Origin of the sequence: Desulfosarcina alkanivorans, from assembly GCF_009688945.1 — a bacterium.
Classification (GTDB): Bacteria; Desulfobacterota; Desulfobacteria; order Desulfobacterales; family Desulfosarcinaceae; genus Desulfosarcina; species Desulfosarcina alkanivorans.
Map to the genome: position 1 here is coordinate 7,146,029 of NZ_AP021874.1, position 115,343 is coordinate 7,261,371.

The 115,343-nt window shown below is 57.0% G+C and carries 106 protein-coding genes (2 of these 106 running past the window's edge); 62 read left to right on the forward strand and 44 right to left on the reverse strand.

Annotated elements, in window-relative coordinates; translation table 11 throughout:
- The 11 genes from DSCA_RS31075 to DSCA_RS31125 form a co-directional block, all read right to left on the reverse strand.
- Positions 1–519 carry the 5' portion of a PTS sugar transporter subunit IIA gene (locus tag DSCA_RS31075; RefSeq protein WP_167528037.1) on the reverse strand. It extends 156 nt beyond the left edge of the window, so 519 of the gene's 675 nt are visible here — the first part of the coding sequence; the start codon lies at positions 517–519; the stop codon falls past the left edge of the window.
- 93 nt (positions 520–612) lie between these two features.
- Positions 613–1,728 carry a mechanosensitive ion channel family protein gene (locus DSCA_RS31080; RefSeq protein ID WP_155320115.1) on the reverse strand — a complete coding sequence of 372 codons (1,116 nt, stop codon included), beginning with the start codon at positions 1,726–1,728 and terminating at the stop codon, positions 613–615.
- Positions 1,729–1,941: 213 nt separating this feature from the next.
- Complete coding sequence (locus tag DSCA_RS31085) at positions 1,942–2,511, reverse strand: response regulator (protein ID WP_155320116.1); 570 nt, start codon at positions 2,509–2,511, stop codon at positions 1,942–1,944.
- A 65-nt stretch (positions 2,512–2,576) separates the two neighbouring features.
- Positions 2,577–3,404: a CheR family methyltransferase gene (locus tag DSCA_RS31090; protein ID WP_155320117.1), complete on the reverse strand. Its 828-nt coding sequence runs from the start codon at positions 3,402–3,404 to the stop codon at positions 2,577–2,579.
- Between the two features lie 48 nt (positions 3,405–3,452).
- A complete protein-coding gene (locus DSCA_RS31095) occupies positions 3,453–4,559 on the reverse strand; it encodes a protein-glutamate methylesterase/protein-glutamine glutaminase (protein ID WP_155320118.1) in 1,107 nt (368 codons plus the stop codon).
- 72 nt (positions 4,560–4,631) lie between these two features.
- Positions 4,632–5,090, reverse strand: coding sequence for a chemotaxis protein CheW (locus DSCA_RS31100; protein ID WP_155320119.1), 459 nt, complete (start codon positions 5,088–5,090; stop codon positions 4,632–4,634).
- 94 nt (positions 5,091–5,184) lie between these two features.
- Positions 5,185–8,430: a hybrid sensor histidine kinase/response regulator gene (locus DSCA_RS31105; RefSeq protein ID WP_155320120.1), complete on the reverse strand. Its 3,246-nt coding sequence runs from the start codon at positions 8,428–8,430 to the stop codon at positions 5,185–5,187.
- Positions 8,431–8,858: 428 nt separating this feature from the next.
- Complete coding sequence (locus DSCA_RS31110) at positions 8,859–9,623, reverse strand: succinate dehydrogenase/fumarate reductase iron-sulfur subunit (RefSeq protein ID WP_155320121.1); 765 nt, start codon at positions 9,621–9,623, stop codon at positions 8,859–8,861.
- Positions 9,620–11,533 carry a fumarate reductase/succinate dehydrogenase flavoprotein subunit gene (locus DSCA_RS31115; protein ID WP_155320122.1) on the reverse strand — a complete coding sequence of 638 codons (1,914 nt, stop codon included), beginning with the start codon at positions 11,531–11,533 and terminating at the stop codon, positions 9,620–9,622. Before DSCA_RS31115 ends, DSCA_RS31110 begins: the two co-directional genes overlap by 4 nt.
- Positions 11,534–11,622: 89 nt before the next feature.
- A complete protein-coding gene (locus tag DSCA_RS31120; RefSeq protein ID WP_231716326.1) occupies positions 11,623–12,267 on the reverse strand; it encodes a succinate dehydrogenase cytochrome b subunit in 645 nt (214 codons plus the stop codon).
- 49 nt (positions 12,268–12,316) lie between these two features.
- Positions 12,317–12,886 carry an HD domain-containing protein gene (locus tag DSCA_RS31125; RefSeq protein WP_155320123.1) on the reverse strand — a complete coding sequence of 190 codons (570 nt, stop codon included), beginning with the start codon at positions 12,884–12,886 and terminating at the stop codon, positions 12,317–12,319.
- A 291-nt stretch (positions 12,887–13,177) separates the two neighbouring features.
- Between DSCA_RS31125 and tolQ the strand changes: the two genes are divergently transcribed.
- The 12 genes from tolQ (at position 13,178) to DSCA_RS31185 (ending at position 23,272) form a co-directional block, all read left to right on the forward strand.
- Complete coding sequence (tolQ, locus tag DSCA_RS31130) at positions 13,178–13,891, forward strand: protein TolQ (protein WP_155320124.1); 714 nt, start codon at positions 13,178–13,180, stop codon at positions 13,889–13,891.
- Between the two features lie 12 nt (positions 13,892–13,903).
- Positions 13,904–14,344, forward strand: a complete 441-nt coding sequence (tolR, locus tag DSCA_RS31135) for a protein TolR (protein WP_155320125.1) — start codon at positions 13,904–13,906, stop codon at positions 14,342–14,344.
- Positions 14,341–15,249: a TonB C-terminal domain-containing protein gene (locus DSCA_RS31140; protein WP_155320126.1), complete on the forward strand. Its 909-nt coding sequence runs from the start codon at positions 14,341–14,343 to the stop codon at positions 15,247–15,249. Before tolR ends, DSCA_RS31140 begins: the two co-directional genes overlap by 4 nt.
- Before the next feature lie 71 nt (positions 15,250–15,320).
- Complete coding sequence (gene tolB, locus DSCA_RS31145; RefSeq protein ID WP_155320127.1) at positions 15,321–16,643, forward strand: Tol-Pal system beta propeller repeat protein TolB; 1,323 nt, start codon at positions 15,321–15,323, stop codon at positions 16,641–16,643.
- Positions 16,644–16,673: 30 nt separating this feature from the next.
- Positions 16,674–17,273: a peptidoglycan-associated lipoprotein Pal gene (pal, locus tag DSCA_RS31150; RefSeq protein WP_155320128.1), complete on the forward strand. Its 600-nt coding sequence runs from the start codon at positions 16,674–16,676 to the stop codon at positions 17,271–17,273.
- A 246-nt stretch (positions 17,274–17,519) separates the two neighbouring features.
- The gene (gene ybgF, locus DSCA_RS31155) at positions 17,520–18,416 is read left to right on the forward strand and encodes a tol-pal system protein YbgF (RefSeq protein ID WP_231716327.1); all 897 of its coding nucleotides are present in this window, start codon (positions 17,520–17,522) and stop codon (positions 18,414–18,416) included.
- 78 nt (positions 18,417–18,494) lie between these two features.
- Positions 18,495–18,983, forward strand: a complete 489-nt coding sequence (locus DSCA_RS31160; protein ID WP_155320129.1) for a crossover junction endodeoxyribonuclease RuvC — start codon at positions 18,495–18,497, stop codon at positions 18,981–18,983.
- A 121-nt stretch (positions 18,984–19,104) separates the two neighbouring features.
- A complete protein-coding gene (gene ruvA / locus DSCA_RS31165) occupies positions 19,105–19,722 on the forward strand; it encodes a Holliday junction branch migration protein RuvA (protein ID WP_155320130.1) in 618 nt (205 codons plus the stop codon).
- A gap of 60 nt (positions 19,723–19,782) precedes the next feature.
- Positions 19,783–20,823: a Holliday junction branch migration DNA helicase RuvB gene (gene ruvB, locus DSCA_RS31170; protein WP_155320131.1), complete on the forward strand. Its 1,041-nt coding sequence runs from the start codon at positions 19,783–19,785 to the stop codon at positions 20,821–20,823.
- 4 nt (positions 20,824–20,827) lie between these two features.
- On the forward strand, positions 20,828–21,661 hold the full coding sequence (locus DSCA_RS31175; RefSeq protein WP_155320132.1) for an SAM hydrolase/SAM-dependent halogenase family protein: 834 nt from the start codon (positions 20,828–20,830) through the stop codon (positions 21,659–21,661).
- A 28-nt stretch (positions 21,662–21,689) separates the two neighbouring features.
- Complete coding sequence (locus tag DSCA_RS32160) at positions 21,690–22,862, forward strand: hypothetical protein (protein ID WP_174784005.1); 1,173 nt, start codon at positions 21,690–21,692, stop codon at positions 22,860–22,862.
- A 68-nt stretch (positions 22,863–22,930) separates the two neighbouring features.
- Positions 22,931–23,272: a bactofilin family protein gene (locus tag DSCA_RS31185; RefSeq protein ID WP_155320133.1), complete on the forward strand. Its 342-nt coding sequence runs from the start codon at positions 22,931–22,933 to the stop codon at positions 23,270–23,272.
- An 11-nt stretch (positions 23,273–23,283) separates the two neighbouring features.
- On the opposite strand, the gene DSCA_RS31190 is transcribed toward DSCA_RS31185, so the two are convergent.
- Positions 23,284–23,907 (reverse strand): class IV adenylate cyclase, encoded by a 624-nt coding sequence (locus DSCA_RS31190; protein WP_167528038.1) that lies wholly within the window; start codon positions 23,905–23,907, stop codon positions 23,284–23,286.
- A gap of 299 nt (positions 23,908–24,206) precedes the next feature.
- Between DSCA_RS31190 and rplM the strand changes: the two genes are divergently transcribed.
- Positions 24,207–24,641, forward strand: coding sequence for a 50S ribosomal protein L13 (rplM, locus tag DSCA_RS31195; RefSeq protein ID WP_155320135.1), 435 nt, complete (start codon positions 24,207–24,209; stop codon positions 24,639–24,641).
- A 46-nt stretch (positions 24,642–24,687) separates the two neighbouring features.
- Positions 24,688–25,083, forward strand: coding sequence for a 30S ribosomal protein S9 (rpsI, locus tag DSCA_RS31200; protein ID WP_155320136.1), 396 nt, complete (start codon positions 24,688–24,690; stop codon positions 25,081–25,083).
- 89 nt (positions 25,084–25,172) lie between these two features.
- Here rpsI and DSCA_RS31205 read toward each other — a convergent pair whose 3' ends face one another.
- Complete coding sequence (locus tag DSCA_RS31205; protein WP_155320137.1) at positions 25,173–26,372, reverse strand: M24 family metallopeptidase; 1,200 nt, start codon at positions 26,370–26,372, stop codon at positions 25,173–25,175.
- A 331-nt stretch (positions 26,373–26,703) separates the two neighbouring features.
- Here DSCA_RS31205 and DSCA_RS31210 point away from each other — a divergent pair, with 331 nt between their 5' ends.
- Genes DSCA_RS31210 through DSCA_RS31230 form a run of 5 tightly spaced genes read left to right on the forward strand, consistent with a single transcriptional unit; the run spans position 26,704 to position 32,813 of the window.
- Positions 26,704–27,729 carry an ABC transporter permease subunit gene (locus tag DSCA_RS31210; RefSeq protein ID WP_155320138.1) on the forward strand — a complete coding sequence of 342 codons (1,026 nt, stop codon included), beginning with the start codon at positions 26,704–26,706 and terminating at the stop codon, positions 27,727–27,729.
- A gap of 10 nt (positions 27,730–27,739) precedes the next feature.
- Positions 27,740–28,783, forward strand: a complete 1,044-nt coding sequence (locus DSCA_RS31215; RefSeq protein ID WP_155320139.1) for an ABC transporter permease — start codon at positions 27,740–27,742, stop codon at positions 28,781–28,783.
- Positions 28,783–30,732, forward strand: a complete 1,950-nt coding sequence (locus DSCA_RS31220) for an extracellular solute-binding protein (protein ID WP_231716328.1) — start codon at positions 28,783–28,785, stop codon at positions 30,730–30,732. Before DSCA_RS31215 ends, DSCA_RS31220 begins: the two co-directional genes overlap by 1 nt.
- A gap of 15 nt (positions 30,733–30,747) precedes the next feature.
- Entirely contained in the window at positions 30,748–31,764 is a 1,017-nt protein-coding gene (locus DSCA_RS31225) for an ABC transporter ATP-binding protein (RefSeq protein ID WP_155320140.1), read from the forward strand.
- Positions 31,765–31,793: 29 nt separating this feature from the next.
- The gene (locus DSCA_RS31230) at positions 31,794–32,813 is read left to right on the forward strand and encodes an ABC transporter ATP-binding protein (RefSeq protein WP_155320141.1); all 1,020 of its coding nucleotides are present in this window, start codon (positions 31,794–31,796) and stop codon (positions 32,811–32,813) included.
- Here the strand turns inward: DSCA_RS31230 and DSCA_RS31235 are convergent.
- A complete protein-coding gene (locus DSCA_RS31235; protein ID WP_155320142.1) occupies positions 32,745–34,577 on the reverse strand; it encodes a L,D-transpeptidase family protein in 1,833 nt (610 codons plus the stop codon). The two genes, DSCA_RS31230 and DSCA_RS31235, sit on opposite strands and share 69 nt — an antisense overlap.
- 517 nt (positions 34,578–35,094) lie before the next feature.
- On the opposite strand from DSCA_RS31235, the gene DSCA_RS31240 reads away from it, so the two are divergent.
- From DSCA_RS31240 to DSCA_RS31265, 6 genes are all read left to right on the forward strand, one after another.
- A complete protein-coding gene (locus DSCA_RS31240) occupies positions 35,095–35,295 on the forward strand; it encodes a DUF2080 family transposase-associated protein (RefSeq protein ID WP_155320143.1) in 201 nt (66 codons plus the stop codon).
- A gap of 91 nt (positions 35,296–35,386) precedes the next feature.
- Entirely contained in the window at positions 35,387–37,396 is a 2,010-nt protein-coding gene (locus DSCA_RS31245; protein ID WP_155320144.1) for an aldehyde ferredoxin oxidoreductase N-terminal domain-containing protein, read from the forward strand.
- Positions 37,393–37,935, forward strand: a complete 543-nt coding sequence (locus DSCA_RS31250) for a 4Fe-4S dicluster domain-containing protein (RefSeq protein WP_155320145.1) — start codon at positions 37,393–37,395, stop codon at positions 37,933–37,935. The genes DSCA_RS31245 and DSCA_RS31250 overlap by 4 nt, the downstream gene beginning before the upstream one ends.
- A gap of 48 nt (positions 37,936–37,983) precedes the next feature.
- Positions 37,984–39,141 carry a (Fe-S)-binding protein gene (locus DSCA_RS31255; protein WP_155320146.1) on the forward strand — a complete coding sequence of 386 codons (1,158 nt, stop codon included), beginning with the start codon at positions 37,984–37,986 and terminating at the stop codon, positions 39,139–39,141.
- Between the two features lie 113 nt (positions 39,142–39,254).
- Positions 39,255–42,287, forward strand: a complete 3,033-nt coding sequence (locus DSCA_RS33050; protein ID WP_155320613.1) for an FAD-dependent oxidoreductase — start codon at positions 39,255–39,257, stop codon at positions 42,285–42,287.
- A 36-nt stretch (positions 42,288–42,323) separates the two neighbouring features.
- Positions 42,324–43,172 (forward strand): hydrogenase iron-sulfur subunit, encoded by an 849-nt coding sequence (locus DSCA_RS31265; RefSeq protein ID WP_155320147.1) that lies wholly within the window; start codon positions 42,324–42,326, stop codon positions 43,170–43,172.
- A 23-nt stretch (positions 43,173–43,195) separates the two neighbouring features.
- On the opposite strand, the gene DSCA_RS31270 is transcribed toward DSCA_RS31265, so the two are convergent.
- A complete protein-coding gene (locus DSCA_RS31270; RefSeq protein ID WP_155320148.1) occupies positions 43,196–43,630 on the reverse strand; it encodes a GNAT family N-acetyltransferase in 435 nt (144 codons plus the stop codon).
- A 33-nt stretch (positions 43,631–43,663) separates the two neighbouring features.
- Positions 43,664–43,834 carry a DUF2080 family transposase-associated protein gene (locus DSCA_RS31275; protein ID WP_155320149.1) on the reverse strand — a complete coding sequence of 57 codons (171 nt, stop codon included), beginning with the start codon at positions 43,832–43,834 and terminating at the stop codon, positions 43,664–43,666.
- A 406-nt stretch (positions 43,835–44,240) separates the two neighbouring features.
- Here DSCA_RS31275 and DSCA_RS31280 point away from each other — a divergent pair, with 406 nt between their 5' ends.
- The gene (locus DSCA_RS31280) at positions 44,241–47,051 is read left to right on the forward strand and encodes a bacteriohemerythrin (protein WP_155320150.1); all 2,811 of its coding nucleotides are present in this window, start codon (positions 44,241–44,243) and stop codon (positions 47,049–47,051) included.
- Positions 47,052–47,227: 176 nt separating this feature from the next.
- On the opposite strand, the gene DSCA_RS31285 is transcribed toward DSCA_RS31280, so the two are convergent.
- The 4 genes from DSCA_RS31285 to DSCA_RS31300 all read right to left on the reverse strand — a co-directional run bounded on the left by DSCA_RS31285 (position 47,228) and on the right by DSCA_RS31300 (position 50,707).
- Positions 47,228–48,007: a nitroreductase family protein gene (locus DSCA_RS31285; RefSeq protein WP_269434699.1), complete on the reverse strand. Its 780-nt coding sequence runs from the start codon at positions 48,005–48,007 to the stop codon at positions 47,228–47,230.
- Positions 48,008–48,139: 132 nt separating this feature from the next.
- Complete coding sequence (locus tag DSCA_RS31290; RefSeq protein WP_155320152.1) at positions 48,140–49,519, reverse strand: dihydrolipoyl dehydrogenase family protein; 1,380 nt, start codon at positions 49,517–49,519, stop codon at positions 48,140–48,142.
- 87 nt (positions 49,520–49,606) lie between these two features.
- Positions 49,607–50,467 (reverse strand): HesA/MoeB/ThiF family protein, encoded by an 861-nt coding sequence (locus DSCA_RS31295; protein WP_155320153.1) that lies wholly within the window; start codon positions 50,465–50,467, stop codon positions 49,607–49,609.
- Between the two features lie 3 nt (positions 50,468–50,470).
- Positions 50,471–50,707 (reverse strand): MoaD/ThiS family protein, encoded by a 237-nt coding sequence (locus tag DSCA_RS31300; RefSeq protein WP_155320154.1) that lies wholly within the window; start codon positions 50,705–50,707, stop codon positions 50,471–50,473.
- A gap of 518 nt (positions 50,708–51,225) precedes the next feature.
- Between DSCA_RS31300 and DSCA_RS31305 the strand changes: the two genes are divergently transcribed.
- On the forward strand, positions 51,226–52,230 hold the full coding sequence (locus tag DSCA_RS31305; protein WP_155320155.1) for an Ldh family oxidoreductase: 1,005 nt from the start codon (positions 51,226–51,228) through the stop codon (positions 52,228–52,230).
- 57 nt (positions 52,231–52,287) lie between these two features.
- On the opposite strand, the gene DSCA_RS31310 is transcribed toward DSCA_RS31305, so the two are convergent.
- Entirely contained in the window at positions 52,288–53,826 is a 1,539-nt protein-coding gene (locus DSCA_RS31310) for a sigma-54-dependent Fis family transcriptional regulator (RefSeq protein ID WP_155320156.1), read from the reverse strand.
- 264 nt (positions 53,827–54,090) lie between these two features.
- On the opposite strand from DSCA_RS31310, the gene DSCA_RS31315 reads away from it, so the two are divergent.
- The 13 genes from DSCA_RS31315 to DSCA_RS31375 all read left to right on the forward strand — a co-directional run bounded on the left by DSCA_RS31315 (position 54,091) and on the right by DSCA_RS31375 (position 67,267).
- The gene (locus DSCA_RS31315; RefSeq protein WP_155320157.1) at positions 54,091–55,356 is read left to right on the forward strand and encodes a lactate racemase domain-containing protein; all 1,266 of its coding nucleotides are present in this window, start codon (positions 54,091–54,093) and stop codon (positions 55,354–55,356) included.
- An 83-nt stretch (positions 55,357–55,439) separates the two neighbouring features.
- Positions 55,440–55,718 (forward strand): UxaA family hydrolase, encoded by a 279-nt coding sequence (locus DSCA_RS31320; protein ID WP_155320158.1) that lies wholly within the window; start codon positions 55,440–55,442, stop codon positions 55,716–55,718.
- Between the two features lie 2 nt (positions 55,719–55,720).
- Positions 55,721–56,884: a UxaA family hydrolase gene (locus DSCA_RS31325; RefSeq protein WP_155320159.1), complete on the forward strand. Its 1,164-nt coding sequence runs from the start codon at positions 55,721–55,723 to the stop codon at positions 56,882–56,884.
- Positions 56,885–57,077: 193 nt separating this feature from the next.
- Positions 57,078–57,332, forward strand: coding sequence for a hypothetical protein (locus tag DSCA_RS31330; RefSeq protein ID WP_197904700.1), 255 nt, complete (start codon positions 57,078–57,080; stop codon positions 57,330–57,332).
- 9 nt (positions 57,333–57,341) lie between these two features.
- Entirely contained in the window at positions 57,342–58,496 is a 1,155-nt protein-coding gene (locus tag DSCA_RS31335) for a TRAP transporter substrate-binding protein (RefSeq protein ID WP_155320160.1), read from the forward strand.
- Positions 58,497–58,567: 71 nt separating this feature from the next.
- Positions 58,568–59,089 carry a TRAP transporter small permease gene (locus DSCA_RS31340; RefSeq protein WP_155320161.1) on the forward strand — a complete coding sequence of 174 codons (522 nt, stop codon included), beginning with the start codon at positions 58,568–58,570 and terminating at the stop codon, positions 59,087–59,089.
- Positions 59,090–59,103: 14 nt separating this feature from the next.
- Complete coding sequence (locus tag DSCA_RS31345) at positions 59,104–60,411, forward strand: TRAP transporter large permease (protein WP_155320162.1); 1,308 nt, start codon at positions 59,104–59,106, stop codon at positions 60,409–60,411.
- Between the two features lie 152 nt (positions 60,412–60,563).
- Positions 60,564–62,453, forward strand: coding sequence for an aldehyde ferredoxin oxidoreductase family protein (locus DSCA_RS31350; RefSeq protein WP_155320163.1), 1,890 nt, complete (start codon positions 60,564–60,566; stop codon positions 62,451–62,453).
- The gene (locus DSCA_RS31355) at positions 62,437–62,664 is read left to right on the forward strand and encodes a MoaD/ThiS family protein (RefSeq protein WP_155320164.1); all 228 of its coding nucleotides are present in this window, start codon (positions 62,437–62,439) and stop codon (positions 62,662–62,664) included. Before DSCA_RS31350 ends, DSCA_RS31355 begins: the two co-directional genes overlap by 17 nt.
- A gap of 112 nt (positions 62,665–62,776) precedes the next feature.
- The gene (locus DSCA_RS31360; protein ID WP_155320165.1) at positions 62,777–63,637 is read left to right on the forward strand and encodes an NAD(P)-dependent oxidoreductase; all 861 of its coding nucleotides are present in this window, start codon (positions 62,777–62,779) and stop codon (positions 63,635–63,637) included.
- 218 nt (positions 63,638–63,855) lie between these two features.
- Positions 63,856–64,626, forward strand: coding sequence for an SDR family NAD(P)-dependent oxidoreductase (locus tag DSCA_RS31365; protein WP_155320166.1), 771 nt, complete (start codon positions 63,856–63,858; stop codon positions 64,624–64,626).
- 49 nt (positions 64,627–64,675) lie between these two features.
- A complete protein-coding gene (locus tag DSCA_RS31370; RefSeq protein WP_155320167.1) occupies positions 64,676–65,668 on the forward strand; it encodes an alcohol dehydrogenase catalytic domain-containing protein in 993 nt (330 codons plus the stop codon).
- 648 nt (positions 65,669–66,316) lie between these two features.
- Positions 66,317–67,267 (forward strand): SDR family oxidoreductase, encoded by a 951-nt coding sequence (locus tag DSCA_RS31375; RefSeq protein ID WP_197904701.1) that lies wholly within the window; start codon positions 66,317–66,319, stop codon positions 67,265–67,267.
- A gap of 125 nt (positions 67,268–67,392) precedes the next feature.
- Here DSCA_RS31375 and DSCA_RS31380 read toward each other — a convergent pair whose 3' ends face one another.
- From DSCA_RS31380 to DSCA_RS31395, 4 genes are all read right to left on the reverse strand, one after another.
- The gene (locus DSCA_RS31380) at positions 67,393–67,986 is read right to left on the reverse strand and encodes a hypothetical protein (RefSeq protein ID WP_155320168.1); all 594 of its coding nucleotides are present in this window, start codon (positions 67,984–67,986) and stop codon (positions 67,393–67,395) included.
- Positions 67,987–68,288: 302 nt separating this feature from the next.
- Positions 68,289–69,578 carry a diaminopimelate decarboxylase gene (locus DSCA_RS31385; protein ID WP_155320169.1) on the reverse strand — a complete coding sequence of 430 codons (1,290 nt, stop codon included), beginning with the start codon at positions 69,576–69,578 and terminating at the stop codon, positions 68,289–68,291.
- Positions 69,579–69,652: 74 nt separating this feature from the next.
- Positions 69,653–70,876, reverse strand: a complete 1,224-nt coding sequence (locus DSCA_RS31390) for an LL-diaminopimelate aminotransferase (RefSeq protein ID WP_155320170.1) — start codon at positions 70,874–70,876, stop codon at positions 69,653–69,655.
- Positions 70,877–70,917: 41 nt separating this feature from the next.
- Entirely contained in the window at positions 70,918–71,385 is a 468-nt protein-coding gene (locus DSCA_RS31395; RefSeq protein WP_174784006.1) for an Lrp/AsnC family transcriptional regulator, read from the reverse strand.
- A 223-nt stretch (positions 71,386–71,608) separates the two neighbouring features.
- On the opposite strand from DSCA_RS31395, the gene crcB reads away from it, so the two are divergent.
- Positions 71,609–71,986: a fluoride efflux transporter CrcB gene (gene crcB, locus DSCA_RS31400; protein WP_155320171.1), complete on the forward strand. Its 378-nt coding sequence runs from the start codon at positions 71,609–71,611 to the stop codon at positions 71,984–71,986.
- A 56-nt stretch (positions 71,987–72,042) separates the two neighbouring features.
- Positions 72,043–72,393 (forward strand): DUF190 domain-containing protein, encoded by a 351-nt coding sequence (locus tag DSCA_RS31405; RefSeq protein ID WP_155320172.1) that lies wholly within the window; start codon positions 72,043–72,045, stop codon positions 72,391–72,393.
- Between the two features lie 14 nt (positions 72,394–72,407).
- Here the strand turns inward: DSCA_RS31405 and DSCA_RS31410 are convergent, their stop codons facing one another.
- The 3 genes from DSCA_RS31410 to DSCA_RS32095 form a co-directional block, all read right to left on the reverse strand.
- The gene (locus DSCA_RS31410; protein WP_231716329.1) at positions 72,408–72,701 is read right to left on the reverse strand and encodes a hypothetical protein; all 294 of its coding nucleotides are present in this window, start codon (positions 72,699–72,701) and stop codon (positions 72,408–72,410) included.
- A 7-nt stretch (positions 72,702–72,708) separates the two neighbouring features.
- A complete protein-coding gene (locus DSCA_RS31415) occupies positions 72,709–73,470 on the reverse strand; it encodes a dimethylarginine dimethylaminohydrolase family protein (protein ID WP_155320173.1) in 762 nt (253 codons plus the stop codon).
- A gap of 907 nt (positions 73,471–74,377) precedes the next feature.
- Positions 74,378–74,605: a hypothetical protein gene (locus DSCA_RS32095; RefSeq protein ID WP_167528039.1), complete on the reverse strand. Its 228-nt coding sequence runs from the start codon at positions 74,603–74,605 to the stop codon at positions 74,378–74,380.
- On the opposite strand from DSCA_RS32095, the gene DSCA_RS31420 reads away from it, so the two are divergent.
- From DSCA_RS31420 to DSCA_RS31475, 12 genes are all read left to right on the forward strand, one after another.
- The gene (locus tag DSCA_RS31420) at positions 74,604–77,069 is read left to right on the forward strand and encodes a methyl-accepting chemotaxis protein (RefSeq protein ID WP_167528040.1); all 2,466 of its coding nucleotides are present in this window, start codon (positions 74,604–74,606) and stop codon (positions 77,067–77,069) included. The genes DSCA_RS32095 and DSCA_RS31420 overlap by 2 nt on opposite strands.
- A gap of 173 nt (positions 77,070–77,242) precedes the next feature.
- Entirely contained in the window at positions 77,243–78,481 is a 1,239-nt protein-coding gene (locus DSCA_RS31425) for a chemotaxis protein CheB (protein ID WP_155320175.1), read from the forward strand.
- Positions 78,482–78,496: 15 nt separating this feature from the next.
- Positions 78,497–79,024 (forward strand): chemotaxis protein CheW, encoded by a 528-nt coding sequence (locus tag DSCA_RS31430; protein WP_155320176.1) that lies wholly within the window; start codon positions 78,497–78,499, stop codon positions 79,022–79,024.
- Positions 79,025–79,039: 15 nt separating this feature from the next.
- Complete coding sequence (locus DSCA_RS31435; protein WP_155320177.1) at positions 79,040–79,393, forward strand: response regulator; 354 nt, start codon at positions 79,040–79,042, stop codon at positions 79,391–79,393.
- A gap of 63 nt (positions 79,394–79,456) precedes the next feature.
- Positions 79,457–83,053 (forward strand): chemotaxis protein CheA, encoded by a 3,597-nt coding sequence (locus DSCA_RS31440; protein WP_155320178.1) that lies wholly within the window; start codon positions 79,457–79,459, stop codon positions 83,051–83,053.
- A gap of 129 nt (positions 83,054–83,182) precedes the next feature.
- Complete coding sequence (locus DSCA_RS31445) at positions 83,183–84,676, forward strand: response regulator (RefSeq protein WP_155320179.1); 1,494 nt, start codon at positions 83,183–83,185, stop codon at positions 84,674–84,676.
- Between the two features lie 3 nt (positions 84,677–84,679).
- On the forward strand, positions 84,680–85,633 hold the full coding sequence (locus DSCA_RS31450) for an AAA family ATPase (protein WP_155320618.1): 954 nt from the start codon (positions 84,680–84,682) through the stop codon (positions 85,631–85,633).
- Positions 85,630–86,253, forward strand: coding sequence for a HAMP domain-containing protein (locus DSCA_RS31455; protein WP_155320180.1), 624 nt, complete (start codon positions 85,630–85,632; stop codon positions 86,251–86,253). Before DSCA_RS31450 ends, DSCA_RS31455 begins: the two co-directional genes overlap by 4 nt.
- Positions 86,250–87,011 (forward strand): sulfite exporter TauE/SafE family protein, encoded by a 762-nt coding sequence (locus DSCA_RS31460; protein WP_155320181.1) that lies wholly within the window; start codon positions 86,250–86,252, stop codon positions 87,009–87,011. The genes DSCA_RS31455 and DSCA_RS31460 overlap by 4 nt, the downstream gene beginning before the upstream one ends.
- Before the next feature lie 9 nt (positions 87,012–87,020).
- Complete coding sequence (locus DSCA_RS31465) at positions 87,021–87,803, forward strand: ABC transporter permease (protein WP_155320182.1); 783 nt, start codon at positions 87,021–87,023, stop codon at positions 87,801–87,803.
- A gap of 11 nt (positions 87,804–87,814) precedes the next feature.
- Positions 87,815–88,612 carry an ABC transporter ATP-binding protein gene (locus tag DSCA_RS31470; protein WP_155320183.1) on the forward strand — a complete coding sequence of 266 codons (798 nt, stop codon included), beginning with the start codon at positions 87,815–87,817 and terminating at the stop codon, positions 88,610–88,612.
- Positions 88,602–89,645 carry an ABC transporter substrate-binding protein gene (locus DSCA_RS31475; protein WP_155320184.1) on the forward strand — a complete coding sequence of 348 codons (1,044 nt, stop codon included), beginning with the start codon at positions 88,602–88,604 and terminating at the stop codon, positions 89,643–89,645. Before DSCA_RS31470 ends, DSCA_RS31475 begins: the two co-directional genes overlap by 11 nt.
- 142 nt (positions 89,646–89,787) lie before the next feature.
- Here DSCA_RS31475 and DSCA_RS31480 read toward each other — a convergent pair whose 3' ends face one another.
- From DSCA_RS31480 to DSCA_RS31490, 3 genes are all read right to left on the reverse strand, one after another.
- Entirely contained in the window at positions 89,788–90,411 is a 624-nt protein-coding gene (locus DSCA_RS31480; protein WP_155320185.1) for a hypothetical protein, read from the reverse strand.
- An 11-nt stretch (positions 90,412–90,422) separates the two neighbouring features.
- Entirely contained in the window at positions 90,423–91,028 is a 606-nt protein-coding gene (locus tag DSCA_RS31485; protein WP_155320186.1) for a GTP-binding protein, read from the reverse strand.
- A 65-nt stretch (positions 91,029–91,093) separates the two neighbouring features.
- Positions 91,094–91,498 (reverse strand): roadblock/LC7 domain-containing protein, encoded by a 405-nt coding sequence (locus tag DSCA_RS31490; protein WP_231716330.1) that lies wholly within the window; start codon positions 91,496–91,498, stop codon positions 91,094–91,096.
- A 630-nt stretch (positions 91,499–92,128) separates the two neighbouring features.
- Between DSCA_RS31490 and DSCA_RS31495 the strand changes: the two genes are divergently transcribed.
- Complete coding sequence (locus DSCA_RS31495) at positions 92,129–92,746, forward strand: PilZ domain-containing protein (RefSeq protein WP_155320187.1); 618 nt, start codon at positions 92,129–92,131, stop codon at positions 92,744–92,746.
- A 157-nt stretch (positions 92,747–92,903) separates the two neighbouring features.
- A complete protein-coding gene (locus DSCA_RS31500) occupies positions 92,904–93,260 on the forward strand; it encodes a PilZ domain-containing protein (protein WP_155320188.1) in 357 nt (118 codons plus the stop codon).
- On the opposite strand, the gene DSCA_RS31505 is transcribed toward DSCA_RS31500, so the two are convergent.
- The 8 genes from DSCA_RS31505 to DSCA_RS31540 form a co-directional block, all read right to left on the reverse strand.
- Entirely contained in the window at positions 93,235–94,254 is a 1,020-nt protein-coding gene (locus DSCA_RS31505; RefSeq protein WP_167528041.1) for a P-loop NTPase, read from the reverse strand. The two genes, DSCA_RS31500 and DSCA_RS31505, sit on opposite strands and share 26 nt — an antisense overlap.
- Positions 94,255–94,274: 20 nt before the next feature.
- Complete coding sequence (locus DSCA_RS31510; protein WP_231716574.1) at positions 94,275–95,441, reverse strand: cyclic nucleotide-binding domain-containing protein; 1,167 nt, start codon at positions 95,439–95,441, stop codon at positions 94,275–94,277.
- An 11-nt stretch (positions 95,442–95,452) separates the two neighbouring features.
- Positions 95,453–95,755 (reverse strand): hypothetical protein, encoded by a 303-nt coding sequence (locus DSCA_RS31515; protein ID WP_155320191.1) that lies wholly within the window; start codon positions 95,753–95,755, stop codon positions 95,453–95,455.
- A gap of 20 nt (positions 95,756–95,775) precedes the next feature.
- The gene (locus DSCA_RS31520; protein WP_155320192.1) at positions 95,776–96,588 is read right to left on the reverse strand and encodes a hypothetical protein; all 813 of its coding nucleotides are present in this window, start codon (positions 96,586–96,588) and stop codon (positions 95,776–95,778) included.
- A gap of 205 nt (positions 96,589–96,793) precedes the next feature.
- Positions 96,794–97,915 (reverse strand): heme b synthase, encoded by a 1,122-nt coding sequence (ahbD, locus tag DSCA_RS31525; protein WP_155320193.1) that lies wholly within the window; start codon positions 97,913–97,915, stop codon positions 96,794–96,796.
- A gap of 75 nt (positions 97,916–97,990) precedes the next feature.
- A complete protein-coding gene (hemB, locus tag DSCA_RS31530; RefSeq protein WP_155320194.1) occupies positions 97,991–98,965 on the reverse strand; it encodes a porphobilinogen synthase in 975 nt (324 codons plus the stop codon).
- Positions 98,966–99,000: 35 nt separating this feature from the next.
- The gene (gene ahbC, locus DSCA_RS31535) at positions 99,001–100,188 is read right to left on the reverse strand and encodes a 12,18-didecarboxysiroheme deacetylase (protein WP_155320195.1); all 1,188 of its coding nucleotides are present in this window, start codon (positions 100,186–100,188) and stop codon (positions 99,001–99,003) included.
- A 6-nt stretch (positions 100,189–100,194) separates the two neighbouring features.
- The gene (locus tag DSCA_RS31540; RefSeq protein ID WP_155320196.1) at positions 100,195–101,979 is read right to left on the reverse strand and encodes an AAA family ATPase; all 1,785 of its coding nucleotides are present in this window, start codon (positions 101,977–101,979) and stop codon (positions 100,195–100,197) included.
- A gap of 439 nt (positions 101,980–102,418) precedes the next feature.
- On the opposite strand from DSCA_RS31540, the gene DSCA_RS31545 reads away from it, so the two are divergent.
- Both DSCA_RS31545 and DSCA_RS31550 read left to right on the forward strand, forming a co-directional pair.
- Complete coding sequence (locus DSCA_RS31545) at positions 102,419–103,393, forward strand: PHP domain-containing protein (RefSeq protein ID WP_155320197.1); 975 nt, start codon at positions 102,419–102,421, stop codon at positions 103,391–103,393.
- A 585-nt stretch (positions 103,394–103,978) separates the two neighbouring features.
- Positions 103,979–104,296: a hypothetical protein gene (locus DSCA_RS31550; protein ID WP_155320198.1), complete on the forward strand. Its 318-nt coding sequence runs from the start codon at positions 103,979–103,981 to the stop codon at positions 104,294–104,296.
- Between the two features lie 57 nt (positions 104,297–104,353).
- On the opposite strand, the gene DSCA_RS33055 is transcribed toward DSCA_RS31550, so the two are convergent.
- The 3 genes from DSCA_RS33055 to DSCA_RS31565 form a co-directional block, all read right to left on the reverse strand.
- Positions 104,354–104,767 carry a rhodanese-related (seleno)protein gene (locus DSCA_RS33055; protein ID WP_407924231.1) on the reverse strand — a complete coding sequence of 138 codons (414 nt, stop codon included), beginning with the start codon at positions 104,765–104,767 and terminating at the stop codon, positions 104,354–104,356.
- A gap of 169 nt (positions 104,768–104,936) precedes the next feature.
- Complete coding sequence (locus DSCA_RS31560; protein ID WP_155320200.1) at positions 104,937–106,217, reverse strand: APC family permease; 1,281 nt, start codon at positions 106,215–106,217, stop codon at positions 104,937–104,939.
- 147 nt (positions 106,218–106,364) lie between these two features.
- Positions 106,365–108,374, reverse strand: coding sequence for an AsmA family protein (locus DSCA_RS31565; RefSeq protein ID WP_167528043.1), 2,010 nt, complete (start codon positions 108,372–108,374; stop codon positions 106,365–106,367).
- Positions 108,375–108,585: 211 nt separating this feature from the next.
- Between DSCA_RS31565 and DSCA_RS31570 the strand changes: the two genes are divergently transcribed.
- Complete coding sequence (locus DSCA_RS31570) at positions 108,586–108,933, forward strand: hypothetical protein (protein WP_155320202.1); 348 nt, start codon at positions 108,586–108,588, stop codon at positions 108,931–108,933.
- Between the two features lie 40 nt (positions 108,934–108,973).
- On the opposite strand, the gene DSCA_RS31575 is transcribed toward DSCA_RS31570, so the two are convergent.
- Positions 108,974–110,542 carry an NTP transferase domain-containing protein gene (locus DSCA_RS31575; protein WP_155320203.1) on the reverse strand — a complete coding sequence of 523 codons (1,569 nt, stop codon included), beginning with the start codon at positions 110,540–110,542 and terminating at the stop codon, positions 108,974–108,976.
- Positions 110,543–110,871: 329 nt separating this feature from the next.
- On the opposite strand from DSCA_RS31575, the gene DSCA_RS31580 reads away from it, so the two are divergent.
- The 3 genes from DSCA_RS31580 (at position 110,872) to DSCA_RS31590 (ending at position 114,569) form a co-directional block, all read left to right on the forward strand.
- Positions 110,872–111,804, forward strand: a complete 933-nt coding sequence (locus DSCA_RS31580; protein ID WP_155320204.1) for an amidohydrolase family protein — start codon at positions 110,872–110,874, stop codon at positions 111,802–111,804.
- A complete protein-coding gene (locus DSCA_RS31585; RefSeq protein ID WP_155320205.1) occupies positions 111,773–113,020 on the forward strand; it encodes a hypothetical protein in 1,248 nt (415 codons plus the stop codon). Before DSCA_RS31580 ends, DSCA_RS31585 begins: the two co-directional genes overlap by 32 nt.
- A 214-nt stretch (positions 113,021–113,234) precedes the next feature.
- Positions 113,235–114,569, forward strand: coding sequence for a pentapeptide repeat-containing protein (locus tag DSCA_RS31590; RefSeq protein ID WP_155320206.1), 1,335 nt, complete (start codon positions 113,235–113,237; stop codon positions 114,567–114,569).
- A gap of 215 nt (positions 114,570–114,784) precedes the next feature.
- Here DSCA_RS31590 and DSCA_RS31595 read toward each other — a convergent pair whose 3' ends face one another.
- Positions 114,785–115,343 carry the 3' portion of a class I SAM-dependent methyltransferase gene (locus DSCA_RS31595; RefSeq protein ID WP_155320207.1) on the reverse strand. 257 nt of this gene lie beyond the right edge of the window, so only the last 559 of its 816 coding nucleotides appear in the window; the start codon falls outside the window, past its right edge; it ends in the stop codon at positions 114,785–114,787.

Here is a 115,343-nt window from a genome sequence, read left to right on the forward strand (position 1 = left end):
CAGCAGAAAGAAAACGAACACCGGCCGGTCGTCAATGGCGTTGAACGTAATCGGTTTTTCCAGGAAACAGGTGGTGATGGCCGGTGCTTCGGGCGGTTCGGAGAGCGGATCCCGGGGGTGTGGGATGGCGATGCCGTTGCCAATGCCGGTGGATGCCAGACGTTCACGTTCGATCAGTTTTTCGTAAAGTTCTTCCTGAATGTCAGTGGTGAGATAGTCGATGGAATCGACGGCCGATCTCAATGCCGCGGCCGCCTCCATTCCGGCGACGCCATGAAACACCTTTCCCCGCTTCATTGCCGAGGCCAGTGAATCAAGCGTTTCCGGGGCGGTAACGCGGGGGACAGCCGCTCTATTGCCCAGGGAGAACGAAAGCTTGTGCGTGGTGGCCCATTTCTGTAGCGCTGTCTCTGAAAAGTAGACATGGGTACCGCTGCGCTGAATGGGAATCCGTCCCTGCCGGATCCATCGTTTCACCGTAGACACCGGCAGCGCAAGTGCGTCGGCCACTGTTTGCATGGGTAGTTTCATTCCGTTTCGACCAAACCATTGCCTTAATTTTATAAAACGCTAAAAATACGCTGATATGATGCAATAATCAAGAGGAGGGTGCTATTTTTTCCCCTGGGGAAGGGAATCGCCGGCGCCACGGTCCACGATGGTGACGTCCCGCCTGGGAAAGGGAATCTCTATGCCGTGTTCGTCAAACAGGTTTTTTACCGTGTCGGTGATAAAATCTATCGTATCCATGCGCCTGCGGGCATTTTTGATCCATACCCTGGCTTGCAGGTCAACCGACGATTCTCCAAAATTGCGCACCACCACTTTTGGCGGCGGTTCGGAAAGAATCCAGTCGGCCGAAGCCGCCGCCTGGAGGATCAGGGACTTGGCCATGGCTAAGTCGGAATCGTAGGCGATGCCGATATTGATGCGTACCCGGATGGATGAATAGATGGCGGTGTAGTTGACGATGTCCCGGGTCATGATTTCGTTGTTGGGGATGATGACCACGATATTGTCCGTGGTCTTGATGCGGGTGGCCCGCAGTCCGATATCGATGACATCTCCCCATGAGGCGCTGCCGGCCGGTGCGCTCCACACCTCGATGCGATCGCCGATTTCAAAAGGCCGGTCGATGATGAGCAGAATGCCGGCGATGAGATTGGAGAGGGTGTCTTTGGCGGCAAACCCCACGGCGACCCCCATGACACCGGCGCCGGCGATAAAGGGCATTACATTGACGCCCAGCACGTCCAGGGCGATGACCGCTGCCGTGGCGTACACGATGGCCCCGGAGAACTTGTTTAGCAGATCGATAACGATGTTGTCTATTGCGGTTTCCGTGCGTGCGGCCAGATTGCGTTCCAAAAGTTCCAGGAAAATGAGAAGATAGGCCTTGACCGGCGTGGCCGCGATGATGATGAAAACAGCGTGGAACATCCGTTCGATCACAACCAGATGAAACAGCCGGATCCAGATGACCCCAACCAGCCAAAGCAGCAGCAGACCGACCGTTTTTCGCAGAACCGCAAACAATTCCCTGCGAAATTGAATCAGCTTGAAATGGACCGCTTTTTTTTCAAGGGTGGTCAGGATGCGTTTGACGATAAGCCAGAGGAAAAAGGCGGCAAGCAGGACCGCCAGGGCTTTTGCCAGACTGTTCGCCAGGGACGCCTCGGCAGTGAAAAAAGAGATGGATCGATCGAGATAGTTGGCGATGGTGTCCATGGATAACCTCTGGAAGATGGCGTCCCGTCATTGCGTGATGGGTTCTCGTACCATTTTTCACACCGGTTGTTAATGGAAAAGGCACCTGACGATCCAATTGGATTGGATGCCGCTGTCTGCACGGACCCTTGGACAGGTTCTTCCTGAGTCCGTTTGCGGATATCGTGAAAAGACCGGGTCAATCGGGCTTGCGGGAATAGGAGAACGGGGGGGCTACGGTTCGACCAGATGGTCCAGCGCCAGGCGGATGCGGGCCTCCGCATCCCGGCTTTGATCGCGCAGGATATCCCTGGCTGCCGTCAGTTGCCCGTTCAACTCGGCCACCATGATTTCAAGATCCTGTATGGTCTCGGCGGATGTCTTTTCGGTAACATCCATGGCTTCACGCAGGTCGCTGGCATTTTTAATTATCATTTTCAGGTTGCGGATTTTATCCAGCCGCAGGAACAGTTCGTCGAAATTGATGGGTTTCTGCAGATAATCGACGGCCCCTTTTTTCATGGCTTCGATGGCGTTGTCCACCGAGGCGTGGGCGGTGATCAGGACCACTTCCGTCTTGATGTTGATTCGTTTGGCTTCTTCGAGAACGCCGATGCCGTCCACACCCCCCGGCATCATCAGGTCGGTGAGCACCACATCATAATATTGCCGGCTCAATTTTTCCATGGCAACCAGACCGTCTTCGGCAATGTCCACGGCGTAATCCTCGTTGATCAACCGCTTGTTTAAAAGGGTCCGGGTGACCGGATCGTCATCGACTACAAGAATTTTGAGGCTCGTCATTTCTCATTCTCCCTGGTGAGGCCGGATGGGCCCATCACCTGAAACACGCATCCTGGGGCCTTCGATCATTTCAACTGATAGTAGACTGACCGCAAGTGACGTTTGGGAACAAAGCGTGGACAGATTCCGGTCAGTGATTCGGTGGACCCGATGAGCAGATACCCGTCAGGTTCCAATACGTCCGCAATTTTGTCGAATAATTTTTTCCGATCCTGAAGGGTGAAGTAAATCGCCACATTCCTGCAGAAAATGATATCAAACTTACCCAGTCCCACGAACGGTTGCATCAGGTTCATACGGCGGAAAGTGACCATGGCACGTATTTCGTCTTTGATTTTCCAGTTGCCCCCCGCCGGGGTAAAATAGCGCTGCAGTTTTTCTCTGGGAAGGCCCCGTTCAATTTCAAATTTGTTATACGTACCGGCGCTGGCCTGGGCAACGGCCGCATCGGACAGATCCGTGCCCATGAGCGTAATTTTATGGGGGCAATGGTTGCCCAGGAGTTCTTTAATGACAATGGCGATACTGTACAACTCCTGGCCCGTGGAGCAGGCACTGCTCCAGATTCTCAGGTTGGCGGGGCCCTTGCCGGAACGGGTATCGATAAGATCCGGCATGATTTTATGCTTTAACAGATCAAATGGACTGTTATCCCGGAAAAAAAGGGTCTCGTTGGTGGTAATGGCATCGATGATCCTTTTTTCCAGGATCTTGCGCGAGTCTGACTTGGCTTTGTGATAAAAATCGCCGAAAGAACTGCAGCCCTCCTGCTCCAGCAGTTTTCCAAACCGGGTCTCCAACAGATAGGCTTTGGACGCATCAATGCTGATGCCGGTTACACTATAGATGTAATTGGAGAAAATTTTAATTTCTTCCGGTCTGATTTTTACCATGTTCTTTCCTGACGCAATGGCAGGGCCATCGGACTCGACGTTGGAACCTTATCCCAAACGGACGGTTCTGGCTATCATGTCGGCAATCTGGTCGAGGGGGAGAACCGCATCGGCCAATCCGCTTTCTGCCGCCACTTTGGGCATGCCGAAGACGACACATGTGGCTTCGTCCTGGGCGATGATCGTTGCGCCGTTCTGTTTCATCAGTTTCAGTCCCTGGGTGCCGTCCGATCCCATGCCGGTCATGATCACGCCGGTGGCCCTTCCAACATAGTGGTGGGCCACCGACCGGAAAAGATAGTCCACACTGGGCTTGCAGCTGTTTTCAGGCGGGTCGTCGGTGATCTTGATGACGCGGTTCCTCCCGTCTGCACCGGCTATGATTTTCATCTGCTTCCCGCCGGGGGCGATCAGTGCCGTATTGGGCACCAACGGTTCTCCCTGCCTGGCCTCCCTCACTGCAATGCTGCATTTGGCCGCCAGACTGCTGGCCAGCGATCGGGTAAACATCGGTGGCATGTGCTGGACGATCAGAATGGGGATGCCGATATCCTTGGGGATCATGGGCAGCATTTTTGCCAATGCATTGGGCCCGCCGGTGGAGATGCCGATGACGGCGATTTCCGCTTTCGACCGTTTCAGGGTGGCGGGAAAAGGGCGCGGCGCAGTGGCTGTTCGTTTGAGATGCGATGCGGTTTTGCCCGCACGTGCTGCGGGATTCAATTTTTTGTGGATCCGGGCCCTTCTCTGGAAGGCTCGAATCATGGGGGTAATGGCGGATTCGATTTTTTTCCGGTTCTCCGCCATGGTGCCGGATTGGGGCTTCGGAATGAAGTCGAAGGCACCCAGTTCCAACGCTTTCATGGTCATGGCCCCGCCCTCGTGGGTCAGGGTGCTGAGCATGATGGCGCCGATATGCGGGGCGTGCTGTTGAAGATGATCCAGCACTTCGATGCCGTTCATTTCCGGCATCTCGATATCGAGCGTAAGCAGATCAGGCTTCAGGGAGGCCAGCTTGGTGACCGCCGCCTTTCCGTTGTGGGCGCTGCCCACCACCTCCACATCCGGAAGCGTGGAAATCGCATCGCTGACGATTTTACGGTACAGCACGGTGTCATCCACCACCATGACCCGAAGTGGTTGGTGGTGCTTCATTTTCGTGACATCCTACAGCTAAAAATGAAGTTGGGTAATGGGGTGATGTCCGGCGCGATGCCGAAGGACGCTCTAAATGTCATTGTCCAGCACTTTCTCCACATCCAGAATGCCGATAAGGCGCTCTTTGGTTTTGAACACGCCCTTGAAAAATTTTCCCTGGACCCCGCCGATGTTGGCCGGCGGCGGCTCAACCTTGTCCAATTCCGCTTCCACCACATCGCTGATGCGGGTAACGAGCAGGCCGATATACTCGTCTTTGGCATTGACGATGATGTTTCGGCTCATGTCGCTTAATTCGGTCTCTCCCAGATTGAGCTTTTTGCCGAGATCGATGATGGTAACGATCTGACCCCGTAAATTCAGGATGCCCATTACATAGTCCGGCGCCTGGGGAACGGTGGTCATGTCCATCAGCTTGTTGATTTCCTGTACATTGAGGATGTCCATGCCGCAAAGGGCTTCTCCCACATAAAACGTGGCCATCTCAACGAATTGACTTGTCATTTTTTTCCCTTCCGGTTTTTCCATCACACATCTCCTTGTCCCATCATCGGTCGCGATGGCTGCGGGCGAGTCTCAGACACCGGCAACCCCCGGGCAGGGTCGGTTCTGTTCCGACTGCCTACATGTTCGTTAAAAACCCATAGATACTGCGGACCAGCTTCTCCCGGTCAAGCTTGATCTGGTAGTCGCTGATTCCCACCAGGCGTCCTTTCTCGATGTCTTCTTCACCGGCAAGGGTGGTCAGAGCGATGACGGGAAGGTGGGAGAAGACGTTGCTGGATTTGATGCGCCGGGTCAATTCGAATCCGTTCATGTTCGGCATCTCGATATCGGTCACCACCAGCGAGATGTCATCGGCGTGCTGCTGCAGCAGATCCCAGGCAATGGCCCCGTCTTCCGCTTCGATGACCTCGTACCCTTCGTCTTCCATATAGCTTTTTACCTGGTTGCGGAAAAAATTCGAATCTTCGGCAAACAGGATCTTGGCTGCCTCGCCGTTGCCATTGGTCGCCGCCTCCACGGTTTCAAACCATTCCGGGTTAAGGGTCTGGACGATTTCGTATACATCCACCATCAAGGTCGTGTGGTCATTGATGATGGCCGATCCCATGATGCCGGCCTGTTTCAACGTCTGGCCGTCCACGTCCAGCGACACTTCAACGGCATCCACCGGACCGATGGCCAGCAGCCCGGTCTCCTTGCCGGAGATGATAAAAACGATAACCAGCAGGTCCTCGACGTCGGCCAGGGGCTGCACCATGGCCACTTCGTCAACCGAGAACAATGGCAGGCTGCCGCCGCGGTAGCGAATGACGCGTTTGCCACCCACGGATTCGATGTCGGTGGCTTTGATTTTTTCTATACGTTCAACCATGTTCAGCGGTGCGGCGAACTGTTCATTTTCGGCGCTCCGAAAAACCAGCAGGGATTGACGGTCTTTCTGTTCACGGATGGTTTGCAGATTCTCCCTGGCCACTTCGGCCGACCGCGAAGAGCCTTCGATGGATGTCAGACCGGCCATCTGGGCCAGGTTGGCCACATCCAGAATGAGTGCGACCCGACCGTCGCCCATGATGGTGGCGCCGGCGTACCCCTTGCACCTTTTAAGGTCCCGGCCCAGCGGTTTAACGACAATTTCTTCAGAATCGTGCAGTTCATCCACCACCAGACCGTATTTCATCGCGCCGGTGGACACGACCACGATATTCAGTGCGCTGGCCGCATGGTAGCGTCGGTCTTCCGACTTTCGTTCATCGGTGTCCCGGTGGCCGTCTTCGCCGCGGGTACCCGCATCGCTGTCCGGCCCTCCGTCGGCAAGCAAGGGGCTCTCCTTGGATCGCCTGTCTGCCAGTGACTTCCGCCGGTCCAGTTGTTTTTTGCCGCTTTTCTGGTCGATATAAACGGAATCCGTGTCGATCACCTCAGCCAGTTTGATCAGCGGCAGCAGGTTGCCTCGCAGGCGGACCACTTCCGCATCGCCAACCCGTTCGATCCGGTCCTTCACCTGGTTTGCGGGGATGCGCAGCAGCTCTTCCAGGTTGACCTGGGGAATGGCATACCGTTCGTTGCCGGTCATGACAATCTGACAGGGGATGATGGCGAGGGTGAGGGGCAGTTTGATTCGGATGGTCGACCCTTTTCCCAGTTCAGAGTCGATATCGATGATCCCGCCGAGTCTGTCCAGGTTGGTTTTGACCACATCCATGCCCACCCCGCGACCGGACACGTCGGTGATTTTTTCGGCGGTGGAAAAGCCGGGCAGAAAGATGAGATTGGTCCTTTCCTTGTCGGACATGACTTTGGCCTGGTCCTCGCTGATCAGCCCTTTTTCCATGGCCTTCCGGGCCAGCACCTGGCCGTCCAGCCCTTTGCCGTCATCGGAAATCTCGATATTCACCTGGCCGGCTTCGTGGTAGGCCTTAAGGATGATCTGTCCCACCGGGTTCTTCCCGGCGCCCTTGCGTGCTTCAGGCAGTTCGATGCCGTGATCGACCGCATTGCGCACCAAGTGGGTCAGCGGGTCGCCGATGGCCTCGATGATGGTCTTGTCCAGCTCGACGTCCTTGCCCTCCAGGTGCAGTTCCACTTGCTTGCCCAGGGTCTGGGAGAGGTCGCGGACCACCCTCGGGAATTTATTGAACACATTGCCGATGGACTGCATCCGGGTCAGCATGATCGCTTCCTGCAACTCGGATGTGATCAGGTCAATGCGCTGGCCGGCGATCTCTGATCCGCGGTGATCTTCCGAACTCATGGATTGAAGCAGTTGGTTGCGGCTGAGCACCAACTCTCCCGCCAATGTCATCAACTGGTCCAGCAGGCTCACGTGAACGCGCAGACTGGTTTCCGTTTCTGTTTTTTTGCCGGTCGTTTTCTGCTGCGTGCGCGGGGGGGTTTCCCCAGAGGGCTTCGGGGGGGCAGGGTCGATCGGTTCCGTTTCGAGGACGGGTGCCGGACCCGGCTGGCCGGCGACCGCCTCTTCAGGAGACCCTGCCGACGGGACCGGTTCCGTTGGTTTCGCCCCGAGACAGTTAACCGTCATATCGGCCAATACCTGATGGATCTGTTGATCCGGGATTTCAAACAGGACGTTGATATCCTCGGGTTTTAAGATGGTGGCAAACAATACGATGAACGGATCCGGGGCCTGCCCCTTTTTCAGTTTCATGGACCGGACCTTGTCGGGGTCCATGCTGCAGGAGATCAGGGTTCCCGTCTGTTCCATCTCCTCGATGGTGGTGTTGATCTTTTTCCCTTTTTCGACCACATCGGCCGACAGGTCGATCTGCACCAGGTATATAAATTTGCCCTCACCGATCAAGCCTTCCACCACGGCATGGTCCGCTTCGATGGCCATGCTGCCATCGGCGGCGGCGATGGCGATCATGGTGCCGGCGCTGTCCGGTTTATCTTCGAAAATCGGCGTTGCCTGCTCATTTTCCTGGGGCTGCGGGGGCGCCGGCGCGTCCGGTAATGGCCTGCCCTCGGCGATCGCCTGAAGATCGCTGATATGCTTGGAAATGTCCACATCGTTGCTCGTAAACACGTCATTCATCAATGCTTTGAGGGTGTCGGAGGCCATAAGCAGCACATTGACGATTTCAGGCGTTGGAACCATTTCCCGGCTTCTGATTTTTCCGAGGATGTTTTCCATTTCGTGGGTGAGATCCTTGATGGTGCTCAACCCCATGAATCCGGCGCCTCCCTTGATCGAGTGGGCGGCCCGGTAAACTTTGTTGACGAGATCTTCATCGATGTCCGCTCCGGCTTCCTCGATGGCCAGCAGATCGGCTTCAATATCCGCCAGGTGCTCGATAGATTCTTCCAGATACATCTGTAAAGTTTCGTCGTCCTGAATCGTCATGGTGTGCTCCTTTTACTGAAAAATGATCGCGACCTATCCGATCGGTCAGCCTGTTGTTCCAGCGAACGATTTATTGACAGATAACCGGTGCCCGGCTGATGGGGCCACGGGCTTGAAAGCGATGTTGAGACGGGGGCCCCAGCGATGAATAAGCTTTCAAATTCCGGTGCTTTTCGTTCCGGTGAAACCACCGGGCAGATTCTATGAACCTATATCCGTCGGGCTGTGAAAAACTTTAGTTGTTTTTGAGATATTCGAAATAATGGAGAAAAAGCGATGCCGGGGCATTGCCATGGAGGGTTTGAGCCGGCCGGACAAGGCGGTGCTGACTGTGTCGGGGAAAGGAAACGTCTGTGGGGAACGGCGGCTGCCGGAAGCCGTCCCCCACAGATGTATTGGCGGGGGTAATGATCCCTATCCCAGCAAGGCTACATGGATGAGGAGAAGATCCCTGCTTTCAGATATTCACGGTTGAGCCGGGCAATGTTGGTGATCGAGATCTCTTTGGGGCATTCAGCCTCGCATTCCCTTTCATTGGTGCAGTTTCCGAAGCCCAGTTCATCCATGGCCCGCACCATGCTCAGGGCCCGTTTGGCCGCTTCCGGCCTGCCCTGGGGCAGCAGCGCCAGTTGAGAAATCTTGGCGCTGGTGAACAGCATGGCCGAGGCGTTGGGGCACGACGCCACGCATGCGCCGCAGCCGATGCACTGGGCGGCATCCATGGCCAGGTCCGCCACGTTCTGGGAAACCAGAATGGCGTTGGCATCCTGGGCGCCGCCGGTGTTCACCGACACATATCCGCCGGCCTGGATGATTTTGTCCAGGGCGCTGCGATCGACGGCCAGATCCTTGATCACCTTGAAGGCCATGGCCCGGAAAGGCTCGATGGCGATGGTGTCGCCGTTGTTAAAATGGCGCATGTGAAGCTGGCAGAGGGTGGTTCCCTTTTCGGCACCGTGGGCACGGCCGTTGACCACGCATCCGCACATGCCGCAGATCCCTTCCCGGCAGTCATGATCAAAGGCGATGGGTTCCTTGTCGTCGATTGTCAACTGGTCGTTTACCACATCCAGCATCTCCAGAAAGGACATGTCGGTGGATATGTTTTCGGCATGATAGGTATCGAACCGTCCCTTATCTCTGGGGCCGTTCTGGCGCCACACTTTCAGTGTCAAATTAATCGTCTTTGTCACTTGTAGCTCCTTTGCGTAAGTTTGACGTTTTCAAATACCAGGGGCTCTTTGTGCAACTCGGGATCCCGGCCGTCCCCCGTATGTTCCCATGCCGCCGCATGACAGAAATTATCATCATCCCTGAGGGCTTCGTGCTCCTCGGTTTCAAATTTTTCGTTGAAGTGGCCGCCGCAAGACTCCTGGCGGGCCAGTGCGTCAACCACCATCAGTTCCCCGAATTCTAGGAAATCGGCCACACGTCCGGCACGCTCCAGGCTCTGGTTGAAGTCGGCCGCCGTTCCGGGCACGCGCACATTTTCCCAGAATTCGGCGCGCAATTCCTGGATCATCCCGCGGGCCATTTCAAGGCCTTCGTTGTTTCTGGCCATGCCGCAATATTCCCACATGATGCGGCCCAGGGTCTTGTGGAAGTCGTCTACCGTACGTTTGCCGTTGATGGACAGCAGGCGATCGATGCGCCCGGTAACCTGTTTTTCCGATTCGTCGAAGGCCTTGTGACCGGCGGTGACCTCCGCCTTGGCGGTGCCGGCCAGGTAGCCGCCGATGGTGTAAGGCAGGACGAAGTAGCCGTCGGCCAGGCCCTGCATGAGTGCGCTGGCGCCGAGGCGGTTGGCCCCGTGGTCGGAAAAGTTGGCCTCCCCGAGGACGAAGAGCCCGGGGACGGTGCTCATCAGGTTGTAGTCCACCCACAGGCCGCCCATGGTGTAGTGGATGGCCGGATAGATCATCATGGGGGTCTGGTAAGGGTCTTCCGCCGTTATTTTTTCGTACATCTGAAAAAGATTGCCGTATTTTTTTTCGATGACGTCCTTGCCGTCGCGATTGATGGCGTCGGCGAAATCGAGATAGACGGCCTGCCCGGTTTCGCCCACGCCCTTGCCCATGTCGCATTGTTCCTTGGCATTGCGTGAGGCGACATCCCGGGGCACCAGGTTGCCGAAACTGGGGTATTTGTTTTCCAGGTAGTAATCGCGCTCCGACTCGGGAATCTGGTCAGGTCGACGGGTGTCACCCGGTTTTTTCGGTACCCACACCCGACCGTCGTTGCGCAGGCTTTCACTCATCAGGGTCAGCTTGCTCTGGAACGTGCCGTGCACCGGAATGCAGGTGGGGTGGATCTGGGTGAAGCAGGGATTGGCGAAAAAGGCACCTTTCTTATAGGCCCGGTATGCCGCGGTCACATTGGAGGCCATGGCGTTGGTGGAAAGGAAAAACACATTGCCATACCCGCCGGTGCACAAGACGACGGCGTCGGCGGCATGGCGCTCCACCTGTCCGTTGATCATGTTGCGAACGACGATGCCCTTGGCGTGGCCGTCAACCAGGACCACATCCAGCATTTCGCGCCGGGGAAACATTTCCACCTTTCCGGCACTCACCTGGCGCATCAGGGCGCTGTAAGCACCCAGCAGGAGCTGCTGGCCGGTCTGGCCCCTGGCATAGAAGGTCCGGGAGACCTGGGCCCCGCCAAAGGAGCGGTTGTCCAGAAGGCCGCCGTAATCCCGGGCAAAGGGGATGCCCTGCGCCACGCACTGGTCGATGATGTCGTTGCTGACCTGCGCCAGTCGATAGACGTTGGCTTCCCTGGCCCGGAAGTCACCGCCTTTGACCGTGTCGTAGAACAGCCGCCAGATACTGTCGCCGTCATTGGGATAGTTCTTGGCCGCGTTGATGCCGCCCTGGGCCGCGATGCTGTGGGCTCTTCGCGGACTGTCCTGGATGCAGAAGGTCTTGACGTTGTAGCCCAGCTCGGCCAGGGTGGCCGAGGCCGAACCGCCGGCCAGGCCCGTGCCGACGACGATGACATTGAATTTCCGTTTGTTGGCCGGATTGACCAGTTTGAGTTCAAAACGGTGGCGATCCCATTTTTCGGAGATCGGTCCTCCGGGTATCTTCGCATCAAGTGCCATGGTATTTCCTTTCTGGACAGGTGGGGTTGGTCAACCCCGTTGTGTTTTTTAAATGAAGCCGAAGCCAGGGCGTTGAATGAGTCGGCCCATCAGGCCAGCAGGAAAATATATATGGGCAGAAACCCGAATCCGACACCCACCACCACCGCAAAGGCGGTACCGGCCGTATGGATCAGGGGCATGTACTTGGGATGATTGGCACCAAGGGTTTGAAAGGCGCTCCAGAACCCGTGGCTGACATGGATGGCGGCGACGACCATGGCCAGGATGTAAACCACCACATAACCGGTATTGGAAAAGGCGTCGGAGACGATGTTGAAAATCGTTGTGTTGGTTTTGTCCACAAAATGGAAATTAATCAGGTGGAAAATGATGAAGGCCAGCAAAAGTGCCCCTGTGTAAGGCATGGTGGCGGATCCCAGCGTTCGGCCGCCGGCGGTTTTATTTACCGCATAGCGCACCGGGCGGGCTTTCAGGTTGGCCAGGAAAAGGATCAGGCCGGTAATCACGTGAACCAGGAAGAAGGTCAGCAGCACCAGTTCGGCCACCGTCAGCAGGGGGCCCAGGGCATGAAGGTGCTCGGCATAGCCGTTGAACGCATCCTTGCCCGCGTAAATGGTCAGGTTGCCTGCCAGGTGGGCTGCCAGGAACCCGCAAAAGCTAAACCCCGTGATGGCCATCATCAATTTTTTACCGATAGATGACCCCAGCATGCCGGAAATCCAGTTCATCATCGCCTCCCGTTTGTAGTGGTTGCCAAAATTTTAGATTAAGGGATTCAAACTATTGTAGGCCTCCACTGCTGTCAATAAATATTTTCAACCACCATGAATCCCATTCAGTCTCTTCTATGCTTTGCGCAAGTGAAATGCCGGCGTCGGTTTTAAGGCGGGCCTTGACATGTCCGGCCCATTTTTCGGGGGCGGCATAGCCCATGTCCGAGAGGGATTTGAGATCCAGCAGAAAGGCCAGTTGATCGGCATCGTTGGCCAGTCGTGCTTCGAGGGTTTCACGGGCATTGAACTCGTCGATCAGTTCCTGAATGTCCGATCCAAATGGCAGCCCGCGGGCCATGTGTTCCACCGCCAATTTTTCATTGGCCGCGACATATTGTTTCTGGACCGCGTTCAGGTCGCCCATTCGTGCTTCAGGCAGGTCGTGGAAGAGGCACATGGCCAGCAGTCGGCCTTTCTTGGCGTGCGGAGACAGTTCCGCCAGGGTCCAGGCGATGCACAAGACGCCAAAAGTGTGTTCGGCGACGGACTCTTTTCCCGGCCCGAGAAACTGATACCCGGTGCGGTGGATCCGCTTTAACAGCATGGCTTCAAATAAGAATTCGGCGATTCGATCCATCTTCTCTCCCCTGTGTCGGTTAAACCTGTTTTTCAGGCGAATGCCCGTTCAATCACGTGGGCCCACTGGCACCGCACCGCCGGAAACGGTCGGGCCATTTGCGCGCAAAGCCTTGAACCGCGGACCTTCAAACGTCAAACTGCTTGACACCATCAGGTGGCTTGTATAGGTATACAAAACCTTTTTCAAGGGGTTGCGGCCCGCTGGTCATCTTGAACCGCTTTGGCGTTGATGGACCGGCAGCGCAAAACCGACGACACGGTTCAATCCTTATTATATGGAGAGACGGACATGGTGCCTACCGAAATGGATTATATCAACATTATCAGCAACGCCAGCATGATGGTGAAATTCGTCCTGCTCCTGCTGTTGTTTTTTTCAGTGATGTCCTGGGCGATCATCATCATCAAGATCCGTTATATCCGCAAGGCGTTCAGGGAGTCGGATATCTTTATCGACTATTTCTGGAAAAGCCGGGACCTTGCGGGAGCCTTCACCAAGGCCAAACAGTTGGGCGGCAGTCCGGTCGCCCGCATCTTCAGGATCGGATACGCAGAACTGCGCAAACTCAACCCCAGCGGCAAACCGGGTGAAGAACCGGCTGCCGAAAAGGGCGCCCCGTCCCTGCGGCAGGGGTTTTCGGGCAGCGACAATGTGAAACGCGCCCTTCGTCGCGCCATCAATACGGAAATGACCCGTATTACGCAGATGGTCCCCTTTCTGGCCACCACCGGCAACACCACGCCGTTTATCGGTCTGTTCGGCACGGTTTGGGGCATCATGAACTCTTTTCATGGCATCGGACAGCGGGGGTCTGCCAGTCTTGCCGTGGTGGCGCCGGGCATCTCGGAAGCCCTGGTGGCCACTGCTGCCGGCCTGGCCGTGGCCATTCCCGCCGTGATCGCATTTAACCATTTCATGCAGAAGATTCGTGTCATCGAGACGGAATTGCATAGTTTTTCGGCCGATTTTCTCAATATCCTCGATCGGGATATTCTGCGATAAAAAGGAGGCGTCATGGCAATCGGCGGCGGTAGTGACCGGCTCATGTCGGACATCAATGTGACCCCCTTTGTGGACGTCATGCTGGTACTGCTTATTATATTCATGGTAACGGCACCCATGATGGTACAGGGTGTCGATGTGGCCCTGCCCGAGGTGACGGCCAAACCCATGGTGACTGAAAAGGAAAACCTCACCGTGACCATTGATCGGGAGGCTAACGTATATATCAACGATTTCCAGGTGCGGATGGATTTTCTCAAAGAGAAACTGGAGAAAATCCTTGCGGGGAAAACGGACCGGGAGGTTTTTTTTCGGGCGGATAAGGACGTGGCATACGGCGTTGTCGTCAGCGTAATGGCGGAAATCAAGGCCGCCGGTGTCGACCGGCTGGGCATGGTGACCGACCCCTTCGACGACCCCACATCCGGAAAACGCTCCGGAAAAAAAGGATGATGAAAAAGAATATCCGCGTTCCGGTGTCTTTCAGCCAGGACCAGCGGGGCAATGGGCAGCCGTCGCTGTATTTTGCGATGGGTATCTCCCTTTTGTGCCACATGGCCTTTCTGGTGATCTTTGTGGTTACGCCCGGCCTGCATCTGGAAAAACCCCCGGCGCGTTCGGTGATCAATGTCAGTATGGTCTCATTGAAGAACCCCGCCGCGCGGGATACCAAATCGCCTGCCGTGGGAAACAGGCCCTCCCCGGACAAAAAGACCGAGGTGGTGAAACAGCCGAAACCGGCGACGCCTGTCAAGAAAACGGCTGCGGTTGTGCCCAAGTCTCTGCCGAAACGCAAAACCTCATTGAAAAAGAAGACCTTTAAATCCACGCAGGTGGTCAAACAAGCCATCCAGCAACTGGAGGAGAAGGTAGCGGTCAAAGCGGACCAGCAAGAAACGGCGGATCAGCCGGAACCGCTGAAATCCGCATTGGACCGATTGAAGCAAGAGGTGAGCAAAGCGGAGGCCAGCCGGTCGACGGCAGCCGGAAAAAGCACCGGCCCTTCAGCCGGAAAGCCGGGCGGAAAGCCCGGAACCTTCAATGAGGACGGGAAGAAGACCGCCGACCTCATCGATCTGTACCGCCTTGAGATTGCCTTCCAGGTCCAGAAAAACTGGGCGTTCAACGAGCAGCTGGCCGGCGGCGATCATTCGCTGATGGCCGCCATCGTGTTCAAGGTGATGCCCGACGGCGAGATCCGGGATATTTTCTTTACGGATCGGTCTGGCAATACCTATCTTGACGATTCCGGGTATAAGGCCATCGTGAAATCCAATCCGGTGGATCCGCACCCAAAAGGGGTGGTGCGGCCCTACGTCGACATGGGTATCCGTTTTACGCCCCAGGGACTCCGATAACCGCTGCCGGACGGCCCGCCTTTTCCTGGCGGGGAAAAAAAGACCTTAACCCAAAAGGACACCTTTATCGCATGATTCGACGCCCCCTGACCCTTGTCTTGCCCATGCTGATCGCCATGCTTTTACCATGGCCGACCTTTGCGGCGCAGTATAATTATATCGATATATCCAATCCTTTTCTCAGGAAAACCCCCATTGCCGTGCCGACGTTTAAAGCCGCCGCCCAGGACCCGGCGGCCATGTCCGTGGCCAGGGCCACATCGGAGCGTCTGGCCTATTATCTCACCTTTACCGGTTATTTTACCATCAGCGACCCGGACGCCTTCCTTGAAGACCCGCAGACGATGAACATCACCGGGTCCGGCATCCGTTTCCGGAACTGGACGGCCATTGGTGCCGAACTGCTGGTCACCGGCGGCGTGGTGGCTCGTGACGGGGGGGTTGAATTCGAACTTCGCCTGTTCGACACGGTCAAGCAGAAGATGGTGGTGGGAAAACGGTATCGGGGAAGCGCCGATGATCATCGCCAGGTTGCCCGGCGGTTTGGCAGCGAGGTGGTGTTCGCCATCACCGGCAGCCGAGGTTTCTTCGACTCGAAGATTGCCTTTGTCTCAAACGGTTCCGGACACAAGGAGATATACCAGTGCGCGTTTGACGGCAGCGATGTCCGACGGTTTACCCGCCACAACAGCATCTCGCTGTTTCCGGACTGGTCGTCGGACGGCCGCTGGATCGCCTACACGACCTATGCGGGCAAGGGGCCTGAGATCCGCATTCAACATGTGACGGAAAAACGAACGGCAAGAATCAACAAACCGGGGCTCCAGGCGGTACCGGCATGGGTTCCCGGCAAGTTTGAACTGGCGGCGAGCCTCTCCTTTTCAGGTGACCAGGAAATTTATCTGTTGACCGGAAATGGGAAAGTGATTAAAAGATTGACAAGTAGCGTGGGGATCGACGTTGAACCGACGTGGTCTCCGGATGGCAAACGTATGGCATTTGTGTCCAAACGATCAGGTAATCCCCAGATTTATATTTTCGATACCGTTTCTGGCAGGGCTCAGCGGCTGACTTTTGAAGGGCGCTACAACACTCAGCCCAGCTGGTCCCCCAAAGGTGACCGAATCGCTTACTCCGCCATGCACAATGGCGTCATCGATATCTTTACCATCAACCCCGAAGGCGGCGAGCCGACTCAGCTCACGGAAAACCAGGGAAATAACGAGGCACCGTCATGGGCTCCCGACGGCAGCCTTATTGCGTTCAGTTCGACGAGGGAGGGAAAAAGCAGGATTTATGCGATGACCGCTTACGGAACCGACCAGAGGCGCCTGCTCACTTTGCCCGGTGAGCAAAGCAACCCCAAGTGGTCCCCGAATATCTTAAACCCATGATTTTATCTGGACACGAAAAAGGAGGAGAAGATGATGAAAAGAAAGTGGATCATTCTGGCCATGCTGTTTGTTATTCCAGCCATGTTGTTTAGTGTTTCCTGTGCCAAGAAAACCGTTGTCGCAGAGCCGTCAACGACGGATACGTCGGCTGCCGACGAGGCCGCCCGTCAGGCAGAGCTGGAAAAACAGAAAGAATTGGAACGCCAGAAGCAGCTGGAAGAGGAACGGCTGGCCGCCGAACGTGCCGAACAGCTCAAGGCAGATGCAATGGCACGGGATATGATGATGGCCAAGAACCGTTTCCTCAACGAAAATGTCTATTTTGACTTTGACAACGCCAGTCTGGATTATCAGGCTCAGGAACTGCTGAAACAAAAAGCCATGTGGCTGCGGGATAACCCCGATGCCAACGTCGTCATCGAAGGGCATTGCGATGAGCGGGGCACCAACGCCTACAACCTGGCCCTGGGCGAACGCCGTGCAGAAAGTGCGAAAACATTTCTCGTTAACCTGGGAATCTCCGGTACGCGCCTGACCACCATCAGTTATGGTGAGGAAAAGCCTGTTGATATGGGCCAGAACGAAGAGGCGTGGGCCAAAAACCGCCGCGCCAGTTTCGTTCTGGAGTAGCTTTTTCATCGTTTTTTTTGTTGACCCGCGGTGTCCGGCTGATCCGTTCGTCGTAAGGGTCAGCCGGTGCAACGCCGTCCCGAGGATGGTTTCCGGGGCGGTGCAGCGCAGCCGTTCTTGTTTGACACCCACCGAATATGCAGCAACCGGCCTGACCCTGAGCCGTTGCTGCATATTCTATTGGGGCGGTGCCGTGCGGATCCCCTGCGGACCGTTCAGGCCCGACAGCTTGACGGGAAGGTGATCATGCCAGACAAAACGTTATGGATAGGTTTCGTGGCGGCCGTTTTGCTTTGCGGTTGTGCGCTTCAGGATGATGTTTATACACTTGACCACCGCCTTTCCACTCTGGAGCGGAGAAATATGGAGTTGGAAAAGCAGAATCGCGAACTGCTGAAAGTCAATCAGGATATGCTCCGTGCCAAAGAGAACATCTCCAGCCGGGTCGATGGGCTGGATCAGACCCGCCGGGACGACGAGCTTGCATTGAGAGGACAATATGCCGGGCTGGCTGCCCAGATGCAGCGCCAGCAGGAAGCCTCCCAGATGCTTTCCGGCCGCCTCGAAGAGGTGGAATACCTGCTCAAACAAAAGCTTGGACGCTTTGAAGAAAACCAGGTCAAGAACCGCCAGCGGATGGACCGGATGGCCACGGATACGGCGGCCGTTCAAAAACGCCTGGATTCGATCGATCAGTACCTCAACCTGGAAGGCGCCAAGGCTCAGAAGCCCAAAACGCCGGTTTCTTCCTCCGCGGCTGCCCCCAGACCGGCATCGGACCAGGCCCTTTACCTGGAGGCAAAAAAATCATTTGACGCCGGAAACCTCGAGGCCGCCAGGAACGGTTTTGAAAAACTGATCACCGGTTATCCAACGTCGCCGCAGGCGGACAACGCCCAGTTCTGGATCGGAGAAACCTATTATCGGGAAAAATGGTATGAAAAAGCCATTCTTGAATACCAGAAAGTGATCGAGAAATATCCTTACGGCAACAAGATCCCCGCCGCGCTGCTCAAACAGGGGCTCGCTTTCCTGAATATCGGAGAAACCAACAATGCCCGCCTGGTGCTCAAAGAACTGGTTGCCAAACACCCCAGTACCAATGAATCCAAAATCGCCAAGCAAAAGCTGGAATCCCTGTAACCCTTGCGATGCCCGAACCCGGGCACCCCTCCCTCGACCGTGCAGGCCGAACGGTGTTGCAGGATGCGATAACCGGCGATGATCAAGGTGATCGGCATTGATCCCGGCCTGGCGGACACCGGCATCGGGATCGTCCGCGGCAGCGGGCTGAAGGTTCACGGTTATGCCTACGGCAACATTTCAACGTCGAAAGTGGACCCTGTCGCCTGCCGGCTGGAGCAGATCTATACGAAGATCTCCCGTGTTCTGGCCGACGAGAAGCCCGATCTCATGGTTCTCGAGGATGTCTTTTCCCTTGAAAAATATCCCAAGTCAGGTATCGTTTTAGGCAAGGTGTGCGGGGTACTGCTGCTGGCGGGTACCCAGTCGGGCGTCTCCTTGACGGAAGTCCCGGTGCGTCAGGCCAAGCAGATTCTTACCGGGAATGGCAACGCCACCAAAGAGCAGCTGGAACGGGCCGTGCGGAGCACCCTGTGCGCCCCGACACCCATCCGGCCCTTCCATGCATCGGATGCATTGGGATTGGCCCTGATCGGTCTGTTCCGGCATAACCCCAGGATGCCATGAACGCATTCTGATGCAGGACTTCATCCTCATCCCGGCGGCATACCGTGCCGGGGGCGTTGACGAAAAATAAAAATCTCCGTCGCCTTCGGCGGGGATATATTATCGGGCAGGCTGAAAAAAGATGATCGGATACCTTGAGGGGCGATTGATGAAAAAGGAGCAGGACCGGATTCTGCTCCTGGTCAATCAGGTGGGATATGAAGTCCTTGTCCCGGTGGTGGTCATGGAGACCCTTGCGCCGAAAGCCATCGGCGATGAGGTGTCCCTGTACATCTATTACTATCAGACGGAGCGGCAGCCCAAACCGGTGCTGATCGGTTTCAACCTGGAGGCCGAAAAGGAATTTTTCCAGTATTTCATCTCCGTGGAGGCCATCGGGCCGATAAAGGCTGTAAAGGCATTGAATATTTCGGTGGGAGATATTGCCCATGCCATCGAGAGCGGTGACGTCAAGACCTTAAAGCAATTGAGCGGCATCGGTGCTCGTACGGCCCATAAAATTGTGGCCTCGCTGCAGGGTAAAATGAACCGGTTCGCCCTCATCAGGCATGAGACAGACGGTCGTCCCGCCCCGGTTGATGAGGATTTTGTACAGATGGTAATGGATGTTCTGGTGTCACAGCTGGGATACAAAACCACCGACGCCCGGCAGATGATCGCTGACGCCGTGAAACGTGACAGCGCCATTTCGACGGCTGAACAATTGTTCGATGAAATATACCGGGGGCAGCGGCAGTAAGATCTTCATTGCCTGAACTGACGGTGCAGAGACGGTTGACCTCAACTTGTGGACCCACAGATGCCTGATCGAATTCTCACTCACAGCTCGGATGACATGACCATCGTCGACGGTGCCCTGCAGTCCGACGACCGGGACCCGGATATCCTGTCCCTGCGTCCCGAACGGCTGGATGACTACGTGGGGCAGGCCGAGGTGGTGGAAACCCTGAAAATAGCCATCGAAGCCGCCAAGTTGAGAGGCGAACCCCTGGAGCACGTCCTTTTTCATGGCCCGCCGGGATTGGGGAAAACCACCCTGGCCCACATCATTGCCAATGAGATGGGCGGGACGCTGACCGTGACATCGGGGCCGGCACTGGAAAAAGGCGGGGACCTGATCGGGATACTCACGCACCTGAGTGAAGGGGACGTCCTCTTCGTGGATGAAATCCACCGGACACCCAAAACGGTGGAGGAATTTCTCTACCCGGCCATGGAAGATTTTGCCGTGGATTTTGTTTTCGACAAGGGGATCCATGCCCGCAGCCATCGCTACCGGCTGAAGTGCTTTACCCTGGTCGGGGCCACCACGCGGGTCGGGTTGCTCTCCGCACCGCTGCGGGACCGGTTCGGCATTTTTCGAAGTCTCGATTTTTACGGCCTCGATGACCTGGTCCACATCACCACCCGGTCATCCGCCCTGCTGGATGTGGCCATCGACCCGCCCGGTGCCCTGGAACTGGCCAAACGCTCCCGGGGGACGCCCCGGATCGTCAACCGGCTCTTGAAGCGGGTCCGGGATTTTGCCCAGGTGCGCGGCGACGGTACCATTTCGAAGTCGACCGTAGAGGCTGCCCTGGCGCTGGAGGGGGTGGACCACCAGGGCCTGACCCGGCTGGATCACCGCTACCTGAAAACCATCATCGACTATTACGGCGGCGGGCCGGTGGGCATTGAGGCCATCTCCGCCACCCTCCAGGAGGAGACCGACACCCTGGTGGATGTGGTGGAGCCTTACCTGCTCAAGATCGGCATGGTGATCCGCACCTCATCGGGGCGACGGACGTCTGAGGCGGCCTATCGCCATTTGGGTGTGCCCATGCAGCAGAAGCTCTTTTAGTGCGATGCGCCTGATTACCCTGCTCACCGACTTCGGCGTCCAGGACGAGTACGCAGGCGTCATGAAGGGCGTGATTGCCGGCATCAATCCGGATGTCCGGATCGTGGATATCAGTCATCATATCGACCCCCAGGATGTGGTCCACGGGGCGTTTGTCCTGGCTGCCGCAGCCCCCTATTTCCCTGACGGAACCGTTCACGTGGCGGTGGTGGACCCGGGTGTGGGCGGCAGCCGCCGTATCCTGGCTGTGGAATGCGGCGGGCATCTTTTTGTGGTGCCGGACAATGGCCTGTTAGAGCGCGTAATGGCCCTTCAACCGGTCGGCAGGGTTGTCCGGGTGGCTGATCCGCGCTACTGTCTGGACGCGGTGAGCCATACGTTTCATGGCCGGGATATTTTCGCCCCCGTGGCCGCCCATCTGACCGCCGGATTGCCGTTGAACGAACTGGGGCCGATCGTTGACCGGCCAAGCATGGTTTCCGGAGTGGTTCCCCGGTGTCGTTTCGCTTCGGCGGATACTGTCGTCGGCGCGGTGGTGGCATCGGATCGATTCGGCAATTTGATGACCACCATCGATGCCGCCGCCATCGACCGGTTGCATCGGCAGGCGGGTGGCAAACCGATCGTGGTGGAACTGGCCGGCAAACCGATAGGCGGCCTTGTGGCGTTTTATGACCAGGCGGCCGAGGGGGCACCGCTGGCCCTGGTCGGCAGTCGGGGGCTGTTGGAAATTTCGGTGCGCTGCGGCAACGCACGGCAGGTACTGAACGCTCAGAAAAATGATGTGGTGCGGGTTGGCCCGGCCTCAACCGGTCACCCGCCGGGGGGACAAGGATGACCGACGGATACCTGAGGAAAGCCTGATCATGGCAAAACCCGAAAAGCGGTGGCAGCTTTTGCTGGTGGCGGACGACGGACGAATCATCCCCTTCAAGCGCGTCAAAGGGATGCTGCTGGCGCTGTTGATTCTGCTGATTGTCCTGGCACTGTTCTGTGCCGGTCTGGCGTGGCAGCTGACTGCCGAAAAAGTCCGGCATCACCGGACCTCGCTGCAACTGGCCGATGCCAGCCGCCAGATGGTCGACTACAAAAGCAAGCATGAATTGATCGCTGCTGAACTGGTTCTGGCCGAAGCCCGAATGGAAAAAGCGGGATTGCCGGTCCCCCGGCGAACGGCGCGTATCCCCCGGCAGGCCCCCGGGAAAACTGCCGATGGCACCAACGGGGACGGTGGGAAAAAGCCCGCCTCTGAAATCGCTGCCGGCCCGATGGTCACTGATTCGGCTGTCGAGAAAGCTGCCGCGACAACCGTCCCCGATCCCGTTCAAGCGATCGCGCCGGAGAAAAAAAAGGCTCCGGCGCCGCCCGAACCGGAGAAGCCGGCCGTGGAAATCGGTGATCTTGAGGTGACCCACGACGCCGCAAAGAAGATCCTGCTGGCGCGATTCCGGGTAAAGAACACCGGCCCCCGGTCGTCGCCGGTCGCCGGCCGGTGTGTGGTGGTGCTGAAAAATGACCTTGCCGATGCCGCCACCTGGCTGGGCATGCCAGGTGTCACTCTGGTGGACGGCAAGCCCGACGGAAAACGGGGGCAGGCATTCAAGATCTCCAGATTCAGAGACATGGAGATCAAGGCTGCCGGGCAGGCGGACCCCTCCGCCTTCAAACATGCGGCCGTTTATGTGTTCGATACTTCCGGCAGGTTGATTTCAACCAAAGATTTTACGATCAATCTTCCTGCACCGAAGCCGGAGCCCGAACCTGCACCCGAGCCGGAGCCTAAACCGGCGGCCGAACCGGCGCCGCCGGCATCACCGCCTGAAGCCGTTCAGCCGCCGGCACCCCCTGAGCCCGCTGCGTCCCCGGCACCCGGCGGGGACTCGGGACCGGCACCGGGTAAAGGGCCGGCCGCCGCCATCCCGGATGCCGCTGCCGGCGCTGCATTGCCGTCGGGTCCGGCGGCCGTGCCGGTCGATGACCCATCGCTGACCGACCCGGTTGAACCGGTAAAAGAAGAAGACACCCGGTCCCGATTCTAACCCTGCGGGGGAAAATCATCCGGCCGGATTGAACCCCAGTATGGGACACCGTTATCAGGAGAGCGGATGTGAAGGACAAGGGCAATACATTTTCCATCATCGACAAGGGGATGACCGTCGACGGGTCCCTGGAGGGCAAGGGCAACCTGGTGGTCAAGGGCATGGTCAAAGGCACCCTTGTGGGCGAAAGCGTGGTTATCAGTGAAGAGGGACAAGTCGCGGCAGACACCAGAGTCGAAACCATGACGGTGGGCGGCAGCTTTGACGGCCGGGTGGAAACCTCGGGGCAACTGGTGATTCTTGCCACGGGAAGATGCACCGGCGAAATTTTATGCGGGGACCTGGTCGTTGAGGCCGGAGGCCGCCTGGATGCCCGGGTGACCTGCACCCGTCCGGCCAACCCCAAATAGCGCGGCCAATTTCACCGGCCGTCCGTGCCGCCCGTTTCGAACCGGTGGCAGTGACGTTCGAAGGGGATGCTGACGGCCTTAAAATTGTCGAAGGTCACGTCACGGAACGGGAGCTCTTCCTTTTCGCGCAGGACTTCGAATATTCCCAGGTAGCTGTAAAGGATCCGACGATCCCATTGCAGTCCCAGGTCGCGGACCATCAGCATGATGGCATCCGGTTCGCCTTCGATCTCAAGAAACCGGCCAAAGGGCATGGTGTCCAGGCACAAGGTGACGCCCTCCGCCTGCCAGGTTTCGCGCCATTTCTCGTAGGTCTGGCGGCGGCGATAACCCAGGGCATTCAAGATGGCCTCCATGGTGTCGAAATCGCTGACGCCGACTTCCAGTTCCCGGAAACGTTTGAAACGGGTGCCGGCTGTCGGTGGCGGGGACTTGAAGGTGAGGGTCGCACCCACGTCTTTTCTTAATCGCAGCAGACAGTGGCGCTCCAGCAGTCGGTTGTCCCCGGTGTCGTAGCGTGCATTGATCTCGAGGGTTTGCCGGCGGATGCACAGGGCGCCGAGATCCAGGAAACGACCCCGCAGGTCGTCAAAATCGGAGATGTGGAATTTCAGCTCGATTTCAATGTGATCCATTGTTTCGGATTCATTGCAGAATTGATCGCCGATGTCAAACCCGGAAGGTCCCGGACAACAAGGCGGCCATTTTCCAATTGATGGCAGATGGGCGCAAGGTCCCCGGGGTGGAAGAAATGAGGTCGTTTTCTGGTGATGACAACGACAACAACATGGATAAGGGGTCGGCATGCAATCCGCCATTTGAAAGCACTGCCTGACAGCACGGGACCCCCCGCTGGCCCAACTTTTTTCCTTGACACCCATGGGAATATCTATTAATAGTCCCTGATTCTAAGAAACGAACAGGAGCTGAAACGGTGAAAAAATATACTTACAGCGCAAAAAATTCTGACAATCTGGACAAATGGTGGGTCGTCGACGCCGAAGGTGCCATTCTTGGCCGGCTGGCCTCCCAGGTCGCCGCCACACTGCGTGGCAAGCATAACCCGCTTTATACACCCCATGCAGATCTGGGGGATTCGGTGGTCGTGATCAATGCCGAGAAAATCGTACTGACCGGCAGAAAAATGGAGCAGAAAAATTACTACCGTCACAGCGGCTACATTGGCGGATTGAAAACCATTACCGCCAAAAAGCTGATCGAAAAACGTCCTGAGGATGTGATCCGTTTCGCCGTGAAGGGAATGCTTCCCAAAAACAGCCTGGGACGCAAGCTGTTCAAAAAGCTTAAGGTCTATGCCGGGGATCAGCATCCTCATGAGGCCCAGCAACCGGAAACGATGAGCATCTGATCAGTTTAGGGCAACCATAGAATAACGTTGATTACTGGGGAATTTCATGGCAACAGAAAAATTAAATTACGCTACCGGAAAACGAAAGAGTGCCATCGCAAGAACGTGGATCAAACCCGGCACGGGCGTCATCACTGTTAACGGTCAACCTGCGGATGAGTACTTTACCGTGAGCACGGCGAGGACCATCCTGCGTCAACCGCTGGCCCTGACCAATAATCTGGACGCCTTTGATATCAAGGTCAAAGTTCACGGCGGCGGTATTTCCGGCCAGGCCGGCGCCGTTCGTCATGGCATCACCAAGGCATTGATCCTGTTTGACCCGGACTTGAGGCCTTCCTTGAAACGGGCCGGTTTCGTAAAGCGCGACCCGAGAGAAAAAGAGAGAAAGAAATACGGACAGAAGGGCGCCCGGGCCCGCTTCCAATTCTCCAAGCGTTAATATTCTCCATCCGTTCGTTTACAAAGGGAGCAGATCGGTTCTGCTCCCTTTTTGTGTTTGATGAAACCCGCCGGCGCCGAATCCCGATCCTACACCGATACAATGCCCTGCTCGGCATGGGTCAACTGATCGAGACCGTCCTTCGAGACCACGTGGGTGTTCTCGATTCCGACAACCCCTTTTCCGGGAAAGATCAGCTTCGGTTCGAGTGCGACCACCATTCCTTCCTCCAATCGGGTTTCCTGTCCCCTGGCAATAAATGGGAATTCATCCAGTTCCAGCCCCACGCCGTGGCCGATGAATTGTATCCGGTCTGAACCGGCACCCATGAAATGCTCACTCAGGCCTTTTTCGGCGGCGATTTCCATCGCCGCCGAATAGAGCCGGCCGGCCGAGGTGCCCGGCGTCGCCATGGCTTTGATTCGCTCCTGGAGGTCCAGCATATGATGATGGGCCGCCACCAGCTTCTGCGGGGGGCGGCCGACCGTGTATATTCGCGTGTGGTCGCTGATGTACCCCTTCCAGGCAAACACATAGTCCAGTAAAATGGGTTCGTTGCGACGAATTTTTCTGAAACTCGGCCCCTGTGCCACGGCGGCGTTGACCGCTGCACCACCTGTTGGAGACGCCAGGTAACTGGGAACCGCGGCGGCGGGACCGGCCATGAGATGACCATAAAACATCTCGGCGCCCCACAGCCGCATGCGAACGATGCCCTGGTGGCCCAGCCGGCGGGCCTGCGCTTCAACCAAACCGGCCAGTTCGATTTCCGTCATGCCCGCCTTCAAAAGGGTGGGCATCGCTTCGGCCACCTGGTCGGAGAAAGCGGCCGCTTCCCGTATCAGGGCTAATTCATAATCGGATTTGACGGCCCGGACCATGCGGATGGGAAGGGATACATCCCGGACGTCCAGGTCGGGAAACAGCTTCCGGTAATAAAAATAATTGTTGGCCGGCAGGACATCCAGTTCCATGCCCATTACCGCCGGTGGCTTCAGGCCGCTGTCCTGTATCAGCGTCATCAGGGCTTTGGGGCTGTTCAGCGGGACGATCCGTGACAGAGGGGATTCCGACCGGGCGCGTGCCAGGCTTTTGCGGACCATGAGCAGCGGCTTGCCCTGCGCCGGTATGTAAAGGTGCGACTGTTGGATGGTTCCCGAGAAATAAAAAAGATCCGTGTTCTGCAGGATCAGGGCGCCGTCAATCTCTGCCGCCATCAGCCGCCGCTGGAGTTTTTTAATGCGTTCGTCGATTTCCGCCTTCGGTGTGGAATGGTCTTGCTCGATCATTGGGTGAGGTCCTTTTTTGAGTTTTACGGGCCGTTTAGGAAAACACAGGTGCAGTGGTACCGTTTAAATAGGACGCAAGACCGCCCCAAGTCAAGTGCCGGCGATTGGCGTCGTGCCCTTAATCCAGGGGACCTTGCGTTGACGCCGGTTCTCCTGCCGGCGCACGACATTGTCGATGAGCCTCAAAAAAAAACGCATTGCCGGCGGTTTCTTGAAAAGGAAGAGTCATTGATGTATGATCGTTTATCAATAAAAAAAGATTTTCGTCCTCATTTATCGGGTACACCCAATGGGGAACGGTTGCCTGCCGCCATAACGAAACCATATTGCCATGACCGCTTATTTTATCCGTCGATTTTTGCTGATCGTGCCCACATTTCTCGGTATCACCATACTGATTTTTGTGATTACCCGGTTCGTTCCCGGCGGGCCCATCGAACGGATCATCGCACAGGCCCAGCAGCAGGCACTGGAAGGGGGCGGCGCGGCCGTTTCCGAAACGGTTCAGCGCCAGCCGCTGTCCGACGATCAGATCGACCTGCTGAAAAAGTACTACGGGTTCGATAAACCGGTGTTCGTCAGCTACCTCTCCTGGCTGGGAAAACTGGTGCGTGGCGATCTGGGCATTTCCACCCGCTATTACGACCCGGTATGGGAGATGATCCGCGAACGGATTCCCATTTCCCTTTATTTTGGCCTCTTGACCCTGATTGCCACCTACGGGGTCTGTATCCCGTTGGGCATCGCCAAGGCCATCCGCCACAAAAGCGCCTTTGACGACGCATCTTCGGTTCTCGTTTTCGTGGGCTATGCCATCCCCGGGTGGGTGGCGGGGATCCTGATGATCCTGGTGTTTGCCTCCCATTGGGAGATCTTTCCGCTGGGAGAACTGGTCAGTGAGAACTTTGACACCATGTCTTTTTGGGAAAAAACCATCGACCTGGCATGGCACTCGCTGCTGCCGCTGACCGCCTACCTGATCGGCGCCTTCAGTTTCATGACATTTCTGATGAAAAACACCCTCATGGACAACCTGGCGGCAGATTATGTGAGAACGGCCATGGCCAAGGGGCTCACTTTCCGGCGGGCCGTCTTCGGCCATGCCCTGAGAAACAGCCTGATACCCGTTGCCACCACCTTCGGCAACAATATCAGCGTCATCCTGTCCGGATCCTTTCTGGTGGAAAAGGTGTTCAACATCGACGGCATGGGCCTGCTGGGCTACGAATCGGTGGTCGAGCGCGACTACCCCGTTGTCATGGGGGTGCTGGCCATCTCCAGCGTGTTGTTCCTTGTGGGAAACATTCTGTCCGACATGTGCGTGGCAGCCGTGGATCCGCGGGTAAAATTCGAATAGCGAAACGACGATGTCCATCAGCCCCCTGACAAAAAGAAAGCTCAAGCGGTTTGTCGCCATCAAGCGCGGCTATTATGCCTTTATCCTGCTCGTGACCATGATTCTGGCCTCATTGGGGGCTGAACTGCTGGTCAGCAACCGGGCCCTGATTGTGTGCTATCAGGACAATTGGTATTTCCCCACATACGGGGACATCATTCCGGGAAAGGCCTTCGGGCTGGATTACGACTACGAGACCGACTACCGGGACCTGGCCGACCGATTCCGGTCGCAGTCGACCGGAAACTGGGTGCTGCTTCCGCCGGTCCCCTACAGCCCCTTTGAAAACGACCTGCGCCCCGACATCCTGCCGCCTGAGCCGCCGTCGATCCAGCGCCGCCATTACCTGGGCACTGACACGTCCGGCCGGGATGTGCTGGCCCGCCTGGTTTACGGCTTCCGTATCGCCATCCTTTTTGCACTGGTCCTGCTGGTGTCGACCTATGTGGTGGGGATCAGTATCGGTTGCGCCATGGGCTATTTCGGCGGCTGGTTTGATATTCTCCTGCAGCGCATTATCGAGATCTGGTCGACGGTTCCGTTTCTATACGTGGTGATCATTATTTCGTCCATCGTGGTCCCCAACTTCTGGTGGCTGATCGCCATCATGGTCATTTTCGGGTGGATGGGCATGACCTGGACCATTCGAACGGTGACCTACAAGGAGAAGGCCCGTGATTATGTGCTGGCCGCCAGGGCACTGGGTGCATCGGACCTGCGGATCATCTTCCGTCACATCCTGCCCAATACCGTGTCGATTATCGTCACCTATATTCCGTTTTCCATTTCCGGCGGTATCGTCGCCCTGACGTCCCTGGATTATCTGGGGTTCGGGCTGCCGCCCCCCACGCCCAGCTGGGGGGAACTGCTCCAGCAGGCCTGGGCCAACTTCAGTGCCTGGTGGCTTGGCTTCTCGGTGATTTCAGCTATGGTGGTGACCCTGGTCGCGGTGACGTTTGTGGGGGAAGCGGTCCGGGAGGCCTTTGACCCGAAAATGCACACGGTTTACGAGTGATGACGAAGACCCTTACCCGGCTGCCAGAGGTGGCCCGTTGCTGCCCCCGTTCCGGCGCCGTTGCCGCCGACCGTCGCTGGCGTGCGGTTTCCCGGCTTTGCCTGATGGTGCTGCTTCTTATCCTGATTCCCGGTTGTTCCCCGGAAACGACATCGACGGGAGGGGAGAGGGGGGCGGATACGGAAAACGGAACGCCGCCCAAACCGGCACCCGCGGCACCGCGTGAGCCCCTGCCGGAGGGCATCGAATGGCTCACCAACGACAGCGCCCCGGTGTTTGCCGATCCGGGAGCGCAGCGGGGCGGCACCCTGCACCAGGCCCTGGCATCGTTCCCGCTGACCTTTCGGGTGGTGGGGCCCGATTCCAACACCAGTTTTCGGAGCGCCATCCTGGGCAACCAGCTGAGCCTGACCGGCATCCACCCCAACACGCTGAACATCATTCCGGAACTGGCCACCCACTGGGCTTTCGGGCACGACAAGAAGACCATGTATTTCAAGATCAACCCCAAGGCCCGATGGTCGGACGGGGTGCCGGTCACGGCCGATGATTTTGCCTACACCCTGGATTTCATGCGTTCACCTTATATCGTGGCGCCCTGGTACAACGACTACTACGCCAGCGAGATCGACCGCGTCGTGGTTTTTGACGACCACACCCTGGCGGTGGTGGGTGCCAAGGCCCAGCCGGATCTGCACCTGAAAATCAGCATCAGCCCCACACCCCGGCATTTTTTCGATCCCCTGGGAGAAGATTTCATCCGTCGAACCAACTGGGCCGTGGTGCCGAACACCGGACCCTACCAGATCGACCGCTTCAAGAAAGGGCGGTATGTTCGTTTTGCCCGCAAGGAAGGCTGGTGGGGGGATGGCCTGCGCTACTTCAAGCACCGGTTCAACGTGGAGACGGTGCTGTTCAAGGTGATCCGAGACCCCAACCTTCAGTGGGAGTATTTTAAAAAGGGCAAGCTGGATGTCTACCCGGCGACGATTCCGCAGTACTGGCACATCAAGACCCGCACCCCGGTGGTGGAAAAGGGGTACGTGCATAAAATGTGGTTTTTCAACGACACCCCCCAATCGGCCATGGGGCTGTGGATGAACATGGACCGGGATATTTTCAAGGACGTCAACCTGCGCTATGCCTTTGCCCACGCCATGAACGTGGAGAAGGTGATCACCCAGGTCCTGCGCAACGATTACTTCCGTCTGGAGAGTGCTTACGTGGGGTACGGCCCCTACACCAATTCGGCCGTCAGGGCCCGGCGCTACGATATCGGCAAGGTGGCGGCCTACATGACCCGGTCCGGGTGGGCGCGCGGCCCCGACGGTATCTGGGAAAAAAACGGGCGGCGGTTCAGTGTGGAGGTGGTCTATTACCGCGACGACCACACCGGACGGTTGGTGGTGCTCAAGGAAGAGGCCAAAAAAGCGGGCATCGAGCTGCAGTTGCTTAAACTGGATCCCTCGACGGCGTTCAAAAAGATCCTGGAAAAGCGACATGACGTGGCCTGGCTGGGGTGGAGCACGGGGCTCAGGCCTCATTTCTGGGAGTTCTGGCACTCGGCCAATGCCCACAAGGGCCAGACCAATAACGTTACCAATACCGACGACCCGGAAATGGATGGCCTGATCGATGCCTACCGCAACTCGCTGGACGAGACCGAACGCATCGACCTGGCCCATCGGATTCAGGTCCGGGTCCACGAGATCGGGGCTTACGTGCCCACCTTCATGGTTCCCTATTTCAGGGAGGTCTACTGGCGGTGGTGGCGCCTGCCCGACCCACCGGCCACCCGCACCTCAGGCAGCCTGTTCGACCCGTTCGGCAGCGGGAGCGGCGGCCTGTTCTGGTTCGACCCGTCGCGTTACGAACAGACCCGGCGGGCCATGGCCGACAAAATTGCCTTTGACCCGGTCACCGCGGTGGACCGGACCTATAAACCCTGATCGGATCGGTGGATCATGACCAAGACCCCTTCAGACCCCCTGCTGACCGTTGACCGACTGGTGGCCGCATTTGATACCGAGGCCGGACGGGTGCGGGCGGTCGATCAGGTCAGCTTCTCGCTGGACGCCGGAACCATTTTGGGATTGGTGGGTGAATCCGGCTGCGGAAAAAGCGTAACCGCCCTGTCCATCATGCGGCTTTTGCCCCGGCCGGCCGGCGTGATCGAAAGCGGCGCCATCCGACTGGACGGCACGGATCTGGTGACACTGGCTCCCGATGCGATGCAACGCGTCCGGGGACGGCGCATCGGGATGATCTTCCAGGAACCCATGACCGCATTGAACCCGGTCCACCGAATCGGACGGCAACTGCTGGAGGTGTTCGCCCTGCACCGCCAGGACATAGACGCCGCCGGGCGGGTCGAAGCGGCCGTGGCCCTGCTGTCGCGGGTGGGCATCCCCGAGGCCCGGGTCCGCATGGATGATTATCCCCATCAGATATCCGGCGGCATGCGTCAGCGGGTGATGATCGCCATGGCCCTGGCCGGGAAACCGGATATGCTCATCGCCGACGAACCGACCACGGCGCTGGATGTGACCATCCAGGCCCAGATTCTTGAGCTGATTGCCGACCTGCAGGCCGAAACCGGCATGGCCGTGCTTTTCATCACCCACGCACTGGGGGTTATCGCTCAGATCTGCGAATACGTGGCCGTCATGTATGCCGGGCAGATTGTGGAACATGCTCCGGTGGGCGCGCTGTTCAAGCGCCCGCGGCATCCCTATACCCAGGGGCTGCTGGCTTCAATGCCCAGGCTGTCATCGGAAAACAAAAGTGTGCTGCCGGTGATCCGGGGAACCGTGCCCAGCCTGGCGCAACTGCCCGCCGGGTGCCGGTTCCAGAACCGATGCCCCCATGTGATGGACCGCTGTAAAAAAGAGGCGCCCGGGCCGGTGGTCCTGGACGGGGACCACTGGGCACGATGCTTTTTGCTCGAAAGGCAGGAGCCCATTTCAAAAGGCTCATCCTAACGATATCAGGCCTGTATTGAGAGGTTATCTTGACCGTAGACGATGGTGAAGCGCTGCTGCGCGTGCAAAACCTGAAGATGCACTTTCCCATCCGCGGCGGCGTGCTGCGGAAACGGGTGGGGCAGGTGCATGCCGTGGACGGCGTTTCATTGACGGTGAAACGTGGCGAAACCATGGGGCTGGTCGGTGAATCCGGCTGCGGCAAGACCACCGTGGGCCGTTGTATTCTCAGGCTCTACCAACCCACCCGGGGGCGGGTGATCTTTGAGGGGCAGGATCTGCTGAAGGTGGGTTCGCCCTCACTGCGTGCGGCCCGCCGCCAGCTGCAGATGATCTTTCAGGACCCTTTCGAATCCCTCAATTCCCGACACACGGTGGGGGATATTCTCGCCGAACCGTTTATCATTCACCGCATCGGAACGCCTGCCCAACGATCCCGCTCGGTCGCCGGCCTGCTCGAACGGGTCGGCCTGGCCCCCGATGCGGCCAGCCGTTTTCCCCACGAATTTTCCGGCGGACAGCGACAGCGCATCGGCATCGCCCGCGCTATCGCCCTCAATCCCAAGCTGGTGGTCTGCGACGAGCCGGTATCGGCCCTGGATGTTTCCATCCAGTCCCAGATCCTCAACCTGCTGCTGGCGCTTCAAAAAGAGCTGGGCCTCAGCTACCTGTTCATTGCCCATGACCTGGCCGTGGTCAAACATGTATCGGACGCAATTGCGGTCATGTACCTGGGCCGCATCGTCGAACGGGCAGCGGCGGGGGTGCTTTATGAATCGCCCCTTCACCCCTACACCCAGGCGCTGATTGCGGCCATTCCCGATCCGGATCCATTGAAGAAAAACGTGTCGCCGCCGATGCTTTCCGGTGACGTCCCGTCCCCCATCAACCCGCCGCCGGGGTGCCATTTCCATCCGCGGTGCCCCTATGCCAGGGGGCGCTGCCGAACTGAAACGCCGGCCCTGGAAGCATTCGGCCGGTCAGATACCGGTCATTGGGTGGCCTGCCACTTCGCCGGCCGGCTTGGTAGAGAGGGCGGCGCCTCCTGATGCATCAGCCGGTGTGCCGGGGCCCGTTTTCAACGGGCGGCATACCGCCGACAGCAGGCTTTGTGCCCGGTGGCCGCTGCACACCACCAGACGGGAACCCTCCGGTTCGATGGCCTGTAACAGTTTCCGGTCCCGCCCATAGATGTCTTTCCTGAAATGGGCCCTTCCATCCGCATCGGCCCAGGCCGTAAAATAAACCAGATGTACCGGAATCGGCCGCTCGAGCAGCACGGTTTTCCGTTGCCCCATCTCGGTGGCGGCTTCCAGACGGTCCCGATCCCATCCCTGGTCGCTCAGCAGATGGTGTGCCAGCACCATGGGCCTTTCCACCCGCACGCATCCGGATGAGAAACTGCGGCCCTGGCGGTTAAAAAGGGCTTTGCCGGGTGTGTCGTGGATGTAGATGCTGTGACGGTTGGGGAACATGAATTTGACCCGTCCCAGCGCATTCATGCCGGAGGGGTCCTGCCGGAGGCGGTAGGGAAAATAGCGGGCTGACAGGTGTTCCCATTGAATGCCCGACGGGTCCAGCTCGCGTGCCTGGCGATCCCAGCTGTCAAATACCCGGATGCCCTGCCGGATCAGATACGCCGGATCGGCGATCACCCTGGGCAGAATATCCCTGCGGGCGATTTTTTGGGGGATGTTCCAATAGGGATTGAATTCCAGGTAGGCGATCCGGCCGGACATGACGGGTGTCTGTCGTTTTTTTCGACCCACAATGGCACGCAGGCGTTTGACGGTCGTATCGGCTTCCACCACCCTCAGTTCGAAAGCGGGGATGTTCACCAACAGATGGCGGTCGCCAAGATCGTCCGGGAACCACCGCCAGCGCTCCATGTTGAGTTTGATCCGGGTGATGCGTTCTCCCACGGGAACGTTGAGCGCCGCCCGGGTGCGTTCGCCCACCAGGCCGTCGATACGCAGACCGTGGCGTCGCTGGAAGGATTTTACGGCGGCTTCCACGGTACCGTCATACCCGGCAGGCACCATGAGCATATCACCGGGACCGTCTCCCGTTTTGCATAGCCTGCGCTTCAGCGCCTCGACACGCGGCCCCTTGTCCCCCATGCGAAGTGCGGGGCCCGGCGGGACGGTTGGCCATCCCCCTTCCGCCCGGATCCGTTCATACCCTGCCAGCGCCTTTCTGAGACCCTGATATGCCGGGTTGACGGGGTGAAGAGACCCGACATAGGCCGCCAGCCGATCTTCGGCCAATGCCCGTGCCAGTTCGACGGGTATATCTCTGGTCTGCGGCCGCCGCCAGGCGAGCCATTGACTTGAGACGGTTTCAGGCATGACCCGGCCCCGGTTCAGGTCCTGCGCATAGCGAAGCAGCCCGGCCGAGAGCATCACATCGAATTGGATATGAGGCGCCAGCCGGGGGAGGGGGGACGCATCGGCGAATGAAATTTCCTGGGTGGGCATGCGGTTCAGGGGGACCGGTGGCGCGTCATCAATAAAGAGACCGTTTCTGGCGGCAAGGGCCATCAGATGCAGCAGGATTTCACCTTGCGGCAGCAGACCGGCGGGGCCGTTCCACACCGGTTGAAAGCCGACCTGGCGGTAGAATCGCGCCAACGGGTGCAACGGGTTACGTCCCATCCCGGCCAGCCTGTTTTCCTCCATCTGTGCGATCGGTGCCAGCCAGGCATGCAATTCGTGGTCAACGGTCGGAATCCGTTCGCGCAGCGCAGCCGCCGGGCAGGGCTGGAAAAGCGTGATCAGCACCACAAGGATCGTTATGATGGTCGAATTCGTCATCGGCCCTTTGGGGGGTGACGGGTTGACCGGCCAGTGTCGGGCCCTTCGCCCTGCAGGCCGAATGCTGCGGCCAGGGAAAAGCCGTGGCTTGCCGCAGAGGTGGCCGCTGGAGCCGGCAATCTGACACCCTATCTATCAAGAAACGGACCAATCTGATGGTATTGTTCCAAATAGAGAAAATCATGCAATTTCAATTAGATAAAAAATGGTGCCGGATGGTGGGCCGTTGATACCGGGCAAATTAAGAAAAAAAATTCATAATTTTTAAGAAATAAAAATCATCAGTGGGCGGCCGCCTGGCCAGGGTTTGGTAACTTTTTTTCTTGACAATTTTCGGGCAACTTCATAACTACTTTATAGCTACTATGTGATTAAGTTATAGCCTTTATGCAGAACCGGCTCCCGGATCAGAGCGGGTCGTCGGCAGAATCAGAAAGAACGTGGACTGGTATTCATCTGAGCCGCCGGTAGATATGGATCTGAAAAAAACAACAGGTTCCCCCGAATGGGAAGGGTTATGGCCCCCCGGAAAAAAAAATTGGATCCCGCCGCGACCGTCAATGCGCAGGAACCGCCCGGCACGCGTCCCAGGGCCGAGTTCAGGGTTTACGGGGAAGAGATGATTGAAAAGGAGGTCAGGCCGAGTGGAAAAACCGGTCGTATCTATCTGCCCCCCGACTGGGTGGGCAAGCATGTCAAAATCATTCGAATCGATTGATCGCGGCGGAAAAAGGACGGATGACATCCGTCGTCTGCAGCCGGGTTCAACCCGCAGGCCGTGGAATCCGGGAACATAGAAGGGAAACATCATGAGGTACGCAGAGACAGGGTTTAACTTGGAAATCGACCTGACCCGCGGGAATATCGAGCGGGTGGCAACGGACCCGAGAGAAACCGAACTTTATCTGGGGGGATTGGGGACCAATGCCAAGATCCTGTGGGATCGCGTGCCCCCCGACGTCGATCCTTTTTCTCCTGACAATCTGCTGATATTCGCCGCCGGCCTGTTATGCGGTACCCCGGCCACGGGATGCAACCGGACCATCGTTTCCACGATTTCGCCCCAGACGCTGTTGATGGCTTTTTCGATGATGGGCGGGTTCTGGGCGCCCGAGCTCAAATATGCCGGTTACGATAAAGTGGTTATTCGCGGCAAATCCCCGGATCTGGTTTACCTGTGGATCAAGGACGACAAGGTGGAAATCCGGGACGCCACCCATCTGCAGGGGAAAGGCGCCGTTGAAACCGCGACCCTGATCTGCCGGGAGTTGAAGGAGCCCAAAGCCCAGGTGGCGGCGATTGGCCTGGCCGGCGAAAACCGGGTCTATTATGCCTCCATCGAGCAGGGCCGCTCCAGCGCCAGCCGGGGCGGCATCGGGGCCGTGATGGGAGACAAAGGACTGAAGGCGATTGCCGTTCGTGGCACCCGGGACGTTCATCTCGCCCGGCCGGAAGCATTCATGGCCCTGTGCAACGAAGTGCTGGACTATATAAAACTGCGCAATGAAAATCCGATTCCGGGGGTCATGCCCATTCTGGCGGGACTGGGCTCACCGCAGGAGATGAAAGTCCATGATGAAAAGTGGCATACCGAGAATTTCATGTGGGGCAATTCGCGCGTCCGCAGAAAAGGGTTCTGGAGCGACGACGTCGCCCGGGAGTGGACGGAGACGATGGACCGCATGCGCACGCGGCTGATCAGCTGCTACAACTGCCCGATGACCTGCGGGGCGACCATATCCCCGCCGGGCCTGCCGACCTACATGATGAAATGCTTTTCGAAGCTGACCTATACCATGGCGGCATTTTCGGATCTGGAATTCGGGCTGGGCATCGCCCAGAGCGCCACGGAATACGGGGTGGACGGGTTCTCCACCCCGCAGGTGATGGCCTTTGCCCTCGAGCTATACGAAAACGGCATCCTGACCGACGACGATTTCCCCGGGATGCCGGCGGACAATGAGGGGCGCTTTCACTGGCTTCTCGACCGAATCGTCCGGCGGGAAGGCATCGGCGACGTTCTGGCCAATGGGACCTATTGGGCCGCCCGGCAGATCGGCAACGGCGCCGAGGCGTACGCCCACAACAACATCAAGAAACACGAACAGCTGCCGCTCAAGCTGTCCATGCTCAATCCGATTTATTTTCTCATGTATGCCACCGGCGAGAAGATGAATATTACCCAGATCGAAGGGCAGTTCCCTCAGGCGCCCTTTCCCAAAATGGAGCAACGGGAAGCTTTTGTAAAAGACTGGTTCCAGGTCCCGGATGAAAAGTTCAAACAGTATTTTCTGGACTGGGAACCCCGGGGAGAAAAATCCATACCCTATTACCCGACGCCGGAAATGTGCTGCGACATCGTCGACTGGCAAGAGCGCATGCACTACATCGATGACGCCCTGGGCATGTGCGCCGGTCTGTCGTCATTTCCTCTCAAGCCGCCGTATCACATTCATAATTATCCCAAGTTTATCGCCGCGGGTGCCGGGATCGAGATGGATGAAGACCGCCTGACGCAGGCTGCCAAGCGCTACCGGACGCTGGTCAGGGCCATCAACACCAGAAGGGGCATGCGCAGAAAAGACGATAAGCCCCCGAAGAACCACTGGAAGAAGCGGTTTCCCGAGCTTGAAAAGGAGCTTCTGGACACCTACTACCAGTTCAAGGGATGGAACCCTCAAGGCATTCCCACCAAAGAATCGCTGCATGAATTGGGCCTGGATTACGTGTTCGAGGATTTCGAAAAAAGAGGGGTCTATTCAGACCATGGAGAACCACCTTCACCGGAATCTCCGGCGGAGAAGGAGGTGTCGTCGTGACTGGTGAGAAGAAAAAGAAAATCATCAAAACGATAAAAATTGATGCCGACAAGTGCAATGGCTGCCGGGCCTGTGAAATGATATGTTCCGCCTTCCACGCCATGCCGAAATACAGCAGCAACAATCCGGCGCGGTCCCGTATCCGGGTGGTCCGCCAGCCCCTGGAAGATATTTACATCCCGGTCTACGGGGGCGAGACGGCGGGTGCCGAATGCGCCGGCAGGGACAAGTACGTGATCGACGGCAAGGAATACGATGAGTGTACATTCTGCCGGGCACCGTGCCCGTCCAGGGCCGATTTCAAAGAACCCGATTCCGGCCTGCCCCTGAAATGCGATATGTGCGAGGGCGAGGACGAACCCCTGTGCGTCAAATGGTGTATCACGGATGCGCTGACCCTCGAAGAAAGGGAAGAGGAGGGTGAGGAAGAGGTGGCGCAGGAAGAACTGGAGATCGGACTGGCCTCGCTGGCCGAAAAGCATGGCATGCAGAAAATTCTCGATGCCGTTGCCAGGATGTCCATCGCCAGAAAGGGGTGACCCCCCTTCTCATCATCACCGAGTCCCGAAAAGAGGAAAAACAAACCAGTGGAGACGGTAGCCGACTATAAAGAGATCGTCGATGAAATCAAGGCCAATGGGGGCGAGGCGTTCAACCGGTGCTATCAATGCGGTCTGTGTGATGCGGTCTGCCCGTGGAACCGGTTGATACCGTTCAGTATGCGCAAGGTCGTGCGCCAGGCGACCTTCGGCATGACGGATATCGAAAGTGAGGACATCTGGCGTTGTACCACCTGCGGCAGTTGCCCCCAGCAGTGCCCCCGGGATGTGGGGCAGATCGAATCCGGGATTTCCCTTCGCCGGCTGGCCACGGAATACGGCATTTTTCCCAATGCCGTCAAGCCGCTGCGGTCGGTGAGCGCCAGCCTGACCGGTGCCGGCAACCCCATGGGAGAAGATCGCCAGGCGCGGGCCGACTGGGCCGAAGGCCTGGACGTGAAACCGTTCACCGAGGGGATGGATGTTTTATATTTTCCCGGCTGTTACCTCAGCTATGACCCGCGGTTGAAAAAAGTGGCCCGGGCCACGGCCGCGATTCTCAACCATGCCGGCGTCGATTACGGGATACTGGGCTCCCGGGAGAACTGCTGCGGGGAAAGCATCCGCAAGACAGGCAACGAGGACCTGTTTAAACGCCTGGCCAGGGAAAACATCAAGACGTTTATCGACAGCGGCGTCAAGAAAATACTGGTTTCCTCCCCCCACTGCTACCACACCTTCAAAAACGAATACCCTGAATTTATGGTCTCCTTTGATGTGGTTCATATTTCCCAGTTTCTTTTCGAACTGCTCGAGGCGGGGCGGCTGGGACCGCTCAGGGAATGCCGTCGGCGGGTCACCTATCACGACCCCTGTTACCTGGGGCGTCACAATGGCGTTTACGACGAACCCCGCAAGGCCCTGGGGGCGATACCGGGCATGGAACTGGTCGATATGCCCGACTCCCGGGCAAACAGCCTCTGCTGCGGCGGCGGCGGCGGCAGGATCTGGATGGAGACGCTGAAGGGAGAACGGTTTTCAGACATCCGGGTGGCCCAGGCCGTCGGGGTCGGCGCCGACGTGCTGGCTACGTCCTGCCCCTATTGCATCGCCAATTTCGAAGACAGCCGGCTGGCATTGAAGGATGATGCCGACATAGAGATCATGGATCTTTCAGAGATTGTCCTCGAAGCGATGCAGCCCTGAACCGGGCGTTTCTAATTCTTAAGGATCCAATAACCTGAAAGGGAACGAAGATCGTGGAAAAAGAACAGACTGAGCAGCTTCCGGGGTCAGCAGACGGTCATTTCGGAGACGTCATGGTCGTCGGCGGCGGGATCAGCGGCATTCAGGCCTCGCTTGACCTGGCCACTGCCGGCTTCAAGGTCTACCTGGTCGAAAAATCCCCCGCCATCGGCGGGCACATGGCCCAGTTGGACAAGACCTACCCGACCAATGACTGCTCCATGTGAATTCTTTCACCTAAACTGGTCGAGGTCGGCCGGCATCCGAACATAGAGGTGTTAACCTTCACCGAAGTCGACGCGGTAGACGGCGCGGCAGGGGATTTTACGGTTACCCTGACCAAAAAGCCCCGCTACATCATCGAGGACAAATGCACGGGGTGTACGACCTGCGTGGAGTATTGTCCGGTCGAATACCCGGACCGGTTCAACCAGGACATATCCAGCAACAAGGCCGTGCACATCTACTTTGCCCAGGCCATTCCGCTGATCGCCTATATCGATGAAAGCTGTCTTTACCTGAAAGAGAAAAAGTGCCGGATCTGCGAAGGCGTCTGTAAGAATGACGCCATCGACCTTCATCAGACCCCGGAAAAAATCAATGTCAATGTCGCGGCGGTTATTCTGTCTCCGGGCTATGATGTCTACGACCCCGGGGTAAAGGGGGAGTATGGCTACGGAACGATTCCCAATGTGGTCACCAGCATGGACTACGAGCGGCTGATGTGCGCCACCGGGCCATACGAGGGCGAGATCCTGCGTGCGACCGACAAAAAGCACCCGCGCAACATCGCCTGGATTCAATGCATCGGTTCCCGGCGGGTCACCGAGGGCGACAACAGCTATTGCTCGGCCACCTGCTGCACCTATACCCAGAAACAGGTGATTCTGACCAAGGATCATGACGCCGATGTGGCCTGCACGATCTTCCACAACGATATCCGCTCCTACGGCAAAGGGTTTGAACCTTTCTACCAGCGCGCCGAAAAACTTCCCGGCGTCCGGTTTATCAGAAGCTATGCCGCAATCGCAGGAGAGGATCCGCAAAACGGCAATGTCATCGTCAAATACGCAACGGCCGACGACGGCGTCAAGGCGGAAGCCTTCGATATGGTGGTCCTGTCCGTGGGGCTGAACCCGCCCGCCGATTACCGGGCCCTGGCCGACACCTTCGGCATCGCGCTGAACGCCCACGGCTTCTGCAAGACCGATTCTTCCAATCCCATGGCGACCTCGCGGCCGGGTATTTTTGTCAGCGGCGCCTTCCAGGGCCCCATGGACATCCCCGAGTCGGTGTTTACCGCCAGCGCCGCCGGATCCCAATGCGGCCAGCGTCTTGACTACCGGCGCGGCCGGCTGACCACGGCCAAGATTTATCCGCCGGAAAAGGATGTCTCGGCAGAGGAACCCCGTATCGGCGTCTTTGTGTGCCATTGCGGGACCAATATCGGCAGGGTGGTGGACGTTCCCGCCACGGTCGACTATGCCCTGACCCTGCCCCATGTGGTGCACGCCCAGGAGCAGCTTTTTTCCTGTGCGACCAATTCCATCAAAGAGATCACCGACACCATCGTGGAGAAAGGGCTCAACCGGGTGGTCGTGGCGGCCTGCAGCCCACGGACCCTTGAACCGCTGTTCCGGGACACCCTTCGCGAGGCGGGCATCAATCAGTATTTTTACGACATGGCCAATATCCGCGAGCATTGCTCCTGGTGCCATTCCAAGGAAAAAGAGGCCGCCACCGAAAAGGCCAGGGACATCACCCGCATGTCGGTGGCCCGGTCGGCCGCCCTGGAACCCCTGCAGGAATTTGACCTGCCCGTCAACAAGGCGGCGCTGGTGGTCGGCGGAGGGGTGGCCGGCATGACCTGTGCGCTTTCCATCGCCGAACAGGGGCATGAGGTCTACCTGCTGGAAAAGGAGGCCGAACTGGGGGGCACGGCACGCAGGATCCACACCACCCTGGACGGGCAGGATGTCCAGGCCTTCCTGCGTGACCTGATGCACCGGGTCTACCGGAACCCGCTGATCCATGTTTATACGGACGCCGTCATCACCGAGGCCACCGGTTATGTTGGTAATTTCGTAACCCGGATCACGTCGGAAAGAGGGCCCGCAGCGATCGAACATGGCGCTGCCGTCATCGCCGTGGGTGCCGCGGAATACCGTCCCGGCGAATACCTGTACGGGCAGGATGACCGGGTCATGACCCACCTCGATCTGGGCGAGCGGATCGCCGGCAGAGACGACCGGGTCGTTGACGCCAAAAGTGTGGTGATGATTCAGTGCGTGGGCTGCCGCAATGAAGACCGGAATTACTGCAGCCGGGTCTGTTGCAGCCATTCCATCAAAAACGCCCTGAAGCTCAAGGCGATCAATCCCGAGATGGACGTCACCATCCTCTTCCGGGATATGCGCACCTATGGGTTCAACGAAGACTATTACCGCGAGGCGTCAAACCGGGACGTGCGTTTCATCCGCTGGACGCCCGATGACCCGCCCCGGGTGGAGGCGGTCAAGGCCGCCGGCCGGTCCGTGTTGCGGGTGGCGGTGACCGATCCCATTTTGGGCCAAGAGCTCGGCATTGACGCCGACCTGCTGGCCCTGGCCGCTGCGGTCGTCCCCGCGTCAGGCGCCGGGGCAATCTCCCGATTCTTCAAGGTGCCGCTGGGCCCGGATGGTTTTTTCCAGGAAGCCCATGTCAAATTGAAACCGGTCGAGTTCGCTGCCGACGGGGTCTATCTTTGCGGTATGGCGCACTATCCCAAGCATATCCCCGAAGCGATCAACCAGGCCTATGGCGCGGCCGGCCGGGTTTTGACCCTGCTGTCCCATGACATCGTCACGGTCTCGGGGGCGGTTTGCGAGGTCACCGAGAAAAAGTGCATCGGCTGCGGCGCGTGCCTGTCGGTATGCACCTACGGGGCCATCGAGTTCCGTGAAACGCGGCAGGCCAGAAAGGCGATCGTCAATCCGGTGATCTGCAAAGGCGACGGCCTGTGCAACGCCGTGTGCCCCACCGGGGCCATTGTGTTAAAGCACTTTACCGACCGGGAAATCCTGAGCCAGATCGATGCGGTGGTTCCGGAAACTGAAAACGTCCCCTGACCCCTGCGGCAGGACTACTACAGGAGATGACGACAAATGAGTGCAGGACCTCTGTTCACCCCCAAAATCATCGGTTTTGTATGCCATTGGTGAGCGTACGGGGCTGCTGACCTGGCTGGAGTTTCCAGACTACAATATGCAACCGATATCAGGCTGGTCCGCGTCATGTGTTCCGGCAGGGTCGACCTGGAGTTCGTCCTGAGGGCTTTTTCCCGGGGCGTGGACGGGGTGTTTGTCGGCGGATGCCGCCTGAATGAGTGCAATTACATTACCCACGGCAATTACCATGCCCTCAACCTGGTGCTGCTGTGTAAACGGATCATGGCGCACATCGGGCTCGACCCGGACCGGTTGCGGGTCGGATTTATGTCTGCGGGTGAAGGGATGCTTTTCAGCGAGGCGGTCGACGATTTTGTAAAAACGGTCAAGACCCTGGGGCCGCTGGGCAAAAAAGAAGGCCTGGACGACGCCGAACTGGCGACAAGGCTCGACGACGTCACCCGGCTGGTGCCTTACATCAAAATGGTGAAACACGAGAAGCTGGCTGCCCGTCTTGACGATAAAGCCGACCATGAAGGCCATTTTACCGCCGAAGAGGTCGAACGGCTATTCAGCGAGGTGGTCTCCTACCATATCGATCCGGATAAGTGCCAGGCCTGCATGATCTGCCTTCGAAAATGCCCGGTTGACGCGATTGCAGGTGCCAAGCGCAAGGTCCATGTGATCGACCAGGAGCAATGCATCAAATGCGGCACCTGTTTCGACGTCTGTCCATCCCGTTTTGATGCGGTGAGAAAAATTGTCGGCGGGCCGGTTCCCCCGCCGATACCCGAGGAAGCAAGAACGCTGGCACGTAAACCTAAAAAAGCGGTGCCCGCCCCTTGACGCGACTGTCCGGACAGGTCGTTCTACAGCTCTTTTTTCAGGTTGATGAACTTGCTGCGGTCAAACCCCTGGGTCTTAAAAAAGGAGAGCAGATCGGTGGAATCCCAGCGCACCGAGGTATAGACGCGGCTGATTCCCATGCGCTTATAGAGCTTGAAAATCTCACCGGCCAGCTGATCGCCGAGACCCTGGCCCATATATTCCGGATCGACGCCAAGGGTCGCAATCCATGCACTTTTTTCAATGCCGAAGCCAAAGGTGAGAATATAGCTGATCATGAAACCGATGACCCGGCCGTCCAGTTCGGCCACGAAGCAGATGTCATTTTCACTTCGGGCGTGCTTTTCGATCAGGGCTTTAAAGTCCACATCCACGGGTTGGCGGACAATGGATGAGTAGATGCCGACGATGTCGTCTGCATCTGCTGCCTGGAGTTCTCTGATCCGGATATTTTCCACGTCAACGGGTCCTTTGTAATCTGCGTGATTGATTTAATCCACTCGGATGATTTTCACATGACGCCCCACCCAGTCCGGCGGCAAATAGACGCGACCGCTGTTCCCGCTGGACTTGACCAGTTTTTCGATCATCTCTTCCCCGTATATCTCGAATTTCACTTTGGTAGGAGTAAGGCCCGGGGGTGATTCGCCCGCCTGGTTCATTTTGTCTTCCGCCACAATGACTACCCGTCCCTTTCGAGTGATTGGATGGTGGATTCTTTCGAAGTTGCCCAGATGATTTCTTTTAACATCAGTGCCCGGATCGGTCAAGGCGGTTTAGCTGGATTGTCGCTGTTTTCCAGCTGTTTTGTAAATCCTCATCAAGGGCCGGATTCCGGTCGACCTGATCGGTACTCCGTCCGGGCGTCCTCCCGGCACTGGCCGTCAGGCCGGTTCGCCGATTTTCCGGAGCCTTTCCTCAACCCCTGTCATTCAACACTTTATTCAGATGTCGGTCTAAAGAAATTCTATTTAGGGGCGATTTAAAAAGGCAAAGCGGCCTTATTCGGCCATCGGCGCTTGAAAAGATGCCCGGTTATGGGCCGAGGACCAATACAAGGAGATCATTTTGCTTAGGACACTCAGCCTGTTGAACAAGTTTATCATTGGATTCGCCTTGATCCTGATTCTCCTGGTGGCGCTGGCGGTGGTCGGCTACCGCGGGCTCTCGGACGTTGTGAAACATACGCGGATGTCGGATTCCATCAGCGCCATCGGCGCCCACCTGACGCGCGCGCGCCTTCACGAACAGGGATTCATCGTCAATCGCCAGGCCGACGGCGTCACCAACGTTCGTCAGGCGCTGGATGAAATGGAGGCTGAAATCACCGCGGCCGGAAATACTTCTGCGGACGATGGCCTGCAGCGGCAGCTGGCGGGGATCCGATCGCGGATGTCCGACTATAAACAGGCCTTCAACGTTTTTGTCGCCCTGGCGGACGCTCAGTCTGAAAAGGCGGGGCAGATGAGCGAAAAGGCCCGCCTGGCCCTTGAACTGACCTCCCGGATTCGCGATCGGGAGCAAACCCTTCTGGAAGAAATCCGCGAGAACAGCACGGCCGTCCTGGCTGAGAAGACCGCGTGGGTCGATGCCGCGGCGCAGGTTTACAACACGGCTCTGGAAGCCAGAGTCCACCGGGTCTCGCTTATGGTCAACAACGAACTGAGCACCATGGCCCAGTGGAAGGGGGCCAACCAAAAACTGGAAGATGAGGTGCGTCGATTAAGGTCACAGCTGCAATCTGCGGACGATAAAAAACTGGCAGACCGCATTCTGGCGCTTCAGCAGACCTACATCAACGATGTGCTGGTATACCTGCGGACACTGGAATATGAAGATCTCAACCGGATGATCAAGTCGGTCAGGGACTACACCCGGGCCATCACCTCCCTTCATTTTGAACTGCGGCAGGAGCTGGATTTTTTCCAGGAGGATACCCAGGTTCAGATCGATGAAAAACTGGCCGTGAACCGGGCCGTCACCACCATGGCCAACCTCCTGATGAATGCACGGCTGCGTGAAAAAGAGATCATCGCCGACCGCGATACATCCCTTGCCGGCGACGTGGCAAAAAAGATGGAAGGCATCCATGCCGCCGAAAAGGCGCTCAACGAACAGGTCGACAACCCGGCGATTCTTCAACAGGTCGCACCGATCGTCACCGCCGCGACGGAATACGAGGCGGTATTCAACGAGACGGTGGACCTGATGGACCGTCAACGCCAGGCCCAGGCGCGGATGATGGCAGCCGCGCGGGACGTGGGGCAGGTGTGTACGACCGCCCGGGCGAACCAGCAGGCGAAGGTGGCGCGCCAGATCTCCTGGTCCCACATGATTCTGCTGATCGGCACGCTGGCGGCCATCGCAGTGGGAATTCTATGTGCCATTGGCAGCGCCCTCATTGTCGTAAGGCCGGTGCGGCGGACCAATGACATGATCAAAGACATCGCCCAGGGTGAAGGCGACCTGACCCAGCGACTGGCCGTGGAAAGCAGCGATGAGATCGGACAGATGGCCGGCTGGTTCAACACCTTCGTCGCCAAGCTGCATGATATCGTCAGGAATATTTCGGAGTATTTTGAAACGGTGAGCGCATCGGCCAACCAGTTGCTCATCATTTCCAGGCAGATGGATGATGGCGTGCGCGACATGGGCGACAAATCGGCCACCGTTGCCCGGGCCGCCGGTGAAATGAGCCAGAACATGAATTCGGTGGCGGCGGCCAGTGAGCAGGCATCGACCAATGTGGGGCTGGTGGCATCGGTCATGAACCGTATGAAACAGACGGTCGCCGATATCGGCCACAGCTCCGAAAAGGCGCGCATCGTTACCGATCGTGCCGTTGCAGAAGCCCGGCAGGCATCGTCCAAAGTTGACCGTCTGGGCAATGCCGCCGCCGAGATCAGTAAGGTGACCCAGGTGATCACCGACATTTCCGATCAGACCAACCTGCTGGCGCTCAACGCCACTATCGAAGCGGCCCGGGCCGGTGCCGCCGGCAAAGGGTTTGCCGTCGTCGCCAATGAAATCAAGGAACTGGCACGCCAGACCGCCGAGGCCACCCGGAGCATCAAACTGGAAATCGAGGGGATCCAGTCCTCCACTGCTGAAACCGTGTCGGACATTGGCATGATCGCCGAAGTGATCGGTGAGGTGGACGACATCGTTTCCGCCATTGGCGCTGCCGTTGAAGAGCAGACCACCGTAACCGCGGAGATTGCCGAAAACATCACGCAGGCATCGACCGGCATCGGGGACGTCAACCGGAATGTGGCCCAGAGCAGCGCCTTTTCGGCAGAAATCGCGTCTGACATCGCCGAGGTCAATCGGATTGCGGGATCCCTTGCCGACAACAGCGCCCGGGTAAGCGCCAGTTCAGGTGATCTCAACGGTCTGGCCGAAGATCTGAAGACCATGATCGGCGAGTTCAAAGTGGAACGGTCCACCCGGGGCGAAATCGCCATGCCCGCCGCCGAACCGGACCTGATCGTCTGGGACGACAGCATCCGGTTCGATATCGAGGCCATTGACGGTCAGCACCGCCGCCTGGTCGGGCTGATCAACCGGCTTCACCACGCCATGGTTCAGCGGGCCGGGAAAACGGTGCTGGCCTCCACCCTGGATGAATTGGCCCGATATACCGTCCAGCATTTCAAGACCGAAGAGCAGCTGATGGACGCGGCCGGCTACGACGACCTGGAGGCGCACCGGCAATTGCACGAAAAGCTGGTGGCACAGGTGCTGGAATTCAAACAGCGCTTCGAGGCGGGCGATGCAACGGTCACCATGGACCTGATGACCTTTCTCAGGGACTGGCTGCTGGACCACATCAACCGGGTCGATCGCAACTATGTGCCGCTGCTTAAAGGGGCGGACTGATTCTCCCCACCGTGATGTTTTTGTCCGGCCCACGATCCAACCATTATCGCCGCATCCCCAAAGCCCTTCAGCGATAAACCGCTTCGAGACGGTGACGTTCGTCTGCATGGCCGGCCGAAAGTGACGCCCCGGGGGGGCGTTCCCAGGGGGGGAATGGTTACGACGGTTCTGGGCGATCACTTCCAGTGAATCACCGGCGCTTTTCTTTCCGGCAGGCGGTGGTATTTAAACCTGGGATACCCGATCATCATCGGATAGAACCAGGTGTGTCCCTCGGGCAGTCCCATGGATGCCACCAGACCGGGGGTGGCCGGCATGGCTCCCCGGAGCAGCCCGGCCCAGCAGGTGCCCACGCCCAGGGGCAGGGCGGCCAGTTCCAGATACGCCAGGGCAATGCCCAGGTCCACCAGGCCGTTGGCGCTTTCTTGGGGCGCCGGGGGAACAACGAGGGTCCGGGCCGTGCGCAGGATGCCGTCGTAGCCGGTGGCCCAGCGATCCACAATCGGCCTGAAGCAGGCGGCCGCCGGAGCGTCGGGGTGGGCGTCGATGACCCGGTTCATCCAGTTGACGGTTTCCAGGGACAGCGGTTCCAACCTGTCACGGCCTTCGATTACCGTCCATTGAAGGTTCTGGGCGTTGCTGGCCGTGGGGGCGTAGCGGGCCGTTTCGATCAGCTGCTTCAGGATTCCCCGGTCCATGGCCTTGTCCTTGAAACAGCGGACGGATCGTCGGGAGCGCAGGAACTGCCCGGCCTGATCCCGGGAAAGGACCAGGTCTTTTTTTATCTCCGGGCAGTCTTCGATGGCCACCCCGGTCACCCTCAGGGCACCGTGGGGGCAGACGGCCACGCAGTGGCCACAGGCGATGCATTGGGCCTCATCAGCCACTGCAATCCGGGGGAGCCCCTCGTTCTCTTTCTGGAAGATAATCCCTTTGGGGCACTCGGCCGCACAGATGCCGTCCCGTTAGCACCTGGCTTCATCTATCGTCAGGAAGGCCATGCCTGTCTCCTTGTGTCATTACTGCAATTTGCTGTCACCCCTGCAAAAGCCAATCGGATGCGAGACGCTGGATTGGTTTGGCCGCAATCATTTTTCTTGCGACAGCGGTTTCAGCATGTAAAGCATGTCGCTTTCCCGTGACGGGTACGGCGACATCATGCTCTGACGGTACAGGGTCTCGGCCGGGATCCGGTTCAGCATGGCCAGACGTATGGTGTTGATGATGCCCGCCGCATTATCCGAGAGGATGTGGGCGCCGAGAAAGGCGCCGTCGGTTCCAGCGAGGATTTTGTATGCCGCGTCCGACATGCCGATCCGGCGGTAGGTCGGCCAGCTGAGGTTTTTCCCAAAACTTTTCGTGTAGGGAATGCCTTCATGTTTCAAGGCGTCCTCGGTGTATCCCACCATGCCGTACTGGGGGTAGGTGAACAATATTGCCGGGACGGCTGAATAATCCATCTCCGGCCAGCCGCCACCTCCTTTTTCCCCCAGAATCGCGTTCACGGCGACCATGGCTTCATAATCGGCGACGCGTGCCAGTTGAACGGTAGATGCGCAGTCACCAACGGCGTAGATATTCGGCTGCGTCGTCTGCATCCGGGCGTTAACCGAAATGCCCCTGCGCGAGAAATCGATGCCGGCACGATCAAGGTCCAGGTCGTTGACGTCCGGCAGGCGACCGGCACTGTTGACGACCACATCGGCGGCATAAGAAACGCCGTCGCCGGTCACCACCCTGAATGCGTTGCCATCTTTTTCGACGGAAGAGATCCGGACGCCGGTATGCACATCGATGCCCTCTGTCTTCGAGGCGGCCACCAGCAATGATACCATCTCGGCGTCAAAAGGTCCCAGTGCCCGTGGCGCAGCCTCCAGGATCGTCGTCTGCCGGGAGGGGCCGTCCCCCAGCCGGGCCACGAAATGGGCGAATTCAAAAGAGATGAAGCCGCCGCCGATAAAAACAAAACGACCGGGAAGAGACGGCAGTTCAAGGAACCCATCGCTGGTAATCGCGTTTTCGATGCCTTCTATGGGCAGGGGCATGGGATGAGCGCCGCTGGCAACCACGAAAAACCGAGCAGACACCTTGCGGCCGCCGATGTCCAGCGTTTTCTCATCCAAAAAACGGGCGACGCCGGATATAACGTCGATGCCGGCTTTTTTGAAGCCGGTCAGGGTGTTGCCCGGTACAGTGGTCGTAAATTTGTTTTTTCCCCTTAAAACGTCAGCCCAGGAGACCTGCGGGGGGGACACGATGCCTCTGCCCTTTAAATGATTCGATTTCGCCGCGGTCTCCGCTGCTTCGTAAAACCATTTCTTTGCCTGGCATCCTGCCAGCGCACAGGTCCCTCCGGGGGTGTTGCTTTTTTCAGCGACAGCCACGGTGAGCCCCCTGGATTTCAATTCGTAGGCGGCGGTTTGCCCGGCGGTGCCAGAACCGATGACGACCACATCATATGCGCTCATGAGCGTTCCTTTAATTACGGGTGACGTTTTTCCAACATCTTCCCGGTGCAGGACTTCGGGGGAAAATGACCATCGGCGCGGCCTTTTTCAGGAGAACTGAAGGGTCTCGATGGTGTAATCGGAAAGATCGACGACCAGCAGTCTGTTTTTCAACGTGTTGTCCCTGCCCAGCAGCACTTTGAGCACCTCGACACACTCCAGCGATGCGATCAGGTTGACGCCCGGTGCCAGGCAGCCCAGGTGGGTTTCCGCACCCTTGACGACGGTCAACCGGTCTTCGGGGCCGTAGATGTTTTCAAGACCCCGGTCGTCGGGGAAGATGGTGGTCACGTGGCCGGAAATACCGGCTACGGCGGCCGAGACCATGGGGATGCCGGCGTGTTTGGTTGCCGCCTCGAGAATGAACCGGGACCGGATGTCGTCCAGACAGTCGACCGCGATGTGGCAGGATTCCACCAGTTCCAGGGCATTTTCCCGAGTCAGATAAACGCTTCTGGCGCTGACTTCGATGCCCGGATTGATCGTTTGCACCCGCTCGGCGGCCGCAACGGCTTTGGCCGTGCCGATGCCGTCGGTGCTGCTGAGCAGCTGGCGATTCAGATTGTGGGATTCAAACGTATCCCCGTCGATCAGGGTCATCCGTCCGACCCCCATGCGGGCCAGGGTCTCCGTGACCAGTCCGCCCAGCCCCCCCAGGCCGACGATGCACACGGCAGCCCCCAACAGGCTGATCTGATCGGTTTCACTCAATAATTTACGATTGCGCAGGTATCGATCGGGAAGAATTTTCTGCCTCAGCGCCGCCATCTCCACCCGTCGGCCGGAAAGGCCCGTTTCTTCTGCCAGGCGCTTCACAACGGCTGCGCCGATTACCCGGCAGGGCGTCCCATTGCTCAGTGTCCCCGCCCGGGCCAGTGCTTCGATGTGTTCGTTGAGGCTGTCCGGCATGAATCACCCCCCGGCCACGGGCGGAAAGACGCCCACGCGTTCTCCACCGTTCAACCGTGTGTCCAGGGTGCGTTTGACCCCATCGACAAAAATCAGGTGCGCCTTGGCCAGGGGGACGTCCAGGTCCCTGAGCAGCTCCTGGACGGAGGTGCCCGGCGCAACGGGCAGCCGGTCGGCATTTTCCGGTGAGAAGTGGGTCAGGGAGGCGAACAGTTTGAGTTGAACGTGTGCGGAGGTCATGGGATCCCTCATGTGTTGAATTTAAGCCTTGCCTGTCGGTAATCTGCCGATTTGCCCGATATTCGCGCCCTGCGAACCCATTTATCACCGGAACATCCCAATGATGCCCGTGGACAGAATTCGCATGGCTGGATTATAGGCAAATTTACCTGTTTCCGGATGGACACGAAGCCGGCCAGGATTGTCAACCCGAAACTTAAGACGAACACCAATGCGCGTCAAGTATGGTAATATCGATGGTGTGGCCCTGAGGGGTGCACCGGTAATGTGTTTCAACGGTCCGGCAGCCCGGATGGCCAGGCTGAGGGATATACGGACATCGAGCGGCAGCCGTCGGGTCGTGATGATGGAAATCGGCTTTCCGCTTCCCGCCCGAATGGCCATCGGGGCAAGGTGTCAATGCGTTGCCAATGCGATCAGGTGTGTGCGATAGCAAGCGCGCAAGGGGGGAGCGAATCCGATGATCGCGTCACTGGGGTGGCGGCTGATAATAAAAGACAAACCATGGGAGGAAGGGCATGACGGATACCTTGATGCCGGCAGCATCACTGACAGATTTGGTTACAGACATTCTGGTGAATCATGACACCAGCCGGAAAAACGCCGGTCAGGTGGCACAGGCGCTGGTCGCCGCAGAAATTGACGGGCAAAAGGGGCATGGCCTTTCCCGTGTGGCTGCCTATTGTGCCCAGGCCGGAAGCGGAAAAGTCGACGGGCAGGTAACCCCGGAGATAAGGAAGGTCGCCGAGGCGGTTCTGCGCGTCGACGCCAGACACGGATTTGCATTCCCCGCGTTCAATCTCGCCATCGACCAGCTTTCCCGGTTGGCCCGACAGACAGGTATTGCAGCGGCGGCGGTCGCCAATTCACACCATTGCGGCACCCTGGGCTACCATGCCGAACGGCTGGCCGGTAAAGGTCTGCTTGCCCTGGTTTTTTCCAACAGCCCCAAGGCCATCGCCCCCTGGGGAGGAAAGAAGGCAATTTTCGGAACCAATCCGATCGCCTTCGCCGCACCACGGGAAAATGACGACCCCCTGGTGATCGACCTGTCGCTTTCAAAAGTGGCCAGGGGAAAAATTAAAGTGGCCCATGACGCCAACCGGCCGATTCCCGGCGATTGGGCGCTGGATGCCGACGGGAACCCCACCACGGATGCCGGCGCGGCCATGTCGGGAACCATGCTGCCCATGGGCGGGGCCAAAGGCGCGGCACTGGTGTTGATGGTTGAAATCCTGTCGGCCGCACTGAGCGCATCCCGGTTCGGCTTCGAAGCCGGTTCGTTTTTCACCGCCGATGGGCTTTCTCCTGATATCGGACAACTGATCATCGCCATTCACCCGGGGGGCGCGTCCCGGCATCACTTTTTCGATCGCATCGAAACGCTTCTCGCCGCGATTCTCGGGCAGCCGGGAACGCGTCTTCCCGGTTCCGGAAAGGCAGCCCTCAGGGAAAATGCCGCTAGAACGGGGATCAGGGTGACTGCCGACAGGATGGATCAACTGCTTGCGCTCAAGGGGTAGAGGAACCGGTTCCGTTCTTCGCTCCCGGTTCCCGCACCCGCCAACCCGGACCCACCATCAGGCATAGGCAGACGGGACCAGTCCATATTTTTTCAGGCGATACTGCAGGGTGGAACGCGGAATGCCCAGAAGCTTGGCGGCGCCGGTCGGCCCCCCGACGGCCCCTTTGCAGGACGCCAGTGCCCGTTCGATGTGGCATCGTTCGGCCTCTGCCAGATTCTGGAATTCGCATGACGGTGTTTCCGCGGCTGCCTGAACCGGCAGTTCCTTCCGAATGATGCCGGCGCTGATGGCTTCGCCCGGCCTCATGATGATCATGCGTTTGACGAAGTTTTTCAGTTCCCGGATGTTGCCCGGCCATTGGTAGGCGCTCAGCACCTCGATGGCCCCTCCGGTAAACCTGGGGGCAGAGCGGTTGACCCGCTGGGCTTCATCGATTGTCAGTTTGTTGAGCAGGATCGGAATGTCTTCAATCCGCTCCCTCAGGGGCGGGACGCGGATGCTGATGGTATTGAGCCGATAATAGAGGTCCTTACGGAACCGGCCCTCATCGATTTTTTCTGCCAGATCACAGTTGGTGGCCGAAATAATCCGAAAGTCGATGTCGCGTGGGCGGCTGTCACCGACGCGTTCGAATCGGCGATCTTCAAGGACATGCAGCAGCTTGGCCTGCAGGCTGACCGGCAGTTCGCCGATTTCGTCCAGAAAAACGGTTCCGGCCTGGGCCAGTTCAAATCGCCCGGCCCGGTCGCTGAGTGCTCCGGTAAATGCCCCTTTGGCGTGTCCGAACAATTCACTTTCGAAAAGTGACGGGGTCAGGGCGTGGCAGTTGGTTTTAACGAACAGGTTTTCCTTTCGCGGACTCAGGTTGTGAATGAAGCGGGCCAGATAATCCTTTCCGGTGCCGGTCTCGCCGGTGAGCAGCACAGTGGCATCCGTGTCGGCAACACGCTCGACAATACCTATGATTTCCACCATGCAGGCGGACTCGTATATGAAGCTGTCCTGCTGGTAGGGCTGGTTGGAATGGGATAACAGGTATCTTTTTTCGCGTATCAGATCGGCATTGATCCGTTTGAGTTGCGTGTACTGGCGCATGTTGTCCACGGCGATGGCAATCTGGTTGGAAACCTCAGCGAGGACCGCGGTTAACTCGGAGATGTGCCGGGGTTTCTTTTTAAAGGAAAAATGAATGGTTCCGAGGATTTTCCCCCTGAGGGTCAGCGGAAAGGCCATGGTCGATGTCAGTTTGGCCTCGACCATGGCGCCGATGGATGAATGATCGGTATACCGGGTCAGGTCATCGATGATCACGGGTTGACCGGACTGAACGACCATCTGCACGATGGCCCCTTTGGCGATGGGGCGGCGCTCCTGACCGGGGCCCCCATTCAGCAGAATGCCGTCCGCGGCGGCAAAATAACGGATGGACTGGGTTTTGGCATTGTAAAGGTTGATGCTGAGACGATCATAATCGAAATGTTTGCTCAATTCGGTGGCGACCGCCTTGAACAGGGTTTCCCTTGTCGTGTGTTCGATTGCCGCGTTGTTGATCTTCAGCAACAGTTTATAACGGGTTTCCGGATTCCAGTGCATCTGCCTGCCTTTTCAAAAAGATGTGGCCTGCCTCGTAAATGACCTGCCAGCGTAGACTAAGGAAAAGATAACAGGGTTTTTAACCCTGGACAAGCCCAATATTGGTCAATGGGATGAATATTGGGCTCAGTCTTGAAGGCCGCAAAAACCGGATAATGTTAGAAAATCATTAAATACAGCGAGTTGAATTGAAAATTAATTCCTGGCACCTGCTTTGCTAAGTCAGGAGTTGTCAGCATTGATCAGTTTCAACCGGGGAAATGAATGTACTCACTTCAGTCCGGCAACAGACAGCACATCATCGACTTCCCGGAACATGCGGAAGTTGAAATCCTCAAGGCGGAGGGGTTGCCGGCATTGGCAGATCTGAAGGCCGCACTGGCGGCTGCATTCAACAACCCGGTTTTCGACAGCGGGTTCCGGGGAACCTTCCCGTCCAGAGCCGTAAGTGGCCGTGTGGCGTTTGTGGTCACGGAAACGGTTACGCCTGAAGTACTGGAGGTGGCGCTGCCGATCATCCTTGAGCGTTTGTTTCAGGCGAATGCGGACCTGAAACCCAGTGCCGTGACGATCATCGTCGGGGACTGGCTCAAGCGTTCCAACCGGGCCGATCGGTTCAAAAAGCTTTTCCAGACGGTAAATGCCTCTGGCTGCCGGGTCATCGTTCATGATCCGATCCTGCAAACGATGGTAGAAATGGGTGTCACCAACCGCGGTACGCCCGTCCGGGTCAACTCCGAACTGGCCAACGCCGATCTGAAGATTGTGCTCGACCGGATCAAGCCCTGCCCGCTGTTCGGCTTTGTGGAAAGCCCGCTTCGGCTGGCGCGCTGCTGCATGTCCATCGACAGCATTGAAAGCCTGGAAGCGATGGTCCTGCCGTCGGCGGGCGAAAACTGCCGACTGGACCGCCACCCGGTGTTTGATGAAATCCGCGAAATTATCCACATGGTCGGCATCGATGGCGGGGTGGCCGGCATCAGCAGTCCCACCGGTGAAACGATTCGGATCGTGGCCGGCGAGCCGTCCATGATCATCCGCCAGGCGGCATCGCTGTATCGTCGGCATTATCGCATTTCGGTCTCAACCCCTTTCGACATCGCCGTGGTCGGCTTCGGCCCGCAACGGACCGATCCGTTTCTGGAGTTGGTGCAGAGCGGCCTGCTGGCTGCGGCCCAGGTACTCGTGGACGGGGGGCACGTACTGATCGTCGGTGACGACACCCGGGGGGTCGGGACCGATATCTTTTTTGACTATATCTGTCATTCCCTGTCCCCGGCCGCCCTGATCGATGGATTTATCAAGCTCCGAAACCAGGCGGGTGCCGGCGGGCTAAAACAGTCGAACCAGCAGGCCGCCGCAGCGGACCGGAGTCTGGAAAAAATATTCGGCATGGAGGTCATTCGCCGTTGCCAGTTCAGGGCGGCGGATCCGTCGGCCGTCCTTGCCGAATGGGCGGACGAATACGAAGATCGGATTAGAATTGCGGTTATTCCGGAGGGACATGGAAGCTTCTTTTATCCGGATTAGCCGTCGGTTGTCTCAATAACCTGCCGATGAACCACGGGGTTCGTCGGCAAATTGTCACATTATTAAAAATTTGGAGGAAAGACATGATTCAGTTTTTGGTTCACGAAAAGGCGGATAACGTCGGTGTCGCCACCGTCGATATCAAATCCGGTGAAACTGCCCAGGGGCTATACATGGACAGCCAGGAGCCGGTTGAAATGAAGGCACTGCACGATATCCCGCTGGGGCACAAGATTGCCATGGGAGACATCAGTACAGACGCTTCGGTCATCAAATACGGGGCCGACATTGGACGGGTTGTCGCTGATATCAAGACCGGTGAGCATGTTCACACGCACAATTTAAAAACAAGGAGATGGTAACCATGAGCAACCCCAAAGTAATGGCATATCGCCGGGAAAATGGCCGTGTCGGCATTCGTAACCACGTCGTCATCCTGCCGCTTGACGACCTGAGCAACTCCGCTTGTGAAAAAGTGGCGCACAACACCAAAGGCTGCAAGGCGCTGCCCCACGCCTACGGACGGCTTCAGTTCGGCGAGGATCTGGAACTGTTTTTCCGCACCCTGATCGGCATCGGCGCCAATCCCAACGTGGCCGCCGTCGTGGTCATCGGCATCGAGCCGGAATGGACCAATCGGATCGTCGACGGCATCGCCAAGACCGGCAAGCCGGTGACCGGTTTCGCCATTGAGCGTCACGGCGAAATCAAGACGGTGGAACGGGCCAGCTGGAAAGCCAAAGAGTACATGCACTGGGCCAGTGAATTGAAACGCGAAGAATGCGACCTGAGCGAGATCTGGGTCAGCGTCAAATGCGGCGAGTCGGACACGACCAGCGGTCTGGCCTCCAACCCCACCGTGGGCAACGCCCTTGAAAAGCTGGTGGGAATGGGCGGTACCTGCAGTTTTGGCGAGACCAGTGAGATTACCGGCGCCGAGATGGTCTGCAAGGAGCGGGCGGCAACACCCGAGGTGGCCGAGCAGTTCATGGCGACCTTCAACAAATACCAGGAGATGATCGACCGCAACAAGACCGACGACCTGTCGGGCTCCCAGCCGACCAAGGGAAATATTGCCGGCGGCCTGACCACCATCGAGGAAAAGGCGTTCGGCAACCTGCAGAAGATCGGCAAGACCATCAACTACGTGGGCGTTCTGGACAAAGCCGAAGCCCCCACCGGCAAGGGGCTGTGGTACATGGATACCTCCAGCGCCGCGGCTGAGGCGGTGACGCTGTGGGCAGCGGCCGGGTTTGTGGCCCATTTCTTCCCCACGGGCCAGGGCAACATCATCGGCAACCCCATCGAACCGGTAATCAAGCTGTCGGCCAATCCGCGTACGGTTTCCGACATGGTCGAGCACATCGACTACGACTGTTCCGCCATTCTCAAGGGTGAAATGACCCTGGACGAGTCCGGCGACAACCTCCTCAATATGCTGATTCGCACCTGCGAAGGCCGCCTGACGGCCCAGGAAGTGCTTGGCCACGAGGAATTCGTGCTGACCAAATTGTACGAAAGCGCGTAAAGGGCGCCAAATACCCGGTGTCTGGCGGAGGTGCCGTTGATCGCCGGATGAACGGCAAATGCTACGGTGAATATTGAAACCTGCCGGTCCGGGCCATACCGGACGGTCGTTGTCCGGGCCGGTTCACCGATCAAACCATAACCGGGGGATGCGCCAGTCCCCCCATGCCATTCAACGAGGGGTGAGCAAACCGATGACGAACCAGCAAGATACCACCGCTTTCAGCAGGGGTGATCGAATCGCAGTGACGCTATTCGCCGTTTTTTTCGGATTATACCTCATTAACGTATTGCTCGGAAAAGCGACAATCGTTTTCGGGTGGAAGACCTACCACATCGGAAACGTCGGCGAATTCCTGATCCTGTTTGCCGCCTCTGTAGCGTTTATCGTCGCCGCATTGCATCGTGAGGCGGTAAGGAAGTTAACCCGAAAACCAGACCAAGAATAGGAGAGAACCATGACGGAAAAAAAGGAACTCAAAGGCCTGAAGTCCGAAGAACGTCGTCGTTTCATGGCGGCCAGCGCCAAATTCGGCTTTACCGCCGCCGCCGTTGCGCTGACAACGGGAGCGATTGGATCCAAAGAGGCCATGGCTATGACGGCCAATGAGGAAAAGGACCGCCAGAAGAGAGCCAAGTACACCATGAACGTCGCCACGGCATACATCCTTGGTGCGTCGCGGACCTATCCGATCATGCAGCTGGATTTCAAGGAAAACATCCAGAATGCCACCCACGGGAAGGTATATGTCAAACTTGCGCCGGGCGGACAGCTTGGCGCCGGCAGTGCCCTGGTGCAGAAGGTTCAGGCCGGAACGATCCAGGCGGCCCAGCATTCGATTTCCAACTTCGCCCCCTTTGCCCCGGCGGCCGACGTGATCAACGTTCCCTACTGGTGCGGTGAAAACCAGAAGTTCATCAACCTGGTCACCTCCGACGCCTGGAAGAACGAGATCAACCCGAAGATCGAGGCCAAGGGGTTCAAGGCCCTCTGGTATGTGTGCATCGATCCCCGGACGGTTGCCATCCGCAAGGGCGTCGAAGGGCCGATTAAAACTCCGGAACAGTTGAGAGGGATCAAGTTTCGCGTTCCCGGCTCCAAGATTCTGCAGAAGTTCTATCAGCTGGTCGGCGCCAACCCCACCCCCGTGGCCTGGGGCGAAACCTCCTCGGCCATCAAACAGGGCGTGGCCGACGCGCTCGATCCCAGTGTGGAGGCCCTCCTGGTGTTCGGCTTCAAGGAGATTCTCTCCAGCGTGACCTTCAATGCCGCCGTACCCGATTCCCAGGTCTATTCCTGCAACCTGAAGTGGTTCAAGAGCCTGCCCAAAGATGTCCAGGACGGGATCGAGTTTGCCAGTGAATTGACCAGCCGCCAGAACCTGGCCAAGGTTCCGGCAGCCCGTGCGTATGCCATGGCGGAATTGGGCCGGGCAGGGGTCAAGTTCTACGTGCCGACCGCCGCGGAAAAGGAAATGTGGGTGGCCAAGGCCGGCGCGCAGCTTCCCGCATGGGATGACATCAAGAAGGAACTGGTCGGCTCCCAGGCCAATTTTGCCAAGCTGGAAGAAGCGGCCAATACCTTCAATAATTTTTATGTGCACGATATATAGCCGCCCGTAACCTGTCGGCGGGACGTCTCCGGTGACGTCCCGCCGACGATGACGTGACCCGAGGATGGTATATGCAATTCAATAAAGTGGTAAAACAAATAGACGAAAATGGCGAACGCTACCTGTTGCTGCCGCTCTACGCCATGATTGTGATCACCGTTTTCCTGGAAGTTCTGCGGCGCAGCCTGCTTTCCTATTCATCGATCTGGGCGGAAGAAGTTGCCCGGTACGCGTTTATCTATGTGGCCTGGATCGGTGCCTCGTCCGCCATCAAAGAACGCGCGCATATTCGCATCGATGTCATCCTTCCACTTTTTTCCCAGCGGATGCGCGGCGTTCTTTTCCTTTTCGGCGATATCATCACGCTGATCCTCGCGGTGCTGTCCATCTACTGGTCCATGGAATCGGTGCTGACATCCATCCATTTCGGTTCGGTCACCCATGGGCTGAGAATCAGCCAGGCCTGGTTTCTCGCAGCTGTCCCCCTCGGTTTTTCCATGATGGTCATCCGTCTGCTGCAGTCAATGCGGCGCGACTGGAAGGATCTGAGGGCGGGGCGACCGGTGTTTGAGGGCAACAAACTTTTTGATTAGGAGCTGACAAAACAATGTACCAATACATGATGCAGCAACAGACGCTGAGCCTCGGCTGGGATTTCTACCTGCCGTTGATCGGCATGGTGATCATGATTCTGCTGGCCGTCCGCATCTGGGTGGTCGTCGGACTCGGTTCACTTATAATGCTACTGACAACCGGGGTCCTTCCACCGACGCTGATGGGAGAAGCGTTGTTCGACGGCGTGGATTCCTTTGCCCTCATCGCCGTGCCGCTTTTTATTCTCACCGGTGATGTGCTGGTACGAACGGGACTGTCCAACAAACTTCTCGATGTGGCCGAAGCCACCATGGGGTGGCAGCGCGCGGGCCTGGGGACATCCACCGTGCTCGGCTGCGGATTTTTTGCCTGCATCTCCGGTTCCGATGCTGCGGATGCCGCAGCCATCAGCCGTATTACCATCCACCGCCTTGTCGAGAGGGGGTATCCCAAAGGATACGCCTGCGCACTGGTGGCTGCCGGCGCCTGCACCGGTGTGCTTATCCCTCCGTCGATTTCATATATCATCATCGGTCTCATCCTCGGGATTTCGGCCTCGACCCTCTTCCTGGCCGCTGCAGTACCGGGCGTCATGATCCTGTCCTCGGTGATGATTACCAATACCCTGGTGAACCGGGTCAAGGGGTACGAAGCCTCGGACATCGGTTTCAATTTCCAGTATTGGCTCAAGACCGTTTATTCGGCGCGTTTCGCCCTGTTGATTCCGTTTATCATCCTGGGTGGAATCTATTCCGGATTGTTTACCCCGACCGAATCGGCCGCGGTGGCTGTGGTCACCACCATTATCATCGGGTTTTTTCAGGGCACGCTGAAACTGGCCGATTTTCCGGAGATGCTGGAATCGTCCGCCAGGGTCAACGGCGTCATTGTTCCGATAATCGCCATGTCCCTGCCGCTGGCCCAGACCCTGGCATCGTTGCAGGTGCCGCAGTTCTTCGTTTACTCCATGACGGCCCTGACCACCAACAAAGTCCTGATCGTTCTGATCATGGTGGTTATTCTGATGATTGCCGGCTGCGTGATGGAAACCACGCCGAACATCGTGATCCTTTCACCGCTGCTGCTGCCCCTGGCCCAGGAGATCGGGATGAATGAAGTCCATTTCTGCATCTTCATGATCACGGCGCTGGGTATCGGATTTATTACGCCGCCACTCGGCCTCAACCTGTTTGTGGTATCCGGGGTCACCGGGACATCCGTTCTGGCGATATCCCGGCACGCCATTGTCTTTGTGGTGACGATGCTGGTTGTCCTGATGCTGCTGGCCTTTATCCCGTCGCTGTCGCTGTGGTTGCTATGATGCCAGGTGCCGGTTGGCAGACGCGAGAACATATATGTGCGGGGGGGCGGTCGTTCCAGACGCCGCACGCCCGGGCAAGACCGTGCCGGCTGCCGTCTTTCGATGTGTTGGCCGCCACCAGAACTAACGAGATTCAATGATGAGGTGATACCATGCCTTTTGGATATAACGGGAAAATACTGCACGTCAATCTGACGGAGAGCACCTGGGAGATAGAAGAACCGGGCGAAAGCTGGTACCGGACCTATGTCGGGGGGTCGGCGCTGGCCGCCTACTACCTGCTGAAAAAACTGAAACCGGGGGTCGACCCGCTCTCCGCGGAAAATGTCCTGGTCTTTGCCTGCTCGGTGGTAACCGGTGCCCCCCTGTCCGGCTACAGCCGATACTCGGTGGCCGCCAAATCGCCGCTGACCGGGGCCTTCGGGCGTACCGAAGCCGGCGGGTACTTCGGACCCGAACTGAAGTTTGCGGGGTTCGACGCCATCGTGGTGCAGGGGCGCGCCCCCAAACCGGTTTATCTCTACGTGCATGACGGTGAGGTGGAGATCCGGGATGCCGCCACCATCTGGGGTCAGGACAACTGGAAGACCCTGGAGGGCATTCGCGAAGAGACCGGGGAGAAAATGGTCCGGGTGGCCTCCATCGGGCCGGCCGGTGAGCGTATGGTCCCCTATGCCTGTGTCCAGAACGACATGGAGCACTACAACGGCCGCTGCGGAATGGGAGCGGTGATGGGATCGAAGAACCTCAAGGCCGTTGCGGCCCGCGGACGGAAGAAGACCGAAATGGCCGATCCGGAAAGGGTCAAGGCGGTGCGCAAGTGGCACAATGACCGGATCAAGGTGCACCCGCCCAACGTCGGCCTGTCCAAGGTTGGCACCACGGTGCTGGTCAAGGCCCTTAACGATACCGGTATTCTGACCACCCACAATTTTCGGGAAGGGGTTTTCGAGGGCGCCGACAAGATCGGTCACGAAGTCTACCACGACACCATCTTCGATTCGGCCAGTACCTGTTACTCCTGTGCGGTCCGATGCAAGCGGCGGGTCGCCCTGGACGACGACAAATACCCCCTGGATAAACGCTTTGGCGGCGCGGAATACGAGACCCTGGCGGCGCTGGGTTCCCTGTGCGACATCGACAACCTGCCGGCCGTGGCCCGGGGCAACCAGCTGTGCAACCTGTACGGGCTGGATACCATCTCCACCGGCTGCGTCATCGCCTTTGCCTTCGAGTGTTTCGAACACGGGATCATCACCGGGGCTGACACGGGCGGGCGGCCGCTGAACTGGGGGGATGCCGACGCCATGATCTGGCTGATCGGGGAGATCGCCCATCGCCGAGGGATCGGGGACGTCCTTTCCAAGGGGGTGAAAAAAGCTGCCGAGATCATCGGCAAGGGGGCCGAGAAGTACGCCTTCCACATCAAGGGCCAGGAATTGCCCCTGCACGACGGCCGCGGAAAGACCGGCATGGGCATGGGGTTTGCGCTGTGCCCCACCGGGGCCGACCACATCGAAACGCCCCACGACGTCGCCTTTCAGGGCGAGGGGGTGAGTAAACTGCATCCCCTCGGGGTTTTCGATCCGGTCAAACCCCTGGAGACCAACGCGGAAAAGGTGCGCTTTTTCGTCAACGGCCAGAAGGCCTGGCAGATCAACAACTGTTATGGGATCTGTAATTTCTGCTCGGTCCCCATCCACGCCATGACCTTCGAGAAACTGGTGGATTCGGTCCGGGCGATCACCGGTTGGGACACCAGCCTGCACGATATGATCAAGGTGTCGGAACGGGGGACGGTTATGGCCCGGGTGTTCAATAACCGGGAAGGACTTTCGCCAGAGGACGACCGGGTGATCCGCAGGTGGCACCAGCCGATGCCCAGCGGCCCCCTCAAGGGGCAGTTTATCGACCCGGTGGCGTTTCGGGAGGCCATCGACCTCTATTACGGGATATCCGGCTGGGACAAGCAGGGGCGACCGACCCGGGGCAAACTGGTCGAACTGAACCTGGAATGGCTGGCCGATGAGAGTCACGGTTAAACGTTTTGCGGTTCGGGAAAAGGAACCGGGCACCCCGTCCAAGACGGTCGACCTCCGGGACGGGGCCACGGTTCGGGACCTGCTCGGGCATCTGGCACTTGACGACATCGATGTCGGCATCCTGACAGTCAACGGACGCAGTGCCACTTTCGACCGGATATTGGCCGAAGGAGACGCGGTCACCCTGATACCGCCCATCGGCGGTGGATAGGTGCGATGCGCCGGGCAGGGAATTCAGGTACGGGGAAAACGAATGCGCGTCGTTGCCGGCGCGGCAGCGACGTTTCAATTTCATAACGGACAACAACCAAGGAGTGAAAATTATGCTTTTCGGATTTATCGGATTGGGAAACATGGGTGGGGGACTGGCACGAAATCTGATTCGGGCCGGTAAAGATGTTCTGGTTTACGATCTGAGCCAGGAAGCCATAGAGAAAACACTGGCGGCCGGGACCTCCGGCAAGGCCGCCGCCGCCGTGGGGGACCTGGCCGATGCGGATGTCGTTTTCACTTCCTTGCCGCTGCCTTCCCACATCGAACAGGTGATGCTCGGGCCCGATGGCCTGCTGGCAGCCATGAAGACCGGCGCTGCCTATATCGATGTCAGCACCATCGATCCGCAGTCTGCGCGCAAGGTGTCCGATGCCTGCGAGGCGCTCGGCATCCGTTTTCTGGCCTGCCCGCTGGGGAAAAACCCCGCCGCCGCCGAAAAGGCCGAGGAACCGATATTCGCGGGCGGCAAAAAGGAGACCTACGACGAACTCAAGGAGATCCTCCAGGTGGTGGGCGACCCGGTCTACTACATGGGAGAAGTTGAAGCGTCCCAGGCCTTCAAGTTGATTTCCAACATGATGGGCATGACGAACGTGGCGGTGATTGCCGAGGGCATCCGGCTGGGGGAAAAAGCGGGAATCGCGCCGTCCCTGATGGCCGAACTGATCGAGGAGACCGGGGGCAAGAGCTTTCAGTCGGCGTTGCGCGCCCCATGGATTGCCGACGGTGACTTTGCCCCGCGCTTTGGCCTGGACCTGGCACTGAAGGATGTCCGGCTGGGTTGCGAGATGGCCGAGCAGTGGGACAAGGATCCCCGACTGATGAAAGTGGCGCTTGACTACTTCAAGGCAGCCAGCGCCGCGGGGTTTGGCGGCGATGACTGCAATGCCGTTTACAAGGTCATCGAGTAGACTGTCAGGCTGAACAACCGCGGCGCCGGACAAAAGATGATCGGGGCGCTGCGGTTGGGCCGGTCCTGCAGCCGATGAAGAACGGCTCCCCGCGCTTTCGCCGGAGCGCGGCCGGTCCGATGGGCAGATGACCGACCCCATTGGGATTTGACCGGGACTCCGGCGACCCGGCCGGGTAAGGCGCGCAAAACAGTCTACAGACAGAACGGGAAAAGAAGATGATCGAAAAGCTATTTCGTCTTGACGGTAAAGTGGCGTTGGTGACCGGTGCCAGTTCCGGGATCGGAAAGGGCATGGCCCGGGCACTCGCGGCTGCCGGCGCCGCCGTCGTTCACGTGGCCCGCAGCGAAGACGCCCTGCTGCAGGCGGTGGCCGCTGTCCGTGAAACCGGCGGACGGGCTGACCATGTGGCTTATGATGTCGGTCGTATCGACGAACTGGATGGCCTGGCAAGAAAGGCCGAGGCCTGTTTCGGACCGGTCGACATCCTGATCAACGCCGCCGGTGTCAATCCCCGGAGGCCCTGGCAGGAGATTACCGAAAAAATCTGGAACGATACCATGGCCCTCAACCTGGGTGCGCCTTTTTTCCTGGCCAAACAGGTGGTGCCCGGCATGCTGGCCAGCGGATGGGGCAAAATTGTCAACATCGCCTCATTGCAGTCCGTACGAGCCTTTAAAAACGGACTGACTTACGGGGCGTCCAAAGGGGGTGTCATGCAGTTGACCCGGGCCATGGCCGAGTCCTGGTCGGCCGACCGGAGCGGCATCACCTGCAATGCCATTGCCCCCGGTTTCTTTAAAACCGGCCTCACCGCACCGCTTTACGAAGATGAAAACGTGATCCGGGCCCTTGCCAGACAGACGATCACGGGGCGAACGGGGGTGGTGGAGGATATTGACGGGCTGACTATTTTCCTGGCTTCCCCGGCCTCGGACTATATTACCGGCCAGACCATATTTATCGACGGTGGCTGGACGGCCAAATAACGCTGTGCGGCATCCGCACCCTATCAAATTCGAATGGGAGTGATATTTCATGAAAGCATTGGTGTACACTGATACCAACCGGATTGTTTACCGCGACGAGCCGGACCCGGTTCCCGGGCCGGATGATGTCCTGGTCAAGGTCGAGGCGACGGGAATCTGCGGGTCCGACATGCACGCCTTTCACGGTAGGGATCCGCGTCGCGTGCCGCCGCTGATTCTCGGTCACGAAGTCGCCGGCAGCGTGGTTTCCGGAACGGATGCCGGCAGGCGCATCGTGATCAATCCGCTGATCACCTGCGGCCGATGTGCCTACTGTGATACCGGTCGCTCCCACCTGTGCGCCGACCGTGAACTGATCGGCATGCGACTGGCCGGGGCGTATGCCGAGTACGTCACTATTCCGTCCACCAATATCATCGGCATACCCGATTCCATGAATGCCGTGCATGCATCCCTCACCGAACCGACAGCGACGGCCCTGCACGCATTGAACCTGGCCCGCGAGGCGTCCCATCGCCCCCTGGCGGAACTCAACACGTTGGTGATCGGCGGCGGTGCCGTGGGATTTCTGGCCGCACTGCTGCTGCGGGCCTATGGGTGCAAGCGGCTCGTTGTGTCTGAAACCAACCCCCTGCGCCGGGAAAGCCTGGTGGCACATACGGGATGCCGGGTGCACGACCCGATCAACGATCCGGCCCTGGAAAACGACTCCTTCGACCTGGTGGTCGACGCCGTGGGCGGTGGCGTGACCCGTGCGCCGGCCATGGCGGCCGTAACCCCCGGCGGTATTTTCGTGCACATCGGTTTGATGGATGCCAAAGGCGATCTCGATATCCGCAAGCTCACCCTGTTTGAAGTCAAGCTGCTCGGTGTCTACTGCTATACACCGGCGGATGTAAGGGCGGCTGCGGAAGCCCTCGGCAGCGGCCTGCTTGGCGATTTGAGCTGGGTCGAAACCCGTCCGCTGGCCGACGGCGCCGCCGCATTCGACGATCTTGACAAGGGGCGCACGGCTGCCCCCAAGATCGTTCTGGTCCCCTGACCGTCAAGTCCTGCCGACACCTTCCGAATCCGGGCCTTGACGGCGTATCGGGGGGCACGCTCCGATGGGTGGATCATCACTATCGCGTGCCCCCCGGTAAGGTCCTGCGTTTTCATGAACTCCTGCCTTACGGGTAACCATACGATTCTTCGAACGCCGGCGTGTCTGCCCGGCAGGGGGTGTCTTCTCTTGTTCCCCGACCTGTTTTCGGTTGATTTCCGGCCTTTTTTCTCTTAGCCTGCTTCCGTTATCGTTTCCTTTTTTTCGGCTATTGAACTTTCCCTTCAGGCATTTATGATCGGCAGATCGCTTTTCATCCGGCCTGACAGGGTATGTTCATCTTCATGGCGGGTTGCCGTCCGCTTCATCCTTGGGGGTGTAGCGCAGGCATTCATGCCCTGTGTTTTTTCGGACGACGAGGCTGGGGGGACGGCGGCTTTTGAAGCCCATGGCCTTACAGCCGTGGGGCTGACGGGAGTCCCAGGTAATGTAGTAAAACCTGCATTTTCGGCAGACGACGCGCTCGTTTGACATCTTGACAGGTGGTTCCGGGATGATGGTTGATGGAATACTCACTTATACCATGGGCAGCCATGGGGGCAAGACCCTTTTCCGTCAGAACGGTCATTAATGAAAGGATGTTTCAGAATGAAAAAAATCAGTCACGCGCTGGTAACCGGTGGTGCCGGGTTCATTGGCTCTCACCTGGTGGAGGCACTGGCAACCGACGGATGCCGGGTTACCGTATTGGACAATCTGTCGACTGGTCACCGCCACAATCTCGATGGTGCGGGCGATCGGATTGATTTCGTCGAAGGTGATATCCGGGATGCGCAGCTGCTGGACCGGGTGATCAAGGGATGTGAGGTGGTGTTTCACCAGGCGGCGGTGGTATCGGTCACCCAGACCGTAAAGGATCCCTCCCATTCCTGCGAAGTCAACGATCTGGGAACGGTGCGGGTGCTGGATGCCGCCCGGCGAAACGACGTGCGGCGGGTGGTCCTGGCCAGCTCCAGCGCGGTATACGGCGATGATCCACGGCTGCCCAAAACCGAGGATATGGCGCCCAGACCATTGAGCCCCTATGCGGTGCAAAAGCTCGCCGGCGAATTTTACGCCTCAACCTTCATGGACCTCTACGGGCTGGAAACGGTCTGTCTGAGATATTTCAACGTGTTCGGTCCCCGGCAGGATCCGTCGTCACCCTATTCCGGAGTGATCTCCATTTTCATGACCCAGGCCACTGCCGGCCAGGCGCCGACCATCTATGGCGACGGCGGCCAGACACGGGATTTTGTCAATGTCAAGGATGTGGTGGGGGCCAACTTGATGGCCGCCGGCAACCCGTCGGCAGCCGGTGGGATATTTAACGTGGGGACCGGCGCATGTATCCGTATTCGAGACCTGTGGTCCCTGATCGGTGACCTCTCGGGTGTCGCGATCGATCCGGTTTTCGGTCCGGCGCGGGCCGGCGATATCCGGGAATCCGTTTCCGATATCAGCAAGATTGGCGATGCCCTCGGATTCAGCCCTCGGGTGGCGCTTCGCCAGGGGCTGGTCGATACGCTGGCCTGGTACCGGGAAACTGGCACTTCATGAGGTTTTCAGGCAACCGGTCTTGCTGCCGAAAGGGGGTGCCACCCATCAAGATTTTGCTTAAATGAATGCAGCCGGTTAGAAAGAGATCGTGGTGAGTTTGGGCCGGGGGGCGAATGCCAGTGGGCTCAGGTATTGGCCTCCCAGAACTTTTTTATCGCCTGTCCGCGCCATTTCCCTTTACCTGACACGGTGGGAATGTTCTGGGCGTCCATGTGGCGGGCGATTTTCTCCCAGCTGCTGCCCTCTTCCCTCATGGACGCAATGATACCCAGTATATCGGGTCTTGTGCCATCACCGGGTGTTTCATTGCCTGCGTTGATCTGCGGTCGATCCTTCCCGTTGTCGTCCAAAGCGATGCGGTCCGTGGGAGGCATTTCCGCTATCCGGTCCGTCGGCCGACCTGGAGGGGGCGGAACCGCTGCCGGGCCCGGATTGGCCTTCATCATGTCGGCGATGGCCTCCAAGGCGTCGGCAATACGGGTGTTTGTTTTTTCTCCGGCCACGAGCGCATCGGCAATACGCTTTTGGTTTTCTGCCAGAAGGTCCAGGCTGTCCTTGACAAGCGCAAAATTCTCACCGGTCACTTTGGCGTAGTAATCCGGTTTTCGCCGTTCGTTTCCCGCCCGGCGCTGAGGGCCCTTGTAGTCTGAATAATCCCGCCTTCCCCGGTCCGGTTGTTTCAGCTTTCCACTTCTTAAATTGTGCAGAAAATCATCCATAGGTTCTCCTTTGTAATCTTTCAGATATAAACCAGCACTGCTGCAATTAGTCAACGATGTTTTGCCGGAACGGCTAAAAACCCGATCAATGGCCTCATGGTGGCCATCGAATACGGGTCCCGGTAATTATGCGATTTTGCCCGCGGAGGCTTGAATCGAGGCGTTTGTGCGCTTATCGGTCATTTGGGGCCGCGACTTAAGCCGGATCGTGAAAATAGTTCCGGCATGCGGGGATCGATCAGAAACAGCGGGAAACGGGCATCCTGCCTGCGGACAGTTGCCCGTTTTCTTGAGGTCGCCGGCTAATTGGCCAGTTGCGTGAATGCTTCCGTGGCGCTGGCGGGAAGCCTGTCGGGTGTGAAGGACAGGGTTGCAAAATAATCTTCCAGCCGTTCTTCCCGTCGGATCAGATCAACAGTTCCGTCTGTCTTGAGCAGCAGTTCCTTGGGACGGAGTTTGCCGTTGTAGTTGAATCCCATGGAATGGCCATGGGCGCCGGTGTCATGAATCACTACGCGGTCGCCGCCGGTGATGGCAGGCAACTGCCGCTGGATGGCGAATTTATCGTTGTTTTCACAAAGCGAGCCCACCACATCGACAACCTGCAGCGCATCTGCTGCGCTGCCCGGAACGGTAATATGGTGGTAGGCGTTGTACATGCCCGGACGCATGAGGGCCGACATGCAGGCGTCCACCCCCACGTAGGTGCGGTAGATTTCTTTGCGGTTGATGGCAGTTGTCACCAACACGCCGTGGGGGCCGGTCATGAAACGGCCGCTTTCCATGAAAAGTCTGGGCCGGTAGCCGTTACGCCCGTCGAAGGCGTCGAACCGGGCGGTAATCGCCTGGCCCATGGCCTCCAGGTTCAACGGTTCATCGGCCGGGCGGTAGGGGATGCCCAGGCCGCCGCCGATATTGATGAACTCGAAGCGGACGTTCAACGCTTGGGACACGCGCTCCACCTGTTCCAAAAGCATGGATGCCGTCTGCACCATGTAGGTGTAATCCCGTTCGTTGGATGCCAGCATGGTGTGCAGCCCGAATCGCCTGATTCCGAGATCCTTCGCTTTTTGGTAAGCGTGGACCAGTTGATCGTGGCTGACGCCGTATTTGGCTTCCACCGGCCGGCCGATGATGGCATTGCCCGTGCGCCGGTCACCGGGGTTGTAACGAAAGCAGATCAGGTCCGGGGGAGCGGGAAGTTTGTCGATGAGAGAAATGTCGTCCAGATTGACAATGCTGCCGCCATCGGCCATGGCGGTGGCAAAGTCACCCCGGGTCGTGTTGTTGGCGGTGAACATCAGGTCGTCGCCGCATCCCCCGACCCGGCGGCCCAGGATCAGTTCGGCCACCGAACTGCAGTCGAACCCGAATCCCATGTCGGCCATGACGGCCAGGATCGCGGGGTTCGGCAGGGCTTTTACCGCAAAGAACTCCCTGAAGCCGGGGATTGCACTAAAGGCTTTTTTCAGCCGATCGCCGGTTTCCCGTATGCCGGTTTCATCATAAATATGGAACGGGGTGCCGAAGTGAGCGACAATATCATCCAGTCGGGGTAGCAACCGATTTTCGAATGCGTTGGACATGGGCATGGCGGAACTCCTTGGCGTCTTACAGGTTCGATCTGACTGTCTTTTGCTGTGCTGTGCGCGTTCACCGGCTCCGGCTACGAGAGGGCCTGGCGAATACGGGACATGGCCGTGGAGACATTTTCATGGCTGTTGAAAGCACTGATCCGGATATGGCCTTCACCACAGGTGCCGAACCCGGCTCCCGGCGTACAGACCACACCGGTTTTTTCCAGCAGCATATCGAAAAAGGCCCAGGATTTCCCACCCGTCGATACCCAGATATAGGGTGAATTTTTGCCGCCGATGCACGGGTAGCCGAGAGATTGCATGGCCTGGCGGATCAGGTCGGCGTTGGTCATGTAGTAATCGATCAGTTCGGCCACCTGGCGTTTGCCCACATCGCTGTAGACCGCTTCCGCGGCCCGCTGGACCGGATACGAGACGCCGTTGAATTTGGTGCTGTGCCGACGATTCCACAGGCTGTGTACCGGGTGGGGGTCGCCGGATGCGGTATAGGCCATCAGGGATCTGGGCACCACCGTATAGGCGCATCGGGTGCCGGTAAAGCCCGCGGTTTTGGAAAAACTCCTGAATTCGATGGCCACCTGCCGGGCCCCGTCGATTTCGTAGATGGAACGGGGCAGGGTGTCATCCCGGATAAAGGCTTCGTAAGCGGCATCGTAGAGGATGATGGCCTTGCTGGCCACGGCATAGTCCACCCAGGCCTTGAGCTGGCTTTTGGTGATGGTCGCGCCGGTCGGGTTGTTGGGAAAGCACAGGTAGATCAGGTCCACGGGTTCTTCTGGCAGATCGGGGACAAATCCATTGTCCGCGCTGCCGTCCAGGTAGACAATGCCCTCGTAGCGTCCATTGCGGTAATCCCCTGTTCGACCGGCCATGACATTGGTATCCAGGTAGACCGGGTAGACCGGGTCGGGTATCGCGATCCGGGACCTGCCGTCGAAGATTTCCTGAATGTTGCCGGTGTCACATTTAGCGCCGTCGCTGACGAAGATTTCATCTGCGTTGATATCCGCCCCCCGGGCCTGAAAATCATTTTCTGCAATGGCTTCACGCAGGAATTCATAGCCCTGTTCCGGGCCGTAACCGCGGAAACTGGCATCGGCGCCCATCTCGTCAACGGCACTGTGAAAGGCGGAAACACAGGCATCGGGCAGGGCGCGGGTCACATCGCCGATTCCCAGCCTGATGACAGCCGGTTCAGGCCGACGCTGCTGGTGGGCAGCCACCCGTTTGGCGATATCTGAAAATAGATAGGACGCTTTGAGCTTGAGGTAGTTGTCATTGATGTGGATCATGGGATGCCTCGTTTTATGATTGGGAATAGGTTGATGGGATATCACGCCAGGTCCTTTTCATCGATGGGAATCCTGGCCGTTTCCTTAAAGGTGTTCATGACAATGGTGGTGTTGGTGGAGATCACCCCTTTGAGCGGGGCGATCCGTTGCCGTACCAGGTGCCCGAGCGAACTGGTGTCGGTTGCCCGGACCTTGAGGAAATAGCTGTCCCCACCGTCCACGAAATGGATTTCCTGGACCTGTGGAATGGCCGCCAGGGTGTCTACCAGGCCGGGATCCACGTCTTTGCCATCGGTGTGAACATGAATGAAGGCGACCTGGCTTTTGCCGAAACGTTCGGGGTTGAGACGGACTTCATAACCATCAATATACCCCATTTTTTCCAGCTTCCGAATCCGTTCCAGGACAGCCGAGGGCGCCATGCCCACCTGACGGGCCACCTCAACATTGGGGATGCGGGCTTTCTCCTGCAGAATTTTCAGTATATTTAAACTAATTTCGTCAATCATTCGAAAAATATCCTTTTTTAAGAATAATATTCTTGCAAAAAGCACTTGTCAAGAATATTTATTGATTGTCATACCTATTTTGGTGCAGCGGTTCGATTCATTGCGGGAGAAAAAGATTGATGTCTGACTGGGTTTTGCCTATTCAGGTGGATCATCTCGGTCCGCATGCTCAAACGGATCCCTGAATTGATGCGTTGATATCCTATCTCCCACAGGAGTTGTGATGCTGAAAATAGGTGTTATCGGTCTAGGCGGTTGCATCGGTGCCATCCTGCGGTACCTTGTTGCCGGCGGGATGCATACGCTGGCCAAAAGTTCATCTTTCCCGGTGGGGACCATGACCGTCAACCTTACAGGCTGCCTGCTGATCGGTATCGGTGGCGGGCTTATGGAGAGCCGTCAGTTTTTTTCCCCGGAATGGCGGGCATTCATTTTTGTCGGCATGCTCGGAAGTTTCACCACCTTTTCCACATTTGGCCTGGAAACCTTTAACCTGGCCAAGCAGGGGCAATGGCTGGCGTCTTTCGGCAATGTTGGCGTCAGCCTGGTTGCCGGACTGGTAGCGGTTTTTGCCGGGCACATGCTTTCCCGGTTGATTTAGCCTCAGGGAGGCGCTCAAATGGGCGAGGCGTTGAACATGATGAAAAAGGGGGTAACATGACCGTATTCAAGGAAGCCGGGCAATTGCTGCGCATATTTATTGGCGAGACCAACAAATATGGCCGCAAACCCCTTTACGAATGGATTGTCGAGCAGGCACGGTCCCAGGGAATGGCCGGTGCAACGGTTTTCCGGGGTATCCGGGGCTTCGGCGCCAACAGTCTGATTCATACCACCAAGATCCTGCGGCTTTCCGAAGACCTGCCCGTGGTGGTCGAGATCGTCGATACCAAAGAGAATATTGAATCCTTTATCAATACGATTGATCACGCCATCACCGAAGGCCTCGTCACGGTGGAAAAGGCTCGTGTGCGCATGTACCGGGCCGGTGGCAAAGCCGGCGATTGATGACATATCGCGGGTCAGGGGTCTGCATCCTCTTCGCCCACGCGATGGCCGGTCGCTGTGGCCCGCCGCATGCGCAGCACAAAGCCCAGCACCATCACCAAGCTTATCAGAATCATCAGGCTGGCGCCAAAAAAGGTCATGATGAACGAGAACGGGTCACCCAGGCCGTAGGATGCTGCCAGCACTGAGATCCCGAAACAGACAAAAAAACAGGCGATGCCGGTGAGCAGCAATTGCCTCAACCACCACCACAGACTCGGTCTGGCTGCCGTGCGGTCCCTGTTCATTTTTCTGTCGGCATCTTCCATTGGGCTGTCAGAACCGCAGGGACAGGCAGGTCAGGCCGCCGTCCATTTTTCTGAATTCGCTGACATCCAACTCGATGATCGGTTTGGCCAGCGCCTGCAGTTTTTTCCGGGTGTGGGGGAATCCGGCCGGCATGATCAGGTGACCATTGACCAGCAGGGTATTCCCCGCGTAATCCTCGCCGGGTGAGATCACGATCCGGTGAAAGCCTTCAAGGGCCGGATGGTCGGCAAAGGTCGGGGTCGTCAGCAGGGTGTCATGGCCGACCGCATTGACGCTGGATTTGAAATGCAGGCCGGCGGCAACGGGTACCGGTGTCCATGTGTAACCGAATTCGGCGACGGCGTCGCCCAATTGACGGGCCCCCTTTTCGTTGGTCCGGTCGGACAGGCCGATGAAAAAATGGCGCCCGACCATCAGCACATCGCCGCCGTCGATGGTACCCGGCGGCTGGACACGGACGGTTTTTCGAAATGGCTGCAGGGCCTCTGCGATCGACAAGACCTCCCCCCTGCGTGGCGCGGCGCCCGGATTGGTGATCACCGCGATATCCGGTGTCACCACCGCCGCGTCCTCCACAAAGTGGGCATCGGGATGCCCCGTCAGCGGATCAAGCACCGTGACCGTGATCCCACAATCGTTGAGCGCTGCGACATAGGCATCGAACTGGTCCAGGGCCCTGTGGTAATCGGGGGTGCCCAGCGTTGATGTCGTGATGCCGGCAGCCATGTCTTCTCCCGGCCGCCTGGCAATTGCATGGGTAAAATTCATTAGCATTCCGTTCCTGATGTTTTTTGTAAAAGACCGACAGCACGGTTTTCATGCCATGGACATGGCATCACCCATAGCAGTGTTGGCCTGTAAAATAAACCGCTTTTCATAGCCCGGACGGCACAGATGAGGCTGGATGGATTCATGAAATATAAAGGGTGTCAGGCTGATGACCCTGCCAGGAGGGGTGAGGCCACTGCATCCCGTTCCGCTGTGCCGCCCCCGTTCTTAATGCCGGATGCATCCGCCGTTCAGGATTAAGGCAGGGGGTAGCGGTCATCCTCACAGGATGCTGAATCCGGTTTTTGGGACGCAAGAACACAGACGTGAAAAAGGAGGGTCCCATTTTTTTTAATATTTAATATAAAATTAAAGAAAACAAAATTTTTAAAATATATGGGGTCTGCCTTTATCGCGTCGTCACATCCTCTGATGCCGTCTCTGCCCGCCTGTAAATCCAGCATGGCCCTATACGCAATCGTATTGGGACCCGCTCGGCCTGCAGCGCATTCGATGTTCTCCCCGGCGGGAAATCGGACATGATTATAATGGTACCTTTCACCTGCCGGTCTTTTACTTAAGCCCGCTCGTTCCGTTTAAAAAAACGCTTCAGCAGGCTAAAGTTTATCGGCATTCGGCCGATGTATTACATGGAGTTTCGCTCGGATAATAAAATTCTCATAAATACAGATAGTAAGGGGAATGCTTAGTTGAGAGTTGATTATGATGATGGATGCCAGGCCGCCGATACGGCATCATCGGTTTCCCGGGCAAAAATAGTATCTCGAGGTTAATTCCCCAAAGGCTGGCCGCAGATATGAAGTCCCCCTGGAAAAAATACCATGGGGTTATCCCGGCCATTAAAACCGTTTTCTCAACATGCGAAAAGATAATCGGGACAAGCGGATCACGCGGGGATAATATTAGTCATTGAATATTGGATAGATGGCATGCCGCTTGCTTTTCCGACATATTGAGTCAATCCGGAAACGGGCGGGCGTGACGATCCTTTCCAAGGAAAGGCGGATTTTTTACCAAGGGGTCGTGGCGGTAAAAAAGAACGGTTTTCATCAGATTGAATGCTGCCGGTATCGGCATTTTTATATTGTAAATCCTTCGAGGAGGCAAATTCCATGTTTCAAAAATTCCGTAACCTTAAGCTGAGAACAAAACTGTTGATTTCCATTTGTTCAGTTGCTTGGTTGGCCTTTGCGGTGACCGTCACCTACATCGGCTACAATGCGAGGAACCTTGCAGAAAAAGAGGCGCTGGACAAAGCCCGTGAGTCTGCCTACCGATATGCCAACCTGGTTCAGGCCGAGCTGGGACGGTCCATGGACGTTGCTCGAACGGTGGCCCTTTCGTTTCAGGGTATGAAACAACAGGGTGTTCCACCCAGGGATATGATGGACGGTGTCCTGAAGCAGGTTCTGGAAGAAAACCCCGGCTTTCTTGGTGTCTGGACCTGCTGGGAGCCCAACGCACTCGACGGAAAGGACTCAGATTTTGCCGATGCCTTTGGCCATGATGAAACGGGTCGTTATGTTCCCTACTGGAACCGCCTTTCCGGAGAAATTGACGTTGAGCCGCTGACCGGCTATGCCGACCCTGAGAAAGGGGCCTACTATTTCGAAACCCTGAAGTCCGGGCAGGAGGTGGTTTTTGACCCGATGCCCTATACCGTTGGCGAACAAACCCAGCTCAAGACCGTCCTGTCGGTTCCCGTCCTGTTTGACGGCAAGACGGTCGCGGTGGTGGGGGTTGACATCCCGGTGTCAACGTTCACACCACTGGTTCAGCAGATCAAGCTTTTTGAAACCGGTTACGGATTCCTGATTGCCAATGACGGCGTCTTTGTGGCCCATCCCACCAAGCAGGCCAACGTGGGCAAGCATATGGATTTTTTCGCGTTCGATAAAAGGGTTATCAAAGACGTGAAGGGCGGACGCGAGACCAGCCAATACAAGGTCTCCAAGACCACCGGCAAGAAAACCTACTATATCCTGGCGCCCATTCCCATTGGAACCGCGAAGAAAAAGTGGAGCCTGGCCATGAACATACCCATTGACAAGGTGCTGGAGCAGCCGCGCAAGGTGTTCTATGCCACCCTGATCATTGGTAACCTCGCCTTGCTGGTGCTGGTGGGGGTTGTCTACATGATTTCCGGTGGAATCTCCAGGCCAGTTGTCGAGATTGCCGGCGTCGTCAACAAGGTGGCCGCCGACCGTGACCTGACCCTTCAGGCACCGGTCAAAACCGGCGATGAGGTCGGCTTGATGGCCAAAGAGTTCAACAACATGATCAACGAATTGCGTGAATCGCTGAAGGTGGCCGATATCGCTGCCACCGAGGTGGATTCCTTCTCCGGCGAGGTTTCCAAACGGGCAACGGCCAACAAGGAACGTGCCACCGAAGAAGAACGTCAGATGGGCGTCATTCAGGAGACGGTGAACCAGATGGGCGCCACCGCCGGTGAAGTGGCCCAGTTCTCCCACTCCCAGCGTGATGCTGCCAACACCTCATACCGGCAGGTTGAGACCCTCATCGAGAGCATGCGCCAGATGGGCCAGGCTTCCATCGAACAGATCAAGGAGGCCAATATCGCAAGTGAGCGTGTAACGGTAATGGGTGAAACCGGTGGAATGGTTGTGGCCACTGCCGGTAAACAGGGTGAGCAGGTGGGCCGGGCCACCGATGCGGTCAAGCAGATCGATGGCATTGTGGCCGAGATGACCGTTGCCGCAGGCCGGGCCACCGAACACGGCCAGGGTGTGTTGGCGGCTGCCCGGGAAGGCGCCCGGTCCGTTAAGGAAACCGTTTCCGGTATGCAGGCCATTGCCGAGTCTTCCGAAAAAATATCCGATATTATCTCGGTGATCACCGACATCGCCGAACAGACCAACCTTCTGGCGCTGAATGCGGCCATTGAAGCTGCCCGAGCCGGTGTTCACGGCAAGGGCTTTGCCGTGGTTGCTGACGAAGTGGGCAAGCTGGCCCAACGATCATCCGAAGCGGCCAAAGAAATTGGTCAGCTCATCAAAGAGTCCTCCAACCGCGTACAGGAGGGTACCCGGCTGACCCAACGATCAGAGCAGGCACTGGAGAAAATCGCCCAGGGAGGCGAGATCAACCGTGAGGCCATCGACACTATTTCCGAGATGACCCAGACCCTGAACCAGCAGGCGCGGGAGGTTACCGGCCTGATGGAAGGTCTCAACGCCCTTGCCAAGGAAATCGGTGGTATGGCCGGTCGGCAGGGTAGCCGTCGTGAGGCGGCACAGGCTGCCCTGGAATCTCTGATTGCCAAATCAAAAGCGATCTCCGAACTGGTCAAGAAAGCTGAAAAGGGTGCTGAAGACGTGGGCGTGGAAATGCGTGGTGTGGTTGAGCGAAGTGAGGAGATGAGAAAACTGACCGACATCCAGGCAACGCGCTCCAAGAGTCTGGTGGAGATCGCCACCGTATCGGCAAGCCGTGCTACCCAGACGGTGGCCGGTGCCACCGAGGTCGTGGGGATTACCGATGAACTGAGACAGCTGTCGTCAAGTCTGACCCGGCAGATTGCACTGTTCCGAATCGATGAGGAACGCTCGAGTTAAGCCGCTGATTACGGGCCGGTTAGGTTTCGAAAGGGATGCAATGCGCTTATCCCCGGTAATCATGCGGCGGATTACCACCCACGTACCCTTAGACTGTGGTCAGGCGGCGCGGGTGCCCGCCGGCGAGCGATCCGCCACAGGGTTGCTGGCCGGCATTGGAGAATGACAAGGACATGATCATATTCTGTGAAGAATGCGGTGCCAGGAACGACCTGAGTTCGGACAGCCTTGACGCGAACCTGCATACGTTTGAATGCTGTAAATGCGGTGAAGTGCTCATGGTTTCCAAGCCGACGGTCGGAAACGGTGGCTTCAATGCCTTTGCCAGGATGACGCCTGAAAACAAAGGAAAGAATGCCAGGGCACCCATTACCGTTCTGGTCGTTGATGATTCTACCGTGCTCCGGAAGATTATCAGGGAAATGTTTGCTTCCGACGACCAACTGCAGGTCGTGGGAGAGGCGGAACACGGCCTGAAAGCATTGGAATTGATACCCCGGTTGAAACCGGATGTGGTGACGCTGGATGTGAACATGCCGGTAATGGATGGCCTGACCACGATCAAGCACATCATGATCAAATGCCCCACACCGGTGGTCATGTTCAGTACGCTGACGGGGCAGGGCTCCCGGGAAACCTTTGACACGCTGCGATACGGCGCCGTCGATTTTCTTCAAAAGCCCTCCAGCCTTCTGAAGGAGGACCTGAAAAGCCAGCATGAATTGATTATCAGTCGGGTAAAAAATGCGGCCCGTGCCGGAATCGACACGGTCCGTTACCTTCGTCCGGCCAGGGCGGCCAAGGAGGCAAAACCTAAAAATGGAACCGACTGCAGTCAGGTTTTTGCCATCGGCAGTTCTTATGGCGGATATGGTTCCCTGTTGGGCTTGATCCCCGAACTCAGCCCTGATCTGCCGGCGGCCTTTTTATCGGTGTTATACGCCGCGCCCCCTCATGTGGACGCTTTCGCCCGATATCTGGACGAGCATAGTCCGCTGGCGGTGTGTCGTGCCCAGGACGGCCAGACCCTTGCCCCTGGCTCCTGCTACCTGGCGTCTGTTTTTGAATGGGTAACGGTGGCCAACACATTGGACCGGCTGACGCTTCAGGTCGCCCCCCAGCGGTCGACACCGCCTAAAGGTGCTTCAGATGAACTGATGACCTCGCTTTCAACAACCCTGAAAGAGAGGGCCTCGGGGATTCTGCTTTCCGGGATCGGCGATGACGGCATCGCCGGCATCGAACAACTTCTTAACGGGGGGGGCAAGGTCATTGTACAGGATCCGAAAACCTGCCTTTGCAGTGACACGACAGCGATGGCCGCACAAAAATATGGCCTGCCGACGGTGCTTCCGGGGGTCGTGATGGCAGAAACCATCCGCACCCACTGCCTGAACGCCAGCCACAGATAAAAGGAGTCAGCGACAATGAATGATCGCTTTGCGCAGACTGATGGAGAATCCACCGAATTGACCACCACCAAACAGCTGGTCGGTTTCGTTATCGGTGAAGAACTGTTCGGGGTGGATATCCTTACCGTCCAGGAAATCATACGGGATGCGACGATGACCGCCATTCCGGATGCGCCCGATTTCCTTGAAGGTGTGATCAACCTCAGGGGCAGTATTATTCCCGTGATTGATCTTCGGAAACGGCTGAAACTTGTTCAGCCGGCCCATCTCAATCCGGACACCTGGATCATTATCCTTACTGTTGAAGGTCGTGTTACCGGGTTTGTCGTGGATCGGGTCACCAAGGTGCTGAATGTTCCGGCCGGCAGCATCAAGCCGCCACCGGATATCGTTGTTGCCGGATTGAGAAGCCAATACATCCAGGGGGTGTGCAAGATGGATCAGCGGCTTTTGATTCTTCTCGATTTCAGTCGCATTCTCATGGTTGATGAGATCAAGAAACTAAAGTCAATGAAGCGACCCAAAGCGCCGGTGCGCATCTGAAAAGGAAATTTCCGGATGGGAAAGACGATTCTGGTGGTGGATGATTCTTCCATCATGCGTAAAATGATCAAACAGACCTTGATGGGTGCAGGGCATACCGTCGTAGGGGAAGCCAAGAGCGGCGATGACGCGGTTGCCCTATACCGGCGGTTGAAACCGGAACTGGTGACCATGGATATCACCATGCGCGGCATGGATGGTATCGCTGCGGCCAAGGCGATCCTGGCGCACGATCCCGGTGCCCGTGTGATTATTCTGTCCAATCTCGATGAGGACAGATTCAGCAAGGAAGCGGCTCAAATTGGAGCGAAAGGATACATCAACAAGCACAAAACTGCCGAGATTCTTGATCTGATCAATCGGCTGTGAGCCTTTCTGTACCGGCCATGGGTAATCGCACCATAGGTCACCGGTGGAAAGAAGGAGTATTTCATGACAGACAATTCCCTGATTGAGGATTTTGCAGATGAGGCCCGAGAGCATTTGGAGGAGTTGGAGAGCAGTCTGCTCAGCCTGGAGTCTGATCCGGCCAACCAGGAGTTGTTGAATACGATATTTCGCTCGATGCATACGGTCAAGGGAGCATCCGAGTATTTGGGATTTGAACGGATTGCCCGCTTGTCCCATCGGCTGGAGACCCTACTAACGCTTTTTCGAGACGGCAGCCTGTGCGTGGATAAAGTTGCCGTGGATCTGTTGATCGACGCCCGGGATCGGATCGGCGAACTGGTTTCGCAGGTCGAGTCGTCAGGCCGGGAGACCGAAGAGGTTGACGACCTGCTGGATCGGGTGGCGGCCATCGTCACCGGATCGACGGCGACGGACAAGGCGGTGGACGATCCAACCGTCTATGACGGCGAGGCGGACACGGAACTGTTCGATATTTTTCTGGAACAACTGGCTGCAGGTCTCGATCAGCTGATTGAAACGGCCGGCAGGCTTGCCAGGGGAGAGAATGCGGGCCAGGCGGCCGACGAAATGGCCGACCAGGTGGACCGGCTGGCGTCAACGGCCAATTATATGGGATACGATGCATTGGCGGCGGTCTATGACGATGCGGCGGCAGGCATAGAGGCGTTTGCGTCCCGGTCGGCGGTGGCCGGCGCGGACGATATCGACACGTTTTTGCAGTCGAACCTCGTCCCATGCATCAAGCGCATCCAGGGACTGTTTCCCACGGCAAAGGCGCTGGTTTCGCTGGACACTCGGTTTCCGATAGCGGCGCCGAATGATGGATTGGCAGCGGAAGACGTTTCCGGGCGGAAGGACGATGCCGAGCTTTCCTCGGTCGGGACCATGCTGGATGACATTGATCCGGCGCTTTCCTTGTTACCGGATGATGGTCATACGGTAATTCCGGAGGATGCATCCACGATAACCCCGGCCCAGGCGGAAACGGACAATTCCCTGATCGAGGATTTTGCAGATGAGGCCCGAGAGCATTTGGAGGAGTTGGAGAGCAGTCTGCTCAGCCTGGAGTCTGATCCGGCCAACCAGGAGTTGTTGAATACGATATTTCGCTCGATGCATACGGTCAAGGGAGCATCCGAGTATTTGGGATTTGAACGGATTGCCCGCTTGTCCCATCGGCTGGAGACCCTACTAACGCTTTTTCGAGACGGCAGCCTGTGCGTGGATAAAGTTGCCGTGGATCTGTTGATCGACGCCCGGGATCGGATCGGCGAACTGGTTTCGCAGGTCGAGTCGTCAGGCCGGGAGACCGAAGAGGTTGACGACCTGCTGGATCGGGTGGCGGCCATCGTCACCGGATCGACGGCGACGGACAAGGCGGTGGACGATCCAACCGTCTATGACGGCGAGGCGGACACGGAACTGTTCGATATTTTTCTGGAACAACTGGCTGCAGGTCTCGATCAGCTGATTGAAACGGCCGGCAGGCTTGCCAGGGGAGAGAATGCGGGCCAGGCGGCCGACGAAATGGCCGACCAGGTGGACCGGCTGGCGTCAACGGCCAATTATATGGGATACGATGCATTGGCGGCGGTCTATGACGATGCGGCGGCAGGCATAGAGGCGTTTGCGTCCCGGTCGGCGGTGGCCGGCGCGGACGATATCGACACGTTTTTGCAGTCGCGCCTCGTCCCATGCATCGAGCGCATCCAGGGACTGTTTCCCAATGAAAAAAAACTGGCACTCATCGACACGACCGTTTTTTCTACGACGGTTACAGGTGATGCGTTGCCGGAGCCGGTCAAAGAGACCATGCAGCCGCCTTCTGACGGCATTGCCCAACTGCTGTCAGGCTTGCCGGCCATGGACGACAGCCAGCGCCAGTCCCTGCTTTCAAAAACACTGGACGAAACCTTCTCATCCATGCGGGCAGGGGAAGGTGATGCAGACGACATCGCAGGCCCGCCAATCGATGAGGATCCAATAGCCCTTCAGTTTTCATCCGAGGCGGATGGGGCCGATGACCAGTCGCCGGCACCGGACGTGGTTTCTGCCATGGACGAAGCGGCATCGACCCTTTTCGACGAATTCGGGCTGGATCGGAACGCCCCCCCGCAAACCGCCATTATCACTCCCGATGAGCCAGGCCGGTCCGGGTCGTCCGCTGGCAGTGAGGAAGAGGTTGCGCTGTGGCCCGAGGCCGCCGAATCGTCTGTCCCGGTCCCGGATACTCCCGCCCAAGATTCTCATGCCCCCTTGCCGGTTATCGATTTTTCGACGCCACCGCAATCCGAGCCGGAGGCTGGCGAGGAGACCCCGTCTGAACCGTTTTCGGCACGAAGCGCCATAAGAAAGAGTATCCGTGTCGATGCGGACAAGGTCGACGACCTGATGAATCAGGTTGGGGAACTGGTGGTCAACCGTTCCTCATTTTCGCAGCTGTTCGATGAAATGCGGGAGGTGGCCCAATACCTCCAACATCGGTTTTCCATGGACAAGGCGGACCAGCGCCTGGTATCGGGCCTCACTGCCCGCCTCAATGACGCCACCACCGTGTTGGGAAGAGTTACCAGCGAACTCCAGGAACAGGTCATGAAGGTGCGCATGCTGCCCATCTCCCGACTTTTCAACCGCTATCCGAGGCTGGTTCACGATTTGCTCAAGGATTCGGAGAAAAAGATTCAGCTCCAGTTTCGTGGCGAGGAAACCGAACTGGACCGGATGGTCATCGAGCAACTGGCCGACCCCATGATCCATATCATCCGCAATGCCGTGGATCACGGCATCGAAACGTGCGGCGATCGGAAACGAAGCGGAAAGCCGGAAAGTGGCGCGTTGTTGCTTGAGGCCTATCATGAAGGAAGCAATGTGGTCATCGAGGTAACCGATGACGGTAAAGGCATTGACCTGTCACGTATCCGCCAGAAGGCGGTGGAAAAAGACCTGGCCGATCGTGAGACGTTGGAACGGATGGACCAGCAGAATTTGATCGACATGATCATGCTTCCCGGTTTCTCAACTTCAGATCAGATTACCCATACGTCCGGGCGCGGTGTGGGAATGGATGTCGTCAAACGTAACATCGAAAAAATAAATGGGACCCTGGTTGTCGAGACACGGCAGGATGTGGGCACCCGTGTCCGGATCAAGATCCCCCTGACCCTCGCCATCATTCCGGCGCTGATGATCCGCTGCGGGGGCAGCCACTTCACGCTGCCTTTGAGTGCCGTGCAGGAAACCCTTCGCATTGATCCGGGTGAGATTTTCACCGTTGACGGCAGCGAAGTGATGCATCTGCATGAAGAACCCCTGCCGCTGGTCCGGTTGACCGACCTGCTGAATATGCAGGTGCCGCGGTCCCCTGCGATTGATGAACGGCTTTTCGTGGTGGTGGTCAAATCCGCCGCTGGCCGGACGGGCTTTGTTGTTGATACGTTGCTGGGTCGCCAGGAAGTGGTGATCAAACCCCTGGAAGACTACCTCCAGGAAAACAGCGGATTTTCGGGGGCGACGATTTTAGGTGACGGTGGAATTTCTCTGATTCTCAATGTTGACGAACTCGTGGTCATGGCCAGGCAACGGGAGGCCGAAAGGAAACTGGCCGCCGTCGTGCTGTGACCGGTCAACGACAAGTTGTTTCATGCTGCATTCAAGATGATACCGGTACGGGGGGCACCTTAAGGAAACTGCCAGCAGCGGGTGCACCTGCCTGCGGGGTGTTATCAGGAATGGATTGACACGCGGAACATGGAAACCAAAGACGACACTTCTTACAATCATCTTCCTGACGCGGATTGCGGGTTTGCCGGGACGTTAAAGAACATTCAACTCAACGACCTGATACAGATGTGCTGCCTGTCGGGTTCAAGCCTCTGCATGCGGGTAACCAAGGGTGAGCGGCAGGGAACGATTTTTATTGTCGACGGTGAGATCGTTCATGCCGCCTGCGTGGACATGGTGGGAGAGGAAGCCTTTTACCGGATATTGGGGTGGGAAACCGGAAGCTTCGAATCCATCGAAGTTTCAACCACACCACCGCGGACAATCGATAGCAATTATCATTTTTTGATTATGGAAGCGGCCCGGCGTGTCGACGAAAAAGCCGTGCTCGGCCAGGATTCGGCTACCGCCGTGCCATGTCCATCAGAAACGGCTGCCGATGAGCGGCTTCGGGTGCTTATCGTCGACGACTCACCCATGATGCGCAAAATTCTGTCCAGCATGTTGACAACCAGTAAACATGTCAAGGTGGTGGGCATGGCCGGCAACGGCAAGGAGGCGATTTCACTGATCGATGAGCTGTCCCCGGATCTGGTGACGCTGGATGTGAATATGCCGGTGATGGACGGCACCAGCACAATCAAACATATCATGATCAAAAAACCATGTCCGGTGGTGATCACATCCAACCCCGGGGATGGATCTTCGAAAACGATTTTCAATTTTCTTGAACTGGGTGCTGTGGATTTCATGAGCAAGCCCACCAAGAACCAGGATATTCTCGTACAACAGAAAAAAATAATTGAGCGGGTAAGGGTTGCCGCCACGGCCAAAGTGGCCAATTTCAGGATTTCGCGGATTCCCAGGCCACAGACTGACAATCTTACCCTGAAAGCGGCCGGCATGGCATGCCGGCGTCTGGTGATCGTGATTTCCGGGCCCGGGGGACACCCGGAGCAGATGGGCCTGTTGCCCGGGCTGGTTTCGGCGATGGCCAGCCTTGACGGCGCCGTCGTGGCCCTTCAGAGTCTTCCGCCATCCTTTCGGGAGACCTTCGCCCGATATTTATTCGAACGATGTGGATGCCCGGCATCACCGATCGAGCAGAAAACCCCGCTTTCTGCAGGGCATTGTTATGTCGGTATTCACGGCTGCCCCCTGGTCATCTCCATGGATGGCAGCCGGCCGGTCATCGCGCCAGCTGCAACTGAAAACGAAGTGATTCATGTGGATCGGGTCCTGTCGACTGCCGCATCGGTGTTCGGAGACCGCGTGACGATTGTGTTGTTGTCCGGGGCGGACACGGGCAGCCACTCAGGTCTGCAGGCGGTGCACGACCATGGCGGGCGGATCATTTTGCGCAAACGGGATTCGGGCATGGTTGCCGCGCCCCTCGATAAGGTTGTTGCGGCCGGCCTTGCCGATACGGAAGTGGCCCTCTCCCGCCTGTCGGAAACGATTTTAAACGGGTTTGAGCTTGGAAACGAACTCAATCCCCGGCCTGTCACCCGAGGAAAATAATCCATGATTATCGTATGCCAGAAATGCAAAACCCGGTTTCATCTTGATGACGAGGCAACTGATAAGCCCTCCTTCGTGGCGCGATGCACGGTCTGTGGCCATCTTTTTTCCGCTTACAAACCGAAACGGGTTCAGGAAATTGCGTTCATCGATCTCGAACGCGCTCGTCGGGATGAGGCCAACGACCATGTGATCACCATAGGCAACCGAAAAGGCGGGGTTGCAAAAACCACGACCTGTTTCAACCTCGGTGTTTCACTTGCCCTGAACAATAAAAAAGTGCTGCTGGTGGATTTCGATGCCCAGGCCAACCTGACCCTTTCACTGGGTCTCAAGCAACAGCCTACGTTTTACGATGCCCAGAAAGCATTCGGCAGGCCCCTGGACGATTTCATCACTGCAACGCCATATCCCAACCTCTGGCTGCTGCCGTCCGGGCGGAACATGGTGATGCTCAATAAATTGTATTTCGGAGCGCAGCATTTTGAATATATGCTGAAAGACCGGCTCAATGGCATCAAGGATCAATTTGATTTCATTCTGATCGACACCCCCCCCGCCATTGAATTCTATACGTTAAATGCCCTTACGGCATCCAACCGGGTGGTGATACCCTGCCAGTGTGATTATCTTTCAACCCACGGGGTGGACCAGGTGCTGCGCCTGATCGCCCTGATCCGAAAACGATCCAACCCTCAGATTCGTTCCCGCATCCTGTTTACCATGCTGGATCGGAACAGCCACTCGTCGCGGCTGATTTTTTCCAAAATCAAGGACCTTTATGCGGGAGAGACCTTCGATACGGTTGTAGAAATGGATGGCGCCCTCAAAGAAGCTCAGATACTGAGCATGCCCGCCATTCACTACAACCAGCAAAGTGTTGCCGGCGCCCAGTATCTCGGACTGGCCAAGGAGATTATCGCCAACCCGCATGATCCGATCCCATCCTCGTCATGAGTAATCCCAATGGCTATTCGATCCAGCGGACCATGATTATCTACATTCTGTTAATCGGGTTCGCTGCGCTGCTGGTTTCTTCTGAATTTGTTATGGATACCCATTCGACCGCACTCAAGCGGGAGCTGACCCACAATTTCGAACGCTATACCAGCGGGGAACTGGCACAGGATCAGGTTTACGAGCCCCTGGTGAGGATCCGCAACAAGGCCATGATGATGGTGGGCGTGATTCTGGCAGTGGTGGTTATCGTGTTGACCATGTTCATCAAAACCATTACCGAACCCCTGCAGCATATGGTGGAGGTGTCCAAGGCCATTTCCGCCGGAGACCTGAGCCGCGCAACGGGGGTCGAAACCAGAAACGAGCTCTCCCAACTGTCCGCCGGAATCGACGACATGTCCACCAATCTGCAGGAGATTATCATGCTATCCCGGTCGGTATGCGATTCCGCCGGGCGGGTCACGGCCAGCACCATGGGGATGATGAGAAAAGAACAGTTGACCGACGGTGGTTCGGAGGCGATGAGGCATCAGCTTTCGCGGCTGGAATCCGAACTGGACATGCTCAAGCAGGTCATCGAGTTTTTTAAACTTTATTCGGTGGATGGCCAGGCATGACCGGAATAACGCTTCTGGCTTTACCGGCGGGGGTGGTCATCGCCTCACTGGCATCGGCCGTCGGCATCGGCGGCGGTATCCTGTGGATGCCCTTTTTTATAATTTTCTTGAAGCTTCCACCGGAGACTGCGGTGGTTACCTCCCTGCTGGTTCAGACCGCGGGGATGGGATCGGGCAGTGCCGCCTTTATCAGGAAGCAAACCGCCGATCTTCACCTGTCCGGTTTCTTTTTGCTGCTGACCCTTCCCGGACTCGCCATCGGCGCCCTGCTGACCCGTTTGCTGTCATCGGCCAACCTCGAATTGGCCTTGGGGATTTTTACCCTGACCACCGCCTTTCTTTTTGTCTCCGCGAACCAGAAATACACCGATACGGGCCATGATCGGATACCGGTGAAGCGCGCCCGACGCTACGGCTGGCTCGTGTCGGTCATGGCCGTGGCCAGCGGCATGCTGAGCGTCAGTATCGGCGAGTGGCTGGTGCCGCTCATGCGCAGCCGGTTAAAACTGCGAATGCGGGTGGCCGTCGCCACCAGCATCGTCACTATTTTCGGAACCTGTATTGTCGGTTCCGTTTTCCATGGACTGCTGGGGTCGTCGGTCGATCTGGCGGCATTGCTTGGGGCCGTTCCCGGTGTCATTATCGGCGGGCAGGTCGGTCCGTGGTTTACAGAGAAAATCAATGAAAGAATGCTCAAGGAAGTATTTATCTTCCTGCTCACGCTCATCGGCATTCATCTGATTTACAACAGCTATTGACGTGTATCCATGTTTTTGAAAAAAGGAGAAAGAAAACCATACACGTACCTGATGCCGTTCCTGGGATTTTTTGTCCTGCTGCTGGTCTGGGATGTGTTGGCCCGGTTCAGCGGCTGGAGCCGGCAGGTGTTTCCCGGGCCCGTCATCGTTCTCGGGAGCATGGGAGAACTGCTGGCCGACGGCACACTGGTCCGCCACACGGTGGCCAGCCTTTTCAGGGTTACCGTAGGATTCTACCTTGCCGCTATTCTGGGGATTCCCCTCGGGATCGCCCTGGGCATGATGAGAAATGCCAGGCCCCTGATCAACCCGCTGATTCAATTCCTGCGGCCCATTTCACCGCTGGCCTGGATTCCCCTGGCCATGCTATGGTTCGGCATCGGCGATCCACCAGCCATTTTTTTGATTTTTCTGTCCAGCTTTTTCCCCCTCGTGGTTTCCACTACCATTGCCGTTGACGGCATCAATCCGACTTATTTTCATGTGGCGGCCAATTTTAATTTTTCGAGAGTGGAAACGATTGTCCGGCTGGTGGTCCCGGCAATTGTCCCGGAGGTGGTGACTGCACTCAGAATGACGGTGACCATTTCATGGCTGGTGGTCGTTGCCGCAGAGATGATTGCCGTACAGTCCGGCCTGGGCTTCTTAATCCTGGATTCACGAAACGCCCTGCGGATGGACTACGTCATGGACGGCATGATCGTTATCGGGCTGGTAGGGCTGGCCCTTGATTATCTGATGCGCCAACTGGGCTCGCTCGAAGCGGCCAGGTGGCGTCAGATGACACATTAAGGAGCGGGCAGGTGGGCAGTATACTCATTGATCAACTCAGTAAAACCTACGCCAATCGACGGAAAGTCCCTCGCGGTGAAGAAGATGCCATTTTGTGCAAAGGGGACCGGATCAGCGTTCTGCTGGATATCGACCTGGACATCCGGGACGGTGAAATGGTTTGTTTTCTCGGTCCTTCGGGATGTGGGAAATCAACTTTGCTGAGGATTATCGCCGGCTTTGAGGCGCCCTCCGAAGGGCACGTGAATATCAACGGTCAGCCGGTCACAGGGCCTTCTGCCGACCACATTTTCGTATTCCAGCACAGCGGCCTCTTCCCCTGGATGACGGTTTCCGAGAATGTCGGCCTGGGGCTGCGCCACTTGAAAAGCCATCGGGACAGGCAGGAACAGGTCCAAGAATTTATCGATATGGTGGAACTGGATGGCTTTGAACAACATTATCCCCGGCAGTTGTCCGGCGGCATGCAGCGCCGTGCTGAATTGGCCCGGGCGCTTGCCGTGAACCCGGATATTATGATTATGGATGAGCCCTTCAGCGGGCTTGATTTTCTCACGCATATGAAGATGAGAGAAGAAGTGGTCAACATGCATGCGTTCATCCGAAAGACGATTCTACTGGTGACCCATAATATCGATGACGCATTGATCATGGGCGACCGGATCGTCATATTGGGGAATTGCCCCACCCGGGTGGTCATGGATCGGACCTTGGATTTTCCTCGCCCCCGCGATTTTGAGAAGTCACCTGATTTAAGCAGGTTGAGAAGCGAACTGTTCCTTTTGCTGGGAGTCAACTATGCCGTTTAAAAAGAACCCATTGACCGGAACCGTTCCGTTTTCGCGGCCGGCTAAACTGGTTCTTTTTTTTCTCCTGTGGCTGGTTTTGATTTCATGGCTTCACTTTCGACTGAACCGCCATCAGGCAGACCGGCAGGTTATCCGCATGGGATATATGCCGGTACTGACCAATCTGGCGGCACCACTGCTGGACCATGCCACCCGAAAAGGCAACGGCGTTTTTTTTGAAGCCGTGAAATTTTCTTCTTTTGCCGAGATGGCCGAAGCATTGAGAAACGACAGTCTCCAGGCGGCTTTCATCATCGCACCGCTGGCGGTGGTGTTGCGTCAGCAAGGGGTTGATGTGAAGGTCGTTCTGGTCGGCAACCGGCACGAGAGCACCCTGGTGGCAAGGAAAAGCTTGAATGCGAAGCGGTTGGAAGATCTGGTCGGGCGCACCATTGCCGTGCCGATGCGGTACTCGGGCCACAACCTGTGCCTGTTAAAAGCGATGGAGGAAAAAGGGCTCACTGGAAAAATCCGCCTGGTGGAAATGAATCCGCCGGACATGGCCTCGGCCCTGGCTTCGGGTTCGCTGGATGCCTATTTTGTCGGTGAACCCTTTGCCGCCCAAACCGTACTCAGCGACGACGCCGACGTCGTTGCATACGTGGAGTCCATGTGGCCGGATTTTATCTGCAACCTCATGCTGGTGAAAAATGAATGGATGACGGCCTATCCGTCGGCCGCACGAAAACTGGTGGAAACGGCGGTCCGGTCCGGTCTGTGGGCAAGCCGCCATCCCCATGAGGCCGCCCGGGTTGCAGCCGATTACTGGAACCAGTCCGCTGGGTTGGTGCATTACGCAATGACCACGCCATCCAATCGGATCATCTATGACCGGTACGTTCCAAAGCCGGCTGAACTCCAGGCCATTGCAGATCTCATGGCCCGTTATGACCTGATAGAAAATACCGATATCTCTGGTCTGGTGGACGACCGTCTGGCACTGACCGCCGGCATTGACGGTATCGAAAACCTGGACACCCTCCTTTTGCCCTGATGCCCAGCGATCGGCAATCTTCTTTTACGCAGGAAATACGGCTTTACGGGGGAATCCTTATTGAATGGATAAAAAAACCCGGGGGGATACCCTCGGGTTTTTTTGCAATGGGGTCGGGCGATTCCAAAACAGCTGATGAGGCCTATTTTTTGCGGAGTTGTCCCAACTCCTTTCTAATTGCGCCCAGTTCGGCGGCCATCATTGATTTCAGTTCATCAATGGACCGGATAACGGCTTCGATACCTGACAACTCTCCGGTGGTGCTCGGTTTCGATGAATCACTGGCCGGATGGGGACCTCTGGATTCGACAATTTGAGCCTTTAACATCTTGAACTGGCTGACCTCTTCCAGCACCATCTTCTCTTTTTCGCTCTGGTTCAACTCAGTGTTGGTCGTGGACTCCTCAAGGGTTGAATAAACGGACATGACCCGTTTGATGGTGTCGGGGTGCGCATTGGACTTGTGGGTCCGGATATATTTTGCCAATGACTTCAACAGTCTGAGAAGCGTATGGTTCGCTTTGTCGGATTTGAACCGCTCCGACAACCCATCGATCTGGGAGATTAAAGCTTCGAGGGCATCGTCAGTGATTTCCCAGTCAATGGCCAGAATCGTTGATTTCAGGTCCTTTAACGGAAGGTCAGTCTCGGCCGCTGCAGGTGTCTCCGCGGATGTTTCATCCTGGGATGGCAAAGAATCGCTGAAAAAATCATCAAGACGGTTTTCCAAGTCAAAAGCGAAGGTGTCATTCGCTTTTTTGTCCATGGCAGCACCTCCTATAAAAGCTTTTCACGAATAGCCACAATTGTCTTTGAGATGGCTTTTTTAACAGTGGGGATCACGTTATCGCCCTTCAGCGCACTGGCCGTGAAACTGGGTGCGTTGAGTTGTGTGTTGAGATCGTTGTCCATGGTTTCAACGTCGAGAATGGGAATTCCTTCCGTTTCCAGGTCGCGTTTATTGTATTGAAAAACAATGGGGATGTCGGTGATGTCAATATCGTAGAATTTCAGGTTTTCTTTGAGATTTTCCAGGGAGCTGATATTGTTTTCCCGCCGGTCGACCATGGAGTCCGCAACAAAAACAATGCCATCCACCCCTTTTAGCACCAGCTTCCGCGTGGCATTGTATTTGACCTGGCCGGGTACGGTGTAAAGTTGGGTTTTAACATTGTATCCTTTTATGGCTCCCAGTTCAAACGGCAGGAAATCAAAGAACAGGGTTCGATCGCCCTGGGTCTTGATACTGACCATGTCTGACTCAATACGGTGTCTGATCCGGCTGAAGATATATTCCAGGTTGGTGGTTTTTCCACCCCTGCCGGGACCGACAAAAACAAGTTTGACCTGAACTTCTTTAGTCTTGGTATTGATAAACGCCATAGTTACGTACCGCTTGTCGATGAGTTCGGTAGGAGGGCAGGCCTTTGGAGCGAGTACCGATCAGGCTATGACGGTCCCGCCCGATCGATCAGGCTTTTGATTTTCTTGATGACCTCATCGATTTTCAGCCTCAGGTAGCCCAGTGATACATCATTGCCGAAAATAGACACCAGGAGAAAATCATCCATGATTTTGGTGAAATTTATGTTTTCACTTTTCCCCTTATGAAAAAGTAGTGAGAATTCTTCTTCACCAATGATGGAGGCCATGGCGCTTACCGCCCCAAAGTTACCTGCGGCCAAGGCCGCCAACGAGTAGACATCGTGGCGAACTTTTCCGTCATCGAGATTGACGATGACATTACCGGCCATGTCGATGAGAATCACGGATTGTATGCCCAGTGTCATCAAATCAGTGGTCAACGCTTCTTCCAGACCGTCAAGTTGTTCTTGATCCAGGATATACGACAATGTCCCTTCCTCCTTGCTGAATCAGGTCTTTCACAGCCAATCGGCCATGTCGGCAACACCTGAACCGGCATCGTGTCGATTTTTCAGCGATGGCTCATCGTTATCCCGCTGAGATTGCCATCCGTTTATGGGATGGCATGCCACCCCGTCACGAAGGCGGGTCACGTTCAACGATCGGGAAACGATGCTGCCGGTTCAGATGGATTCAATACCCTTTTTTGCTTTGGTTTTTCAAGTTTTTTCTATGATTTTAAGTACCTTTTTTTAGTTCGGCCATTTTTCGATGGCATCCTTTTGGTCACCTCAGACCCTTGATGCGTGTTTCGGCAGGCTTACGGAACTTCGTGGCCTGGCGCCGTCACAATTTTCCTAATTTGCTGGAACTGTTAGTGATCCGATGGTTGGCCGATTAATAGAGGCTTGATTTTTCACGCTGAAACGGGATAAAAAGAGCATACGAATTTCCCTGCGGCATCCTTGGGCCGCATTTTTACTGTCGATGCATACTTGTACCGGTGTCCGGGCCAAATATGGTGCTGGCCCGGACCCGGGCAGCCTTGACGGGAAGCCTTTCCCACCGCGTCGAAAACAAGGGCGCGTTGTCGTTGACACACGTAGGAGAAGACGCCCATGCATGATCCGATCTGGCAGGCGGAAAAGAAAAAAATACTGGCACGACTTTCCATCGCCATATACAAAATGACGGATGAACAGCTGATCTCCCTGCTGCATCTGTTCAAGGATCTGGAACTGGAGGGAAAAGAGAAGCTTCTGGAATCACCCCAATTCCATCAAGACGGTGCCGTTGCCGCCAGGGACAGGCAACTGCTCATCGCCCGTTTTTTCCTGCTGATCAATCAATTGTCCGAAGCCGATCTGCTCAGATTCATGAACCGATACGAGGAAAAACGGTTTGCCATGCTTCGGAAATTTCCCAGGGTCCCCTGCAATATTACCCTGGATCTGGCAGCCAATGGCCGTGCGATCAATTGCTTTGCCCGGGATATCAGTGCCGGCGGGATGTTTGTGGAAAGCTGCGAACCGTTTACCATGGATCAGCCGGTGTTCATCTGTTTTTCGGTGGACCAGGATCAACTGGCCCTGAAACTCAAAGCTCGTGTGATCCGGCTGGAGCAAGGGGGGGTCGGCGTTCAATATGAGGAACTGACCCGCTACCAGCTGGAAATCATGAAGGCTTTAATCAACCGGCTTCATCGACAAATCAGTTTTCAGCTGGATGGGGCATGAAAAGACAAATACCCCATCCGGAGCATATTGCTTGGAAAATCAGAATAATGATGCTATCCAAGCATGTTCGTGTCACCAGGCACCATTGAAATCCGAACCGGACGTATTATTCTTGAATTTTTCGGATGCCTGGGGTTGAAAAGGAGTTGAATCGAAAATGATCGATGTTCGAAGCCAGCACATTGAAGTTAGCAATGAAAGACGACAATACCCTCGATTGGAATTTCGTTGTACGGCGCTCTTCGGCCACGTGAAAGGGGTTGTCAATGTGACCGATTTGAGCCTGAATGGGCTGTTTGTAGAGGTGGACGACAAAACCAACCTTAATCCGGGGCGCCTGGTCAGTCTGGCGATTAAGTTTCCCACCGAAGAAAAAGCGGTTTTGCTGAAGGCAAAAATCGTCAACGTCAACAAGCGGGGCGTGGGGTGCCATTTCGTGGATCTGGCGCCAAGGAATATTGAGGCCATAAAAAACTGTTTCGAAACGTTCAGGGATACCCTGCCACTGCACTGATTTTTCTATCCGGCGACCGTTCTTCCCCTGTTTCGCATCCCGATTGATCGTCACTGGCCCACCCTGTGTTTTTCAGGTTTGACACGATGGCCAGGGCGGATTGGATAGCATTGCTGTTTCGGTCCACCCGCGTCAGTGGCTCCATGGCCGAGACCATGGCGTTTATCTGTGGGTCGAAATAAACACCGCCCCCGATTTGTGCCTGAATCATCAGATGTTTTTTCGACACCATCTGGATGATTCGGCCGGCATTTTTGTCCCTCGGTTCCCTGACCATATTCGTGATCAGGGCCGGGCGAATCCGGTTCAGGTGGGCGGCCATTGCCGCCGCTTCTGCCGGATCTCCGTTTTCGGCCATGCGGTCAAGCAGGGCGCCTACCGTTCTGACCTGCATGTCGTTTTTGGGGTTCATGGCCGCTTTGACCAGGCCGCCCAAAGAAGGCCGGCGGCTGGTCAATCGACTCAAGGTTCGATACACGGCGTTCCTGACGAATGCATACGCATTTTGAATCGCAACGGGCTGAGGCGTCATCACCACGATTTGACGGTGGGCGGATAGAAAAAAATCCAGGGTGTTGAATCCGGTGCCGGCCCCCAGGTCAAGGATCACATGGTCGGCGTCAATCCTGGAGATCGCCTGGAGGATTTTAATCTTCTGGGTGTATTGAAGATTGGCCAGGGTCAGCACCTCGCTGGCCCCGCAGATGATGCGAAGCCCTTTTTGCTCCGTACCCATGCAAACGTCGTCCAGTTTGTCCACCTGGCGGCTGATAAAATCATTCAGGGTCCTGCTCGGCGTGCGGATGCCCATGAAGGTATGGAGATTGGCCCCGCCCAAATCACCGTCGATAACCACCGTGTCTTTGCCACTTTCGGCCAATGCGACGGAAATTAAAATACTGAGGACGCTTTTGCCGATGCCCCCTTTACCGCCGCCCACCGCCCAGACCTGCGGCAATCGTTTTCGTCCATTCTCAGTTTGCTGTTGTTGCATCCGTTTCATCCCTTTGTATTTCAGTGTCGTACCAAATGATTCCACAGATTCCAGATCATGTCCTGTTCGTCGTTGGAGATGGTGCAGAAAGCATTCAGAGCGATTGCCGTCTCGTCGGCCATCGGATCGAATGTGATGCCGATAATGTGTGTCGGACGGGTCACGGTGCCGACTGTCTTTTGCCAGGCCACACGGCCGCTCAACCCGTCGATCACTGTTTTTTTACCCTCAAGAATGGTCAGCTTAACGTGTTGCCGAAGCAACGCTTCGAAATCCGAAAGGGTCGTATTATTTTTCAGGACCACACATACGCCTCCGGTTGAAAGATCCCGGGTGGTACCGTGAAGCCCCCACTTCCCCTCGTCGTTTTCTTTTTCCCATGCCAAGGTGACATCTGCAGGCAGGCAGTACCGGCAGGTCCGGCGGACCGTCTGCCAGGACCGGTCGCCACCCTGAGGTGCCCGGATTCGGCTTAAGCGTTCGATGAGTTCACGGACTCGCGGGTAACGGTAGCACGTGGCTTTGAGCACCGGTTTCGAAATCTTGACCAGTTCCACGGCGGAGGTCGCCGCCACGTGTGCGCGGTAAACGGATTTTTCTTCCAGGGGGAAAATATCCCCGAAGATGTCGTTTTCAGCCAGCACAACGGAGGTTGACGGTGTGGTATCGTCGCCTTGCGGCAGCGTCTCCGTCAACTCTCCTGATACGATGAAGAAGATGTCTGTGGCCTCCTGGCCGGTGTCGTAGACCACCTCACCGGGTGACAGTCGGACGCGGGTCAGGCGGAGCATCAATGATACCATTTCCGTATAGGCCAACTGGGAGAAAAAGACCTGTGACGGCATGTCTCCGGCGCCTTTTTTCCGGATTTCGGCATGAAAATCGCGCCCTTCGCGATGGGACGGTTTGACGATGCTCCACTCGAGTATTTTGGCCACAATGGACTGAAGCACCATCCCGGCGTCCAGGTAGAGTCCGGCCGCTTTATGGTAGGCCACCAGGGCATCCTGCGGGTGTTTTCTGCCCGCCAGCATATCTGCAAATCGGCGATACAGATCCGGATTTCCGGGAAAGACCTCGAGAAGATTTTCGAACTCTTCCACGGAACTGATATCGATTTGTCCATCAAGGATCTGGTCGATGATACTTTCCTGTTCAACCGTCGCGTTCGGTTCGATTGCATTCATGTTCAACTCATTCATCCTTTTTTTAGAGCGGCGATAACGGCGTCCAGTCGCTGGCTCAACAATTCGCTTTTTTGATGGGAAAGGCGGATGACTTCCACCAACGGGGCCATTTGGCGGTCCATTCGTAAAACCATTTCCGACAGGTCGGCAAGCTTCCGGGCGATACTGTCCAGCTGGGTCCGGGTCGGCGTTGTTTCTTCTGGAAGGTCGCCTCCAGCCGACTTCCGGCGAAAATCGCCGATCATTTCTTCCAGATCCTGTTTTTCAGCCTCTGACAGGCCGACAGTGAACGTATCTGCATTTTTCTGGGACATGCGTAACCCCGGACGGTGCTTCATTGGTGGTCATGACGTTTCAGATGGTCGCGTATGGCTGCGTCGATGTTTTCGATCGCCGGGTCCCTGGCCGGTGGCAGATGCTGGATCCAGGATGGCTCCCGGGGTTTTTTGCGGCCGCTTCCCATCCAAATCAGGAAAAAGAGCAGGACCACGATGATCGACGTGACACCGATCAGGGCCGCGATCAGTTGTTGCTGAAACCGGTTACGGCCTTTTTCGGCAGCGTCTGCGGATAGTGATGGAAGTGATCCGTAGCTGTGCATCGAGGCTTCCGCCACGGTTCCGCCAAACGGGGTCGATTGGTCCGGCACAGGGTTCCATTTCGGTATCGGCGAGCCCGATTCAAGGGCCGTTGTCTGAGGCTTATTGTCGATGGGCCTGTCTTCGTCGGCCGATGGGGAGGGCCGGTAGGCGTCAATGATAAATCGGTGCGGTCCCGTGAGAGAGAAGGTCCGGATGTCCGCTGGCGCGAAGGGAAAGGCCGCGTCGATGCGCATGACGTCGGACACGTGGGTGACATCGAGGCTGACGATACCGTCGCGCGACGCCTCGGTGGGGGGGGCGGGCAAGTGGTTGAGGACCCCGGTCATGGCCACCTGAATCGTGCTTCCGTTGATGGAAACCGATGGGGGCTGGGCCAGGGCACGGTCGACTTCCAGCACCATGCGCACATATCCTTTGTTGTCGCCAAAGCGAAGGTTCTTGACAACCGTCGCTTCCGCGCTCAGGATCGGGGCTAAAAGCATGGCAAGGGATGCGATTATTAGCGGCGTTGCTTTAGGCGCAAACCAGTTTTTGGGCTCAGTCATCGTTTTGCCGCTGGGTGGTCGGGATCGGGTGCTCGGTCGACCCATTAAAAGGCCATTGTTTTGACAGGTGGAAGCTGGCGGCAAAAATATTAAAAAACGGGTCTGATGTCAAGACCCGTTGTGGACCTTTCTTAAAGCAACCGCAAAATATGGTGGTCGGCGGTCAGGGCCCTTGACCTTTGGTGGTGCCCGTCGATGCTTCGTATCACAGGGAGGGCGCGGCCTTTTCCGGCTGGTAGGCGCATAAGGGTTCTTCGGCCATGAAGTTGCCGGTGGCCTCAAAGGCCCTGGCGCGGCATCCACCGCATACCGCGCGGTATTCGCAGGCGCCGCATTTGCCTTCCAGCTGCCTGAAATCACGAAGTTTGAGGAAGACCGGTGAATGGTTCCAGACCTCGCCGAATGTGGTTTGGGTGATGTCTCCACATTCAACATCGGTGTAGCCGCACGGCTGAACCACGCCGGTGTGGGAAACGAAACAGAACCCCGTGCCGGCCAGGCAGCCGCGGGTCACGGCGTCGAGGCCATGGGTCTGAAAACTGATGGTTTTGCCCTCCGCTTTGGCCCGCTGGCGCAAAATCCGGTAGTAGTGGGGGGCACAGGTGGCCTTGAGCTGCAGGGAGGTTTTATCACGCTGGTCGTAGAACCAGTTCAGTGTGGTTTCATACTCCTTGGCGTCGATGGCCTGATCCACAATATATTTGCCCCGGCCGGTGGGCACCAGAAGAAAAATATGGTGGGCCACCGCTCCCAGGCGTTCGGCCAGTTCCAGTATCTTGGGAATCTGGTCCAGATTGGTCTTGGTGATGGTCGTGTTGATCTGAAACTCGATTCCGGCGGCTTTGACATATTCGATGCCCCGAAGGGCGGCATCAAATGCGCCGTCAACACCACGGAATTGATCGTGGAAGGCTTTGGTGGCGCCGTCGATGCTGGCGCTTATCCGACGGATGCCGGAGGCCGCCATCCGTTCGGCGGTTTCAGGGGTGATCAGGGTGCCGTTGGGGGCCATCACCATCCTCAACCCAAGGCCGTCTCCATGCCTGGCGAGGTCGAAAATGTCATCCCTGAGCAGGGGTTCACCACCGGTGAGGATGATGATCGGCTTGCCCACTTCGGCAATCTCGTCGAGCAATTTGAATCCCTGCTCGGTATCCAGCTCTCCCGCATAGGGGCCGTTGGTGGCCGCAGCCCGACAGTGAACACAGGAGAGATTGCAGTTTCTGGTCGTCTCCCAGGCTACCAGGCGAAGGGTATTGCCTTTTTCCTGCTTCTGGCCATGTCCGTGGGGCCGGTTGTCATTTTCAACGTCAGGGTGTGGATTCATGAGGCGAATTATCCTTTTGGGCCATCGTTGGCATCGATGGCCCCGGTTGGCTGCAGAGCGGGTTGGAGACTGAGGCTATCGGTCCATCAGGGCGGCGGCTTCCATGGCAAAATAGGTCAGGATCATGTCGGCTCCGGCCCGTTTGATAGCGGTAAGGGTTTCCATCATTACTTTCTGGCCGTCGATCCAGCCCATTTTTTCAGCGGCCTTGATCATGGAAAACTCTCCGCTGACATTGTATGCCGCCAGAGGCAGGTCCACTTCATCCCGGATCCGGCAGATGATGTCCAGGTATGCCAGCGCCGGTTTGACCATGATGATGTCGGCCCCTTCTTCCACGTCCATGGTGACTTCCCGGATCGCTTCACGGGCGTTGGCCGGGTCCATCTGATAGGTTCTCCGGTCACCGAACTTCGGGGCACTTTGAGCCGCCTCGCGGAATGGGCCGTAGTAGGCGGAGCAATATTTGGCCGCGTAGGACATGATGGGAATCCGTGAGTAGTCGTTTTCATCCAGGACGGCACGGATTTCCGCTACCCGGCCGTCCATCATGTCTGACGGGGCCACCATGTCTGCGCCGGCGTTGGCATGGGACAGGGCCGCTTTGGCCAGGAGGTCCAAGGTGGCATCGTTGTCTACCGTATGCCCGTCCACAAAACCGCAGTGGCCATGGTCGGTGTATTCACACAGGCAGACATCGGTGATCACCACCATTTCCGGCACCTTGTCCTTTACCGCCTTTACGGCGCGCTGGACGATGCCGTCCCTGGCGTATGCCTGGGTACCCAGGGGGTCTTTTTTGGATGGAATACCGAAAAGAATGACGCCGGGAATACCCATGCCGTAGGCTTGCCTGGCCACCTTGACCAGATTGTCAACCGAAAGCTGGTAATTGCCGGGCATGGCTTCGATGGGATTTTTTACCGCCTTCCCATCGATGGCGAACAACGGAAGGATAAAATCGTTGACGGAAAGGGCCGTCTCGCGGACCATTCTTCTCAGCGCTTCGCTGCTGCGCATTCTTCGGGGACGATAATCGGGAAACAGCATGTCAGCTCCTGGGTACGATCGTAAGAGAAAATTCGTTATATGGTTTGGGCAATCTCTTCATCGGTGAGGTAGCAGGCCGGGTCGGGGGCCCATACATCATCGTGGATCGCCTCCGCACGCACCCTGAAGTTGCCGCCGCAGACATCCAGCCAGGCGCAGGTGGAACAGCGGCCCTTGACATGGATTTTTTTCTCTTTGAGTTTCAGCAGCAGGTCATCTTCCGGCTGGGTCCAGATTTCGGAAAAAGGCCGCTTGCGGATGTTGCCGAAGCTGTGATGGCGCCAGAACTGGTCGGCATACACTTCGCCGTCCCAGCTGACGCAGCCGATACCCCGCCCCGAGTTGTTGCCCTCGTTCATCTTGAGCAGTTCGAGAACTTCAGCGGCCCGCTTGGGGTCTTCCTTGAGCAGTCTGAGGTAGAGGTAGGGCCCGTCAGCGTGGTTGTCCACCGTGAGCACCTCCTTGACGATGCCTTTGTCGTGGAGCGCCTTGGTACGGTCGATGATCAGGTCCACCGCCTTGCGGGTACCTTCCAGGCTCAGGTCCTCTTCCACCATTTTCGAGCCCCGGCCGGCGTAAACCAGATGGTAAAAGCAGACCCGCGGGATGTCCATCTCCTCCAGCAGATCGAAGATGGCCGGGATGTCACCCACATTGAATTTGTTGATGGTAAACCGCAAGCCCACCTTGATCCCGGCAGCCTGGCAGTTGCGGATGCCCTCCAGGGCCTTGTCATAGGCGCCGGGCACGCCCCTGAACTGGTCGTTGATTCCCTGCATGCCGTCCAGGCTGATGCCTACATAGGAAAGGCCGATGGATTTGAGCGTTTTGGCCAGGCCGGGGGTGATCAGGGTGCCGTTTGTTGAAATCACCGCCCGCATGCCCCGCTCGACGGCGTAGGCCGCCAGTTCGGGAAGGTCTTTCCTGACCAGGGGTTCGCCGCCGGAAAAGAGCATCACCGGGGCCCCGAAACGGGCCAGGTCATCGATCAGAGCCTTGCCCTCATCCGTGGAAAGCTCATCCACCGTGGATTCTTCGGTTGCCTGGGCATAGCAGTGCACACACTTGAGGTTGCATTTCCGGGTCACATTCCATACCACCACCGGGCGTTTGTCCTTGGAAAACTGCAGCAGGTGAGAGGGCAGGGTGGAGGACTGCCGTCCGTAACGCAAGGCATCCGACGGCTCAACGGTTCCACAATAAAGTTTTGATATTCCAATCATTTGAGTTCAGCCTTCCAGTCGGTTGTCAGGTGGCAGGGACAGTTCGGGTCGGTTTTCGCTTTGCCTGAGGAGTTCAGCGATGAAGCTTTCCGGCTTTTCCAGTGCATCCCGAGTGACAAAAAAGCGGGTCCGCCCTGTTTTTTCACGAACCAGCTTCAGGCCGTGTTCGAAATCAGCCGTCAAATTCCGGTAGTATCCTTCCGGCGTTTCCCGGGTATTGAAGCATTGCCCGATGATGGCGTCGATGGCCTCTTCTTCCAGGACAATGTTAATACCATGATTTTTGATAAAGTAAAGCTCTATGGTCTTGGTCTCCTCATAGTAGGACTTGAGTTTTTTGAGCACTTTTTCGATGTCGGTTACCTGCCGGCAGTAGGCATCGGCGACCAATCGAATGCGAGAATCCGTCAGCTGGATTCCGTACTTTTCACTGAAGGTTTTCCGGTTGGCGCTGACATATTTTACGATGCGCTCACACTCCTGGGCCGCCAGCCGGTGGAACGCCTCTTTGAAGTGGTCGCTCTCTGGCTGGTCGAGAAGGGCCTCCAGATGCTCTTGGGGTTGCTCGATGACCGGTCGGGTGACGGCAAAACGGGTGATGGGGCAGGAAGGGAGCGTTTTCTCAAAAGGCAGCAGGGCGCCTTCCACGGCGCTGACCAGTCCGCGTGCGCCGGTATTCTCATCATGTGCCCGATGGGCCAGCAGCGCCAGGGCGTCGGTCTGGAATTTGACATCGATGCCATAGGCGGCAAAATCCAGTTTTTTACCGAGGATGATGGGGTTGTTGGGGTTTTTGAGAATGTCGCACAGATCCGCTTCCGTCAGTTGTTCGAATACGCTGCGCACGGGAAGCCGGCCGACAAACTCGGATTCAAAACCGAACTGGACCAGGTCTTCGGATTTTACCCGGGTCAGGATATCCGCGTCCTTGGACGGATTGGAAATCGACGCCCCGAATCCGATTTTCTGTTCGGCGATGCGCCGGGAGACGATTTTGTCCAGGCCCGAAAAGGCGCCGCTCATGATGAACAGGATGTGCTTGGTGTTGATACTGCTTTTTTCTTTTTTGCCCGTTTTCCTGAACCGGTCGATTTCCTGCAGCATGGATACCGGATCGTGGGGCACTTTCAGATCGACCTCAGTCTCTTCCATGGGTTTGAGCAGGGCGCGCTGGACACCTGTCCTGGACACGTCGGCGCCGACCAGATTGCGGCTGGAAGCGATTTTGTCGATTTCGTCGATGTAGATGATCCCGAACTGGGCCAGTTCGATATCCCCGTCCGCCTCTTTGACCAGGTCCCGGACCAGGTCTTCCACATCGCCGCCGACGTATCCGGTCTCGCTGAACTTGGTGGCATCGCCCTTGACGAAGGGCACACCGATTTTTTTGGCGATGAGCCTGACCATGTAGGTTTTTCCCACGCCGGTGGGGCCGAGCATCAGGACGTTGTTCTTGATGACTCCGACCATGTCGCTGAAGTCGTCGGGCGCGCTTTGCACGTGTTTGATCCGGTTGAAGTGGGTACAGATCTTGGTGGCCAGAATGTCTTTGGCCGTTGTCTGCTTGACCACGTACTGATCCAGGTAGGCAACCAGATCTTGGGGCTTGAGATCAAAATTGATCGTTTTCCCTTTTTTCGGCGGCGGCTCCTTCGAATCGCTTTCACCTGCCTGGGGAAGGACGATGGGGGTCGCCAGTTTGACACTGCCGCCGAATTTTTTGGCCAGAAAATCGCCCAGTTCTTTTTCCAGTTCTTTAGGGTCGGGTATTTTTTCGCTGTGTTCGTTCATGATAAACTCGTTCACGGTTCCTAATCAGCCTGCCATGGATGGGTTGCAAGATAGGGGTGCGTCGGTTTCGACAGGTGGTGATGGGGCAACGCACGCCCCGCAGCAGCACGTAATGCCCGTTGCGCCAATTTTCCTGTTCGTCGGACCCGTTTTCATTGACGAGATAATAAGCACAGGCCCGGGTGAATTCAAGCCCTTGCGGGAGGGGGCATGGTGCGCTTCAATTTGATTGCGGCCAAGGCGGTTGGCCCATCCACAAAAGCTTTCAGGTCCTGCCTCAACTGCCGATAATGGAAATTGGCGGTGGCGTCGACGGTCGGGGAGCCAGATCGCCGGCGAACCCCACGGATAAAAATAATTGTTGACATGGGACGTGGGTAGATTAAATTTGGTCCTTGAATCGTTTTCACCGAAAGACTCTGATGGTCAAGCGGGATCCATGAACAATTTCAATAGAATTCAGTTTGAAGCGCCTCGCCTGGATGAACTTGCCCGCCACTCGACAGTGGTTGACCTCCATTTCCATTCCCGTTTTTCAGACGGCGCCGATACGGTGGATGTCATTGCCGAACGGGCCCGCGAACTGGGGATCGGGGTGGCCATTACCGATCACAATGCCATTGATGGGGCGGTTGAACTCGACCGCCATGACGATGTGTTCAGTATTCCCGGTATCGAAGTCACCTCCCGGGAGGGAACCCATGTCCTGGTCTACTTCTACCGGATCGATGATCTCAAGGCATTTTACGGGGACCACGTGGAGCCCAATAGGGGACCGACGGTGATGTCATCAATCGGGATGGATGTGGAAACCATTGTCCGGTCTGCAAGGCAATACAACAGCGTCGTCATTTTTCCCCATCCCTACTCGGCGGCCTTCACCGGCATCTGCAATCACAGCTTTTCCGAAAACCAGCTGGACCGTCTGCTCAGGATGGCCGACGGTGTGGAGGTGATCAATTCCGAGAATCTGAAGCGGTGGAACCTGAGAAGCGCCCTGCTGGGGTTTAATCTGGATCGCGCCATCACAGGCGGCAGCGACGGCCACAGCGTCCAGCAAATGGGCTCGGCAGTGACCTATGCCGCTTGCGGCCGCAGCCGGAAGGCCTTCCTGGATGCCGTCAGCCGTGGCGAGTCCAAGGTGGTGGGGACCGAGTCTAAATTGTTGGAGAAGTTACAGTCCAACAGCGCTAAACTGAAAATCAGCATGAACAATTATCCGGATATGGTCGAAAAAAACATTCGCTTCGGAAAAAGCGTGATTCGCTTCCGGGCCCGAAAGGCGGGCGAGAAAATCTGGGAGCGGGTCAACGACAGGCATCTGAAAAAAGCCTTTTATTTTGTCGCCGGTCTGACCTTCCTGAAAATCAACTACAATGCCTTGCCATTAATATTTTTCTCCATTATTACATAATATTACGTTCGTTTAACCTTCAGATATGAGGCCATTGGCGTCCAACGCCCTGGCCGTTGATGATATCATCAGCCAATCGCATTGATCCGCGCTTGACATTCCTCCTGACTATACTAAGCTGGAAACAGGCATCAACCTGATCATTTCGTTTTATCGCCTGTGGCACAGTCCGCCGTTGGTCCGCAGTATCGATGAATGAATGGTAAGTCGGCTCCACCTCCCAGCGATCCCGCAGTCCAGAGACACCCCTTTTTGGTGATTCCACGCCTTCTTCTGACGGATGCATGACCCGCTGTCGGGTCAAGAGAGTATCAACATCGGACATTTATCCGCATTCCCGCTTTTCCGGAAAGCGCCCTTCCATTTCGGCTGAACCGTCGCTGTTTGTCCCTAATGCCTGCGGGTACCTGTCCCATATGAAGGGTGCCAGTCCGGGTGACGCCGGGCGTGATGCCCGGCATCTGATTCCCGGACGATCGACCCCCACCCCCTGGACTTATTTCCGGCATGGCCTGAGCTGACCTGACACCGCTCGTATCCGGATGGGCACCCATACTTGTGCAACCCAAACCAAGGAGGTGCATTATGAAGGCAGGGATCTTTTTTACCGGGACCGGTCCGATTCTGATTCTGACAACCTATGGCGAGCTTAACGATCCCACCCTGGTGACCAAACTGGCCCAGAAAGGGATCAAGAAATTCATCGCCTATGAGGTCGCCGAAAGCCTGGTCAAGGAAAAGTATGGTCAGCAATTCAACATTATCATGGGCGACCTGAAACAATCGGATGACCTTCGGGTGCTGGATTACGACGGACATCATGTTTTTTACAATTTCGCGTTGTCCGAACTCGGGTCCCCTGTTTACCATGAAGGGTCGTTGCGGGTACTGCAGGCAGGGTAGGGTGGAAAAGGCGGGCAGCCGTCCCGCTGGCCGGCTGCCCGCATCTGCAGGGGCGTCTTATTTTTCGACGACCGGGTATCTGGCGCGATGCCATTCCCGCCAGCCGCCTTTGAGTGCGTAGACATGGGTATAGCCCCGAGCCATGAGTTTTCGTGCAAAACTTGCACTGGTGGCTTCGTTCGGTCAGGCGCAGTAGAGGACCAGGGTCCCCGCTTTGGGAAATTGGGACGCCCAGGTGGCGAACTCCCCGGGATCGGTCCGATGAGCACCCTTGATTTTAAATTCACTGGAACCCCAGTCCCTTCCCGCTCTTACATCCAGAATGTAGGTGTCTGCGTTGCCAAGGATTTTTTGCAGCTCATCCTTGTTCATCAGCTTCACTTTCTGCGAGGCTGCGGCCGGGATCAGCATGCCGCTCAGAAGAACGACGGCCACTGCCAGCAACAGGCCCTTACAAATGATTGGTTTCATGGCATTTCTCCTCTTTGATGCGTTTTTGCTGTTATTGGCCCTCCCGCAGCAGCCTGCGGGCCGGCCGGCCCGTCATCTTGCCGGGCCGTGGGGTTTCTGGTGGTTTTCAGGAGGTCCGGCCCGGAAACGGACCGGAACCTTTTCCGAAATTTATCAAACCGCGTTCGCTTCAGACGGCCGGAGAGGTTTTCCGGCCTTTGGCCAGGCGGACAACAAAAAGGAGCATCGCCCCCCCGGACCATAACGCGAAAATACAGGTCGACAACAGGGCCCGCCGGTCATCCGTGACCCATAGATAAACCATCCCGGCGCCCGTCAATGCGGCCGACGGAACCGTAAGCCAGGTGATGCGGCGAAAAGCTGCGGACGTTTTCGCGACCCGCGCTTTCAGGGCCGCCAGATGGACCAGAATGATATGCAGCAGCCACAATACAAAGGCTGCTCGGATGAACACTTCCAACTCCGGTGCGCCGGCAGCCCCCGCCGCCATCATGGCGGCGACGGCGAACGCCAGGACCAGTGTTGCCCATAGGTTGCGTCGGGCGGAGCCCCGGCAGAATCGAGGCAGCATGTCCATGTGCGCCAGTGAGGTGACCATCCGGGCCGAGGTTGAGAAAAGCGAGATGACCGCACACCCCGTTCCGGCAATCAGGACGATGCCCATCAGGATACGGCCGGCCTGTCCACCGATCTGACGGGCCGCCAGCGTATAGGGGATGAAGGTTTCGGCCAGCCTTGGCGCCGGAACATGCGCCAGGGAGACCGCACCCCACATGCTCAACAAGACCACCGTCATTCCCAACGCCGCCAGCATCATTTTTGTGGCTGCGCCGGTGCCCCGGAGATGTTCGCGGCGATGAATCCCCAGGTCGAAGCCGACAAAGAGCAGCAGGCCCGAAAACACCGTGCCCGCGCCGAATCCCGATGGCGGGCGATCATCCGGTGTCGGCGGCTGACCCGTCTGCAGGAAACCGGCCAGAACCAGAACCATCAGACCCGCCAGGGTGATCGCCACCAGACCCGTCATTATCCTCTCTGCCAGCCCGTATCCCCGGCACAGAACCAGGGCCACGGCGGCAAGATAGAGAAACGCAAATCCAAAATTAGGGAACCAGTAAACGAAGGTTTCGTTGAATACAAAGCCCGACGTGGCCAGGATGCCGGTGGATAAACCGATGGTCAGGGCCAGACGGCCGGTCAATGCCAGGGCGATGGCGGTCCCCCCGCCGTGCTCCTTCAACGCCGCCAGGTAGCCGCCTGCACCTGCCGCGGAAATTTCCAGCCGTCGGTAGCTGGCGACGGAGAGGGCGAAGAGTGCCGCCGCACCCGCCGCCACGATCCAGAATCCGGTACCGATATGACCGGCCAGGTTGCCCCACAGCCGGAGATGATCCGGCGAAACCAGCAGGGCCATCGAAGCGGCCAACCATGACATCATCGCTGGCAACATGCCGATTCCTCCTCAATTTCACTGGCAGGCACGATTGGCTGTACCGCATGTCAACGTTCAGTCGCGTTTCCCATATCCCGTTGGTCTGGCTTCACGCCAAAACCTTACACCCGATTGTCTGAATGCCTTAGATTCAGGATGCTCTGATCACTGGCTGCCAAACGGCAACCCCTTCAGCAGGCCCTTTACACCTTCCTCGATATTTTTTTTGGCGTCTTCTTCGGAAGGCATCATTTTTTTCAGGGCTTCCTTGTCCGGCAGGGGTTGACCGAGTTGCTGCCCCAGCATGCTTTTGAGATCCGGCTTGAAAGTGGGGGCGGTAAGACTGCCCGAAACGATCACCGGCACCATGATTCCCGAACGTTGGGTCGTGTCTCCCTGGCCTTTGATCGTGGCCACAAATTTGGGCTCAACGCGAAAATCCAGGGTTTCCCCGGCAAGGTCGGCCTTGCCGACCGCCAGCACGCGCATCAGGGGAGAGACGAGCCTGGTTGCATCGGTTTTGAACAGCCCGCTGGTGATCGAAAACGGCAGCTGCAGTTCGGCAAAATCGGTGCGTGGCTTTTGCGAGGGTTGTCGGGTCAGGCCGAAGGAGGCCTGCACATTGCGCACCATGGATGCCAGGTCGATACCCACAATGGCGCCGTCGGTGAATTGCAAGTTGCCTTTTCCGCCGAGGGTTTTACGGATCAGGTCGGGGGCCTCGCCTTTGAAATTCAGATCAATGTCGGCCGCCATCGCACCTTCGATCAGTTCCCTGTCCATCAAATCCTTGATCAACGGGCCGGCCTGGACACTGTTGAGCATCATGTGCATCGCTGTTGACGGTTTTTCCTGCTGAACGTTGACCACACCCGTACCGGCAATATTGCCCTGGTAAAGATCGATTTTGAGCGGATCCAGCCGGATGATCCCGCTGCGGGCGCTGACTCTGACCTCAATATTTTGCATGCGGGCTTTTTTAATTTTCAATTCGCCGGTTTTGAGGCGTGCATCCAGTACCAGGCGGCGCAGCGGACCGTAATCGGTGGGTTGGGACGCAGACGCCGCCGGTGTTTCCGGGGCGGTATCGGCACCGGCGTCGCCTTCTGCGGGCGGCGGCAGATAGCGATCCAGGTCGATGCCGTCCAGATCAAGATCGAATTTGAGATTGGGTCGGGTCAACTCGCCGGCCTGTGCGGAGAAGGTGGCCCGGGAGTCGTCCAGCTTCAACCGACCGTCGGACACGGTGATGGCTTCCGGGGTGCCCTTGAGGTTGAGTGCCACGGCAACCGCGTTCAGCACGTTGGCGTCGGCCGTTTCCAGGGGCGGCTTCAGGCCCAGTCGGTCCATGATCCTGCGGGGTGAAAAGTCGGCCACGTCGACGGCCAGGTCGAATTTCGGCGGCGCCGCGGACGGGTCGATGCGCCCATCCAACCGAACTTCCAGTTCGTCGAGCAGCCGGGCGGCCAGTTTCAGCGATATGGGGCTTTTTCCGGGCCGATCCCCCAGTGGGCCGACAGTGCCGTCGAGTTTTACCGGCTGCTGGTCCGCCAGGGCCGAAAAGGCCACCCCGATGGGTTTGTCAAAAGAGAGGTCGGTCAGGACCAGATTGATGTCCTCGACTGTCTTGCGTGTACCGCCGGCATGGTCTATCCATAGGATCCGGCCATTGGTGACGGCAAATTCTCCCACCAGCAGCCTTTTGATGGGAAATTCACCTCTCGGGGCCGGTGTCTGCAGGTCTTTTGGCTGCGCCGCTGTTTTCTCCGCGGGTTTCCCCAGCCCTTCCCAACCGCCTTTGCCATCCTTGCGCTTTTCCAGCACCAGAACCGGTTTGTCGACCACGAACCGTCTGACCTCGATGGTACGTGAAAGCAGGGGAAGCAGCTTGACCCGGACCTCAAACGATTCCACTGAGACCAAATCCTGCTCCTCAAAACCGGATGGATTGCCCAGGTGCAGGTCCGACAAGCGAATGCCGACCCAGGGAAAAATGGACGGCTTCAGGTCGCCACCCAGCTTGAACGTCCGGCCGGTGGCCTTTTCCACCTGATGCTGGATCTGCGGTTTGTATTTTTCGACGTCGATAACCATGGGCAGCACGATGACGGCGATGACGATGAGCGCAACGGCGCAACCGATTACCGCAAAGATCCATTTAACGGTCTTATTCATGGTAACCCCCTTTTTTAGGTTTGGATCTGATTTGAGGTTGACGGGTGTCTGCCCGTATTTTTCCGTATTCGCGAAAGGGCCATCGCAGATCCTGGCACCCGGAGAAACGGCAGGGCATGGTACGCGATCCATTGGGTGGCGACGTCATTCAGGCCGGACCTTATCCATTCCGTTGACATGATCCAGTTGTACCGCCAAACAGACGTAATGTATGGAATTTAAGACCGTCTTCAGGGATGTAAAGCCTGCCGGCGACCAGGAGGCACGCGGTTTGGCGAAAAAAGTCAAGGACGCCTTGGGAAAAAATAAAACGGCTCCGGTCAGAAACGCCGGCTTGGAGGGGGCAACCCGCGTTCCGGCCAGGATGGCTGTCGGATCCATCTCCCGAAAAAACCGGCAGGAAACATCCGCTGACAGCAGCGCTGGATGGGTGTGGCGGCCACAGAGCGGTGGCTTCCTGAGGGTTGAAACGCGTGACGAGCGCAGGCAAGGCGAGGCAACATTTGGCGAGAAAGCGCAGTTTATGATTGGTAAACGAGCATCTGAAACCGGATTATAACGGCGTATGGCCAAGCGCAAATGCTTTACACCAGTTGCTGCTAATCGCCAGCCGGCGGTGCCTGCCTGTCGTTAAGGGCGCCTTTCACCCGGTCGTTTGGTTTTTCCGGCAGTCCCTTTACGTTCGGGAGGCAGAATGAAAACTCGCTTTCGAAGCCGCACCCCTTGCACCGGTACTCCACGACGACGGACCTGCACTTCAATGCATCACGGATATCGGTCCGGCGTTCCAGCGGTTGGCCGCACGAACACGCTCCGGGTACAACCAGGATGCAGACGACCCCCGCAATTTCCTCCTCAACGATCTTGAATTCTCCAAGCCCGAGTTCTTGCCACTCGTCCAGCAATCCGGTGTAAAACGACCGCGTCCTGATCCTTCGCGCCCGGGCGAGGGTTCTGCCGGTGGCCGTCTTCAGGCTGCCCGGCGCGTGATGGGCATAGGTCAATTCAATACTGGTGCGAACCATAACCTCATCATCCAGAAACTGCCGCCGAAGCGCCTTCTTTGTAAAAAACTGGACCACGCCGAGGTTGCCCAATTTGTCCAGGCAATCCGCATCGTAAACGGCGCGGCCGATATCACTGGTCGCCCTGCCTTCGAGAAAGGTGGAAAGGATGGCCTCGCTGACCATCGGCAGCCACCGCTCGTAGATGGTGCCCGTAAGGATTCGGCGGGCCAGGCGAACGGCGTTCCGCTCTTCCGGAACGTCGTCTTCGTGGTAGCTTCCATCGGCGAACTTGCCGGCGTCATGAAGCAGGCCTGCGAGCAGGGCCGGTTCCGGATCCCATCCTTCCGACCTGGCAATGTGGTGGGCAATGCGGGCGACCCTGGAACTGTGGGACCAAATGCTGGAACAGGTCTCCCGGGCGGATCTGTCCTGAAAGGCGGTTTCCTGTTCGACCAGGGTCCGTCGGATTTTCCGGAGCACTTCCGGCACCACGCAGCCGAGGGGGGGGCGCCCGGATAGTCCGCCCTGATGCTTGGCCCCCTGCTGGAGCCAGCGACGATAGCCGCGAATGGTGTTGATGTTCGTAAACGTGCGGTCTGTCAGTTTCGAAAACCCGTTTAACGCGAACCAGTTTTTATCAAGCCGACGGGTCTGGCACAGCGGGACCAGCATTTCGATTTTGAAGATACCGGCTTCCAGGTTCCTGCGGATGGCCGGCAGACATCGTTTGCGGAAGACGGCGTGCAGGAATTCCGGCCGGTTTTTCGGGCAGGGGACCACGATATCGAATGCGCCCAGCTCTTGGAACTGGGCCCGGATGATTTTTTCTTCAACGAAGGGCATGTCCGCGGCACATACAAAGGCCGCGTCGTGTTTTATTTTTTGCAGACCGCTGTATATTCCCATGAGGGGGCCACAGCCCTGCTTTTCGTCGCGAACGACGGGCAGGTGGAGGAATTCATACTTTTCCGGCGTATTGGTGACGAGAAATACTTTTTCAAACAGGGGAACCACCACACGGGTCGCCCGTTCGATGATCGCCTGGTTGTTGATTTTTAGAAGCGGTTTGTCCGGCGTCAGTCTTTTGCCTTGTCCGCCTGCCAGGATCAGGCAGGCGGCGGCGATTTTTTTCGAACCGGGTTCGTTCATCGCTGTTGCCATGGGGGTTTCGTCAGAATCAACGGGAATTAATGATCCGTCTCCAGGATGCTTTTTGGCGGATCGTCTGCTGAAAGGGTCTGGATACAGCGATCCGTTGGCATTTAAAACAATTCCTTATAGGCACATTGCTGCCCGGCATGCAATCGGTTCGATAATTGTCAAGAAAAACTGTATGGTTGCATGAACCATCTGAAAGAGATAAAAAAATATGAAAATTTCATCCAGGGCATGGGCTGGTGTCCGTCCAGAAATGGGCGAATTGGCCATTTCTGGGTGGGCATGATACCATCTCTTGCGATTCACGATCTCATCGAAGGGTGCGCACGGCCATGTTGAAGCCCCATCTGCCTACACTCAAGGACATTGAGAACCATACCATTCCATCCGGGTTCCCAACGGTGGTTGACGCCCATGTCCACATTTTTCCTGACAACATGTTCAAGGCGGTGAGGCGCTGGTTCGATGAACATGCATGGCACATCAGGTACCAGCTGCCCACTACCGGGGTGTTCGATTTTCTACTCTCACATGGCGTCGGTCACATCATCGCCCTTCAGTATTCCCATGCCCCAGGGCTTGCCGGGCATCTCAATCAATACATGGCCAGGCAGTGCCGGCCCTATGCCGGCCGGGTCACCGGTCTGGCGACCATCTTTCCCGGTGAGAAAAATGCGGAAACGATTTTGCAGGACGCATTCGATGCCGGCCTCGGCGGTTTGAAACTGCATGCCCATGTTCAATGCTTTGACATCAATGCCGACGATACCGAACGCATATTCGATGTCTGCCGGTCCAATCACAAACCCGTGGTGATTCACATCGGAAAAGAGCCCAAAAGCCCTGCCTACCGCTGTGATCCCGACACGATCTGCGCTGCCGGCAAATTGGAGCGCACCCTGAAAAATTTTCCGGATCTCAATATCTGCGTTCCTCATCTGGGATTCAGCGAAACGGTCGAATACAAAACGCTGATCGAGCAATACGACAACCTCTGGCTCGACACAACCATGGCGCTTACGGATTATTTTCACATCGAAAACCGCATCGATCTCGCAGCGTACCGAATGGACCGGATCATGTACGGATCGGATTTTCCCAACATTCCCTATGCCTGGGACAGGGAACTGAAGTGGCTCGGTGATTCCAATCTTTCCGAGCCCGATCTGAAAATGGTGTTGCGTCACAATGCGATTCAATTCTTTGATTTGTCAGATTCAATGAAAAATTCCCGTGAAATGCCTGCTGCTGATGATGATGCATGAGCTTTTTTGGACAATTCGCTTAACGGGCGGTGACGCTATTTCGCGCATTTTTAACGAAGTACGCCGATATTCGGAAACCACGCCGCTGAGCGATCCCCTGGTGTGGATGGTGGTGACCGTATTGTTCGCGGGCGCTTTGGCGCTTGCGGTGGTGTGGCCGATGCTCTGGACCCGCATCCGACTGGACCCGGCTGCTTTTCGCAAAAAAAAGACTGTTTCCCCCGGTCTTGCCGTTTCCGTCCGGCAGGCGGTCACGGGATATGTCCGAACCCTGGCAGAAACGCTCCTGCAAGGGGTGGTCCTGCTGTGTGCGGTCGTGGTTCTGGCAATGGCGGGATACCTCTTTTGCAAAATGATCTGGTACCTTTTCCTGTCAACCCCGGTGGGGCAGCAATACGTCGCCTTTTTCCCGCATCGTGTCCGGCTCATTGAAAGCGTGCTGGGGCAGGACCTGTTACGCTTCCCCGTCATGATCACGGGGATTTCCTTCGGGGCGGGCATGTTTTTTTCCGCATGCTGCCGGTTGCTCCACCTTACACGTTATGCCTACCTGCCCCGGGGGCCGGTGGGAAGGATCGTCCTGTTCGCGATTCCGCAGAACCTGGTGGCCGCCGCTGCCGTGCGGACGGTGTACACCATCCCCCACTGGGGGGCGGCCTATGCCGGCACGCTGATCCCCACGCTTCTGGTTTTTGTTTACTGTTTTCGATTCACGAACCGACTCCTTCCGGAACTTGGCCTGTTTTTCATGTTGTGGAAGCCGAAGAAAGAAACCCCGCTGCATGTCATTTTTCTCAAGTGCATGAAAACGGAGAAAAAAACGCTGGAATTCGACCCGCTGAACTGGACGCTGACCGGTAAACAATTTTTGGCCAGCGATGGTATCCGGACCCAGGGGCTGTTCCTGGAAAGAAGTGGACATGAATTTATTCTCTACCGCTATGGTCACGACCTTTTTTTTCAGGTGGATGACCGGGAACTTGCTCTGCAGACGGATCTGTCGGTGCTATGGTTGAAGACGGGACGGTACCGGCGCCGTTTCGAGCTATACCGGGGGGGGGATCGCTTGTTCCGCATGGCCTGGTCGGCCCTGCCCCTGTTGGGTAACCCGGCGCCGACGGCGGCCTTTTTCGATACCTTCGAAGCGACTCTGCAAAACCGCGCTGCCTACGAAAATGCTTTCATGCCGGAGGATGGCTCTGAAACAATGATCTGATCCTATCAGGGTAACCCTCCGTAAGATTTTCGATCAACATCGGTACGGTGCCCGAAAAGGCTTTTTCGGGTATATTTATGGTGTTGATATACGGTGGCGATTCGCCTAAAAAGGACTCGACCAATTCGATCGGTCGGATGGCTGCCCGTAAACGTCTTGGCCATAATCAACATGCATTTGTCAGTTCCGCCAATTGAAAGGTAAGGGCGCATCATTGAAAAATATACCTGGTAAAAATAAATGGGCGATGATTGTCTTGGCTGTATTTTTTTTCTTTGGATTTAATGGCTGCAGTGACGGTGGAGAATCAAAAACGAGGATTGGAACAGAAAGCAGCCAGCCGGCCAGCATAAGGGTCAGCAGCCCTGCCAATGAAGCGACCTATTTTACCGGAAAGGAAATCCTCTTTGAAGCGACCACCGATGACGGAGAGACGATAACCGCCCCCGTTATCTGGACATCGGATCTGGATGGTCCGATTGGAATGGAAAGTCGTTTTAAATACAAGCAATTATCGGCAGGCACCCATACCATTGCCGCCAGGATGAAGGGTGGCGTCGGTAACGATGTGTCGGATAGGATTTTTTTGACCATCGAAACGTTTACATGGGCTGCCTTCTATAGAAAAAACAACCAGCTGAGTCCAAGGATAAGCGATGAGGCGATGGCTGTTAAAGATGTCGATATAATCCTAAAAACCACTAAAAATTTTGACAGGAAAAATTTGAGCGGGCTTGATATGTCCGCCAGAAATTTCAGTGGCGCTTCGTTTGAATATGCGTTTATGGTTCACAGCGATTTTTCCAATTCAGATTTCAGACATTCAAATCTGAAGAATGCAGCCATTGAGTATTCCAATCTGACGAATGTAAAACTTGCCGATGCTGAATTGTCAGGCGTTGATTTCAGTAATGCCAACCTGAGCAAGGTTGATTTTGGTTATATGTATTTGAGTGGCTTCAAAATGACCAACGCGAATCTGACGGGATGCACTTTTTTCAAAACCAACCTGTCCTATACTGATTTGACAAAAGCCGTTCTTAAAGGGGCCCGCTTGAAACAGACGGTCATGGTTAAAGCCAACCTCACCGGTGCTGATCTTTCCGATGCCAGAATAGATCGCGTGAAATTTTCGAAAGCCCGATTGACGAATGCAAATCTGACGGGATCGACGATCAGAAATGTTATTTTTGTCGGCTGCAATCTGCACGGCGTCGATTTTACGTCCGCCAAATTGGTAGACATTGATATGAATAATGCGGATTTAACTGGGGCTCAATTATCAGCTTTAAACCTGAAGAAGGTCATTCTGTTCGGGGCTAAATTCACCGATTGTAATCTGTCGGGATCCGACTTGTCCAACCTGAACCTGGTGGATTCCGACTTTTCTAACGCACAACTGAAAGGCACGAATCTGTCAAATACCAACCTTTCACGATCCAACTTCAGAAATGCTGATTTAGATGGCGCCAATCTTACGAATGCAAACCTGGAGGGCGCTCTAAACCTGGATAAAGCTTTAAATTTAGAGTCCGTTGTCGGCCTCTGATTATCGCCTGCCCGGGATAGACGCGGCAGCGTCTTCCGGGGACCCCGTTTGCGTTGCCCCTGCTTCACATCGTGAAGGATACGGATGGCCGATTCAAAAAAATATTAGTATGCATTCACGGAATAAGTTGATCGTCCAGTTATCTTCGCAACCCTTGATCTCGGTGCTTTTTACAAAACCATCTCAAAGGGGGCTTTTTACCGATTCATCTGTAATCACTGAGGAGACGCCCCCGACTTGATGCCTTCGGCCATTCGCCAGACGATGCGCCCTTTCCCGGTCATATCGTCGAGGGTCGCAAAAAGGCCTTTCACCAGATCGCGGCGGGCCTCATACCCGCGCCCCGGGAAGAGCGACGCCGATTGGGCCGGTATGGAAAAAAAATCTTGAAGGAAGCGGCTGTCGAGGGGGCGCTCCCAGCGATGGTGGCGGATATCTATGCAGAAATCGTTCAGCGCCTCGGAGGCCTGGTGATAATCGGTAATCACCCGGAATCGTGGCAAGGGCTCACCCAGCCGGCGAAAAGCCACGGCGAACAAGTCTTCATTTTCCTCGCCGACCAGTTCAGGATAAAAAGAAAAAGCAATTTTACCGCCGGTGCGAAGGCATTTACAGGACTCGGCAAGGGTTTTGGAAACGTCCGGAAAAATAAAAATCGAGGCATTGTAGACCACATAATCGAAGCGGCGGTTTCCCACCAGGCGAGACAACTTTTCCCCGTCTCCAACGAGAAGCCGGATGCCGTCCCCATCATACAGCGAACGCCCTGCAGCG

What these genes read in the sequence shown, in the direction of transcription:
- DSCA_RS31420 (WP_167528040.1), top strand. Translation starts at nt 74,604, where the DNA reads ATGTTTCAAAAATTCCGTAACCTTAAGCTGAGAACAAAACTGTTGATT.
- DSCA_RS31345 (WP_155320162.1), top strand. Translation starts at nt 59,104, where the DNA reads ATGTACCAATACATGATGCAGCAACAGACGCTGAGCCTCGGCTGGGAT.
- DSCA_RS31310 (WP_155320156.1), bottom strand. Translation starts at nt 53,826, where the DNA reads ATGCACTGGAATCCGGAAACCCGTTATAAACTGTTGCTGAAGATCAAC.
- DSCA_RS32160 (WP_174784005.1), top strand. Translation starts at nt 21,690, where the DNA reads ATGGCAAAACCCGAAAAGCGGTGGCAGCTTTTGCTGGTGGCGGACGAC.
- DSCA_RS31495 (WP_155320187.1), top strand. Translation starts at nt 92,129, where the DNA reads ATGCATGATCCGATCTGGCAGGCGGAAAAGAAAAAAATACTGGCACGA.
- DSCA_RS31190 (WP_167528038.1), bottom strand. Translation starts at nt 23,907, where the DNA reads ATGGATCACATTGAAATCGAGCTGAAATTCCACATCTCCGATTTTGAC.
- DSCA_RS31385 (WP_155320169.1), bottom strand. Translation starts at nt 69,578, where the DNA reads ATGCCCATGTCCAACGCATTCGAAAATCGGTTGCTACCCCGACTGGAT.
- DSCA_RS31405 (WP_155320172.1), top strand. Translation starts at nt 72,043, where the DNA reads ATGACCGTATTCAAGGAAGCCGGGCAATTGCTGCGCATATTTATTGGC.
- DSCA_RS31330 (WP_197904700.1), top strand. Translation starts at nt 57,078, where the DNA reads ATGACGAACCAGCAAGATACCACCGCTTTCAGCAGGGGTGATCGAATC.
- DSCA_RS31510 (WP_231716574.1), bottom strand. Translation starts at nt 95,441, where the DNA reads ATGAATGCAATCGAACCGAACGCGACGGTTGAACAGGAAAGTATCATC.
- ahbD (WP_155320193.1), bottom strand. Translation starts at nt 97,915, where the DNA reads ATGAATCCACACCCTGACGTTGAAAATGACAACCGGCCCCACGGACAT.
- DSCA_RS31175 (WP_155320132.1), top strand. Translation starts at nt 20,828, where the DNA reads ATGCGCCTGATTACCCTGCTCACCGACTTCGGCGTCCAGGACGAGTAC.
- DSCA_RS31315 (WP_155320157.1), top strand. Translation starts at nt 54,091, where the DNA reads ATGTACTCACTTCAGTCCGGCAACAGACAGCACATCATCGACTTCCCG.
- DSCA_RS31220 (WP_231716328.1), top strand. Translation starts at nt 28,783, where the DNA reads ATGACGAAGACCCTTACCCGGCTGCCAGAGGTGGCCCGTTGCTGCCCC.
- DSCA_RS31485 (WP_155320186.1), bottom strand. Translation starts at nt 91,028, where the DNA reads ATGGCGTTTATCAATACCAAGACTAAAGAAGTTCAGGTCAAACTTGTT.
- tolR (WP_155320125.1), top strand. Translation starts at nt 13,904, where the DNA reads ATGGCAATCGGCGGCGGTAGTGACCGGCTCATGTCGGACATCAATGTG.
- DSCA_RS31360 (WP_155320165.1), top strand. Translation starts at nt 62,777, where the DNA reads ATGCTTTTCGGATTTATCGGATTGGGAAACATGGGTGGGGGACTGGCA.
- ybgF (WP_231716327.1), top strand. Translation starts at nt 17,520, where the DNA reads ATGCCAGACAAAACGTTATGGATAGGTTTCGTGGCGGCCGTTTTGCTT.
- tolB (WP_155320127.1), top strand. Translation starts at nt 15,321, where the DNA reads ATGATTCGACGCCCCCTGACCCTTGTCTTGCCCATGCTGATCGCCATG.
- DSCA_RS31090 (WP_155320117.1), bottom strand. Translation starts at nt 3,404, where the DNA reads ATGGTAAAAATCAGACCGGAAGAAATTAAAATTTTCTCCAATTACATC.
- DSCA_RS31210 (WP_155320138.1), top strand. Translation starts at nt 26,704, where the DNA reads ATGACCGCTTATTTTATCCGTCGATTTTTGCTGATCGTGCCCACATTT.
- DSCA_RS31120 (WP_231716326.1), bottom strand. Translation starts at nt 12,267, where the DNA reads ATGATGAACTGGATTTCCGGCATGCTGGGGTCATCTATCGGTAAAAAA.
- DSCA_RS31215 (WP_155320139.1), top strand. Translation starts at nt 27,740, where the DNA reads ATGTCCATCAGCCCCCTGACAAAAAGAAAGCTCAAGCGGTTTGTCGCC.
- DSCA_RS31160 (WP_155320129.1), top strand. Translation starts at nt 18,495, where the DNA reads ATGATCAAGGTGATCGGCATTGATCCCGGCCTGGCGGACACCGGCATC.
- DSCA_RS31140 (WP_155320126.1), top strand. Translation starts at nt 14,341, where the DNA reads ATGATGAAAAAGAATATCCGCGTTCCGGTGTCTTTCAGCCAGGACCAG.
- DSCA_RS31430 (WP_155320176.1), top strand. Translation starts at nt 78,497, where the DNA reads ATGAATGATCGCTTTGCGCAGACTGATGGAGAATCCACCGAATTGACC.
- DSCA_RS31500 (WP_155320188.1), top strand. Translation starts at nt 92,904, where the DNA reads ATGATCGATGTTCGAAGCCAGCACATTGAAGTTAGCAATGAAAGACGA.
- hemB (WP_155320194.1), bottom strand. Translation starts at nt 98,965, where the DNA reads ATGCTGTTTCCCGATTATCGTCCCCGAAGAATGCGCAGCAGCGAAGCG.
- DSCA_RS31125 (WP_155320123.1), bottom strand. Translation starts at nt 12,886, where the DNA reads ATGGATCGAATCGCCGAATTCTTATTTGAAGCCATGCTGTTAAAGCGG.
- rpsI (WP_155320136.1), top strand. Translation starts at nt 24,688, where the DNA reads ATGGCAACAGAAAAATTAAATTACGCTACCGGAAAACGAAAGAGTGCC.
- DSCA_RS31275 (WP_155320149.1), bottom strand. Translation starts at nt 43,834, where the DNA reads ATGAACCAGGCGGGCGAATCACCCCCGGGCCTTACTCCTACCAAAGTG.
- DSCA_RS31365 (WP_155320166.1), top strand. Translation starts at nt 63,856, where the DNA reads ATGATCGAAAAGCTATTTCGTCTTGACGGTAAAGTGGCGTTGGTGACC.
- DSCA_RS31335 (WP_155320160.1), top strand. Translation starts at nt 57,342, where the DNA reads ATGACGGAAAAAAAGGAACTCAAAGGCCTGAAGTCCGAAGAACGTCGT.
- DSCA_RS31545 (WP_155320197.1), top strand. Translation starts at nt 102,419, where the DNA reads ATGAACAATTTCAATAGAATTCAGTTTGAAGCGCCTCGCCTGGATGAA.
- DSCA_RS31550 (WP_155320198.1), top strand. Translation starts at nt 103,979, where the DNA reads ATGAAGGCAGGGATCTTTTTTACCGGGACCGGTCCGATTCTGATTCTG.
- DSCA_RS31340 (WP_155320161.1), top strand. Translation starts at nt 58,568, where the DNA reads ATGCAATTCAATAAAGTGGTAAAACAAATAGACGAAAATGGCGAACGC.
- DSCA_RS31205 (WP_155320137.1), bottom strand. Translation starts at nt 26,372, where the DNA reads ATGATCGAGCAAGACCATTCCACACCGAAGGCGGAAATCGACGAACGC.
- DSCA_RS31300 (WP_155320154.1), bottom strand. Translation starts at nt 50,707, where the DNA reads ATGACCTCCGCACACGTTCAACTCAAACTGTTCGCCTCCCTGACCCAC.
- DSCA_RS31320 (WP_155320158.1), top strand. Translation starts at nt 55,440, where the DNA reads ATGATTCAGTTTTTGGTTCACGAAAAGGCGGATAACGTCGGTGTCGCC.
- DSCA_RS31445 (WP_155320179.1), top strand. Translation starts at nt 83,183, where the DNA reads ATGGAAACCAAAGACGACACTTCTTACAATCATCTTCCTGACGCGGAT.
- DSCA_RS31410 (WP_231716329.1), bottom strand. Translation starts at nt 72,701, where the DNA reads ATGGAAGATGCCGACAGAAAAATGAACAGGGACCGCACGGCAGCCAGA.
- DSCA_RS31580 (WP_155320204.1), top strand. Translation starts at nt 110,872, where the DNA reads ATGTTGAAGCCCCATCTGCCTACACTCAAGGACATTGAGAACCATACC.
- DSCA_RS31540 (WP_155320196.1), bottom strand. Translation starts at nt 101,979, where the DNA reads ATGAACGAACACAGCGAAAAAATACCCGACCCTAAAGAACTGGAAAAA.
- DSCA_RS31515 (WP_155320191.1), bottom strand. Translation starts at nt 95,755, where the DNA reads ATGTCCCAGAAAAATGCAGATACGTTCACTGTCGGCCTGTCAGAGGCT.
- DSCA_RS31105 (WP_155320120.1), bottom strand. Translation starts at nt 8,430, where the DNA reads ATGACGATTCAGGACGACGAAACTTTACAGATGTATCTGGAAGAATCT.
- DSCA_RS31415 (WP_155320173.1), bottom strand. Translation starts at nt 73,470, where the DNA reads ATGAATTTTACCCATGCAATTGCCAGGCGGCCGGGAGAAGACATGGCT.
- DSCA_RS31305 (WP_155320155.1), top strand. Translation starts at nt 51,226, where the DNA reads ATGACGGATACCTTGATGCCGGCAGCATCACTGACAGATTTGGTTACA.
- tolQ (WP_155320124.1), top strand. Translation starts at nt 13,178, where the DNA reads ATGGTGCCTACCGAAATGGATTATATCAACATTATCAGCAACGCCAGC.
- pal (WP_155320128.1), top strand. Translation starts at nt 16,674, where the DNA reads ATGATGAAAAGAAAGTGGATCATTCTGGCCATGCTGTTTGTTATTCCA.
- DSCA_RS31435 (WP_155320177.1), top strand. Translation starts at nt 79,040, where the DNA reads ATGGGAAAGACGATTCTGGTGGTGGATGATTCTTCCATCATGCGTAAA.
- DSCA_RS31295 (WP_155320153.1), bottom strand. Translation starts at nt 50,467, where the DNA reads ATGCCGGACAGCCTCAACGAACACATCGAAGCACTGGCCCGGGCGGGG.
- DSCA_RS31505 (WP_167528041.1), bottom strand. Translation starts at nt 94,254, where the DNA reads ATGCAACAACAGCAAACTGAGAATGGACGAAAACGATTGCCGCAGGTC.
- DSCA_RS31425 (WP_155320175.1), top strand. Translation starts at nt 77,243, where the DNA reads ATGATCATATTCTGTGAAGAATGCGGTGCCAGGAACGACCTGAGTTCG.
- DSCA_RS31440 (WP_155320178.1), top strand. Translation starts at nt 79,457, where the DNA reads ATGACAGACAATTCCCTGATTGAGGATTTTGCAGATGAGGCCCGAGAG.
- DSCA_RS31085 (WP_155320116.1), bottom strand. Translation starts at nt 2,511, where the DNA reads ATGACGAGCCTCAAAATTCTTGTAGTCGATGACGATCCGGTCACCCGG.
- DSCA_RS31370 (WP_155320167.1), top strand. Translation starts at nt 64,676, where the DNA reads ATGAAAGCATTGGTGTACACTGATACCAACCGGATTGTTTACCGCGAC.
- DSCA_RS31475 (WP_155320184.1), top strand. Translation starts at nt 88,602, where the DNA reads ATGCCGTTTAAAAAGAACCCATTGACCGGAACCGTTCCGTTTTCGCGG.
- DSCA_RS31395 (WP_174784006.1), bottom strand. Translation starts at nt 71,385, where the DNA reads ATGATTGACGAAATTAGTTTAAATATACTGAAAATTCTGCAGGAGAAA.
- DSCA_RS31575 (WP_155320203.1), bottom strand. Translation starts at nt 110,542, where the DNA reads ATGGCAACAGCGATGAACGAACCCGGTTCGAAAAAAATCGCCGCCGCC.
- DSCA_RS31465 (WP_155320182.1), top strand. Translation starts at nt 87,021, where the DNA reads ATGTTTTTGAAAAAAGGAGAAAGAAAACCATACACGTACCTGATGCCG.
- DSCA_RS31560 (WP_155320200.1), bottom strand. Translation starts at nt 106,217, where the DNA reads ATGTTGCCAGCGATGATGTCATGGTTGGCCGCTTCGATGGCCCTGCTG.
- DSCA_RS31080 (WP_155320115.1), bottom strand. Translation starts at nt 1,728, where the DNA reads ATGGACACCATCGCCAACTATCTCGATCGATCCATCTCTTTTTTCACT.
- DSCA_RS31375 (WP_197904701.1), top strand. Translation starts at nt 66,317, where the DNA reads ATGAAAAAAATCAGTCACGCGCTGGTAACCGGTGGTGCCGGGTTCATT.
- DSCA_RS31225 (WP_155320140.1), top strand. Translation starts at nt 30,748, where the DNA reads ATGACCAAGACCCCTTCAGACCCCCTGCTGACCGTTGACCGACTGGTG.
- DSCA_RS32095 (WP_167528039.1), bottom strand. Translation starts at nt 74,605, where the DNA reads ATGGAATTTGCCTCCTCGAAGGATTTACAATATAAAAATGCCGATACC.
- DSCA_RS31390 (WP_155320170.1), bottom strand. Translation starts at nt 70,876, where the DNA reads ATGATCCACATCAATGACAACTACCTCAAGCTCAAAGCGTCCTATCTA.
- DSCA_RS31355 (WP_155320164.1), top strand. Translation starts at nt 62,437, where the DNA reads ATGAGAGTCACGGTTAAACGTTTTGCGGTTCGGGAAAAGGAACCGGGC.
- DSCA_RS31245 (WP_155320144.1), top strand. Translation starts at nt 35,387, where the DNA reads ATGAGGTACGCAGAGACAGGGTTTAACTTGGAAATCGACCTGACCCGC.
- crcB (WP_155320171.1), top strand. Translation starts at nt 71,609, where the DNA reads ATGCTGAAAATAGGTGTTATCGGTCTAGGCGGTTGCATCGGTGCCATC.
- DSCA_RS31480 (WP_155320185.1), bottom strand. Translation starts at nt 90,411, where the DNA reads ATGGACAAAAAAGCGAATGACACCTTCGCTTTTGACTTGGAAAACCGT.
- DSCA_RS31115 (WP_155320122.1), bottom strand. Translation starts at nt 11,533, where the DNA reads ATGGCACTTGATGCGAAGATACCCGGAGGACCGATCTCCGAAAAATGG.
- DSCA_RS31290 (WP_155320152.1), bottom strand. Translation starts at nt 49,519, where the DNA reads ATGAGCGCATATGATGTGGTCGTCATCGGTTCTGGCACCGCCGGGCAA.
- DSCA_RS31455 (WP_155320180.1), top strand. Translation starts at nt 85,630, where the DNA reads ATGAGTAATCCCAATGGCTATTCGATCCAGCGGACCATGATTATCTAC.
- ruvB (WP_155320131.1), top strand. Translation starts at nt 19,783, where the DNA reads ATGCCTGATCGAATTCTCACTCACAGCTCGGATGACATGACCATCGTC.
- DSCA_RS31565 (WP_167528043.1), bottom strand. Translation starts at nt 108,374, where the DNA reads ATGAATAAGACCGTTAAATGGATCTTTGCGGTAATCGGTTGCGCCGTT.
- DSCA_RS31240 (WP_155320143.1), top strand. Translation starts at nt 35,095, where the DNA reads ATGGCCCCCCGGAAAAAAAAATTGGATCCCGCCGCGACCGTCAATGCG.
- DSCA_RS31460 (WP_155320181.1), top strand. Translation starts at nt 86,250, where the DNA reads ATGACCGGAATAACGCTTCTGGCTTTACCGGCGGGGGTGGTCATCGCC.
- DSCA_RS31380 (WP_155320168.1), bottom strand. Translation starts at nt 67,986, where the DNA reads ATGGATGATTTTCTGCACAATTTAAGAAGTGGAAAGCTGAAACAACCG.
- DSCA_RS31235 (WP_155320142.1), bottom strand. Translation starts at nt 34,577, where the DNA reads ATGACGAATTCGACCATCATAACGATCCTTGTGGTGCTGATCACGCTT.
- DSCA_RS31095 (WP_155320118.1), bottom strand. Translation starts at nt 4,559, where the DNA reads ATGAAGCACCACCAACCACTTCGGGTCATGGTGGTGGATGACACCGTG.
- ruvA (WP_155320130.1), top strand. Translation starts at nt 19,105, where the DNA reads ATGATCGGATACCTTGAGGGGCGATTGATGAAAAAGGAGCAGGACCGG.
- DSCA_RS31325 (WP_155320159.1), top strand. Translation starts at nt 55,721, where the DNA reads ATGAGCAACCCCAAAGTAATGGCATATCGCCGGGAAAATGGCCGTGTC.
- DSCA_RS31570 (WP_155320202.1), top strand. Translation starts at nt 108,586, where the DNA reads ATGGAATTTAAGACCGTCTTCAGGGATGTAAAGCCTGCCGGCGACCAG.
- DSCA_RS31450 (WP_155320618.1), top strand. Translation starts at nt 84,680, where the DNA reads ATGATTATCGTATGCCAGAAATGCAAAACCCGGTTTCATCTTGATGAC.
- DSCA_RS31350 (WP_155320163.1), top strand. Translation starts at nt 60,564, where the DNA reads ATGCCTTTTGGATATAACGGGAAAATACTGCACGTCAATCTGACGGAG.
- DSCA_RS31100 (WP_155320119.1), bottom strand. Translation starts at nt 5,090, where the DNA reads ATGGAAAAACCGGAAGGGAAAAAAATGACAAGTCAATTCGTTGAGATG.
- DSCA_RS31520 (WP_155320192.1), bottom strand. Translation starts at nt 96,588, where the DNA reads ATGACTGAGCCCAAAAACTGGTTTGCGCCTAAAGCAACGCCGCTAATA.
- ahbC (WP_155320195.1), bottom strand. Translation starts at nt 100,188, where the DNA reads ATGATTGGAATATCAAAACTTTATTGTGGAACCGTTGAGCCGTCGGAT.